The organism is Colwellia sp. 1_MG-2023 (assembly GCF_030546755.1).
Classification (GTDB): domain Bacteria; phylum Pseudomonadota; class Gammaproteobacteria; order Enterobacterales; family Alteromonadaceae; genus Thalassotalea_H.
Genome location: NZ_JAUOPE010000012.1, coordinates 1 through 115,343, shown reverse-complemented (window position 1 = coordinate 115,343; position 115,343 = coordinate 1). Strand labels below are relative to the sequence as shown.

General features: G+C 36.3%; 97 protein-coding genes, 9 tRNA genes, 1 pseudogene and 1 riboswitch (1 of these 108 running past the window's edge). Of the genes and pseudogenes, 44 read left to right on the top strand and 63 right to left on the bottom strand.

All coding sequences use genetic code 11. The annotated features are described in order from the left end of the window. A protein-coding gene (gene maoP / locus Q4493_RS14010) for a DUF413 domain-containing protein (RefSeq protein ID WP_303453802.1) crosses the window boundary here: on the top strand, positions 1 to 132 show its end. 168 nt of this gene lie to the left of the window's left edge; only the last 132 of its 300 coding nucleotides appear in the window; its start codon lies off the left edge, out of view; its stop codon occupies positions 130 to 132. 255 nt (positions 133 to 387) lie between these two features. Here the strand turns inward: maoP and ppsA are convergent, their stop codons facing one another. Next, positions 388 to 2,766: a phosphoenolpyruvate synthase gene (gene ppsA, locus Q4493_RS14005; RefSeq protein WP_303453800.1), complete on the bottom strand. Its 2,379-nt coding sequence runs from the start codon at positions 2,764 to 2,766 to the stop codon at positions 388 to 390. Positions 2,767 to 2,944: 178 nt separating this feature from the next. Here ppsA and Q4493_RS14000 point away from each other — a divergent pair, with 178 nt between their 5' ends. From Q4493_RS14000 to Q4493_RS13990, 3 genes are all read left to right on the top strand, one after another. Further along, positions 2,945 to 3,754, top strand: a complete 810-nt coding sequence (locus Q4493_RS14000) for a pyruvate, water dikinase regulatory protein (protein ID WP_303453798.1) — start codon at positions 2,945 to 2,947, stop codon at positions 3,752 to 3,754. 158 nt (positions 3,755 to 3,912) lie between these two features. Further along, positions 3,913 to 4,965: a 3-deoxy-7-phosphoheptulonate synthase gene (locus tag Q4493_RS13995; protein ID WP_303453796.1), complete on the top strand. Its 1,053-nt coding sequence runs from the start codon at positions 3,913 to 3,915 to the stop codon at positions 4,963 to 4,965. A 231-nt stretch (positions 4,966 to 5,196) separates the two neighbouring features. Then, entirely contained in the window at positions 5,197 to 6,087 is an 891-nt protein-coding gene (locus Q4493_RS13990; protein ID WP_303453794.1) for an ABC transporter substrate-binding protein, read from the top strand. A 145-nt stretch (positions 6,088 to 6,232) separates the two neighbouring features. Here Q4493_RS13990 and Q4493_RS13985 read toward each other — a convergent pair whose 3' ends face one another. Further along, complete coding sequence (locus Q4493_RS13985) at positions 6,233 to 7,213, bottom strand: helix-turn-helix domain-containing protein (RefSeq protein ID WP_303453792.1); 981 nt, start codon at positions 7,211 to 7,213, stop codon at positions 6,233 to 6,235. Between the two features lie 320 nt (positions 7,214 to 7,533). Here Q4493_RS13985 and rcsF point away from each other — a divergent pair, with 320 nt between their 5' ends. Both rcsF and tsaA read left to right on the top strand, forming a co-directional pair. Next, a complete protein-coding gene (gene rcsF, locus Q4493_RS13980; RefSeq protein ID WP_303453790.1) occupies positions 7,534 to 7,980 on the top strand; it encodes an Rcs stress response system protein RcsF in 447 nt (148 codons plus the stop codon). Continuing rightward, the gene (gene tsaA, locus Q4493_RS13975; protein ID WP_303453787.1) at positions 7,973 to 8,767 is read left to right on the top strand and encodes a tRNA (N6-threonylcarbamoyladenosine(37)-N6)-methyltransferase TrmO; all 795 of its coding nucleotides are present in this window, start codon (positions 7,973 to 7,975) and stop codon (positions 8,765 to 8,767) included. The genes rcsF and tsaA overlap by 8 nt, the downstream gene beginning before the upstream one ends. A gap of 103 nt (positions 8,768 to 8,870) precedes the next feature. Here tsaA and Q4493_RS13970 read toward each other — a convergent pair. From Q4493_RS13970 to sbcD, 7 genes and pseudogenes are all read right to left on the bottom strand, one after another. Continuing rightward, positions 8,871 to 9,179, bottom strand: a pseudogene (locus tag Q4493_RS13970) (hypothetical protein). Positions 9,180 to 9,268: 89 nt separating this feature from the next. Further along, complete coding sequence (locus Q4493_RS13965; RefSeq protein WP_303453785.1) at positions 9,269 to 10,564, bottom strand: amidohydrolase family protein; 1,296 nt, start codon at positions 10,562 to 10,564, stop codon at positions 9,269 to 9,271. Positions 10,565 to 10,783: 219 nt separating this feature from the next. Then, positions 10,784 to 11,278: a peptidylprolyl isomerase gene (locus Q4493_RS13960; protein ID WP_303453783.1), complete on the bottom strand. Its 495-nt coding sequence runs from the start codon at positions 11,276 to 11,278 to the stop codon at positions 10,784 to 10,786. A gap of 109 nt (positions 11,279 to 11,387) precedes the next feature. Then, positions 11,388 to 12,275, bottom strand: a complete 888-nt coding sequence (locus Q4493_RS13955; protein WP_303453781.1) for a DMT family transporter — start codon at positions 12,273 to 12,275, stop codon at positions 11,388 to 11,390. A gap of 37 nt (positions 12,276 to 12,312) precedes the next feature. Next, the gene (locus Q4493_RS13950) at positions 12,313 to 12,897 is read right to left on the bottom strand and encodes a DJ-1/PfpI family protein (protein ID WP_303453779.1); all 585 of its coding nucleotides are present in this window, start codon (positions 12,895 to 12,897) and stop codon (positions 12,313 to 12,315) included. A 39-nt stretch (positions 12,898 to 12,936) separates the two neighbouring features. Continuing rightward, positions 12,937 to 16,728, bottom strand: a complete 3,792-nt coding sequence (locus Q4493_RS13945) for an AAA family ATPase (protein WP_303453777.1) — start codon at positions 16,726 to 16,728, stop codon at positions 12,937 to 12,939. Then, positions 16,725 to 18,095: an exonuclease subunit SbcD gene (sbcD, locus tag Q4493_RS13940; RefSeq protein WP_303453775.1), complete on the bottom strand. Its 1,371-nt coding sequence runs from the start codon at positions 18,093 to 18,095 to the stop codon at positions 16,725 to 16,727. The genes Q4493_RS13945 and sbcD overlap by 4 nt, the downstream gene beginning before the upstream one ends. 410 nt (positions 18,096 to 18,505) lie before the next feature. On the opposite strand from sbcD, the gene Q4493_RS13935 reads away from it, so the two are divergent. Further along, positions 18,506 to 18,874, top strand: coding sequence for a VOC family protein (locus tag Q4493_RS13935; RefSeq protein WP_303453773.1), 369 nt, complete (start codon positions 18,506 to 18,508; stop codon positions 18,872 to 18,874). A 12-nt stretch (positions 18,875 to 18,886) separates the two neighbouring features. Further along, positions 18,887 to 19,357, top strand: a complete 471-nt coding sequence (ybaK, locus tag Q4493_RS13930) for a Cys-tRNA(Pro) deacylase (RefSeq protein WP_303453770.1) — start codon at positions 18,887 to 18,889, stop codon at positions 19,355 to 19,357. Positions 19,358 to 19,467: 110 nt separating this feature from the next. Here ybaK and Q4493_RS13925 read toward each other — a convergent pair whose 3' ends face one another. Further along, entirely contained in the window at positions 19,468 to 20,517 is a 1,050-nt protein-coding gene (locus tag Q4493_RS13925; protein ID WP_303453768.1) for a zinc-binding dehydrogenase, read from the bottom strand. A 239-nt stretch (positions 20,518 to 20,756) separates the two neighbouring features. Here Q4493_RS13925 and Q4493_RS13920 point away from each other — a divergent pair, with 239 nt between their 5' ends. From Q4493_RS13920 to Q4493_RS13910, 3 genes are all read left to right on the top strand, one after another. Next, the gene (locus tag Q4493_RS13920; protein ID WP_303453862.1) at positions 20,757 to 21,212 is read left to right on the top strand and encodes a methylglyoxal synthase; all 456 of its coding nucleotides are present in this window, start codon (positions 20,757 to 20,759) and stop codon (positions 21,210 to 21,212) included. Between the two features lie 182 nt (positions 21,213 to 21,394). Continuing rightward, positions 21,395 to 21,697: a helix-hairpin-helix domain-containing protein gene (locus Q4493_RS13915; RefSeq protein ID WP_303453766.1), complete on the top strand. Its 303-nt coding sequence runs from the start codon at positions 21,395 to 21,397 to the stop codon at positions 21,695 to 21,697. A 166-nt stretch (positions 21,698 to 21,863) separates the two neighbouring features. Then, positions 21,864 to 22,337, top strand: coding sequence for a DUF2947 family protein (locus Q4493_RS13910; RefSeq protein WP_303453764.1), 474 nt, complete (start codon positions 21,864 to 21,866; stop codon positions 22,335 to 22,337). A 34-nt stretch (positions 22,338 to 22,371) separates the two neighbouring features. Here Q4493_RS13910 and Q4493_RS13905 read toward each other — a convergent pair whose 3' ends face one another. From Q4493_RS13905 to Q4493_RS13885, 5 genes are all read right to left on the bottom strand, one after another. After that, positions 22,372 to 22,983, bottom strand: a complete 612-nt coding sequence (locus Q4493_RS13905) for a hypothetical protein (protein WP_303453762.1) — start codon at positions 22,981 to 22,983, stop codon at positions 22,372 to 22,374. Positions 22,984 to 23,151: 168 nt separating this feature from the next. After that, complete coding sequence (locus Q4493_RS13900) at positions 23,152 to 23,580, bottom strand: hypothetical protein (RefSeq protein WP_303453759.1); 429 nt, start codon at positions 23,578 to 23,580, stop codon at positions 23,152 to 23,154. A 200-nt stretch (positions 23,581 to 23,780) separates the two neighbouring features. Next, positions 23,781 to 24,872 carry an AI-2E family transporter gene (locus tag Q4493_RS13895; protein WP_303453756.1) on the bottom strand — a complete coding sequence of 364 codons (1,092 nt, stop codon included), beginning with the start codon at positions 24,870 to 24,872 and terminating at the stop codon, positions 23,781 to 23,783. Between the two features lie 159 nt (positions 24,873 to 25,031). Then, positions 25,032 to 27,587: an ABC transporter permease gene (locus tag Q4493_RS13890; RefSeq protein ID WP_303453751.1), complete on the bottom strand. Its 2,556-nt coding sequence runs from the start codon at positions 27,585 to 27,587 to the stop codon at positions 25,032 to 25,034. A gap of 2 nt (positions 27,588 to 27,589) precedes the next feature. Continuing rightward, positions 27,590 to 28,339, bottom strand: a complete 750-nt coding sequence (locus Q4493_RS13885) for an ABC transporter ATP-binding protein (RefSeq protein WP_303453749.1) — start codon at positions 28,337 to 28,339, stop codon at positions 27,590 to 27,592. Between Q4493_RS13885 and Q4493_RS13880 the strand changes: the two genes are divergently transcribed. After that, the gene (locus tag Q4493_RS13880; protein WP_303453745.1) at positions 28,338 to 28,955 is read left to right on the top strand and encodes an arylesterase; all 618 of its coding nucleotides are present in this window, start codon (positions 28,338 to 28,340) and stop codon (positions 28,953 to 28,955) included. The genes Q4493_RS13885 and Q4493_RS13880 overlap by 2 nt on opposite strands. A gap of 12 nt (positions 28,956 to 28,967) precedes the next feature. After that, complete coding sequence (locus Q4493_RS13875; protein WP_303453743.1) at positions 28,968 to 30,542, top strand: cation:proton antiporter family protein; 1,575 nt, start codon at positions 28,968 to 28,970, stop codon at positions 30,540 to 30,542. Positions 30,543 to 30,697: 155 nt separating this feature from the next. On the opposite strand, the gene Q4493_RS13870 is transcribed toward Q4493_RS13875, so the two are convergent. The 5 genes from Q4493_RS13870 to Q4493_RS13850 all read right to left on the bottom strand — a co-directional run bounded on the left by Q4493_RS13870 (position 30,698) and on the right by Q4493_RS13850 (position 31,900). Next, positions 30,698 to 30,773: transfer RNA gene (locus tag Q4493_RS13870), tRNA-Glu, on the bottom strand. A 247-nt stretch (positions 30,774 to 31,020) separates the two neighbouring features. Continuing rightward, positions 31,021 to 31,096, bottom strand: a tRNA-Glu gene (locus Q4493_RS13865). Positions 31,097 to 31,343: 247 nt separating this feature from the next. Continuing rightward, positions 31,344 to 31,419 (bottom strand) — tRNA-Glu (locus Q4493_RS13860). 247 nt (positions 31,420 to 31,666) lie between these two features. Beyond that, positions 31,667 to 31,742 (bottom strand) — tRNA-Glu (locus Q4493_RS13855). A gap of 82 nt (positions 31,743 to 31,824) precedes the next feature. Next, a tRNA-Ala gene (locus Q4493_RS13850) sits at positions 31,825 to 31,900 on the bottom strand. A gap of 406 nt (positions 31,901 to 32,306) precedes the next feature. Between Q4493_RS13850 and yvcK the strand changes: the two genes are divergently transcribed. Continuing rightward, complete coding sequence (gene yvcK / locus Q4493_RS13845) at positions 32,307 to 33,254, top strand: uridine diphosphate-N-acetylglucosamine-binding protein YvcK (RefSeq protein ID WP_303453740.1); 948 nt, start codon at positions 32,307 to 32,309, stop codon at positions 33,252 to 33,254. A gap of 33 nt (positions 33,255 to 33,287) precedes the next feature. Here yvcK and dcd read toward each other — a convergent pair whose 3' ends face one another. Together dcd and apbC are read right to left on the bottom strand one after the other, a co-directional pair. Further along, entirely contained in the window at positions 33,288 to 33,881 is a 594-nt protein-coding gene (gene dcd, locus Q4493_RS13840) for a dCTP deaminase (protein WP_303453737.1), read from the bottom strand. A gap of 46 nt (positions 33,882 to 33,927) precedes the next feature. Next, complete coding sequence (apbC, locus tag Q4493_RS13835) at positions 33,928 to 35,028, bottom strand: iron-sulfur cluster carrier protein ApbC (RefSeq protein WP_303453733.1); 1,101 nt, start codon at positions 35,026 to 35,028, stop codon at positions 33,928 to 33,930. A 166-nt stretch (positions 35,029 to 35,194) separates the two neighbouring features. Between apbC and metG the strand changes: the two genes are divergently transcribed. After that, a complete protein-coding gene (gene metG / locus Q4493_RS13830; RefSeq protein ID WP_303453730.1) occupies positions 35,195 to 37,324 on the top strand; it encodes a methionine--tRNA ligase in 2,130 nt (709 codons plus the stop codon). A 116-nt stretch (positions 37,325 to 37,440) separates the two neighbouring features. Here metG and Q4493_RS13825 read toward each other — a convergent pair whose 3' ends face one another. From Q4493_RS13825 to Q4493_RS13760, 14 genes are all read right to left on the bottom strand, one after another. Beyond that, positions 37,441 to 37,779: a hypothetical protein gene (locus tag Q4493_RS13825; protein ID WP_303453728.1), complete on the bottom strand. Its 339-nt coding sequence runs from the start codon at positions 37,777 to 37,779 to the stop codon at positions 37,441 to 37,443. Between the two features lie 83 nt (positions 37,780 to 37,862). After that, on the bottom strand, positions 37,863 to 38,744 hold the full coding sequence (locus Q4493_RS13820) for a DMT family transporter (RefSeq protein WP_303453725.1): 882 nt from the start codon (positions 38,742 to 38,744) through the stop codon (positions 37,863 to 37,865). Positions 38,745 to 38,931: 187 nt separating this feature from the next. Then, complete coding sequence (locus tag Q4493_RS13815) at positions 38,932 to 39,273, bottom strand: hypothetical protein (RefSeq protein ID WP_303453723.1); 342 nt, start codon at positions 39,271 to 39,273, stop codon at positions 38,932 to 38,934. Between the two features lie 141 nt (positions 39,274 to 39,414). Continuing rightward, positions 39,415 to 40,803, bottom strand: coding sequence for a diguanylate cyclase (locus tag Q4493_RS13810; RefSeq protein ID WP_303453721.1), 1,389 nt, complete (start codon positions 40,801 to 40,803; stop codon positions 39,415 to 39,417). Between the two features lie 152 nt (positions 40,804 to 40,955). Next, positions 40,956 to 41,744 carry an MBL fold metallo-hydrolase gene (locus Q4493_RS13805; protein WP_303453718.1) on the bottom strand — a complete coding sequence of 263 codons (789 nt, stop codon included), beginning with the start codon at positions 41,742 to 41,744 and terminating at the stop codon, positions 40,956 to 40,958. Between the two features lie 225 nt (positions 41,745 to 41,969). Then, on the bottom strand, positions 41,970 to 42,638 hold the full coding sequence (locus Q4493_RS13800) for a YoaK family protein (protein ID WP_303453716.1): 669 nt from the start codon (positions 42,636 to 42,638) through the stop codon (positions 41,970 to 41,972). 100 nt (positions 42,639 to 42,738) lie between these two features. Then, entirely contained in the window at positions 42,739 to 43,530 is a 792-nt protein-coding gene (locus Q4493_RS13795; protein WP_303453714.1) for a PhzF family phenazine biosynthesis protein, read from the bottom strand. A 59-nt stretch (positions 43,531 to 43,589) separates the two neighbouring features. Beyond that, positions 43,590 to 43,973, bottom strand: coding sequence for a VOC family protein (locus tag Q4493_RS13790; protein WP_303453712.1), 384 nt, complete (start codon positions 43,971 to 43,973; stop codon positions 43,590 to 43,592). Between the two features lie 94 nt (positions 43,974 to 44,067). Beyond that, on the bottom strand, positions 44,068 to 44,457 hold the full coding sequence (locus Q4493_RS13785; protein WP_303453711.1) for a hypothetical protein: 390 nt from the start codon (positions 44,455 to 44,457) through the stop codon (positions 44,068 to 44,070). 127 nt (positions 44,458 to 44,584) lie between these two features. Next, on the bottom strand, positions 44,585 to 44,833 hold the full coding sequence (locus Q4493_RS13780; RefSeq protein WP_303453709.1) for a DUF1272 domain-containing protein: 249 nt from the start codon (positions 44,831 to 44,833) through the stop codon (positions 44,585 to 44,587). Positions 44,834 to 44,943: 110 nt separating this feature from the next. After that, positions 44,944 to 45,360, bottom strand: coding sequence for a hypothetical protein (locus tag Q4493_RS13775; protein ID WP_303453708.1), 417 nt, complete (start codon positions 45,358 to 45,360; stop codon positions 44,944 to 44,946). A gap of 36 nt (positions 45,361 to 45,396) precedes the next feature. Then, positions 45,397 to 45,702 (bottom strand): hypothetical protein, encoded by a 306-nt coding sequence (locus tag Q4493_RS13770; protein ID WP_303453705.1) that lies wholly within the window; start codon positions 45,700 to 45,702, stop codon positions 45,397 to 45,399. Between the two features lie 64 nt (positions 45,703 to 45,766). Then, positions 45,767 to 46,270, bottom strand: a complete 504-nt coding sequence (locus Q4493_RS13765) for a flavodoxin family protein (protein WP_303453703.1) — start codon at positions 46,268 to 46,270, stop codon at positions 45,767 to 45,769. Positions 46,271 to 46,373: 103 nt separating this feature from the next. Further along, positions 46,374 to 47,009: a hypothetical protein gene (locus tag Q4493_RS13760; RefSeq protein ID WP_303453700.1), complete on the bottom strand. Its 636-nt coding sequence runs from the start codon at positions 47,007 to 47,009 to the stop codon at positions 46,374 to 46,376. Between the two features lie 309 nt (positions 47,010 to 47,318). Here Q4493_RS13760 and Q4493_RS13755 point away from each other — a divergent pair, with 309 nt between their 5' ends. The 4 genes from Q4493_RS13755 (at position 47,319) to Q4493_RS13740 (ending at position 51,670) form a co-directional block, all read left to right on the top strand. Then, positions 47,319 to 47,768, top strand: a complete 450-nt coding sequence (locus Q4493_RS13755) for a GNAT family N-acetyltransferase (RefSeq protein ID WP_303453697.1) — start codon at positions 47,319 to 47,321, stop codon at positions 47,766 to 47,768. A gap of 28 nt (positions 47,769 to 47,796) precedes the next feature. Next, positions 47,797 to 49,212 carry a sodium/proline symporter gene (locus Q4493_RS13750; RefSeq protein ID WP_303453694.1) on the top strand — a complete coding sequence of 472 codons (1,416 nt, stop codon included), beginning with the start codon at positions 47,797 to 47,799 and terminating at the stop codon, positions 49,210 to 49,212. 197 nt (positions 49,213 to 49,409) lie between these two features. Beyond that, positions 49,410 to 50,351: an ABC transporter substrate-binding protein gene (locus Q4493_RS13745; protein ID WP_303453691.1), complete on the top strand. Its 942-nt coding sequence runs from the start codon at positions 49,410 to 49,412 to the stop codon at positions 50,349 to 50,351. Positions 50,352 to 50,386: 35 nt separating this feature from the next. After that, positions 50,387 to 51,670: a GGDEF domain-containing protein gene (locus Q4493_RS13740; protein WP_303453688.1), complete on the top strand. Its 1,284-nt coding sequence runs from the start codon at positions 50,387 to 50,389 to the stop codon at positions 51,668 to 51,670. 22 nt (positions 51,671 to 51,692) lie between these two features. Here the strand turns inward: Q4493_RS13740 and Q4493_RS13735 are convergent, their stop codons facing one another. From Q4493_RS13735 to Q4493_RS13725, 3 genes are read right to left on the bottom strand one after another with little or no spacing between them, the layout of a single operon-like run. After that, complete coding sequence (locus Q4493_RS13735; protein WP_303453686.1) at positions 51,693 to 52,439, bottom strand: DUF3750 domain-containing protein; 747 nt, start codon at positions 52,437 to 52,439, stop codon at positions 51,693 to 51,695. 12 nt (positions 52,440 to 52,451) lie between these two features. Further along, on the bottom strand, positions 52,452 to 53,573 hold the full coding sequence (locus Q4493_RS13730) for an efflux RND transporter periplasmic adaptor subunit (RefSeq protein WP_303453684.1): 1,122 nt from the start codon (positions 53,571 to 53,573) through the stop codon (positions 52,452 to 52,454). Between the two features lie 32 nt (positions 53,574 to 53,605). Next, positions 53,606 to 56,752: an efflux RND transporter permease subunit gene (locus tag Q4493_RS13725; protein ID WP_303453682.1), complete on the bottom strand. Its 3,147-nt coding sequence runs from the start codon at positions 56,750 to 56,752 to the stop codon at positions 53,606 to 53,608. A gap of 429 nt (positions 56,753 to 57,181) precedes the next feature. Here Q4493_RS13725 and fdhD point away from each other — a divergent pair, with 429 nt between their 5' ends. From fdhD to Q4493_RS13710, 3 genes are all read left to right on the top strand, one after another. Beyond that, positions 57,182 to 58,129, top strand: coding sequence for a formate dehydrogenase accessory sulfurtransferase FdhD (gene fdhD, locus Q4493_RS13720; RefSeq protein ID WP_303453680.1), 948 nt, complete (start codon positions 57,182 to 57,184; stop codon positions 58,127 to 58,129). Positions 58,130 to 58,131: 2 nt separating this feature from the next. After that, positions 58,132 to 60,486 (top strand): FdhF/YdeP family oxidoreductase, encoded by a 2,355-nt coding sequence (locus Q4493_RS13715; protein WP_303453678.1) that lies wholly within the window; start codon positions 58,132 to 58,134, stop codon positions 60,484 to 60,486. A 66-nt stretch (positions 60,487 to 60,552) separates the two neighbouring features. Then, positions 60,553 to 61,143 carry an AAA family ATPase gene (locus Q4493_RS13710; RefSeq protein ID WP_303453676.1) on the top strand — a complete coding sequence of 197 codons (591 nt, stop codon included), beginning with the start codon at positions 60,553 to 60,555 and terminating at the stop codon, positions 61,141 to 61,143. 105 nt (positions 61,144 to 61,248) lie between these two features. On the opposite strand, the gene Q4493_RS13705 is transcribed toward Q4493_RS13710, so the two are convergent. Both Q4493_RS13705 and Q4493_RS13700 read right to left on the bottom strand, forming a co-directional pair. Beyond that, positions 61,249 to 61,593 carry a DUF3718 domain-containing protein gene (locus tag Q4493_RS13705; protein WP_303453674.1) on the bottom strand — a complete coding sequence of 115 codons (345 nt, stop codon included), beginning with the start codon at positions 61,591 to 61,593 and terminating at the stop codon, positions 61,249 to 61,251. Between the two features lie 84 nt (positions 61,594 to 61,677). Next, positions 61,678 to 61,762, bottom strand: a riboswitch (cyclic di-GMP riboswitch). Between the two features lie 196 nt (positions 61,763 to 61,958). After that, positions 61,959 to 62,660, bottom strand: coding sequence for an aspartate/glutamate racemase family protein (locus Q4493_RS13700; RefSeq protein ID WP_303453672.1), 702 nt, complete (start codon positions 62,658 to 62,660; stop codon positions 61,959 to 61,961). A gap of 565 nt (positions 62,661 to 63,225) precedes the next feature. Here Q4493_RS13700 and Q4493_RS13695 point away from each other — a divergent pair. Together Q4493_RS13695 and Q4493_RS13690 are read left to right on the top strand one after the other, a co-directional pair. Beyond that, positions 63,226 to 63,669, top strand: a complete 444-nt coding sequence (locus Q4493_RS13695; protein WP_303453669.1) for an RNA-binding S4 domain-containing protein — start codon at positions 63,226 to 63,228, stop codon at positions 63,667 to 63,669. 259 nt (positions 63,670 to 63,928) lie between these two features. Continuing rightward, positions 63,929 to 65,626: a proline--tRNA ligase gene (locus Q4493_RS13690; RefSeq protein ID WP_303453666.1), complete on the top strand. Its 1,698-nt coding sequence runs from the start codon at positions 63,929 to 63,931 to the stop codon at positions 65,624 to 65,626. A 209-nt stretch (positions 65,627 to 65,835) separates the two neighbouring features. Here Q4493_RS13690 and Q4493_RS13685 read toward each other — a convergent pair whose 3' ends face one another. Both Q4493_RS13685 and Q4493_RS13680 read right to left on the bottom strand, forming a co-directional pair. Continuing rightward, on the bottom strand, positions 65,836 to 67,056 hold the full coding sequence (locus Q4493_RS13685; RefSeq protein WP_303453663.1) for a hypothetical protein: 1,221 nt from the start codon (positions 67,054 to 67,056) through the stop codon (positions 65,836 to 65,838). Between the two features lie 612 nt (positions 67,057 to 67,668). Then, entirely contained in the window at positions 67,669 to 68,259 is a 591-nt protein-coding gene (locus Q4493_RS13680) for a hypothetical protein (protein ID WP_303453660.1), read from the bottom strand. Between the two features lie 188 nt (positions 68,260 to 68,447). Here Q4493_RS13680 and Q4493_RS13675 point away from each other — a divergent pair, with 188 nt between their 5' ends. Further along, positions 68,448 to 69,665: a pyridoxal phosphate-dependent aminotransferase gene (locus Q4493_RS13675; protein ID WP_303453657.1), complete on the top strand. Its 1,218-nt coding sequence runs from the start codon at positions 68,448 to 68,450 to the stop codon at positions 69,663 to 69,665. A 22-nt stretch (positions 69,666 to 69,687) separates the two neighbouring features. Next, positions 69,688 to 70,302, top strand: a complete 615-nt coding sequence (gene yfbR, locus Q4493_RS13670) for a 5'-deoxynucleotidase (RefSeq protein WP_303453654.1) — start codon at positions 69,688 to 69,690, stop codon at positions 70,300 to 70,302. A 38-nt stretch (positions 70,303 to 70,340) separates the two neighbouring features. On the opposite strand, the gene Q4493_RS13665 is transcribed toward yfbR, so the two are convergent. The 12 genes from Q4493_RS13665 to Q4493_RS13610 form a co-directional block, all read right to left on the bottom strand. Beyond that, positions 70,341 to 70,886 carry a VC2046/SO_2500 family protein gene (locus Q4493_RS13665; RefSeq protein WP_303453651.1) on the bottom strand — a complete coding sequence of 182 codons (546 nt, stop codon included), beginning with the start codon at positions 70,884 to 70,886 and terminating at the stop codon, positions 70,341 to 70,343. Between the two features lie 72 nt (positions 70,887 to 70,958). After that, entirely contained in the window at positions 70,959 to 73,016 is a 2,058-nt protein-coding gene (locus Q4493_RS13660) for a hypothetical protein (protein WP_303453648.1), read from the bottom strand. Next, positions 73,013 to 75,478, bottom strand: coding sequence for a hypothetical protein (locus tag Q4493_RS13655; protein ID WP_303453646.1), 2,466 nt, complete (start codon positions 75,476 to 75,478; stop codon positions 73,013 to 73,015). Before Q4493_RS13655 ends, Q4493_RS13660 begins: the two co-directional genes overlap by 4 nt. Then, a complete protein-coding gene (locus Q4493_RS13650; RefSeq protein WP_303453643.1) occupies positions 75,475 to 77,013 on the bottom strand; it encodes a BatA domain-containing protein in 1,539 nt (512 codons plus the stop codon). The genes Q4493_RS13655 and Q4493_RS13650 overlap by 4 nt, the downstream gene beginning before the upstream one ends. Position 77,014: 1 nt before the next feature. After that, positions 77,015 to 77,932, bottom strand: a complete 918-nt coding sequence (locus tag Q4493_RS13645; protein ID WP_303453640.1) for a DUF58 domain-containing protein — start codon at positions 77,930 to 77,932, stop codon at positions 77,015 to 77,017. Between the two features lie 22 nt (positions 77,933 to 77,954). Further along, the gene (locus Q4493_RS13640) at positions 77,955 to 78,974 is read right to left on the bottom strand and encodes a MoxR family ATPase (RefSeq protein WP_303453637.1); all 1,020 of its coding nucleotides are present in this window, start codon (positions 78,972 to 78,974) and stop codon (positions 77,955 to 77,957) included. Positions 78,975 to 79,017: 43 nt separating this feature from the next. Continuing rightward, the gene (locus Q4493_RS13635; RefSeq protein ID WP_303453636.1) at positions 79,018 to 79,719 is read right to left on the bottom strand and encodes a DUF4159 domain-containing protein; all 702 of its coding nucleotides are present in this window, start codon (positions 79,717 to 79,719) and stop codon (positions 79,018 to 79,020) included. A 56-nt stretch (positions 79,720 to 79,775) separates the two neighbouring features. Further along, a complete protein-coding gene (locus Q4493_RS13630) occupies positions 79,776 to 81,110 on the bottom strand; it encodes a TldD/PmbA family protein (RefSeq protein WP_303453633.1) in 1,335 nt (444 codons plus the stop codon). A gap of 39 nt (positions 81,111 to 81,149) precedes the next feature. Beyond that, positions 81,150 to 82,778 (bottom strand): TldD/PmbA family protein, encoded by a 1,629-nt coding sequence (locus Q4493_RS13625; protein ID WP_303453630.1) that lies wholly within the window; start codon positions 82,776 to 82,778, stop codon positions 81,150 to 81,152. Between the two features lie 262 nt (positions 82,779 to 83,040). Beyond that, positions 83,041 to 84,351, bottom strand: a complete 1,311-nt coding sequence (deoA, locus tag Q4493_RS13620) for a thymidine phosphorylase (protein WP_303453628.1) — start codon at positions 84,349 to 84,351, stop codon at positions 83,041 to 83,043. A 9-nt stretch (positions 84,352 to 84,360) separates the two neighbouring features. Further along, positions 84,361 to 84,771 carry a cytidine deaminase gene (locus tag Q4493_RS13615; protein WP_303453626.1) on the bottom strand — a complete coding sequence of 137 codons (411 nt, stop codon included), beginning with the start codon at positions 84,769 to 84,771 and terminating at the stop codon, positions 84,361 to 84,363. 123 nt (positions 84,772 to 84,894) lie between these two features. Then, a complete protein-coding gene (locus Q4493_RS13610) occupies positions 84,895 to 88,071 on the bottom strand; it encodes a TonB-dependent receptor (protein WP_303453623.1) in 3,177 nt (1,058 codons plus the stop codon). 705 nt (positions 88,072 to 88,776) lie between these two features. On the opposite strand from Q4493_RS13610, the gene Q4493_RS13605 reads away from it, so the two are divergent. The 5 genes from Q4493_RS13605 (at position 88,777) to Q4493_RS13585 (ending at position 93,486) form a co-directional block, all read left to right on the top strand. Then, positions 88,777 to 89,397 carry a TetR/AcrR family transcriptional regulator gene (locus Q4493_RS13605; RefSeq protein ID WP_303453621.1) on the top strand — a complete coding sequence of 207 codons (621 nt, stop codon included), beginning with the start codon at positions 88,777 to 88,779 and terminating at the stop codon, positions 89,395 to 89,397. Next, complete coding sequence (locus Q4493_RS13600; protein ID WP_303453619.1) at positions 89,398 to 90,597, top strand: endonuclease/exonuclease/phosphatase family protein; 1,200 nt, start codon at positions 89,398 to 89,400, stop codon at positions 90,595 to 90,597. It abuts the gene before it with no gap. A 19-nt stretch (positions 90,598 to 90,616) separates the two neighbouring features. After that, positions 90,617 to 92,053, top strand: a complete 1,437-nt coding sequence (locus Q4493_RS13595) for an alkaline phosphatase (RefSeq protein WP_303453617.1) — start codon at positions 90,617 to 90,619, stop codon at positions 92,051 to 92,053. Between the two features lie 154 nt (positions 92,054 to 92,207). Then, positions 92,208 to 93,113, top strand: coding sequence for a GyrI-like domain-containing protein (locus Q4493_RS13590; RefSeq protein ID WP_303453615.1), 906 nt, complete (start codon positions 92,208 to 92,210; stop codon positions 93,111 to 93,113). A 187-nt stretch (positions 93,114 to 93,300) separates the two neighbouring features. Next, positions 93,301 to 93,486, top strand: a complete 186-nt coding sequence (locus Q4493_RS13585) for a hypothetical protein (protein WP_303453613.1) — start codon at positions 93,301 to 93,303, stop codon at positions 93,484 to 93,486. 84 nt (positions 93,487 to 93,570) lie between these two features. On the opposite strand, the gene Q4493_RS13580 is transcribed toward Q4493_RS13585, so the two are convergent. Next, positions 93,571 to 96,123 (bottom strand): prolyl oligopeptidase family serine peptidase, encoded by a 2,553-nt coding sequence (locus Q4493_RS13580; RefSeq protein ID WP_303453611.1) that lies wholly within the window; start codon positions 96,121 to 96,123, stop codon positions 93,571 to 93,573. Positions 96,124 to 96,815: 692 nt separating this feature from the next. Here Q4493_RS13580 and Q4493_RS13570 point away from each other — a divergent pair. Beyond that, on the top strand, positions 96,816 to 99,104 hold the full coding sequence (locus Q4493_RS13570) for a YgiQ family radical SAM protein (RefSeq protein ID WP_303453860.1): 2,289 nt from the start codon (positions 96,816 to 96,818) through the stop codon (positions 99,102 to 99,104). Positions 99,105 to 99,212: 108 nt separating this feature from the next. On the opposite strand, the gene Q4493_RS13565 is transcribed toward Q4493_RS13570, so the two are convergent. Both Q4493_RS13565 and glnK read right to left on the bottom strand, forming a co-directional pair. Then, on the bottom strand, positions 99,213 to 100,505 hold the full coding sequence (locus Q4493_RS13565; RefSeq protein WP_303453609.1) for an ammonium transporter: 1,293 nt from the start codon (positions 100,503 to 100,505) through the stop codon (positions 99,213 to 99,215). Positions 100,506 to 100,538: 33 nt separating this feature from the next. Beyond that, the gene (gene glnK / locus Q4493_RS13560) at positions 100,539 to 100,877 is read right to left on the bottom strand and encodes a P-II family nitrogen regulator (RefSeq protein WP_303453606.1); all 339 of its coding nucleotides are present in this window, start codon (positions 100,875 to 100,877) and stop codon (positions 100,539 to 100,541) included. A gap of 326 nt (positions 100,878 to 101,203) precedes the next feature. Between glnK and Q4493_RS13555 the strand changes: the two genes are divergently transcribed. Both Q4493_RS13555 and Q4493_RS13550 read left to right on the top strand, forming a co-directional pair. Next, a complete protein-coding gene (locus Q4493_RS13555; protein ID WP_303453603.1) occupies positions 101,204 to 102,811 on the top strand; it encodes an ABC-F family ATPase in 1,608 nt (535 codons plus the stop codon). Positions 102,812 to 102,884: 73 nt separating this feature from the next. Next, positions 102,885 to 103,724 (top strand): 23S rRNA (adenine(2030)-N(6))-methyltransferase RlmJ, encoded by an 840-nt coding sequence (locus Q4493_RS13550; RefSeq protein ID WP_303453601.1) that lies wholly within the window; start codon positions 102,885 to 102,887, stop codon positions 103,722 to 103,724. Positions 103,725 to 103,822: 98 nt separating this feature from the next. On the opposite strand, the gene Q4493_RS13545 is transcribed toward Q4493_RS13550, so the two are convergent. The 3 genes from Q4493_RS13545 to Q4493_RS13535 all read right to left on the bottom strand — a co-directional run bounded on the left by Q4493_RS13545 (position 103,823) and on the right by Q4493_RS13535 (position 106,355). Then, positions 103,823 to 104,116 carry a hypothetical protein gene (locus Q4493_RS13545; protein ID WP_303453598.1) on the bottom strand — a complete coding sequence of 98 codons (294 nt, stop codon included), beginning with the start codon at positions 104,114 to 104,116 and terminating at the stop codon, positions 103,823 to 103,825. A 102-nt stretch (positions 104,117 to 104,218) separates the two neighbouring features. Next, complete coding sequence (locus Q4493_RS13540; protein WP_303453596.1) at positions 104,219 to 104,971, bottom strand: ABC transporter substrate-binding protein; 753 nt, start codon at positions 104,969 to 104,971, stop codon at positions 104,219 to 104,221. A 31-nt stretch (positions 104,972 to 105,002) separates the two neighbouring features. Continuing rightward, positions 105,003 to 106,355: a DEAD/DEAH box helicase gene (locus Q4493_RS13535; protein ID WP_303453593.1), complete on the bottom strand. Its 1,353-nt coding sequence runs from the start codon at positions 106,353 to 106,355 to the stop codon at positions 105,003 to 105,005. 149 nt (positions 106,356 to 106,504) lie between these two features. Here Q4493_RS13535 and Q4493_RS13530 point away from each other — a divergent pair, with 149 nt between their 5' ends. Continuing rightward, positions 106,505 to 106,972, top strand: a complete 468-nt coding sequence (locus Q4493_RS13530; RefSeq protein WP_303453590.1) for a hypothetical protein — start codon at positions 106,505 to 106,507, stop codon at positions 106,970 to 106,972. 28 nt (positions 106,973 to 107,000) lie between these two features. On the opposite strand, the gene Q4493_RS13525 is transcribed toward Q4493_RS13530, so the two are convergent. Together Q4493_RS13525 and Q4493_RS13520 are read right to left on the bottom strand one after the other, a co-directional pair. Then, complete coding sequence (locus Q4493_RS13525; protein WP_303453587.1) at positions 107,001 to 107,606, bottom strand: peroxiredoxin; 606 nt, start codon at positions 107,604 to 107,606, stop codon at positions 107,001 to 107,003. Positions 107,607 to 107,708: 102 nt separating this feature from the next. Continuing rightward, positions 107,709 to 108,038, bottom strand: a complete 330-nt coding sequence (locus tag Q4493_RS13520) for a Grx4 family monothiol glutaredoxin (RefSeq protein ID WP_303453856.1) — start codon at positions 108,036 to 108,038, stop codon at positions 107,709 to 107,711. Positions 108,039 to 108,303: 265 nt separating this feature from the next. Between Q4493_RS13520 and sodB the strand changes: the two genes are divergently transcribed. The 9 genes from sodB (at position 108,304) to Q4493_RS13475 (ending at position 115,341) form a co-directional block, all read left to right on the top strand. After that, entirely contained in the window at positions 108,304 to 108,885 is a 582-nt protein-coding gene (gene sodB, locus Q4493_RS13515) for a superoxide dismutase [Fe] (protein ID WP_303453585.1), read from the top strand. Between the two features lie 366 nt (positions 108,886 to 109,251). After that, complete coding sequence (locus tag Q4493_RS13510; RefSeq protein WP_303453582.1) at positions 109,252 to 111,186, top strand: PrkA family serine protein kinase; 1,935 nt, start codon at positions 109,252 to 109,254, stop codon at positions 111,184 to 111,186. A 36-nt stretch (positions 111,187 to 111,222) separates the two neighbouring features. Beyond that, complete coding sequence (locus tag Q4493_RS13505) at positions 111,223 to 112,500, top strand: YeaH/YhbH family protein (protein WP_303453579.1); 1,278 nt, start codon at positions 111,223 to 111,225, stop codon at positions 112,498 to 112,500. A 62-nt stretch (positions 112,501 to 112,562) separates the two neighbouring features. Further along, positions 112,563 to 114,086, top strand: a complete 1,524-nt coding sequence (locus tag Q4493_RS13500) for a SpoVR family protein (protein ID WP_303453577.1) — start codon at positions 112,563 to 112,565, stop codon at positions 114,084 to 114,086. Positions 114,087 to 114,371: 285 nt separating this feature from the next. After that, on the top strand, positions 114,372 to 114,710 hold the full coding sequence (locus Q4493_RS13495; RefSeq protein ID WP_303453574.1) for a DUF3718 domain-containing protein: 339 nt from the start codon (positions 114,372 to 114,374) through the stop codon (positions 114,708 to 114,710). A 183-nt stretch (positions 114,711 to 114,893) separates the two neighbouring features. Then, a tRNA-Met gene (locus Q4493_RS13490) sits at positions 114,894 to 114,970 on the top strand. A 24-nt stretch (positions 114,971 to 114,994) separates the two neighbouring features. Next, a tRNA-Leu gene (locus Q4493_RS13485) sits at positions 114,995 to 115,079 on the top strand. Positions 115,080 to 115,132: 53 nt separating this feature from the next. Continuing rightward, positions 115,133 to 115,207 (top strand) — tRNA-Gln (locus Q4493_RS13480). Positions 115,208 to 115,269: 62 nt separating this feature from the next. Then, a tRNA-Gln gene (locus tag Q4493_RS13475) sits at positions 115,270 to 115,341 on the top strand. Positions 115,342 to 115,343 lie beyond the last annotated feature (2 nt).

Here is a 115,343-nt window from a genome sequence, read left to right as displayed (position 1 = left end):
CAGGAGGAAGAGCAGTTTGTCTTTTTTTGTAAATCAGGCAATGAGGGGACGACAAAAATTGAATTATTATGGCAAAAATATAAAAAGCTAACTCAATATAGGCCGTTTCATAGTTTACATCGATGTGCTTAAGATTAGATAGTGCTGTTATTTTACAGTAACTTTATGGTGACTTTAGCTAGTTGCACTTTATATCTGTTCAAACAATCACAGAACAAACAATAACAGTGCAAACACAAATAGCAGAAAAAGGAACTTTTCAAAAGACCATCACTTTAACAAATTATTACCTCAAAAAAGTGGGCTTTTATCCAGCCATAAAAAACAGCATTATTAATTTTCTTTAATAATGCTGTTTTTTCTACTAACTTTTAAATGCTTTGATTGCTAGCTTTTAGCGTGTTGCTCGGCTAAATATAGCCAAGTAGGAAGCACAGTATCAGGGTTTAATGACACACTATCAATCCCTTCATTAACTAACCATGCAGCAAAATCAGCATGATCTGAAGGCCCTTGTCCACATATACCAACATATTTACCACGCGCTTTACACGCCTTAATAGCCATTGAAAATAACGCTTTAATGGCAGGATTACGCTCATCAAATAAATGAGCAATTAAGCCTGAATCTCTATCAAGACCTAAAGTTAATTGAGTTAAGTCATTTGAGCCAATAGAAAACCCATCAAAATGATCAAGAAACTGGTCAGCTAATAAAGCATTAGAGGGTAATTCACACATCATAATGACTCTTAGGCCATTCTCGCCGCGCTTTAAACCATACTCAGCTAAAATTTCAATTACTTGCTCAGCTTCTTCAAGGGTTCGAACAAATGGGATCATTATTTCAACATTAGTAAGATCCATCTCATTTCTCACTCGTTTGATCGCTTCACATTCAAGCGCAAAACATTCCCTAAAGTCTTCAGAAATATAACGAGAAGCTCCACGATATCCGATCATTGGATTTTCTTCATCAGGTTCAAAGTGCTCACCACCAACTAAGTTAGCGTATTCGTTTGATTTAAAATCTGACATTCGAACAATCACTTTTTCAGGGGCATAAGCTGCAGCTAATGTTGAAATGCCTTCAGTTAATTTAGCAATATAAAACTCGGTTGGGCTAGAGTAACCAGCGATAATATCATTGATTTCATCTTTTAAATCAGCAGATTGCTCATCAAAATTAATCAAAGCTTTCGGATGAACACCAATCATTTTATTAATGATAAACTCTAAGCGAGCTAAACCAATCCCCGCGTGTGGTAAACGAGCAAAAGCAAAGGCTCTGTCAGGATTACCAACATTCATCATTATTTTCAGTGGTAATTCAGGCATATCATCAACTTGTGAAGTGGTGACGGTAAATTCAAGCTTGCCTTGATAAATAAAACCCGTATCACCTTCAGCACATGAAACCGTGACTTCATCACCGGTAGCAATTTTACTGGTTGCATCACCACAACCTACTACAGCTGGTATTCCCATTTCACGAGCGATAATAGCCGCATGACAGGTTCTCCCGCCGCGATTAGTAACGATAGCCGACGCTTTTTTCATGATTGGTTCCCAATCAGGATCCGTCATATCGGTCACTAATACATCGCCAGGCTGTATTTTATCCATTTCATCAAGTGAGGCTAAAACTTTCGCTTCACCGCTACCTATTTTTTGACCTATCGAGCGGCCTTCACAAATAATATCGGCAGTGGTTTGTAATTGAAATTGTTCCATTACATTAGCTGTTTCACGACTTCTAACCGTTTCAGGGCGCGCTTGTACAATATAAAGCTTGCCATCTAAACCGTCTTTGGCCCATTCAATATCCATAGGACGTTGATAATGCTTTTCAATAATAACGGCTTGTTTAGCAAGTTCTTGAACCTCATCATCCGTTAATGAAAATTGATTGGATACATGCTCTTCAACATCGATGACTTCCACTTGCTTACCGTGTTCTTGTGTATCGGTATAAACCATTTTTATCGCTTTAGAGCCGATATTTCGGCGAACAACCGCAGGCTTATTTTTGGCTAATGTTTGCTTATGAACATAGAACTCATCAGGATTCACTGCACCTTGAACGACCATTTCACCTAAACCATAGCTAGATGTTACAAAAACAACGTCTTCAAAGCCTGATTCAGTATCAATTGAGAACATTACCCCAGAAGATGAAATATCACTGCGCACCATGCGTTGAATACCGGCTGAAAGTGCAACACCTCTATGATCATAGCCTTGATGAACACGATAAGAAATTGCTCGATCATTAAATAAAGAGGCAAAGACGTGTTTTATCGCGATCATCACTGCCTCTAAACCACGTACATTTAAAAAGGTTTCTTGTTGACCTGCGAATGAGGCGTCCGGCATATCTTCCGCAGTAGCTGAAGATCTAACCGCAAAAGAAGCATCAGCTGAAAATTCACCGGCTAACTTATCATAGGCTTTTTCTATGTCTTGCTGCATTTCAGGTAAAAATGGCGTATCGATTATCCATTGACGAATAGTATTACCACAGTCAGCTAACGCATGAATATCACTCACATCTAATGTATCAAGTAATTGATAAATCTTGTCGTTTAAGCCGCTTTGCTCTAAGAATTCGTTAAATGCAAATGCTGTTGTTGCAAAACCACCAGGCACTTGCACCCCAACATTTGAAAGGTTTGAAATCATTTCACCTAGTGATGCATTTTTTCCGCCTACGCGTTCTACATCACCCATACCTAACTCTTCATACCAAAGTACATATTCCTGCACGACAAATTCTCCGATCTGGATAAAATTAAAAGGTTTATTTATATAATTATTTGCATATTAGTTTTATTGTAGCTGAGATCATTTTACACTGGTTATTATTAAAACTAAAAGATATAAAGAAAACTTTCATATCACATTACGAAATATTGTTATCATTAAAATTATATAAGGATTTTAAATGCGTACTGCTTTTTATATATCTGATGGCACAGCAATTACATCAGAAGTATTTGGTCATGCCCTGTTATCATTATTTCCTGTAGACTTTGAGCATGAAACAATCTCTTTTGTTGAAACCAAAGAGAAAGCACTTGAAGTTAAAGCACTTATTAATAAAACGGCTAAAAAAACGAATGAACCTCCGTTAGTTTTTCATACCTTCGTCAATCATGAAATCCGGGAAATTATCGACAGTTGCGATGGCATCATTTACAACTTTCTTGAGCATTTTGTCTCACCTTTAGAAAAACAACTCGGTATTTCAGCAAAACCTAAAGCTCATAGAACCCATAGTATTCATGAAAATAGTTACGATTATCGCATTGATGCAGTGAATTACTCTTTAGCAAACGATGATGGTTCTAACATTTCTAACTATGAACATGCCGATGTTATTTTAGTAGGCGTTTCTCGTTCGGGTAAAACACCTTCATCGCTGTATTTAGCACTACAATATGGGATTAAAGCTGCGAACTACCCCTTTACCGATGACGATATGGAAGAGCTAAAATTACCGAGTTTTTTAGTCCCTCATAAAAAGAAGCTTTTTGGTTTAACCATTGATGCCCAGCGATTAATGGATATTAGAGAAGGACGTATGTCTAACAGTAAATATTCATCCGCAAGACAATGTCGTATGGAATTAAGAGAAGTTGAAAAGCTATATAAGAAAGAGAAAATTCCTTTTTTAAATACCACTAAGCTTTCAGTAGAAGAAATTACCGCTAAAATACTTAGTCAAACTGGACTGCAAAGATATAAATACTAATTTAGAACAATTATTAATGATTAATCCTTTTAAAGCGGTTCACAACGCCTGTTAACTTCTGTATGTTAGCGCGATGATTTATTCTTACTGTGATTTGTCTTGTAAGGCGACAATCTGAAGTTCGCCTCAAGAAGCAGTAATTACCAAAGTAATATGACATGACTATTAAAACCGATGAATTTAGAACGACGCTAATCGATAATTTAGTATCTCCTGCCCAACTAGCCGAACAAATACCTTTATCTGATGACACTGCTAATTTTATCATTCAAAGCCGTAAAGAAATTGAAGCAATTATTAATGGTGAAGATGATCGCCTATTAGTCATTATCGGTCCTTGTTCTATCCATGATACTGATGCAGCTATCGATTATGCTAAACAATTAAAAGTCCTACATGAGCAGCACAAGCATGAATTACTTATTGTGATGCGAGTGTACTTTGAAAAACCTAGAACAACAGTGGGATGGAAAGGATTAATTAGCGATCCAGATTTAGATAAATCTTTTCATGTCGCGAAAGGTTTAAATTTAGCACGTAACTTATTGATGGAAATTAACGAGTTAGGCTTACCAGCTGGAACTGAGTTTTTAGACATGGTTACCGGTCAATATATTTCTGATCTCATTTGTTGGGGAGCTATTGGCGCAAGAACTACAGAAAGCCAAGTACATAGAGAATTAGCATCTGCTCTGTCTTGCCCTGTTGGTTTTAAAAATGGTACTGATGGTAATATTCAAATTGCCATAGATGCCATTAAAGCTTCAAGTGTGCCTCATGTATTATATTCACCAGATAAAAGTGGCCAAATGTGTATATATCAAACCCATGGAAATCCTCATGCTCATGTGATTTTACGCGGCGGAAAAACCCCAAATTATCACCCAGACGATGTAAATAGTACTTTAGAAAAGTTAAATAATAACAACATCAAAGCAGGTGTTATGGTTGATTGCAGTCATGGTAATAGCAATAAAGATCATAATAAACAAATTGATGTGGCTCAATCGATCGCTGAACAGATAATCGCTGGCAATAAAGGAATTTCAGGGGTTATGGTTGAAAGTTTTTTAGTTGAAGGTAATCAAAAGGTTATCAATAAAGATTCATTAGTTTACGGACAAAGTATTACTGATGCTTGCATTGACTTATCAACGAGTAAAGAAATGTTATCGTTGTTAGCTGATGCGATTAAAAAAAACAGGCTTTAAATTTAGCTGAATATAGCTTTCACTGAGTACACGAGCGCGATTAAATTGTAATTTGGGCTGTTAATTTGCCTGTTAAAATGGACATAATAAACCTAATCGCGCAGCTTTGTGCTGTCATGCTTTAAAAGTTATCACTAAGACTTTGATAGTCTAAATTTTCTTACGTATACTAAATTCTAATAAGGAATATTAACCATATTTAAATGACTCGATGTATCAATAAGGAAATAGATGAATAAAATTAGCCTCAAGCAGTTCACATTATCATTTATTTCGCTATTTTTTATCTTGCTTTCCTTATCTTTTAATAGTTTCAATTCAAATGCTTCAGAACAAGAAAACGATGCTGATTTATCAAAAATTTCAATTGCAACGGGATCACAATTCTACCCTTATGTTGATGCAAAACTACCTAAAAATGGTTGGTCATCAGCGATTGTTCAAGCTGTCTTTGAACATTTGAAAATTAAGCACGACATACATGTATTCCCTTGGATCAGAGTATCGGAATTAACCAAACAAAATATACATGATGGTGCTTATCCTTATGCGAAAACATTAGAAAGAAAGGAAGAATTCTATTTTTCTCAGCCTATTAATTTTGTTCCTGTTAAAATTTTACTAAGAAAATCAATCGCCGATCAAAAAATCGAAAATCTAAAACATTTTACGTTTTGTATCCCCCTAGGTTATGTGCCTCCGACAGAGCTTTTGAAAGTAATTTCAGTTGAAAATACCACATCCGCACAATCAACTAATGATTGTTTAAAAAAAATCAAAGTCGGTTGGGCAGATATTGTCGTATATAACCAATTTAATGAGCTTTCTGATAGTTTTATCGGGGAAGATTTGAAGTGGTCTACTTTAGAATTAGCGAGTGAACCGCTTTTCTTTATCGTCTCTAAAACTCATCCAAATGGTAGTAAAATTATCCAATTGTTTAATCAAGGGTTGACAGAAATTACTAACAATAAAACGCTCGAAAAAATCAATGAACAATACGAGTCAATTATTCACATACAAAATCTATTATTAAACAATGACCCCAAAAGCATTAATCAAGTAAACACTGATCAAGTAAACAAGGTTAATTTAAATAAAGATCACAAACAAAACCAGTAATCTTTGTTTAGCTTTATACATTTTGTATTCAGTTTTATTTTCAATGAGCAAGCAAGCCTTTACCATTTCGAGATATTTATCCCATATGAAATCGTGCAGGCTCTATTCAAACTTATTCCATTAATTAGTGCTTGATTCAGCTATTTTAAGATTCGTTTTTCTCAAACAATTCCATTAATCCAATGAGTGCGGCAAATAACACAGCGCCAACCGGCCAAATAATCCAAGTAACGCCCCAATCCATTGTCCACAAACTCCAACCAAGAAATATGGCGACTAATAATGGCCAATAAAAGGCTGCAAGCTTTTCTGCTCGTTTTGTTCTTTTTGATTTTTCGTTCTCTTTGGTAGTATCTTTTAAAATATTATTGTAAGCATCAAATTTAGCTGATACGGGCGAGACAATACAAATACCTATGGCGATGATAATAAATAATACTATCAACATCATTAAGGTTAACCCTTCCCCTTGAGCAAACATACTAGCCACTAATAAAGGGACAAAACTAATGATAAACATAAAAATTCCAAGGGATAATCTTTTGTGATAAGTGCTTTGGAAAGCTTTTAGTTTTTCTTGAAAAACACTATGAACACCATAAGATAATTCAAACGGTTCATTTTCAATCGCATCGAGTTCATCTTGATATTGATTGGTTTTTATAAAATAACTCACCGCAAACGACACCATCACTAATATACTGACAATACCGGCTGCGGCAGCAATATCGCCTGTCATATTTAACCGACCGGTTTCCGCCATAGCCAAAAAGAAAAACAAAGGAATAACGGAGCTAAGACATAACACGACCCCTTTCGTTATTATGGCTGAGACCACACGCTTAGTTTCTACATAATGCAAAGCTTGTTCTAAGTTAACTTGAACCATTCCGGGTTCTATTGCTTCATTTTGCGGATCAGGAATTTCAATATCATCTTTTAATAAATAATCAGTTGAAACATCAAAAATTTCAGCTAATTTAATCACTTTATTTAAATCAGGAATACTATTGGTACTTTCCCATTTTGACACTGATTGCCTGGACACATTCATCTTCTCTGCAAGTTCTTCTTGTGACCAACTCAATTGTTTTCTTAGTTTTATAATTTTTTCGGCTAATATCATTTTGCTCTTTCCTTTCTTCATTATTGAGTTGCAATCATAGGAATACAAAGGGTTGCAGACTAGCAAGCCTGCTTGTAAATTTGTCAACTGGTAGTTGCAATTTAGCTTTTTTAGGATATTTTATTCTTTTTATCTAAAATTTAATTTTACCATGTAAAATTTTCTCCTGACAGAACACTTATCTTCATCCATTATTTCCAACCTTACTTTTTTCATAATTTGAGTAATTTATACCATTGAAGAGATAAGTAACTAAATACATTCAAACTTAATTATCTTAAAATATAGAGATACTGCTAATAAAAGCGCTGGCTCGAATAATGATGAAAAAATCTATGCTATTTAAATTATTATCTTACTTTTCAATCTTTTGTTTATTAACGGCTTGTACATCACACTATCAGGTAAAAACCAATCTAGATAATAGTAATTTTAAAGATTATTTTAGCCCTGCAGCCGTGAAAATATATCAAGATGAACAAAGCATGTTAAAAAGCAAAACTGTTTCAAACGCTCAATCTAGTAATAAATACCGCTATTTAGGAGCAGTAGAAGGCGATGATTGTCAAGAAAAGGCACATCATCAAGCTCCCGATGAAATAAATGCCAGAACAGATGCGCGTAGAAAGGCTTTTAATTTAGGCGCTAATGCGATTATTTTTTCCGGCTGTGCATTGATAGAAAACAATGAAGCGGATAAAAAATGTTTAGCAACAACCGTCTGTTACGGTCGTGCTTATCAGTTAAGTGAAGCAAGTAATGAATAAAGATTTTTCACATAAGCATAAAGTTGAACAAACACCATCTCAACAAGACAACATTCATTTAGAGATAATTGCCCGAGTAACGTCTCCGTATAAAGAAAAATTTGCCATTCCTCGACAGCCTGGCATTGTTACCGCAGCAACAGGCAAAGTAGTACTGCTTAACAAAGCTAATAATGCAGAACTAGTTAGAGGGTTAGAACAATTTAGCCATATTTGGTTACTCTTTGTTTTTCATGCTACTCAACAGCAAGGTTGGAAGCCTTTAGTGCGACCGCCGCGCTTAGGGGGGAATAAAAAAACGGGCGTATTATCCACTCGTTCTACGTTTAGACCTAACCCAATAGGCATGTCAGTCGTGCGTTTAGAAAAAATCACTTATATTAATAAACAGGTAGAGTTACATATATCTGGCTTAGATTTACTCGATCAGACCCCTATTGTTGATATAAAGCCTTATATTCCCTATTCTGATGCAATACTGGATGCCCAAGCAGGATTTGCCCAAGAGCAACCTAGTGACAATAAAGATGTTCGTTTTTCTCGCCAAGCGTTGAAAGTTTTGAAGGATGTAACCCAACAATATCCAAATTTGCCAAGCTTTATTAAACAGGTATTAGCACAAGATCCCAGACCGGCGTATAAACAAAAAAGCACCTCAAATAATGACAAAATTGGCCGTGACGATCATGATATTGATGATAAAGTTTACGGCATACGCCTATATCAATTTAATATAAAGTGGCGCCTGATCTCTGCTAACACCATAGAAGTATTCGAAATCCATTAATATATATACTTAACTTAAACACTTAACACTAAACACTAAACACTAAACTTAAGCTTAAGTGATTGCGTATAACACTATTTATTTTTAAATAGAAATGGGAGTTTTATTGTATGGATCGACTGATAAGCAGAGAACTTATCAGCCTTTTTAAGTTAATGTTAGGGTCTGTTGATCTTTCGAGATTGTTTTTGCCGCATTTTGTTTGGTATTTATTCAAGGCAGAGCTTTTGTAATAGGGTTATTCCACATAAAAAGCCGATAAAGACTTTATGCTCCTGCAAAGTCACCTTACCCCACATCCTTGTGGGGCAACGCCGTTAAAAATGACCAACAAACGCTGTCCGAAGGATTCGGCTAAAATCGTTTTACGCTTTGTTGAGTAGTATTTGCTTAGAATGACTAGGCTACACACTACTCGCCGCGATTAAAACGATTTTATCTCGAACAAAATTTAACCGCGAAAGATCAACAGCCCCTAAACCATTTATCGTTATCTGAAGATTACTTAGATTTTATTACTTCACCAGACTTCATTACAAAATCAACATCTAATAACTCATTAATATCCGTTAATGGACTACCGTGCATAGCAATAATATCAGCATTTTTACCTGCTTCTATCGTCCCTAAACTCGATGATTTATCAATTAAGTCAGCAGCATTGACGGTTGCAGATTTCAGCACTTCATCAGCTGGCATACCGGCTTTAAACATTAATACCGCTTCTTGTGCGTTAATACCATGTTTAGAAACGCCACTATCGGTACCAAAGGCAATGTTAACCCCTGCTTTATAAGCTTTAGCAAAGTTACCTTTCATATCTGTGCCCACTTTAATTGCTTTCGCTTTTTGTGATTCAGATAATACGTTGGTATTTTTTGCCATTTGTAAAACGGTTTCACCGGCCAGTAAGGTTGGTACTAGATAAGCACCTGATTTTTTAAATAACTTATATGATTTTTTACCCGCATAAGTACCGTGTTCAATACTCGCAACGCCGGCTTCTAAGGCAGCAATAATGCCATCTTCTTGATGTGCGTGACTCGCTACTTTTGCGCCCATACGTTTTGCAGCAAGAACCACTTCTTTTAATTCATCCATTTCCATCTGTTGACCAGTACCTGTAGCACGATCGGTTAACACGCCACCAGTTGATGTTATTTTTATTAAGTTCGCCCCATATTTAATAGCATGACGAGCCGCGCGACGACAATCATAAGGACCATTACAAACAGTTTTATTACTTTCATCATGAAATTCCATTAATTCAGGACTCACGCCACTAACATCAGCATGCCCTCCCGTAATACCAACGCCGCCGGCTGCAATAATAGTAGGACCTTGCATCCAGCCTTGATCAATAGCATCTCTTAATGCATACATTTCTTGTGAGCTAGAGCCAACATCTCTAACGGTCGTAAAACCTGCGTTTAATGTGCGCATAGCAAACATATGTGATCTCATTTGCATTAATTGCGATGACATTTTCAATGCCTCACGATCATTGTTTGGCCCCAATTCACCTTGTAAATGTACGTGCATATCCATCATACCAGGCATAACAAAGCTTTTAGATAAATCGACAAGTGTTGCCTTTTCATCAATCGAATTTGCAGAAACAAAACCTTTTTTAATGTCTGTTATTTTACCATCAACAATCACAATGCTTTGTTTTTTTAAAGGTGCTTTACCAGGAACCGCTAATAGTTCACCGGCATGAATAACTTGAGTATCCGCTAGTGCTGAAGTAGTTAATATAGATGCAATAGCAATTGAGAGTAACGATAATGCTTTCATTGTTCGTCCTTTAATCTTGTTATTATTTAATAATGCGTATTTATGTCTATCAAACCATAGCAAGGAATGAGTAGTTTAGGAAAATATATTGAGATTAAACTTTCATTTATTGAGACAAAGGGAGTGTTTTTAATATTTGTGAAGGCGTTAAAAACAAAAAAAGCTCACCTTTAAATAAAGTGAGCTTATCATAGAAGTACTAGAATATTTAGTTACAGCCTAGTGATGATGACCACCAACACCGTGTGCATGGCCATGTTCAATTTCTTCACTGGTTGCTTCACGCACATCAACCACTTCAAGATCAAAAGTTAATACTTTTCCAGCCAATGGCGGATTAATATCAACAGTTACCATAAAGCGCCCTGCTTTTAATACGGTAACTTGACGCTGGCCTTGGTCTGTTTCAACAACAGCTGTCATACCTGGCTTCCATTTAGCATTTTTACTTGGTAAACCAAGTAAATGCTTAACAGGAACACGTTGTACCATGTCTTCTTTTCGCTCACCGTATGCGTCTTCTGGTTGCAAGGTAACAGAGAATTTATCACCAGCTTCTTTATCAGCAAGCGCTTTTTCTACACCAACAAGCATATTGTTATAACCGTGAAGGTAGGCTAATGGATCTGAACTTAAAGAAGACTCTAGCTCTTTTCCTGCTTCATCTTTTAAAGTGTAGTGAAACTGAACAACCGTTTTATCGGTAATTTTCATATTGATTCCAAGAAATAAAGTGCCACAAGTAAAATGCAGCTTAAAATTTTACGCGAGTTTATCAAAAAGCTGATTCAGGCTCTATGATAAAATTCTCGTTTGCCTATATTTATGCCCAAAGTAATAATATCGCGACACTGGCAATAATTAAAAACATACCCAAATATTCCATTTTGGTAATTTTTTCTTTGAAAATTCGATAAGTTAAAAATAAGGTGATAAAAAATTCGACTTGCCCTAACGCTTTCACATAGGCAGCATTTTGAAAACTCGCTCCGGTAAACCATCCAATTGATCCAATAACACTGGTGATACCAACAAATAAACATAAACGCCATTGAGAAAACATGGTTAAGATCTGACTTCTGTCTTGAAAGTAAACATAAACCATCGAGATAATTGACTGTACCGAGATCATAAAAACGAGCGTAACAGCAGCGCTCACCATTAAATCTGTATTTAGCGCTAAACTCGCTTCACGTATTAATAAGGTGGTAATCGCTAGCGCAAGGCCTGACGCTAAACCAAAACCGGCTCCAGGGTTTTGAAAAACATCGGCATAAGTAAATTTTACCTTTGAGACGATCAACACACCAACAACACCAATGACAACGGATATCCAACCAAGTAGCGTTAACGCCGTTGAAAAAACTAACGCTCCTACTATTGCCACTTGTATCGCTTCGGTTTTCGCCAAACTTGTCGCAACGGCAAAATTTCGGTATTTAAAAGCGGCGACTAAACAAGCGGTACCAATGATTTGCATAACACTGGCTATCATTGCGTATTCAATAAATGAACGATTAAAGGTTGGCAGTGCTATGTCACGGTGCTGTAACATCCAAAATAAGTAAAGCACCGCAAAGGGCAAAGCATATACATAACGAACTGCGGTGGTCGCCATAGCATTTAAATGGCCTGATAATTGTTTTTGTCCTGCCGTTCTCACCGCTTGCATAAAAGCAGCGAGCAAAGTGAAATAAGTCCAAGTTTCCAAGTTTTTTCCTTTAAAAAATTAAGATGATAATGAAAATTTATTCATCTGGTATTTGTTGCCAGCGAAATTCCATCTGTTTCGCTGTTTTTAACGCGATGGATTTACCAAAAAGCTTTTCGATTAAATATAGGCTCATATCTATGCCTGCCGATATTCCGCCGGAGGTGAGCACTCTTTCCTGTTCAATCCAACGAACATTGGGTTTCACTGTTAAATCTTGATAACTTAAAGCCAGTGATTCAATATCTTCCCAATGCGTTGTCACTACTAAATTGTTTAATACGCCTGCTTCCGCCAATAAAAAAGCGCCTGTACAAACAGATGCAATGTATTTAACTTTTTCATTTTGTTCTGAAATCCAATCTATTACCGCTGATTTTTTCATTTCTTGATCATGGACTCCGCCCACAACTATCAATAAATCTAAAGGAGGATGTTCAGCAATATTAAAATGAGGAATTACGTTAAAGCCACCACGTGCGTTGATGGTTTGTGATGTTTGCCCAATCAAGTACACTTGATTGCAATCTTTTATAAAGCGGTTTGCCGTTGAAAACACTTCAAACGGTCCTGAGAAGTCCAGAACTTCCGCATTTTCATAAATATAAATACCAATATTCATGCAAACTCCTTATAAAATTATTACACGTTTTTGTAAACTTTATTGTACCGTATCAGGTATAAAAGCATATTGTTTATCTAATTCACTAAAGCCTAAACCGCTCTTTTTATGCACTTTTATTTGTACACCGATTCGCTCTTTTAGCGTATCAACATGACTGATCACGCCAATCATTTTGCCATTGGCGTTTAAGTTATCTAATGCATCTAATGCTATTTCTAAAGTGTCGTTATCAAGTGTGCCAAAACCTTCATCTAAGAATAAGGAATCAATACTCGTTTTAGCACTGGCAAGATCTGAAAGTGCTAATGCTAACGCCAGACTCACTAAAAAGCTTTCGCCACCTGATAGTGTTTTGGTGTCACGGACATGATCGGCTTGCCAAGTATCAATGACTTCTAGTGCTAAACTTTCTTTATTTTGACACTGCAATTGATAACGAGCGTGTAAGCGTGATAGTTGAATATTAGCCAAATGGACTAAATGTTCTAAAGTTAACCCTTGGGCGAAACGTCTAAATTTATCACCCGATGCGGAGCCAATTAAACCATTTAAGTAAGAAAGATCATCTACATCGATTTGCTGCTTAGCAATTTTATCAAGAATGTCACTTTGTTTACTTCGCAGTTTTTCATCATTTGATAATTGTTGATTTATTTGACCCTGCTTGAGCTGACCTTGTTTTATTTGCTCGGCAAGTGCCGTCAACTTTTCTTCAATAACAGAAAACTCAACCGGCGTAATACCGGAGGCTTCTAGCGTGTTAATATCACTATTAATTAGTATTAATTGCTGATTATGTTGATTAATCAGAGTATTGGCTTGTTGTATTTGCTCTTTTAACCGTTGTGCTAAGCTGGTTAATTGTTGCTTCTCATCACTTGGTAATAGCGCGCTGACAAACGCTGCTTCATCGCTGAAAATACTAGCCGACAATACCTCTTGCCATTGTTTTGTCTCTGTTGCTAATTGTTTTTCACTGTCTGCTAGCTGTTGCTGATTGCTGCTGCGTTTACCTACAAGCTCTTGATATTTATCTTTAATGAGATCAAATTTATTCTGTATTACATCAACTTGTTTCTGGATGTCAGTTTTATGCGCCGATAATTCAGCTCTTATTTCATGGATGCTTTTGTCAGCTACTAATGCTATTCGTTGCTGATTTAGTGTTGTTATTTTATCGGTAATTGCAGCAATTTCTTCTTGAAGATGAGTTAGGTTTTGAGTTAATCCGTTAAGTGTTGATTCTGCTATCGCTATTGCTTGTTCTATTTTTGCTAAGTTTTCAGTCAACCCCCCTAACTTTTCAAGATTCTTTTTATAATGCGTTAATTGCTGATTTTGTTTATCAAGCCAACTATTAAACATTTCAACATTTAACACCACTTCAGAAACAACCCAATCAACTGACGTAATAGCTTTGATAAAGCCAATGCTATCTTCAGTAAAATATTGGCTTAGAGACTGACTAAATAATTGATATTCATCGAACAAGCTTTCACTTTTGGTATGGATAGCTTCGTTATTTCGTAGCATCACACTGTGATTGCTCGCAAGCTGATTATCGATAATATTGATCTGATGCTGTTGGCTAGTAAACTGTCTTTCATCTACATGTAATTGTGCCGTCATATTTTGAATTTGCTGTGACAACTCATAGACTTGCTGGACTGACTTTTGTGTAGATGCTAACTGTTGACTATGTTGCTCAACATGTTGATGAATCGAATCTAGCTCAGCAATCGCAACACTCATAGGTAAAAGGCTAGCTAACTTTTGCCATTCCTCATTTAACGCTTGTTGTTCAGTGATGTTTTGCTGATGTGCTTGTGTTAATGAGTTTTTCTCAAAGCTCAGTTTCTCTTGTTCACTGTTAGCTAAATCCCCCTGCTGCTTTAATTGCTCAAGATTTGCCTCTAGATCTAACAATCGTTGCTGATGCACATTATCATTTTGATTAACCTCTTGATATTTCTCGATTAACGGATGTTCATGAGAGCCACATAAGGGGCATGCATCATCGGGTTGCAATTGATTGCGATGTTCCGATAGCGACAGTATGGTTTTTTGTTGCTCAACAATGACAAAAACATCATCACGTTGACGTTTAACTTGTCGATATTCCGCTCTTAGTTTTTCAATACCTTGATGATTCACCTGCATTCGCTGCTCAATATCGACAATATTGGCAGCTAGCTTATTAAGTTCATTAGAGATTAATTGATATCGCTCAGCATGGCTGATTGCAACGGTAAAGTTTGCATGAACACTTTGTAGCTGCTGAATATATTGCTGACATTCTTGTTCTGAATAACAATTAAGTGATGACAGTAATGTAGTCTTATCATTTTCTAAAACAGATAATTGTGCTTTCATTGACGAGATTGCGTGTTGTTGACCGGCAATAGATTCACTGAGTGCGCTTTTACTTGCTTCTTTTTCTTTATTATCAGCAATTAATTGATTTTTTTCGGTTAACAGCACAACAATCTCTTGATGTTCTATCACTAACTGCTGAAATTGATGTTGCCATAAGGGTAAATTCTCACTGAGCAAATGGTTATGTTGATGATCATCTGCTTGCTCGTTAATCTGGTTTAGTTGTTTTTTAACCTCAAGACATTCCTGCGTTAATTGTTGCAGTGTTTTTTCGCCGGTATTTTTTTCAGCTAAAATTTGTTGCTCTTTAAGCTTTAATTGTTTTAATTGTTCAGTTTTTTGATTAATTTCACTGTCAATCGGAACAACTTGATTAACCAGTAAATCTTCTGTTTCTTGTTGGGTTTTCGCTTGCTGTTTTTGTTGAGTTAACAACTGAGATAATTGCTGTTCTTGAACAGATTTTTCTTCTGTACTTTGTTTTAATGCTTTTTCTAATTGATTTGCAACATCCGTTAAACTTTTATGATGCTCTTTTTGACGATAATAAGCGTAGTAGTCATCTTTAATCAGCGCAGCGGGCTCGGCTAAAGTTAGTTTAGCTAATTCAACGTTACTGGCTTCTTGCTGTTGTTGTGCTTTTTCAAGCTGTGCATTTGCTACACATAATAAAGACTGCTGTTCAGCCCGTTGTTGATCAAGTTGTTTTGCTGATATCCATTGTTGTTGCTGAAAAACTAATGTTTTGTCTTGCGATGTAAGTTCCTGCAACTGCTGGGTAAGTTCGTTTACTTGCCCTTCCTCTAACAATTCAATATCTTGACTTTGGCTTTGTAATCTTTTTAACGTTTCATTAGCTTGTTTATGATTTTCAAATACTTGTTGTGAAATCAAACTATATATTTCTGTCCCAGTAAGTTGTTCTAACAATTCAGCTCTGTCTTTGTCTGGGGCATTTAAAAACGCAGCAAATTGGCCTTGAGACAACATCATTGATTTGGTAAAACGGGTAAAATCTAATCCTGAAATTCGGGCGATTTCTAAACGAACATCTGAAACTTTGCTAGCAAGTATCTTCCAGTTATCCGCCTCTTTATCAAAGAAAGCTAATTCAGCTAACGGCTTTTGTAAGTTGCCGTCGATACTATTTTTAGCTCGTCTTTGACTCCAAAACGCGCGATATGCACGACCTTTAATTTCAAATTCAACTTCAGCTAAACAATGTGAAGTTTGCCTTGTCATTAATTGGTTCTGACTATCAGACACTTTGATCCGCGGAGTTTGATGATAAAGTGCAAGACATAACGCATCTAAAATGGTGGTTTTCCCTGCCCCGGTAGGTCCGGTTATCGCAAATAGAGTATTGCTGTTAAATGGCGCTTGGCTAAAGTCAATTTTCCATGCACCTTTTAAAGAGTTTATGTTTTCGAAACGTAACGATAAAATTTTCACGATAATTCACCATCAGCAGTAGCATTTTTTGCAGCTTTCTTTAGTGAATCAGTTTGAGATTCATCAATTGAAACCTCTTGTTGTCGTGCTGATTCTACTTGCGATACTGTCGTTAAAAACAGTTCGTTTAAACGTTGCTTCCTGGCTAGTTCAGCCTCTGACTGCCAGGATTCTTCGGCAAGACGAGTTTGAAAAACATCCGTTATTTTTAGCTCGTCCAAAGTGACCTTTGCTTCACTAGCAATCATCGCTTTTCGCGCTTTCTTAGTGCGACGAGTTAACAATACTTCAACGGGATAAGCTTGGGTAATTTGTTCAATTTTATGGCTTAAGTCAGTTAAGTAATCCGCACTTTCAATTTCAATATCAAGCCAAACATTTTCCCCTTTTGCTAGGTGTATATTATCGGTTTCTCCACTGGCAGCTGTTGTTTGTTTACTTTCTCCGTTATCAATAGCTTCAAGCAAAGCCTTCACGGCCTGTTCTAAATCATCTAAAGTAGTTTTGATCATTGCCATCGCTTGAAATCGCGGAATTACCAGTGGTTTAACTTCCGTTAATGTCTTTTGAGTGAACTCTGCCAATAACACTTGTTTATCTTGTGAAACTTCATCAAAACTTAAAGGAATGGGTGAACCGCAATAACGAATATGCTCTGTTTTACCCACCTTTTGACTGCGGTGAATATGTCCTAAGGCAATGTAATCAGCTTCTGGAAAAGCATTAGCAGGAAACGCTTCAAGCGTACCGATATAAATATCTCGCACTGAATCTGAGCTAGTGACGCCAACGGCGGTTAAATGCCCTGTCGCAATAATCGGCACTTCACCTTTTGATATGCTTTCAGCTCGTTGATAAAGCTGCTGATAATGTTCCGTGATCGCTTGTTGTAACGCTTGCTGTTTTTCCTGTGAAGATTGGCCCGCTTGACTGAGTAAAATATCACGAGGACGAATAAAAGGAATGGCACAAATCACAGCCTGCAAGTTATTATTTTTATCGTTAATTTCAATTAACTGCTGTTCAACTTTCTCAGATGCGGTGGTAATTACCCGACATGACAACGCAGATAACACAGCTTTTGACTCACCCAGCATAGCGACTGAGTCATGATTACCGGCCAAGATAATTAATTGGCAATTGAGTTGATGAATTTTAACGATAAAATCGAAATACATTTCTCGGGCATAACTAGGTGGCGTACCTGTATCAAAAATATCACCGGCAACAATCACTGCCTGTATTTTATGTTGGCTAACTTGTGCTAATAACCAGGTTAAAAACTGCTGGTGTTCTTGTGCGCGACTCTTACCATAAAAGTATTGGCCTAAATGCCAATCAGAAGTATGTAAAATACGAAATGCCATGAAAAATTAAACTTTAAAAAGACCAGTGATTATGAATGAAATTCTAACTTACTTTGCTTGAGATACATATCCTATTTGCAAAATAGCTGAATAACTCGCATATTAAGTTAACTAGGGCGTGTTGACCTTTCGAGGTTAAATTTTGTTCAAAATAAAAGCCATTTATTCAAAGCGTGAGCTAAGTAGCATGGTTGTTCCATGTAAATAGCGAACAACGAATAAAAAATGGCTTTTAATTGAACCCTTCGGGCAACGTTTGTTTGTCATTTCTACTGCATTTTTGCTCATTGAGGTGGAATAACCACATAACATTCGCAATGCTTTGTATAAATACCAAACAAACAGTTGCAAAAATCATCGCGAAAGATCAACACGCCCTAATTGAATGACAATATAAATGAGACAAAAAAATGAATAATCAAATTGTTTGGGTTGACATTCCGGTAACCGATTTAGATCGCGCCATAAGCTTCTATTCAGCCTTGTTAGATGGGGAAGTGCTTAAGCAAACCTACGACCAGTTTAACTTTGGCTTATTACCACACGCTGATACCAGTGTTTCTGGATGTTTAATAGAATCACCCGCAGAACATATTAATGAATTTGGCCCGTTAATTTACTTTAATGTTGAAGGACGAATTTCCCAAGCAGTTGAAATTGCCAAAAGTTTCAATGTTGAAATTATCGAAGAAATGTTTCAAATGGGTGAACACGGCTTTCGCGCTGTATTAAAAGACACCGAAGGAAACAGAATTGCCTTACACAGTTCTATTGGCTAGAGAAAACTTAACATGACGCCTGCAGTAAAATTACTCGAAAAATTAAAAATACCTTATCAATTACATCAGTATCATCATGACGATACTGCCACTTCTTATGGACTAGAAGCTGCAGAAAAACTAGCGGTAAGCGCTGAAATGATTTTTAAAACACTGGTGGTTGAAACAGAAAACAAGACCCTTGCCGTTGCCATTGTGCCTGTTGAAAAACAGCTTAACTTAAAAAGCATCGCCAAGTCATTACCCTGTAAAAAAGTGGCGATGGCTGATCCTAAACGTGTGCAAACCACAACAGGTTATGTTTTAGGTGGCGTTAGTCCTTTTGGGCAAAAAAAACGTTTATCAACAATTTTAGATACGAGTGCAAAACAATTTGACAATATTTTTGTAAGTGGGGGGAAACGGGGCTTAGAAATCGAAATTTCACCCAAAGATTTAGTAAAAGTATTAAGTGCTAAAACCAGTGCTATCAGTAATGGATAGCACTTTTGTTTTATTTGCCGGATTATTTAATTAAAAAATGTCGGATAATTAAATGATGTTAGATAATTTGAATTTAATCGAAAACATAACCAGTTAAGGTAACGTACAAGCTAGTCATGCGGTTTTAAGATAACTTTGCCATCACTTTTATGTTTAGCATAATGATCGAGTGCCTTTGGAAAATCTTCAAAATTAACACTAGCATAAATATCTGTATGGAAAATTCCTTGTTCAAATAATTTTTGCACTTTGCGGCTTAACGAAATAACTTGCCACGGATTCGCATCACCAATGTATTTTGCTAACCAAAAGCCTTCAATTTTAATATTCCTAAAAATCACATCAGCTACCGAAAATAAACCACCAACCGGGTCAAACGTTTCGGTTAATCGACCATAAACAATGGCGGTAGAATTATTTGGCATTGCTTTTAACATTCTCGGGGTATCTTCAGCGGCAACCGCGTCGAGCAATACTGTAGCGTGCAAATCATGACAAGCTTGTTTAAGTTCTTCTTGAAAATCATCCGCAGTTGTTAACAATACTTGAGTTGCCCCTAATTTCTGCAATACTTCCACGTTACTTTCACTGCGCACCGTCGCAATGGTTTTTAGTCCGAGCATATTTGCATAACGTATAACGCCCTTACCTACCTGGCTCGCCGCTGCATTAATAACCATTGCTTTGGCTTTTAATGCAATAGCGCGGTCAACCATACACACTGAAGTACAAGGATTAACAATAATCGTCGCCGCTTGTTCATCTGATAGCGATTGACGAACAGGTAAACAAAAATTAGCTTTAGTGACGGCATATTTTGCCCAAACTCCATCTATTCCTGGCTGAGCAGAAACCGCAACCCGCTTACCAACCAACCATTTTCCGTATAGGCCAGCATTGGCATCAACAACAACACCACACCCCTCAAAACCAACATAAGCACCATTATTAGGCGCTAAACCATACTTGCCCAACAAGTACACTAAATCTGACGGATTAACAGGCGAGGCAAGCATTTTTACTAACACTTGGCCTTTTCTCAATTTAGCCACTGGTTTTTCTAACAAGGCAATACGAGCGGAAGAAGGTAAAGATTGATCGTCATTTAATACTAATGAAAATCCCGTGTTAATCGTCGGTAGTGAAGTTAATGATGACAAAATATATATACCCTAAAATAGCTAAACTCATATCTAAATTAATATCAGGCTATCAAGTCTTAATGAGGAATAAAAGCACTATTATCTGACACCCTGTAAATTTTAATAATGCAAACATTAAAACACTCTTTTTAAATAGAAGAGTCTCAATATATCAATAAGTTATATAGAACACGTAGCAAAACTTAAAAAAGCCATGTTAATCTAAGTATCAATTTAAATGGTAAAAGAGCTACGTGATGAATTATATCGACATTAATGCCCCAGCAATAAAATCTATCTCTTTAGTTGCTCATGATAATATGAAAGTTGAGCTAATCAATTGGTGCCAAAAATATCAAGACGCCCTTAAACCTCACACTTTATATGCAACCGGCACTACCGGTTTACAAATTGAAAAGCAAACTGATTTAGCCATTAATAAACTAATTAGTGGTCCTTTAGGGGGGGATCAACAGATTGGTGCTTTGATCACTGAACAGAAAATAGACATTATGATTTTCTTTTGGGATCCATTAGAAGCACAGCCCCATGATCCTGACGTTAAAGCATTACTAAGATTAGCGGCCGTATGGAATATTCCTGTTGCCTGTAATCGCGCTACCGCTGATTTACTGATCACCTCGCCTTTATTCGCTTCAAGTTATGAAAAGAAGATTCCTGATTATCAAGAATATATTGCCTCTCGAAGTTAACCAATAAACCACAATTGTATTTAAAATTAGGAGACTAGTATGTTCTCCTAATTAGCTTAGTGTCAGAGCTAAGTTTGACAAAAACCTTATTCAAGACTAAACCTATTTAGGTTACTTATACGGATTCATGTTGTCGTTAGAAGTTAGTAACAAATGGAACTTCACTTATAAGGATATTAATCATGAATAAGCAAATACTTACGTTAATTGTCATAATTTTCACTTTTACTTCTTTTCAATCAATCGCCATCAATGAGATAAAAGCAGCGCCTAACAAAGCAACTGCCAATATACTGGTGATCGATATTAACAATGCTGAGCCGAAAGACTTAGTGACTTTGAAAGGCGTAGGAATGAAAAAAGCACAAGCAATAGTCACTTACCGTCAAACCAATGGTCCTTTTGCCAATATTGAAGACTTACTGAAAGTGCAAGGCATTGGCAAACATGTATTAGCTGAAAACAAAAGTCGATTGAAACTGTGATCATGCTATTTAATCATTTCAATCTTTGAGCCATTAAGTACTAAACACATGTGTTTAGTACTTATCTAATCACTTTTATTAGACACATTTATTAGATAATAGTTATTAAAGTTCATAATCTCCCCTGTTATAATCCCCGCAAGTTTCTCGCTAAATAAAATAATTAATGAACTATATCCCATTAGATGAATTTAAATACGCATGGATCTTTCGCCATAAAAGTTTACCTATCGACAGTAAAGTATTAAACAAAATTAAGCCGATGACAGAGCAAAGAGCCATGGTTTTATGGGATAGTTTTATTAGTAAAAGTGCCGATCATCCTGATTTTTTCAAACAAGGAGATTGGGCGTTTGACAAGGAAAGTTGGCACGAATCAGGAAAATGGGAAGGTATTTGGGACAGCGATGAAACAGAACTACCTAGCGCGATTTTAGAAAATATCCAGTGGGATCCAAATACCGTTGTTTATTATTGTATTAATAGAAAACTTGTAATTGAAACCACTTGGCTTAATTTTAAAAACTGCTGGAAAAACTTTTTATTTATCGATGATGGTACCTTATTAATAGGTAAAAAACGCTCTGAAGCCATCCAATTTAGTGCTAATGGCCAATTTAAAGTGGGTAAAAAAGCTTAACGATACCAGTAAGATAATTAACGCTTTTAATAAGTTAAAATAACAGCGTTAATTTCACCCCTGAATACATTTGGCTGTCGGCTTGCCAATATTCGCCATCAATTTGACGATAACGAGCGAAGCCTTCAACAACAATGCTATCAAATTTAATCCCTAGTCCAGAGCCAATATAACCATCAATATCATTTGAGCTATCGTAATCTTGATAATAATCTGCATAACTATGGGGTTTAGTATAAGCATCGGTGGCAAGATATGTTAAAAACTCGCTGAACGTTAGATGTTGATCATACTCATCTTTATCCCGATCACTTAATACCATTTCACCAAAATCGAATCCAAGTTCTGCGTAAACAAAGACATCTGAAAAATAACCAAATTTTATCCCTAAATCCCATGCTAGATAATGATGTTCAATATTTAAATCATCTGTCACTTTTGCATTTCCCAGTGAACTGTTTATGGCAATGCCAACTGAAGAATTAGGATTAATTAACCAATACTCACTGCCAACCCCATTAATATAATCTCCATCGTTCAGTTCAGTTTTTAGAAAAAATCCGATTTCCTGATCTGTCGAAGCTGTGGCAAAATTGCAAACCATTAACAGGATCACAATAACAATACGATTAAAAAAATAAGACATTTCACTTCCAGTGATTTATAGATTTAAAGAGATAGGATTAAAAGATAAAGGGTTAAAAAAAACATAACATTAGCTATTATCGCACGATAATTAACAATAATTGAACATAACATTGTCTTTCCTTTCATAAGTTCTCAATTTATTAGGGCTTGTTTATTTATTTCACCACTAACATCGACCGATATCATCTTGATAAACTCGTGTAATACTAGATACGCTAACAAGTAAACAACCTGACGCTATATCGACTTTTTGTTTTTGCACTAACGTAAATGAGCCTAACTCAGGCGTATATAAATGGTATTCATAAGCTTTACTATCCCCTTCTGATAATCGGGTAAATAAACCGCCAAAAACCGCACCAACTATGGCACCACCGATAATATCATCACTATTACCATCAGCTTGGTCAAGTGCCCCAATGATGCTTCCGCCAACAATGCCTGACGGAACATTTGAAGCGAGCTTAACTTCTTCTCTATGACTAACTTGTGTGTAATATTTTTGAATGATTAAATTTTGATTTTCTCGATTTACACCGTTAGTACTACAACCGGTTATTAAAAAAGCAAAAAGCATATAAGGTAAAAGTTTCATGGGCTACTCATCCGTTGTTTAAACCTAATCTTAGGCGTTGTCATTAAGCTAATTATTTCAATAACGGCTGTTAGATTCAGTAACTAAGATGTAAGAAATGACAAGTCGGATGTTAAAAAGTGTAAGCAGGCAAAATCTAAAAAGGACCTTTATTATATTGCCTGCATTATGTGAGTAGTTATTTAAGCTGAAGAATGAAATTATGCTTGGCTTGTTTCTTTTTCATTCACTTCTTCAATAATTTCTTCCGTAGTATATTCAGATAAGTTTTCACCTGACAACATTACCGCAAGCCAACGACCTTCTTTTGATGTTTCCAATGCTATTTTAATGATCATAGTTAATGGCACTGAAAGTAACATACCTACGGTGCCTAATAACCAGCCCCAAAATATTAACGATAAAAATACCACTAAAGTTGATAACCCTAGGCCTTTACCTAAAAATCGCGGCTCTACCGCATTGCCCATCACAGTATTAATCACTAAGTAACCTAAACCAATAAAACCAGCTTCGGGAGCGCCAAGTTGTAATACCGCTAGCGACATAGCAGGTACAGCAGCAATGATAGAACCAATATTAGGAATATAATTCAGTAAAAAAGCTAACACGCCCCATAATAGCGGAAAATCTAACCCGAACGCCCACAGCATAATAGAAACACAAGCTCCCGTTGCAATGCTGACTAAAGTTTTGATGGCCAAATAATTATTAACCGATGATAAAAAACGATCAATTTGTCTCATACGCATTTGCGGATCATCAAAAGCTAAATGAAGCTTTTTCGGCATTGAAGATGCCTCTGACAACATAAATACCACGGTAATAATGATCAAAAATAAATTTGCCATCACATTGCCTAATCCACTTAACATATCAGCTGCCAGTCCCATAGCCGCCGCAGGGTCAACATATTCAGTGATCAATTCTGAGGAGAGTACAATGTTGTAAGTAGCAAGTTTTTCGATTACCCAGGCTAGTTGAACCGTTAACTGCGCCCGGTAAACCGGCATTAACGCGGATAACTCACTTAATGATTTTCCAACTAATCCGGCTAACGACAAGACAATAGTGACAAACATCAAAATAACCAATAACACCGCGATTCCCTTAGGCACTTTATATTTTTGTGCATTCGTGACTAACGGGTTACAAATAATTGCGATAAATGCGGAGAGCAAAAATGGTACTAAAATATTAGTTGCGGTTTTGATGCCAGCTAAAACAACAAATAATGCTGCAGTAACTAATAATGCTTTCATCACGCCATTGGTATTTTCTAGTGAAGCCATAAGAAACTTTTTATTTTTGATAATAATTAAAACTATACGGTAAAAGCGAAATGAAAAACAGTGACAATCACGGCCAGAAATTAAAAATCCCGTTAATTATTATTTAATTAACGGGATAAAATTCGATAAACTATGCCTAGTAATACAATCAAGAGTTCATTACATTGTTCTGCGGATCAAAGTAACACTCGTTAAGTTTAACAAGCGATAACAGCTAAGCATGCCAATTAAACCGACAAAGCCAGCGCCAGATAAAATTCCCACTAACCAATAAGAAAAGTGAAAACTGCCAGTCATGTCAAAGGTTTGCGTTTGTAAAAAGAAAACGCCTATCTCCATACCGATACTTGCCATCAAACCAGCAATGCCGCCTAAGGCTACAAACTCAAACAAAATGCTGTTACGTAACAATGAGCCTTTTGCCCCAAGCGTACGTAAAATAGCAAGTTCTCGTTCTCGTTCTTCCATGCTCGCTTGTACTTGAGCAACTAAAACCAAACTGCCCGCAAGTACGACTAACACTAAAATTAATTCAATAGCGATAGTGACTTGTTCAATCATTTGATTCAACTGTTTCATAATATTATCAAAATCAATCATTGAAATTGTTGGGTACTGCCCGATGAGTTGATAAAAGGCGTCTTTTTTCTCAGGCGCAACATTCCAAGCAGAAATAGACGTGGCAGGAAAGTCAGCTAATACCGATTGATTAAAGATCATAATAAAATTAAGTTGACGGGTTTTCCAATTCACTTCACGCAAACTTGTAACCGACGCGGTAATTTCACGCCCACCAATATTAAACGCTAATTCATCACCTAATTTAATATCAAGCCTTTCAGCAACACCTGACTCAACAGAGACCTGTGGCGTTTTATCGTCTTTTTGCCACCACTGGCCTTCGAGAATTTTATTTTGTTGAGGAACGTCATTTAACCAAGTTAAGCCAAGTTCACGTCCCATGCCTCTACGACCTTCTGGCTCCTTTTCTTTATTCTCCTTGTCTTTGTCTGCTTCATTTGCCAACTTATCTTCTTGATTGTCTTTAATTCGAATGGTTTGTTCACCATTGATTGACGTTAATCGGCCACGATATACCGCAAAAAAACCTCGATGTGGAATATCATTTTCTTCAGTGAACTGAGTAAGTGGCGCAATTTGTTCTTCGGTAATATTAACTAAATATTGATTCGGGGTATCTTCTGGAAACTGAGCTTGCCACTCGTCAATAATTGAGGTTTTCATCACGGTTATTAGTAATAATAATTTTATCGCGATGGTAAAACTGACTAATTGCACACTGTTTTCATTGGCCCGTCGTTTTAAATTTGCTAACGCTAAATGCCATGACTTACCCGCTTTAGTACCGACACTTCGTCCAGCATTCATTACCAAACGCCCTAAACCAAGCAAAATAATGGAAACCAATAAACCACCAGCCAATAGTGAAAAGCTCATGATGATGTCGCCACTAAACATCAATAATAAAGCTAATAATGCCACCAATGGGATTAATTGATGCCAACCAAACTGAACGTCTTTCGCCGCTGAAAAACCTCTAATCACCGAAAGTGGTGATGTATGAATCAGGGATTTTATCGGATGAATAGCAAAAGCAACCGCACATAATAAGCCAGTTACAATCGCGGTAATAAAAGGGGTAAACGTTAGCGGTGAATCATCTAATGATAAATACTCTTCAATGGCATTAGCTCCCATAAATAGTAACACGTAACCTAAAAGTAAACCTGCCGCAATACTAATGACACTTAATAAAGTCCAATGTAAGCAATACAGTTTGCGGACATGCGAGATAGAGGCACCGAGCGCTCTAAACACAGCAACAACAGATTGATGCCGCTGTCCGTATCGTCTACTTGCAACGGCAACAGCAACAGCTGCTAAAACAATACCGAGCATACTCGCTAATGATAAAAATCGTTCAGCACTACCAAGCGTGGTTGATAAACGATTTTGTGCGCGCTTAGCGTCGTACCAACGTTGAGTATCATTAACCTGAGGTTTTATCCATTCTTCGAACGTTTCTATCGCAGTTGGCTCTCCAGCAAACAAATAAGAATGCCACATTCGACTGCCTGGCTGGACAATATCGGTTGCAGGTAAATCATCAACATTCATTAAAATAGTCGGCCCTGCCACTAAAAATCGGTAAGAGCGATCAGGAATATTAGTAATAATCCCCGCAATTTTTAATGGTGCTACACCAATTTCAACCGTATCGCCGATTTCAACGCCTAGTCGACTAAGCAAACTACGTTCAACCCATAACTCGCCACGCGCTGGCCCACCAACCACTTCTTCAACGCCATTGATAGCACGTTGAATTTTTAATTCTCCACGTAATGGATAGTTAGTCGAAACAGCATCAATTTCGCTAAGCAACATATTGTCACCAAAAAAGACCATTGAATCAGTTGCCACTTTCTGAGCAACATTTAAATTCAATGATTCACTTTTGGTAATAAATTTGTCATCAATAGGGCCATTTCCCCCAAAAACACGATCGGCTGCGATGGTATTGGTACTATTTGCCACGATAGCGTGTTTTATTTGCCCTGAAAATCCGGTTAATGAAAAGACAGTTGCAACCGCTAAGACAATAGCTAAAAAGATAATGGTTAATTCGCCACGACGAAGTTCATGATCGAGTAAACGTAGCGACTGTTTGTACCAAATGTTATTTGAACTTGTCATAATTAACCTACATTTGCGACAGTTGAATTTTCATTACTAACATAAACACTGTTTTCTGACGCTTGGGTAAGTACACCACTGTCCATTTCTACTTGTCGCTGACAACGTGCAGCTAATTTAGGATCATGAGTAACTAGCACTAAAGTAGTTCCTAATTGCTCATTTAAATCAAACAACAACTCAGTAATATGTAGGCCTGTTTTAGTATCTAGATTTCCTGTTGGTTCATCGGCAAATAAAATATCTGGTTCGCCGATAAACGCTCGAGCGATAGCCACTCTTTGCTGCTCACCACCAGAAAGTTGAGACGGATAATGATCAAGTCTATCTCCTAAGCCAACTTTCTCTAATAACGCTTTCCCACGTTGTTCTGCTTCATCAATATTGGCTAATTCCGCAGGTAACATCACATTTTCAAGGGCGGTTAAACTGTTTATCAATAAGAATTGTTGAAAGATAAAACCCACATGATTGGCTCGCACTTGGCTACGTTGTTCTTCATTAAGCTGGTGTAATGCATGGTTTTTAAGATAAACTTCCCCTGACGTTGGTAAATCAAGTCCTGCTAAAATAGATAACAAGGTTGTTTTTCCTGATCCTGATGAACCAACAATCGCGATGGTTTCGCCATTGTTTACCGTTAAATCTGTCGGCTGTAATAACGCCAGGGTTTTATCTTCTAACTGAACTGATTTGGTAAGAGAACTAACTTTTAATATGCTTTCAGCTTCTACTTCGGAATGGACCTTCATGAAAAAATACTCATCTATTGCTTTATTTCTTTTTATCTATTTAACCTTAATGACCACCAGTTGGGCAACTAGTTCTATCCTATTATTTGGAGATAGTGTCAGTGCAGGCTATGGAATGGAGCAAAAACAAGGCTGGGTACATCTGTTAAATGAACAATTAATCGCTAAAAAATCACCTTACAGAATTATAAATGCTAGTGTTAGTGGTGAGACGACAGCCGGCGGTTTATCTCGACTTGAAGGGGTATTAAAAGACAATAAAGTCGACCATTTGATTATTGAGTTAGGGGGAAATGATGGCTTACGCGGTTACCCACCTAAATCAATTAAAAAAAATTTGTTACAAATGATAAACATAGCCAAACAAAAAAACATTCCTGTTAGTTTAATGAAGATTAAAATTACACCAAATTATGGAGTAAGGTATTTAAAAATGTTTGAAGCAGTATTTGATGAAGTAGCTAAAGAAACTAATAGCACATTATTGCCCTTTTTTATGGAACAAGTTGCGTTAGATCCAGACTTAATGCAACAAGATGGCATCCACCCCAATATTAAAGCACAACCTTTAATTGCAAACTATGTTGAAAAACAATTAACTCATTTAATGGAATAGGTTTAGTTACACATGGAATTTATTTGGATTTTATTTGCCTTCGCTTGTGGGTTTATAGCAAAACTAGTGAGTTTACCTCCTTCAATTGGCTATTTACTGGCTGGCTTTATTTTGAACTTTTTAGGATTTCAAGCCGATAATTTAGTGTTAGAACTTGCCAATATTGGCATCACTTTAATGTTATTTACCATAGGGTTAAAATTAAATATTTCAGATCTAGCTAAAAAAGAAGTTTGGGCAGGAAGTATTTCACATTCACTGATTTGGCTAATTGCCGGCTGCTTGTTTTTAAAAGTGTTAGCCTTCACCACCATCCCGTTTATTTCATCACTTACTTATCAATCGTCAGCTTTGATCATTTTCGCACTATCGTTTAGTAGTACGGTTTGTGTGGTGAAATTATTAGAAGATCATGGCGAAATGAAAACACGCCACGGTAAACTCGCGGTTGGTATATTGGTTATGCAAGATATTTTTGCCGTAATATTCCTTGTTGCTGCAACCGGAAAAACGCCATCAGTTTGGGCGGTATCATTATTACTACTTATCCCATTAAAACCACTTTTATCTAAACTGATCGATAAAGTTGGTCATGGTGAATTAATCCCACTTATGGGGTTTTTCTTAGCGTTTGGCGCTTATGAGTTATTTGAACTAGTCAGCGTTAAAGGGGATTTAGGTGCTTTATTAGCAGGTATGTATTTAGCCAGTCACACTAAAGCCACCGAAATCAATAAATCTTTACTAAGTTTTAAAGATATTTTTCTAATAGGATTCTTTTTATCCATTGGTTTTGCAGCCTTACCTACCTGGGAAATGTTGGGTATTGCGCTATTACTTACCCTTACGCTGCCTTTTAAATTCATCTTGTTCTTTTATTCATTTAACCTCTTTAGATTAAGAGCGAGAACTTCATTTTTAAGTGCCTTAGCGTTAACAAATTTTAGTGAGTTTGGTTTAATTGTTGCCGCAATAAGCACAAAAGCTAACTGGTTAGATAAAGAATGGTTAGTGATATTGTCATTAGCGGTTTCAATTTCTTTTATCATTACCAATGTTTTATATAACTATGCTCATGATTTTTACGCACAATATAAGTCTTTATTTAATCGTTTTCAGCACCCAGAGAAATTACCCGAAGATAGTTTTGTTCAGCCCTGTGACGCTCCTGTTGTTATTATCGGTATGGGACGAGTTGGTATGGGGGCTTATAAGGCGCTTGAAATGCAAACCCCGAACCAAGCTTGGGGTTTAGATACAGATAAAACGAAACTTGCTTTATTACACGACATGAATATTCGTGCTTATCAAGGGGACGCTGAAGATGCCGACTTCTGGGAAAACATCGATTTAGATCAAATAAAGTTAGTGCTACTTGCACTGCCATCAGTACAAGACATTATGAATATTACCTCTCAACTAAAACATGCTAAATTTAAAGGTAAGATTGCTGCCATTGCACGATACGACGATGAACGAGAAGCCTTGGAAACATTTGGTGTAGATAAAGTATTTAACTTTTACAGTGAAGCGGGTGTAGGTTTTGCTGAAGAAAGTATTAATTTAGTGAAAGGACAATTAACTTAAGCGTTGTTTTACAATTCTTTAAATTTACTGTACTAAACGCTAAGCTTTACTATTTAACGGTAGTAATAGTAAAGCTTATCGAATTGCTGTTAGGTTCAGCTAAAAAATTAAAACAAAAAAGCCGACATTACGTCGGCTTGTTTGTACTTTAAAAGTGGCATCCCTAAGGGGATTCGAACCCCTGTTACCGCCGTGAAAGGGCGGTGTCCTAGGCCTCTAGACGATAGGGACGCAAAACTTGCTTATCGAAATATTTCGATAGTTTTGCCTAAGACGTTAGAAAACATCTTTCCTAAGTGGTCTTAAGCAAAGCAAATCTTTTGAAAAGGTTACCCTTTCCAACTAATTATTCAAAATAATCATTTAAAACAATTAGCGTCAAACGTTTTTCGATTTTTCAATCAAGGTATAAAGTAAGACCTAGATTACTTTACCCTTCACTATCACTCTACGACAAACGTAAAATAACAGCTAAATGTGGCATCCCTAAGGGGATTCGAACCCCTGTTACCGCCGTGAAAGGGCGGTGTCCTAGGCCTCTAGACGATAGGGACGCAAAACTTGCTTATCGAAATATTTCGATAGTTTTGCCTAATACGATAGAAAACATCTTTCCTAAGTGGTCTTAAGCAAAGCAAATCTTTTGAAAAGGTTACCCTTTCCAACTAATTATTCAAAATAATCATTTAAAACAATTAGCGTCAAACGTTTTTCGATTTTTCAATCAAGGTATAAAGTAAGACCTAGATTACTTTACCCTTCACTATCACTCTACGACAAACGTAAAATAACAGCTAAATGTGGCATCCCTAAGGGGATTCGAACCCCTGTTACCGCCGTGAAAGGGCGGTGTCCTAGGCCTCTAGACGATAGGGACGCAAAACTTGCTTATCGAAATATTTCGATAGTTTTGCCTAAAACGTTAGAATAAACATATCCTAAGTGGTTCTATGCAAAGCAAATCTTTTGAAAAGGTTACCCTTTCCAACTAATTATTCAAAATAATCATTTAAAACAATTAGCGTCAAACGTTTTTCGATTTTTCAATCAAGGTATAAAGTAAGACCTAGATTACTTTACCCTTCACTATCACTCTACGACAAACGTAAAACAACAGCTAAATGTGGCATCCCTAAGGGGATTCGAACCCCTGTTACCGCCGTGAAAGGGCGGTGTCCTAGGCCTCTAGACGATAGGGACACAAATTAGTTAATCAATATTTTATAACTGAATTAACCAATAAAACTATCTAAGAAATGTTATCAAACACCTCTATAAAATATGGTGGAGCTATGCGGGATCGAACCGCAGACCTCTTCGCTGCCAGCGAAGCGCTCTCCCAGCTGAGCTATAGCCCCGCTTGACTGAAATATTGGTGGCCTAGTACCTTTATTTCAGAATTCGAAAAGTGTACTGCTACTCATCGAAAGCGAGGCGCATTCTAAGCAGCAGCCCTTTCACTGTCAACCCTTATTTTAGATAAAAGGCTATTTTTTTAAAGACAGTTAACTAAGTGATTATATAAACGACAACTTGACTATTTTTTGTATATTCAAGTGTTTAATCGCAATGTTTTTCTTAATGATTTAAATATGTAGGTGAAATTCATTAATCATTACACTTTTTACAATAGATAATGATAGTTTAAAAATATTTTTTATACAGCAAAACCTCGCTTCATGCATAGCCTAATAAGCCTTTTACTTTATTTTCATGATAAAAAGCGGTAAAGTTAATGTTATCTCTCTGTTATAAAAATAATATATGCAATTAAAAAATATCAAAGTTGTAGCCATTGGCGGAGGTCACGGCTTAGGTCGTGTATTATCGACACTTTCATTTTTGGAAAAACAACTCACTGGTATTGTAACGACAACGGACAACGGCGGCTCTACTGGAAGATTAAGAAAACGCAGTAGTACCATAGCTTGGGGAGATTTACGAAACTGTTTAACCCAATTGGTAGATCAAGACTCAATTGGAAGCCAGCTTTTCGATTTTCGTTTCGACGGTGGAGATGAATTAGGCGGGCATAATTTAGGAAACCTTATTTTATTTGCTTTAGGCCAAATTCAGTCTCGTCCTCTTGACTCGATCAAATTAGTTCGTCGACTACTAAGAGTTAAAACGCCTGTTTTACCTATGTCAGAAACGCCCACGGATCTAATGGCTTTCTATCCTGAAGGTCGATGCCGAGTTGGTGAATTATCGGTAGACGAAATGCCAGTAATGCCAAAAAACCTGATGTTAGCTCCGTTAGTTAAAACCTTATCTCATTGCAATGAAGCGTTAGCTAACGCTGATTTAATTATTTTAGGCCCTGGTAGTTTTCTTACCAGTGTTGTGCCGCCGTTATTAGTCAGAGATATTGTTAATGGTATTAACAATAGTAAAGCGCATTGTGTGTTTATCGAAAATATCGTGCCAGAAAAAAGCCCTTCTTCAAAGCTTAGCTTAGATGAAAAATTATTATGGATAAAAGAGAATATCGGCTGTTTACCTATCGATAGTGTTATCGCCAATGGTAATGAGGTTAAATCAGATATTTTACCGGTATTAAATTGTGATCTAGCTAATCAGAATATTGAGCACTATCACGATAGAGCAAAATTAATAACCGCATTAGAACAATGTGTGGCAAATATCCAAGAGAAGCCGATACCGCTTGATCATAAATCAGTTAACGACTTTTCAAAGATAGTTAATTCTTAACAATTCCTACTAATTAATACGCCACATCGATATTTACTTTGAGCGTTCATCTTCGCTTATTCTACTAGCGACGGCGCCCATCTGACCTTTATATTTAGCATCTAACCTCTTGTTATATGGTCTTTGTGCGCTGCCAGACATAGTTTCAAAATTTAGTGCGGCAATTTTCATTTTTGGACGAAGCGCTAATGGTAATTTACCACTGTTATAAAATTCCAAAACAATTTGCCCAGACCAACCTGGATCAATGCGATGTGCCGTTACATGTACCATTAAGCCAAGACGCGCTAATGAAGAACGACCATCTAACCAACCGACGATATCGTCGGGCAAAGTAACAGATTCATAAGTTACCGCTAATGCTAATTCGCCTGGATGTAAGAAAAAAGCCTCTCCATCTGGAATGACAATTTCATCACTCATCACAGAATTCATCGCTTTTTGCATTTCTTCTTTCGGGCCACTTAAATCGATATAAGGTGCGGTATGATCTTGAAAAACACGAAACTCATGACCAAGCCTGATATCAACACTCACCCCTGAAATCATTGTTTCATCGGGTTTAGGCGAGATAACAATTCGTTCTTGTTCAATTAATTTTTCTATGTCGTTATCACAAAGTCTCATGGCTGTTTTTCACTTATTGCTCTATTAAATGACGAATCGATTAAGGCTAATCAATTTGTGTAAAAAGTATTTCGCTCGTTTGAGGGCTACGAACATCAAACTGATAAAATAAATCAGCGGCTATTTTGGCGGCTATTCTACGGTATTGTATAGCAATATCACCAGTGCTATTTTCAAGCAATGCCGATCTACCACTATCGGCATGCTGACATATCGAGATATCTAACGGTAATTGACCTAATAACTGAGTATTAAACTCCTCGCTTAATCGCTCACCACCGCCACTGCCAAATAAATGTGATTTTTCTCCACAGTTTTCACACAGGTGATAACTCATATTTTCTATCACCCCTAACACGGGAACATTCACTTTGTTAAACATCGCAATACCTTTTGCTGCATCGTCTAAAGCGATATCTTGAGGCGTTGTTATAATAACCGCCGCAGCAACGGGTACTTGTTGAGCCAAAGTTAATTGAATATCGCCAGTACCTGGTGGCATATCTATCAGTAAATAATCAATATTTTGCCATGCACATTCATTTAAAAGTTGTCCAAACGCCCTACTCGCCATAGGACCTCGCCATATCGTGGCGTCGGCTTTATCCACCAAAAAGCCAATGGAAATAGCCGATAAATCATTTACTTCAATGGGAGACATTAATTTGCCATCATTTGAAGTGACTTTTTCATTTTCTATCCCGAGCATTTTAGGAATAGACGGCCCGTAAATATCGGCATCTAAAATACCTACTCTTGCTCCTAGCGCTTGTAAAGCATAGGCAAGATTAACTGTCGTCGTTGATTTACCAACACCCCCTTTACCAGATGAAACGGCAATAATATTTTTAATACCGGGGATTTGATGTTTTTTAATTTTAATAACATCAAGTTGGCCATCAACAATGATTGATATTTGATGCGTTTCAAGCAACTTTTCAGCAAAATGTTGTAATTCATCTTCACAAGCAAATGGGACTTTCAATGTTAGCGTTATATGACCATCAATCAGGGCTAATTGCTCTAATTGACAAATCGTTGAAATTCCGTTGGGGAAAAAATCACTTTTATATTCTTGATAAAATTTTTCAATGACTAATTGCTGTTCTTTAGGGACTGATTTTGAAGAAAATAATTTAGAAAACATAAGATAAAAACTTATTTTTGAAAAATATAAGAATATATATCGATATTTGCTATTAAATGCCGATAATTCTTAATGAAAAATGTTGATAAATTCTGTACCATTCCCCCCATAATTACCACCATAAATCGTAAACATTTTTTGTTTGGCAAAAGAACTGAAGACACCTATGCAATTAAACTCGCAATCTAGTACATCAACAACGGCTAATAAACGTAAAATACTCGTTACTTGTGCCCTCCCATACGCGAATGGCTCAATTCATTTAGGTCATTTACTTGAACATATTCAAACTGATATTTGGGTTAGGTTTCAACGAATGCGTGGTAATGAAACATATTTTGTTTGTGCTGACGACGCCCATGGCACTCCTATTATGCTTAAGGCACAAGAATTAGGTGTAACACCAGAAGCAATGATTGCCGGTATTCGCGATGAACATATGCGCGACTTTAATGATTTTCATATCAGTTTCGATAATTATCACTCAACGCATAGTGATGAAAACAAAGCATTTGCTGAAGAAATATATAACAAACTTCACGCTAACGGCCATATTAAAACTCGGACAATTTCACAGTTATATGATCCAGAAAAAGGCATGTTTTTACCTGACCGCTTTGTAAAAGGCACATGTCCCAAGTGTAAAAGTGAAGATGAAAACGGTGATAGCTGTGATAACTGTGGCGCCACTTACTCACCAACTGAGGTTATTAACCCTCGCTCTGTCGTATCAGGCGCTACGCCGGTATTAAAAGATTCTGAACATTATTTCTTCGACTTACCGGCTTTTGAACAAATGTTGAAAGACTGGACAACCGGCGGTTCATTACAAGAAGAAATGGCCAACAAACTCAGCGAATGGTTTGATTCTGGCTTAAAGCAATGGGATATCAGTCGTGATGCACCATATTTTGGCTTTGAAATTCCTAATGCACCGGGCAAATTTTTCTACGTGTGGTTAGACGCACCAATTGGCTATATGGGCAGCTTTAAGCATTTATGTGAAAAAGAAAATATTGATTTTGACAGTTTTTGGCAAGAAAACTCTGATGCTGAGCTTTATCATTTCATCGGTAAAGATATCATTTATTTCCACAGTTTATTTTGGCCAGCCATGTTAGAAGGTGCCGGCTATCGTAAACCTACCTCAGTGTATGCCCATGGCTTTGTTACTGTTAATGGCGCAAAAATGTCTAAATCTAAAGGTACCTTTATTAAAGGTCGTACTTATTTAGATCATTTAAATCCTGAATATTTACGTTATTACTATGCGGCAAAATTAACAAACCGTATTGATGATTTAGATTTAAACCTTGAAGACTTTGCCCAACGTGTTAACTCTGATCTCGTTGGGAAAGTGGTAAATATTGCCTCTCGTTGTGCAAGTTTTATTACTAAACGTTTTGATGGCATGTTATCAGCAAATATCGATGATCAAGTGTTAGCCGATGAAGTAACCTCTGCGGGTGACCGTTTAGCTGAGCTGTATGAAAATCGTGAATTTGGTAAAGCGATGCGTGAAATAATGGCGCTCGCCGACAAAGTTAACGAATATATTGCCGTGAAAGAACCTTGGCAGTTGATTAAAGATGAAACTAAACAACAAGAAGTACAAGACATTTGCTCGCTTGGTATCAACTTGTTTAGAACCTTAATGATTTATTTAAAACCCGTGTTACCGGTTTTAGCAGAAAGTACAGAAAGCTTTTTAAATGATGAATTATTATGGGAAGGTCATAAAACGATTTTAACCGACCATAAAATCAACAAGTTTAAGGCGCTTTTACAGCGTGTCGACATGGATAAAATTAATGCCATGACTGATGCATCGAAAGAAAGTTTAGGCGGTGAAACGGCTAAAGAAGAAAAGACACCTAAAAAGAAAAAGGCTAAAAAAGAAAAAGTTATCGATAATTCAGCTGCTCTTGCCGATCCTTTAGGCGCAGATCCCATAGCACCAGAAATACAATTTGATGATTTTGCTAAAATTGACTTACGTATCGCAAAAATAGTTAAAGCAGAGCACGTTGAAGGTGCCGATAAACTACTGCGTTTGGAGCTTGCCTTAGACTCAAATGAAAATGGCGAAACACGTCAAGTATTTGCTGGTATAAAGTCAGCTTATCAACCTGAAGACTTACAAGGCAAGTTAACCGTTATGGTTGCTAACCTTGCACCTCGTAAAATGCGCTTTGGAATGTCAGAAGGCATGGTTTTAGCTGCAGGACCTGGTGGTAAAGACTTATGGATAATGAATCCAGAAGATGGTGCTAAACCTGGTATGAAAGTAAAATAACTGCCAAGCCAATATTCACTTTACACCCGGTGGATAGCTAAGATTTTATCCCCTGTCCTGTTACAGGTTAAATGTTGATTAAAACGCCCGATTTACTTTATCGGGCGTTTTGATTTTTAACGCGCATATTTCACCCAAAGTTTATAATAAACAGCATTACATTTTGCATTACTGTCCATCTCACCATCTCTATCACAATCAGATCCTGTTAAAGATTTCACAACACCTTTGCCATATTCAGTAATATCCTCTGGTTCAGCTTTCACCGTTATAGTTACCTTAGGGGAATTTTCAATAAAGTCCCCAACATGACGATATTTTAAAAACTGCTCTTTAGAAATAACCGTAGTGATATCGATATTTTTTGATTGTGAAGCAATGGCAATCATCGGATTAAAACCTAATATACTGATGAAAAATAATATACTGATGAAAAATAAAGCAATACGCATCAAAATAAATACCTCTCTTATACTCGCGTAATAAATGATAAAAAAGTTAGTAAACACAGAATAACGTTTGAATACCTAACTTTGTTTTATGTACTTTTAAGTACGCGCTTTAATGAATAATAACGACCTAAAACAACCATTAATATTCCACCAAGTACCACACATGTGGATATGATTAATCTGAGAGTCATTAATTCAGCGACAAAAAGAACACCTCCTATTGCAGCAAGAACAGGGACAAATAATTGAATTACCGCCGCTTGAGTAGCGGTTAACCCCTTTAGTGCAATATACCAAATGGTGTAACCTATTCCAGAAGTCAAACCGCCTGATAACAACGCTAAAATTAGCCCTTCTGAAGTGAAATTTATATCTTTTATTGTGATAATAAAAAATATAGCGATAAAAGGTAAGGTTCTAATAAAGTTATACGTAGTATCCATTAGCGGATTTTTAGAATTTCGACCAAATATTGTATATAAAGCCCATGAAACTCCTGCGATAACCATTAACAAAAAACCAGAGATAGAGGGCGAAGAAACGCTCGGTAAAATGAGATAGGCAAAACCAGTAAATGCTATTACAGCTCCGCACCACTCGGTAATATGTAAACGTTCCCCTGATATAATCGATATGACAATCATTGCAATTTGAACTGTGCCAAAAAGAATTAAGGCGCCTGTTCCTGTATCTACCGAAAGGTACGCATAGGAAAACGTTACTGCATATGCAAATAAAGCTAAGCTGGCAAACCAACTTCCTTTAGATGTCGCACTTTTTTCACTTTTTTGAAATATTAATATGATCAAAAGAACCATAGCACCGGATATCATTCTAAGATTCGTAAAGCTTGCCGGATCGATACTCCCCGCACCTAACGCTAGCCGGCAAAGTACAGAATTAGCAGCAAAAGCCATTAATGCCACCCCAGATAATAAACTGGTTTTTATGAAAGATTGATTAACCATTTAACCCCATGAGCAATTTTATTCCCTAATAAGTGCGATATTAATTAATTTGATAATTTAACTCATTATCAAGAACAAAAAACATTGATAATGCCCCTGTAAAATTATCCCAAGCGGTTAAGTAACTTGAGTCATTGGTATTTTATGAAGTTGTAATAATTCATTTAATAAATAATCGAAGTTACGTTTAATTTAGTGGTGCATGCATTTTATGAATGATTCGGTGAATTATCGGCGCTAACAACGTGGCTGACGATAACAAAAAAACAGTCTCAATAAAAAGGCTATAAATAGCGGTAAATACTTTACCAAAATGAGAAATTAAAGGATAAGGTGAGTCTAAACCACCCAACAAAGATAACGCATTGATACACGCTTCGATGAATAGTAAATTTTCAATAAAAAGAAAACCTAGAATTCCGGGGATTAATCCAAGTAAAAGAAATATGCTGGCAAATATAAAATAACGAAACAACCGATAAATAAATTGTTTAAATGAAATAACGTCTTGCTTAACATGCTCAAACATTCTTTCGTTATCCTTTGATATGAGATGTAATATAAAACGTAGTATATAAGTATAAACTATTTATTCATAAGCTAACCAGTGTTCAGCCTACCTATTTTGCTAGCTATAGCATTGAATGATCAGGCTTACTTTTCGATGCGTTTAAGGATTATGCATTTTTACACAATTTCTTCCATTACTTTTCGCATCATAGAGCGCCTTGTCAGCTTTAATTAACTCGTCTTCTAACAGAGTCACTTTATCAACATTTGCGACACTTACGCCGATACTTACCGTAATAGACAATGTAGTGTTATCTTCAAGAGTCACCATGGCTTGCGACATTTTATCTTTTAACCGCTGACAAATTTCCATCACTTTACTGTCATCAGTAATTAAGATACAAAAAGCAAACTCTTCACCTCCGTAACGCCCATAAGCATCCTCTTGGCGAAAAAACGACGATAAAGTGTTACTAACGGCTACTAATACTTTATCGCCAACAGCATGACCATAGTTATCATTAAACTGTTTAAATAAATCGATATCAATTAACCCCGTTAATGTCACACAATGTTCGCGATTAGCTCGGCTAAATTGTTTTGTAGCTTGTTCAATAAAATATCTCCGGTTTGGAATGTCGGTTAATTCATCATAATAGGCATGATGATATAGTTTTTTATTGGCATCATGCAGCTCTTGAGTTTTTTCACGAATAATAGCTTCAAGGTTAGCTTTAATCTCCTTCAACCCCTTATTTTTACTCTCTAGTTGATCGGCATAATATTTTTCACTAGTAACATCTCTTTCTAAAGCGGCAAAATGTGTCACCTCGCCGTATTTATTAGTTAACGGAAATATATCCATGTTAAGCCAATATGGATGCCCTGATTTTGAATAATTAAGAATGGTGCTATTGATAGCTTGATTCTCTGAAAGTGCTTTTCTAATTTTAGCTAACTCGCCTTTATCTGTGTCTTTACCTTGTAATATCCGCGGTGTTTCTCCTATGACTTCTTCTTTGGAGTAGCCAGTAAGGCTCTCAAAAGCTTTATTTACATAAACAATACGCGGACTTAATGGAGCATCAATACTATCAGCTTCGGTCACAATAATGACATCTTTAGCATTATCAACAATAGCACTGTAAGAAAATAAATTTTTCTGTTCAGATATGTCATTAAAGGTAACCACAAGAAAGCTTTCTTCTAAATTGTTTGAAAGCTCAGGGTAAGCATTAACCATAAACCATGAAGGCTCTTCATTTTTGCTATCAGTAACGCCTAATACTTCATTGTTTAATGGAGCTTTGAACCTTTTAACGAGTGAAACTGGATAATTTTCAGGCTGGATTGGACGATTACCTTCATCAATAAATCGCCATTGCGGATCTTTAGCATCTTTACCAATTATTTGGTCATGAGTTAATCGTAATAATTTAAGCGCGACTGGATTTGCATAAACAACCTTAGTGTCCCAGTTATGTATCACAACCCCAATATTTGCTTTTTCAAGTAAAGTTTGTAGGGTGACACCAGTTAAATTCTTCATTGGGGAACCTTCAAAATATAAAGCCTTAATTAATAATCAACTTCATCAATGAAGGAATTAATCAATCCCTGTTTATATTTTAAGCGTAGCACAAGTATACCGAGGAAGAAGAAAATCAAGATTATTTTGAGCTTCATCTAAGATTTATGGTTTTATAGCCCGTTCAGTATTGCTCGTTCAGTATGAATTGTTCGAATTAGCCTTTGTTTGAGATTGGGCATAGATAAATCTCTAAAACTTTTACTGATTGCTATTAACTTTTCATCCATAGCGATTTCTTCAATAGTCATCTCGTCTTTAAGTTGATTAATTCGTTGATACCACGCTTTGGCATTTTTTTGAAAGTTAAGAAATTCAGGTTTTGTCGTAACAAAACTACCATGGGCGGTGATAATTTTACTGTCATCATCGGTCATGGTTAAAGTTTTATCGATAACGCGATAAAGCCCTGCACTGCCACCAACATAAGCATGAGGATATATATTATGCATATAGGTGTCCCCCATAAAGATAACATTACTGTTTACAAACTGAATGATTACATCATCTTTTGAATGCGAGACAAAACTAAAAAGATTAATAGTCTCGTTACCTAAATCTAACGAATAATCTGCTTGAAAAGCAGTTTGATTATCAGCAGCTAAATTGGTATGCAAAATGATGGTGGCGCCACGTTCGATATAAAACGCATTCGCACCGTTGTGATCAGGATGAGAGTGCGTATTAATCACGTATTTAATAGGCTTATCTGAAAAGGCTTGAATTGCGCTAACTAGCACCGAATTATTTGCTTTTCCAACGACAGGGTCAATCAGCACAATGTATTCTTGGCCAATAAAAACGCCTACATTAGTGTTAGAACGTTCCGACTTTAAAACGTATAAATTATCGGCTAGTTGTTCACTGGTAAAGTTAATTAAAGTTTTAAACGGGTTTGCCAAAGTATTTTGGCAACAGAAAACCACGATAATAATTAAGTATTTAATAAGTTTCTCCCTGTTTATTTTGAACAAATTAACAGCTTAACGAAAAACAAACTCAAAGGTAGAAATAAAATGTAAGAGAAAATGAATGTTTTATAACCTCTTAAACGTCAAATTCTCTGATAAAAAATCTATCAAACTGCTTCGATAAATTATCAAATGAAAACCAATGTCCAGTTTACACTATGTGCAATTTACCGACTTTTGACTATAAATCCGATACGAAAAGGCAATAAACACACAGATGAGTGTCGGTAAAAATAACGATAAAAACTGAAATTGGTAGTAAAAATATGCTCCTGAGCTCCCTCCGAAAATAAACCCCGAAATTATCAATAAAAATAGGAAGAATTTTCTTTTATCAAATACTTCACCTCTCAATTTTGCGCCGATTAAAATACCCAAATCAGTGAAAATACCAGTTAAGTGTGTTGTTCTAATAATCGCGCCACTATAAGAAGTAGCTAAAGCATTTTGTAATCCACATGCAGCAGAAATCACATAATGTCCTATAAAGTTATTTTTTGATAAAAGAGGAATTGAAATAAGAATTAAAACAGCTTCTAAAAATAAAGCCGTATCATAATGACGACCTAATTTAAGCGCGCTACTCCGAATTAAAAATCCCGACAATGTAGCACCAACTAAAAAGCTTAATAATATGAGTAAAATATGAAAAGTTGATGCTAACGTATCGTTGATCAAGTTAATACCCAGCAAGGTAGCAGTGCCTGATAAGTGAGAGACAGCTTTATGTTCAAATCCTAATAGCCCAATCGAATTTATATAGCCGGCGACAAATGACAAAATAAACGCACCAGACTCGACCCATTTAGGTAATTTAGAAATCACAATTTATCCTATTTTTATCCAAGGTGTTTTCAAACTTATAAAAGTGACTAAAAGAACTCTCTTTATAACGTGAATGCTCCCGAATTTACAAGGGCAGTATTTAAACCTGAATTGTACCTGATAAATATGGTACAGCTTTGCCTAGAAGATATACGTTATCGTTACAAACCTGACAATTAATAACACCACCTCGTTTTGAAGCCTGATAAGCAATGAGTTTGGGTTTATTTAATCTATCAGCCCAATAAGGTGCTAACCCGGTGTGAATTGAGCCTGTAACGGGATCCTCATCACCACCATTTGCGGGCCAAAAATACCGTGAAACAAAATCATAGTCCGTTGATTGAGCAGTAACTACCACATCAAATGGCGCGAGTTTTTTTAGTAATTCGTTATCAGTCACCACTGCATAAACATCACTTTCTTTCTCAAAAACAGCAAAGAAAGCTTGCTTATTTTTCAATACTGCTAAAGGTTTGATTGAAAGGCCATTTAATAACACAGACGGAATATCATGAATAATTTGAGGAGGATTACTTGGAAAAATCATTTGAATATAACCATCAGCCATTTTAGTTATCGTTAAATGACCAACGGCTTTCGCGTAAAAGCTTATTTGAGTTAGGTTTTTGTTTTTAGCAAAAATAACAAATGAAGAAGCAAGTGTTGCATGACCACAAAAGTCTATTTCAGTAATAGGTGAAAACCACCTAATCTCATATTTTTGTTGGGTTATTTGCTTAACAAAAGCGGTTTCCGATAAGTTGTTTTCCATAGCAATAGACTGCATTAGATCATCAGGTAACCATTGCTCGGTCATAATTACAGCAGCCGAATTCCCTTTAAAAGCAACATCAGTAAAGGCATCAACAATATTAATTTCTAATTCCATGTTTTAGGGTAATTCCTTAAATTATTATTCTCTGTAAAAATATAAATGCGTTTTTAATGTCAGTGCTCGTTTATTTCAACACGCCATGGCGGGTTTAAACGATTTTCACCAGCCCAATAAAGTTTAATTTTATGGCCAGAAGGGTCGATTAAAACGGCTTCACGCCATAAATATTTTTGATCTAAAGGCTCTTGCGTAAAATTAACACCTTTCGATTTAAGAATATTAACCCATTCATCTAATTTCTCATGCTCAAAATATATCACGATACCATTACTGATTTTTTCATCTGATAATGCAAGGGAAAATGTTGAACCACCTTCTGGACATTCAAAACGTGCATAATGAGGAGTATCAACAATTTGAGTAAAACCAAGTTGACGATAAAACCTGGTCGACTCAGACATATCATTAACAGGTAATGTTATTTGATTTAAATTCACCTAGTTCACATCCTTAAATATGATAATAAATCATTAAAATAATAAGCTATTTAAACAAACATTAAGTCATTGAAACAATTTAAAAACGTTTCTTTTAATAACTAACTTTCTCTTTGTTTTTTAATTTATCTTTGAACACAGGGTACAGGTCGTACGTAGGATAGAACTCAGCCGTAAAAGCCTTCCATGCACTCTTTTCTACAGCAAGATTAACCTCTCTAAGTTTATGCGCGGGTACTTGTAAAGTGACCACTTGCCCTATTCCCATCATCACATACCAACTTACAACAGCCACACCTTTAGGCGGAAATTTTTCAAAAAACTCCTGCTTTTCTAAAATGTTTTGATACTCTTCAAAACTATTACTTTGATCATGTTTTAAAAATATAGTAAGTAGAATTGCATCTTCAGGTTGTTTATTAGACTCGGCGAAGGCAGTGTAACTGGTAAAAAACATCATTAAAATCAACATTAATTTAGACATAAAGTCTCCTATTTTTTAGAGAAAATTTACCCCAAATGATTCGAGGTATTTTACTTTTTCGTGATATGAAAGTAGTTAAGTGGCTAGAGATATAAGACAAACTATAGCACTCTAAGGTACGCCAATGTTAAGTTTGCCTTGCACACCCCTTTTTATTAAGTACACGTTGAGTTGAAGCAGGATTACGTTTTAATGCCGCTTTAGGTCTAATTGGCCGAGGAACAAAATTACCACGACAATTAGGGCATTGATTATTTAAAACACCTTCAACACAATGGGTACAAAATGTACATTCAAATGTGCAAATATGAGCTTCTGTTGATTCTGGAGGGAGATCTTTATCACAACATTCACAATTGGGTCTTAATTCAAGCATTTAAAACTCCTCGCAATATAATAACCATTAACAAAAAATACCGAAAAAATGAGCAAATTTTCAAACAGATAACACTTCATTAAATAAGAGTACGTCATAGCAGAGTTTATTTACAATAACGACCATTGTTGTTTTAATCCTATGCAATGAATAACACCGTAGAATATACAAATTATTGAGCTCCAAAACCAAAATTCTGGAGACCGACCTAGTGGCTGGTTCATTAAAACGAACCCAACGACGCCGCGAAGTAAATAAATGCTGGTAATTAAAACAAGTATCGTTTTCAGGAAAGGAAGTTTATAAATAACGCCCGCAGCGGAAAAGGCATAGAGTGACCAAATAGCAAGTACTAAGAAAATACCGCTGGTAATCATTGTCGGTTGAATACTCCCTTGCTCAGCAAGCTTTGCCATATGTTCCCCTGCACCGAAAAAACGATACCAAGAAGCGCCAAAATAAATACAACCTAAATGTAATATTGCAGCAATCGCACTCAAAATACCGGCAAAAAACATAAAACTCATAGTCATTCTCAGTTAATTAAATAGGGGCTATTGTGATTAATTAGACTTTAAATTTACGATTTTTTTCAAACGATTTTTAATAACCTTTTGATCAACATATAACAAGACAAAATCAACCATAGCAAATGATGTAATGGTTAATAACCAATAAATAAAACCAGAATATGCTAAATATATATAAAGATTAAGGGGTAATAAAAGGCAAATCGCACCAACGGCCTTTACAAACTCTCTGAATAATTTAGTTTCGGTTTTTGCTTCATTTATATATGAGCAAACAATTTCAAAGGGTGTATCAACTATCTTCGGGTAATTTTTTTTCAACCAAATTGAATAATCCAATTTTCCATCCTTGCCTAGTTAATTCCAATTTAAGGTTAATATTAAACTAAAGTTAATTCCAAATTTAATTTTTTATTTGATTAATGGCGCTAATAACGTTTTTTTCGAAATTAATCTCATGTTTATCTGATTGAATAGAGACATATTCATAACCTTTAAATATCAAACCCAAATAGTTTGCCGTCAATTTGAAAGGCATAATAAAACAGTCAGGACAATCCAAATCATAGCCGGTGGAGAGTACAGAAATTGATTTTCCTTTTAACTTTCGCCCTAAATCCTGATGACTAGTCAGCAAATCAGGTAACCTATCAATAAATACTTTCAATTGCGCTGACATTGAATACCAATAAACAGGCGATGCGAAAATAATATGATCATAAGTTAATAATTGATGGATCAATGGTAAAAAATCATCATCTTTATTTTTAGCTAAGTAATCGAAAAAAGAAATGTTAAACAGCGACAAATCAAAAATGTCAGCCTCAACCTTCAAAGTAAAAGCATCAACCAAAGCACGAGTGTTACCATCAGATTTAGCCGTTCCTAACACTATTGCAAGCTTCATATGTTTTCCTTTGGTCATACAGAACCGATATCAGAACAATTATAGTAATAACGACATGGCCACGAAATCTAAGAGTCACCGCTACCTATACCCGTTACTTTGCTTATGAGAGAGTTATCCCAAAAATGTCTGACATATCTTTTTTGAATATTTCGTATCTCTCCCAACCAAGAAAAGCAATAATATTTGATGAGTAGCAATAAAGATTATTAGATAAATCAAAACAGGGATCACGATATGTATCATTTCCTAATTCTTCTTCACATAGCAAATTAAATATTATTTGATTATAAGTCCTTAGCTTCCCACCCTCTTCTATATGATTATATTGACTTCTACCAGCCAATATAACTAACCCAATAGGAATACCTTTCACAATCCTACCTACAGAATACTTTGATAATAGTAATTTCTTATTATCATTAAATTTTGAAAACAATGCTGACTTGTCAAAATTCATTTCTTTTTGATCTGAATATAAATCAATTGCTTTAGATACAAACTGAAGAATAGATCCACTTACAAAATGCATAGAAAATTGATGAGATTGATACATTTTCATACTTTTATAGATTTCTTCTCTTCGAGATAAATCTTGGTTTAAATGTTCTATTGGTCTATCAGAAATTATAATTGGCTCTACCGCTTTTTTTGCCAAACCACAATAATATTCAAGTGATTTAAATAGCCCATCTAATGCATGTTCAGCTTCTTTAAAATAAACTTCAACAGTAATCATAAACACTCAAAAATATAATAATTTATTTTTAATAATATGTGACAAACATCATATTATAGTGATGTGTGAAACAAAATCTAAACTAATGTGTTTATACTATTTATTCCATAGCCTAATTTTTATTATTTAAACATTTTGACACAAATGAACTAAAACCAAATTATAATATTCATAAATGTTATTTACCTGTTTTCCATTTCTAGTATTAATAGAAATGACTTCGTATTTACTTAAACAGCGTAATTTAATCATTAAATGGGGTAAATAAGCGTTAATATGGCGGAATAAAATGACACACAGTTTTCAATAATGAAAATAATCACCGCAGCAAAGTCTGATAAAAAAGAGCTTTTGCGTTTCTATAAAGCACAACAATACTCGGCCAGTTATATTGGTTACGACCAGGGTTATTATGTGAAGAAAAATCACACAATAGTTGCTGCGGTAATGGTGTCTAAAATTGCCGAACACCATCAACACTATTTTCTACATGCTTTAGTGGTTGATAATAAATTTCAGCATCAGGGGATCGCTTCCCTCCTGCTTAACCATGCAAACGAACGCCATCAACCTTTAGTTTGTTTTGCTAATGCCCCCCTTGAGGCGTTTTACACAAAAAACAATTTTGTTAAACTTCTACCCTCAGCATTCGAAACTAAATTACCTCCACACTTATATTTACGATTTATTGCTTATAAAAAGAAACAATCTCAACTACAAGTATTTATCTCTACCTTCGATAATGATAAAACGGAGTAACAACCTAAAATAATAAGAATTCATTCAAATGGATTATCAAACGACTGTCTTAGTAACGCTTATCATCTACAAAGTGGTGCTTATTGCTATTGGGATATGGAGCAATAAACGCACCACTAACACCGATGATTATTTTATTGGTGGCAGAGAGTTAGGCCCTTGGGTGGCTGCGATAAGTGCTGCAGCGAGTGCGTCATCTGCATGGTCATTATTAGGGATGAGCGGCGCAGCCTATTTACTGGGGTTATCTGCTATTTGGATAGTGCCTTCTGTCGTTCTAGGTTATAGCTTAAATTGGCTATGGTTAGCCCCTAGAATTCAAAAAAAAGCCAAACAACAAAAATCTGTCACCTTAAGTGATTTTATTGCTCAAGGGCGATCACACAGTAAAGCTATTCTCTGGCTTTGTTCCTTATGTATCGTTTTTTCCTTTGCTTTTTATATCGCCGCACAGTTTCAAGCTGCAGGAAATATGTTTAGTGACACGTTTGAAATGAGCTCAAACAACAGCATTATTTTAGGTACGCTAATCATCTTAATATATACCTTGTTAGGCGGTTTTTGGGCGGTCAGTATCACAGATACCTTGCAAGGTTTATTAATGGTGGCAACCGCTATTATGCTACCCACGGCAGCTATTTATGTAATAGGTGGTCCCATTGAATTATGGCAACAAATGCAATTAGCTTTTAATGAAACACAATTAACCTGGTTTGGCGAATACCAAGGCATATATGCGTTATTTTTTGTTCTTGGAACTTTTGGCATTGGCTTAGGTAACCCTGGTCAACCTCATGTTGTTAACCGTTTAATGGCACTTAAAGATGAAAAAGCCGTTAGACAAGGTAAATATATTGGAATTGGTTGGTCAGTTATTATTTTTATTAGCATGCTGTTAGTGGGTTGGAGCGCAAAAGTTTTACTTGCTTCACCTGTAACCGGTGAGCAGGCACTTGTCACCTTGTCTCAGCAAGTTTTTCATCCTGTACTTGCAGGTATTGTTGTTGCCGCCACGTTATCTGCGATTATGTCTACCGCTGACAGTCAATTATTAGTTTCCGCCAGTGCTATTTCATATGATGTAAGTTCACAAAAATCGCGACAAAACTTGGTGTTATCACGTTTCACCGTAATCGCTATGTGTGGTGTTGCCATGTGTTTAGCCATTTTTGCTCCAGAAGATATTTTCACTCGGGTATTGTTTGCTTGGAATGCGCTAGGTGCTGCGTTTGGACCTGTAGTGATTATCATACTAATGGGTAGAATAATTTCTGGGAAATTCACATTTTTAGCTATTTTTATTGGCTTTTTCTCAACCGTTATTTTTAGCTTCTTTCCCGCGCCACCGGGCGATGTTATTGAACGAATTTTACCTTTTGTATTCGCATTTATCGTCGCTTGGATTGGTTCATCGAAGGACAATAACAGAGTAACAGCTACATGAATGCCAAAGAGTTCATTTAGATAAAAAATGTTCATAGTGTTACTCAGAAATAATTTTAAGAAAATATCTGTGATATTACGGATAAAAAATAGAATCTTTTCTATAATCAAATAAACCATATTTTTTAGTGATTTAATTTGAAGAGAAAGTTAATTCCATTCTTTGTGCTGATCTTTCTGTTAGTAGCAAGTGTCCTTTTGTTATCGGTTAATTTGAATAACTTTTGGCAAACGGAAAAATATCCTGTCAGTATCGCAGTGTCTAAAACGCCATTATCAGCGCCCTTTTATGTAGCTCAGTCTATTAATGCCTTTGACTCATCATGCGTAACCGTAGATTTTGAACATGTGATAGGAGGAAGAGCAGCCTTTAGCAAAGTATTATTGGGGGAAGTAGACTTTGCTACCAGTTCAGATTCGGTCATTGCGTTTCAAAGTTTAACGCAGCAAACCTTTGTTACCCATGCGATGTTTGTTCAATCTGACAACGATGTAAAACTCATTACGAGAACAGAAGATAACATCAAAGAAGTTGCTAACTTAAAAGGCAAAAACATTGGGGTAACCAAACAAACCTCCAGTGAATATTTTTTAAGAACATTATTAGCCATTGATGGCTTAGATATCGCAGATGTCAATTTAATCGATTATGAGCCCGAGCAATTAATTAATGGTTTAATGAATAAAGACGTTGATGCCATCACACCTTGGGAACCGTTTGCTTTTCAAAGTCACCAAATATTAGACGATAAAATTACCATTCACGATACTAAAAATTTAAATACCTTAAGTTTTAACTTAATTTCTTTAACGCCAGATTTAGCTAGCATAGAAAAAGCTAAATGTGTGATTCAAGGATTAAATACAGCAATCAATTATATCGCCTCTCGTCCTGAGGATGCTAAAGAAATAGTCATCAAAGAGTTAGGGGTATCTGCTGAGTTTATTAATTGGGTGTGGCCAGATTATATTTTTAAATTAGAATTAAACCAATCTTTGCTACTCAATTTAAAATCACAAACCACTTGGCTTACTGAATCACATGAACTATCTAACATTACGCCTCCCGATGTTGTACAATTGGTAGATAGCAGAGCAATACTTCAAGTTAACCCTAGTGCGGTAAATATTAATTATTAGACGGATACATTGATTCAAGATAAAAGGATATTAGAATGAAGATGAGTCTTAGCCAACGAATATATTTCTTCACAATCTGTTGTTGTACGTTATTTATTCTTTTAGTGGCGAGTATCATTCGCTCGTCAGATGTTATTGAACTTGCTATCAAACAAGAAAACTACGCCCAAAATCTTGTTACTCATACCAATATCCTCAAACAGTTAATTATGAGTGGCGACATATACAAAGATAATTATAATGCATCAAATTGGCACAAGTCCCAAAGAGAACTTATTACCCTACTTAAACGAGCACCTACGCTAACACCTCAGGAACAAACCTTAAAAAATAGTATTCATAGCCAAAATTTGAGTGTGCAATTATTATTTAAAAAAATTAACAATAACAAATTATTAAATGCCAGTGAGGCAACAAAAAAACATTTAAAAACACGTTTAATCATTCAACTTGAAACCATTCGTTCTGATTCAGAACAACTCTCAACTATCGCACAAAAAAATATTCATCAAGTACTAAAACAAGAGGTCGCTTTTATTGTCACTCTCTTAGCGATTTGTCTTATATTACTCACATTTGGCTCATTTCATTTAATCAAAATTTTTAGAACATCGATGACCGAAATTAAAGCCGCATTTCATGCTAACCACAGCGGTCACTTTGAAGAAATTAAGTTATCAAACCAGTCACAAGAGTTTGAAAGTATTGCTAATGCCTTTAATGCCATGAATGAAAAATTAAGTAAATCAACGGTATCATTAGAAGTGATGAAACAAGTGGTAGAAGAAAGAACCCATGTCTTAGAAGAGCTTTCAAATACCGACTCATTAACGAAAGTTGCTAACCGAAGAGCATTGTTCGAACGCGGTCATATCGAGATTTCACGGGCACAACGCTCAAAGAATAATTTAACGATTATTCTACTCGACTGTGATCTTTTCAAAGAATTTAATGATAAATATGGGCATTTAATTGGTGATGAAGTTTTGGTAAATATATGCAAAGTTTGCAGCAATGAAATTCGAGAAATTGATTTTTTAGGTCGTTATGGTGGAGAAGAGTTTGTGATCATATTACCCGATTGTGATATTGACGGAGGGTTGGAAACAGCACGCCGAATTCAAGACTCGTTAGCGCATCATAGTGTAGCTGTAAAAAACCAAAAAATTCATATAACCCTAAGTATCGGTCTTGCAACCTTTAATGAAAAGCATAAAAGCTTTGAAGAGCTTATTAATGATGCTGATCGCGCTATGTATTTCGCCAAAGAAAATGGCCGTAATAGAATTGAAATATATCAAGATATCAATTTACACTGATTTATTTACCCCTTTCTGTCACTTATTGAATAGTCTCATTTGTACGCGTGACCTGAGCAGGCCCTATTCGACCAACAGCAGGTAATTCAATAGCTAAGTCAAAAATATCGAACTCAACATTGAGTCCAAGCACATTTAACTCAAGCCCTTCTTCATATCCTAAGGTTATTCCCAACATGCCAAAAAGTGAAGCCTGAACACCGGTTCCACTAGGAGAAAAGCCTATTGCATTACCGATACTTTTATAATCTTTGCCTATCGCAGTTGAAGGTAAATCTAAACTTAGTTCAGGGACTTGTGAAGCGATCATAGCGGTAAAGGTATTGCTATTAGGACCAGGATAAGCTTGATATTCACTTTTATAAGGATATGATTTTACGGCATGTTCAATTTTATTAATCAAGTTATCTGCGTCGGCTTCTCGATAATCCACTAATAATTCAGGTTGATTTCCCCACCAATCTCGATCAGGTAAGTCATGTCTTATCACTAAAGCAGAATCATGGCGGCGAAGTTTCCAGCCAATAATTTCATAGCTAGTATAATGGTCATCGTTTGATCTTTTAGTACTTATCCACGTGTGTACCGCAACGCTTCGTTTCACCCCTTTAGTTCTTGCGGCATACACTTGAATGATCCCTTTGTTAAATTGCTTAGCATCAGGCGCTAATGTGCCGCGCGTAGCAATTTTATTTTGAGTACAACTAGTTAAGTTGCCTAATACAATGAGCAAAAAAACTACTCCACTTAAAGCTGTGGTTTTTATCATTTAATAAACCTATTAATTGGTGGATGCTGTTACTGTGAATGTTTGATCTTTTCTTACTTTTTGACCATCACTTAATCGTTCACCGCCTCTAACGATCACTTCATCACCGGCATCTAAAGCACCCAATACTGAAACCCAACGTCCGACACCTTGACCTACTAGTACATTCACTTTCTTTGCTTGATTGTCATCATTCACGGTTAACACAAAAGTTTCCTTTTCACGAAGTACAAGTGCATCTCGAGGTACCATGGTGGCTTGTTTACTCGTTTGTTTAGGTAAAGAAACTGACACCGCAGAACCAGAAATTAAGTTTAAATCATCAGCCGCTAACCTGACTTCAAAGGTACGCGATTGTTGATCGCCTGCTTTACTCCATGTTCTAACCGGTAGTTCAATTAGTTTATCTTGCCATTTCACTAACACTTGTGCATCTGCTTGAATAAATTGTGCAATCGCTAAAGGAGCTGATACCTTAATGTCTAAATGTTTGGTATCTACCAGCTGAACTAACGGTCGACCTAAAGTAATTAATTCGCCAACATGAGCAAAACGTTGGCTAATATTACCCGAAAATGGTGCTTTTATAGAAGACTTTTCAATCTCTAATTCCGTTTGCTTAACCTGCATTTCAAGTGCTACGACTTCGTTTTTAGCTATAGCTAAATCTTTGATAATCCGTTCAAGTTCACTCAGTGAGGTGTTGTTTTTTTGATTTAGTTTAGACAGTCTTTTTTTCTGTTTACTAAGGTAACTCACATTAGCTTGATGTTGTTTTACTTGCGCTTGCTGCCTCGCTAATTGTAATGTTAAATGTCGATTATCAATAGTGGCAAGCACATCTCCTTTCGCTACTTGTTTGCCAACATCTTCCACCCATAGTAATTGCCCCGTTAGCTCAGCAGAGATAGGGGAATTTTTGCGACTGATCACATTACCCGGTAACCACATAGTAGGATTCACTTGTTCAGTTTTCGCCCGTTCAACGCTGACTAAATGACCTTTATCTTCGTGGTCCTGATAATAAAAAGCCTGAGCAGAATAACTCAGTAAGCTTATCGTGATCAGTGATTGAGTCATTATTTTTGTAAACAATGACTGGCGGATTTTATTTTTCACCTGAATGTATCCCATAATAAACTCCTGATAATTTAATCGCTAAATAGTTAACTGATTTGATTGTTAGTAGGTTGAGCAGTTACTTGTTGGCTCGTCACTGATTGTGTTGCTAACGGCTGTTTCGTTATTTTTTCTGATATCGTACTTAATATAAAATCTTGCTTACTTAAGCGTAATAAACAAGGTAATAGCACAATGGTAAATAAAGTGCTCATTGCAAGGCCTCCGACGATCACCGCCGCTAAACCTCGATAAATTACACTTCCTGCGCCTGGAATTAACAATAATGGCAACATGCCAAAAAAGCTGGTTAAAGTGCTCATAAAAATAGGACGTAATCGTAAACTGAGCGCTTGTTCTACTGCATCCACTCTTAATAAGCCTTGTGCCTGACCTAATCGTGTTTGATGCACCAATAAAATAGCGTTATTTACGACTAAGCCCAATAAAATCACAAAGCCAATCATGGTTAATAAATCAAGCGGTTGAAAAACAAATATATTTAATGCCTGCAAGGCAAGTACACCGCCAACGGTCGCTAACGGAATGGTGATAACAACGAGCAAACTATCTTTAATCGACTTAAATAATGCCGCCATTAACAAGCACAAAATCACTAAAGCAAAAGCAAAGTTTTCAGCCATTAAGCTAATCGCTTTCTCTAATTGATCTGCACTGCCACCATAAATAATATTGCCATCACTAGGTAACGCCGCTTTTAGTTTCGGCTCTACTTCTTTTTTCAAAACGGCAATCGTTTGTTCTAACGACCAACCTTCTGGTGGATTAATATTCAAACTAATAGTGCGGTTACCATCAACGCGAGTTAAACGTGAAGGTCCTACTGTGCGAGTAATATCAACAAGCTCTGATAATTGAGTGATCGAGCCATTTCCAGTAACAACTGGAACATCAGCTAAATTATCAGGATCATCCCAACCTTCTGAACGTAAAATCATGTTCAAACGTTTACTACCGTTGAAATACTCGCCGACATAAAGGCCATCACCTAACGTTCTAACAACCTGCCCTAAATTACGACGGTCCCAACCTTGCTCTAATATATTTCTATCATTAGGGGTTAAACGCAGTTCAGGCTCAGCATCTTCTGTACTCGGATTAGCTTGCACACGCGCTTCAGGTATAGCGGTTTTTACCCATTCAACGCCCTGACGGGCAGCACTTTGTAATGCTTTAGTATCTTTCGACTGTAAATTCATTCTTACTTGACGACCACCGCCAAAGCCGCCAAATAAATTACCTTGATAAGCAAATGCTTGAGTGTCTGGTAAATCAACTAATACTTCATTTCGCACTATGTCTAATAATTCATTTACTTTCGATTGATCTTTCGCTCTTACTCCAATATTGCCGCCAAAAGGGCCGCTAAAAAGATAATAGTTTTTTAGCGCCGGCTCTTTAGTACCGTCCATATATGGTTTTAAACGTTCAACAATGGGTTGAACCACTTCACGTTCTATGGTTTGAACATTTGCACCGGGCGGAAACTGTAAATTGCCATCAACGGCATCACGCTTAACAGGGGGTAAATAATCTAATGTCGGAATAGCAATATAGGTAACTGCCATTGGAATTATTAATAAAGCACTCGCTACGCTGAGACGTTTTTTACGGGTTTGGGTTAACGACATCACTTTTGCCGTTAACTTTGCCCAAAGCTTAGCGTTAGGATCTTCAATGGTTTGTTGCTTTAACAAGTATTTAGCCAACACCGGCAGCAACACCACAGCAACAATTAATGATACAGAAACAGCAATAGCGATGGTTAGCGCTAGGTCACCAAATAATTGCCCTTCAATATCTTTTAAGAAAAAAACTGGCAGAAATATCGCCACGGTTGTGGCGGTAGAGGCAAGTAATGCGCCCCACACTTGCTGTGCCCCCTGTTCAGAACTTTGATGATTGTCTAGCCCTTTATCGCGCATGCGCAGAATATTTTCCAACACTACAATTGCCGCATCTAACACCATACCAACGGCAAATGCTAAGCCCGCTAATGAAATAACATTGAGTGACCTACCGGTAATCTCAAGAACAATAAAGGTACTGAGTAAACTAATGGGGATCGCTGTAGCAATAATTAGTGTCGCGCGCATACGACGAATAAAAAACCACAGTATTGTTAACGATAAAACAACACCAACAAAAAGATTGCTAGTCACTAAATTTATTGCGCGATAAATAAATACCGAGGCATCAAACGATTGCACCATCACCAGTTGTTTATCTGCTAGTATTTCGCTGTTTATCGTTTCAACTTCTGCTTTTACCCGATTTAACGTTTCTAAAACATTCGCGCCATTGGCTCGATCAATTCTTAAAGAAAAGGCTGGATTACCATTTTGTACGGCAATATTTTGTTTATCAGGACGAGCTAATTCAACCTTAGCTATATCAGTAAGACGTATGTTACTACCGTTGCGTGACTCTAAAATCAGGTTCTCAAGTTCATCTACTTTATATTTGCCATTAAAACGTAAGGTGTATTGACGACGCCCAACATCTACAAAACCACCAGAAACATCATTGGTTGCAGAAACCAGAGAAATTAACTGTGGAATTTGAATGCCATATTCTGCCGCTTTTATTGGATCAAACCTTATTTGTAATTCTTCTCTGTTCTGTTGAGTAAAGGTTTGAACGCTGGCGACCCCTTCTACCGCTTCAATGCGAGGTCGGATAGTGTCATTGGTAAAATCGATATATTCATCAATTGATTTATCGTTACCGGGCAATGCTTGTAAAAAGAAAAAAGTTAACGCGGGGTTAGCGCCACCAAAACCGCCCAACATGATGCGAGGTGGTCGAGCATCACGAGGTAAACTAGGTACGCGTGTCATGCGGCTGATCACTTCAATCAAGGTTTGATCCATGTTTGTGCCGACATTAAACTCTAGATTGATATAAGAACTACCACGATTAGCAAAAGCATTCATCGCGGTTAACCCTGGAATTCCTCGCAATACTTGCTCTTGGGGTTCGATTAATTCTGATTCTACTTCTTGCGGAGAAGCGGCTCGCCAAAACGTTTGCACAGCAATACGCGGACGCTCAATATCTGGAAATAACTGTACGGGCAATTTAAATAAACTAATAAATCCCACTAACAAAATTAAAGCGACCCCAACAGCCACGGCTGCTGGGCTAGTTAATGCACTTGACGTTATTTTCATAATGACTCCGCAGCTTTTTATATTGTTTTAGCGTTAAGTTATTGCTGATTAATTCATCATTAGTGAGTAACTACAGAAGATAAAGCAAGCTTACGTTAAACGGAGCGTAAAATAGGATAGAAAGCGGGTTAGAAATTGTTTGTTAAACTCAGACACATATTGCAATACATTACTTTTCGCTTATTTTTATCAAAAGTCCCGTTTGAAATGGACATAAAAAGCAACATTATGACGAGAGACTATAACTAAGTTTTCTGGTTTATCATGCTAATAACAAATTGACTATGGTAGTATTGCTCATAATAAAGCTCGGCTTTGTATACTGACAATGTTCGAGCATGTAACCGCTAAGTTTTTTATTATCAGTAGGCATAAACACTTAAATAACCATAACCAATAAATAACTCAGCACTGAAAATAGACACAAGAATGCCAGAATTTTCGAGTCAACAAACGAATAAAATTACCTATATTCATGGGCAAAGACAGCTTAGCCATGATCAAGTAATTGCTGAACAGCCTCTGCAAATCAAACTTAGTTTTTATCAGCAAGCTTCATTAACATCAAATAATTCGCCACAAAGTAGAGAAACTGAGCGAAAGAATAATGCTAAACAAACACTCAACGCTGTTCAATCTTGCTCTCGTATTTTTTCGATTACCATGAGAACCCCAGGTGAAGATAAACAATTAATTCTAGGGTTATTGTTATCTGAAGGGATCATCAGTCATATCAATGATATTGAGTCAATCGCTATCGAAGTCACTGAATCAACATCAGGATTAAATCAAGAAAATAGTTGGGAAGTAAAATTAGCAAAAGGGATAAAAGTTAATCTCTCTAGTCTAGAACGCTATCAAATGACTTATAGTAGTTGCGGTTTATGTGGCACTACCTCATTAAAATCACTTGAACTAAAATCACCGCCGCCATCGCCAACAACTAAACATTGGTTAAATGCTAATACGTTAGGCAATTGGCCCAGTATCATGAAAGCTCAGCAGCAGCTATTTAACACAACGGGTGGTAGTCATGCAGCAGCGCTATTTAATGAACACGGAAAATTACTATTGCTTAAAGAAGATATAGGTCGACATAATGCCGTTGACAAGCTATTAGGTGCTTGCCTTCAAGACCAGTTCATTCAACGTTCAGACAATCAATTGGCTATAGTAGTTAGCAGTCGAGTGAGTTTTGAAATTGTTCAAAAGTCGGTGATGGCGGGCATTGGTGTTTTAATTGCCGTTGGTGCTGTATCTAACTTAGCGATATTAGCGGCAAAACGTTTTGATTTAACATTGATCGGTTTTACCAGTAGTGAATCATTCAATCTTTACCATGGTGAATGGCGTGTATTGCCATCTTCAAAGGGTTAATTATGTCAGAAAATAATCATCAAAATGAACCGTTAGCAAGTACACATAAAAAGCCGAAAAAAGCAGGCGGAATATCGTCGTTAACTTCAACCTTAAAGCATATTATGCAAAGCCAACAGCCACAAACCAATATAAAAAGCCTTTTAAAGGCGAATAAAAATAAAGGTTTTGACTGTCCTGGTTGTGCGTGGGGAGACGAAAAAGACGGCTTACTACAATTTTGCGAAAATGGGGCAAAAGCAATTGCTTGGGAATCAACGAGTAAAGTTGTTGATGAAGAATTTTTTCAGCGATATTCAGTCAGTGAATTAATGAAGCAAAGCGATTATTGGTTAGAATATCAAGGAAGACTAACTCAACCGTTACGTTACAATCCTGAAAGCGATCATTATCAAGCGATTAGCTGGCAAGAAAGTTTTGCATTAATTGCCAAACATTTACATCAATTAGACTCTCCCCATCAAGCAGAATTTTATACCTCAGGCCGTGCGAGTAACGAAGCGTCATTTTTATATCAATTATTTGGCCGTATGTATGGCACGAATAACTTCCCTGATTGTTCAAACATGTGTCATGAAGCAAGCGGTGTCGCCTTAAATGAAGCGATTGGCGTAGGTAAAGGTACTGTAGTATTAGATGACTTTGACCATGCGGATGCTATTTTCGTTTTTGGACAAAATCCTGGGACCAATCACCCTCGCATGATGAATGCGTTACGAAAAGCTGCCAGACATGGTTGTAAGATTGTTAGTTTTAATAACTTGAAAGAAGTAGCGTTAGAACGTTTCGCCAGCCCACAAGATCCCATTGAATTATTAACGCCAAAGGCCACAACCATTAGTCATGCATATTTCACCCCGAAACTAGGTGGCGATATGGCGGCAATTCGAGGCATGGTAAAAGTTATTCTAGCGAAAAATAATGAAGCATTAAAACAAGGCCAACCTTCTTTGTTGGACGAGACTTTTATTGCCCAACACTGTAAAAACTTTGATGAATATTGCCAAGCAGTCACATCAACCCCTTGGGATAAAATTGTTGAACAATCAGGGTTAACACAAGCAGAAATAACGCAAGCCGCTGAGATATATCTACAGTCATCTAACGTTATTTGTACCTGGGCAATGGGCATCACTCAACATAAACACTCGGTTGCTACTATTCAAGAAATCGTTAATTTGCAACTACTTCGCGGTAATATCGGTAAAAAAGGCGCCGGACTTTGCCCGGTTCGTGGCCATTCAAATGTGCAAGGTAATCGAACCATGGGCATTAATGAAAAACCATCAAAAGTGTTTATTGAAGCCATGTCAACTTTGGTCAATCAGCCATTACCCTTTGAAAAAGGTCATAATGTTTATCATGCTATTAATGCCCTGCTTGAAAAACGTAGTAAGGTGTTGATTTGCTTAGGTGGAAATATTGCCGCTGCCGCTCCCGATACTCAGCAAACCCATGCAGCACTTAAAAATACGGCTTTAAATGTACAAATTAGTACTAAATTAAACCGCAGTCATTTATTAATCGGTCAAGATGCGTTGATTTTACCTTGCCTTGGCCGCACTGAAATTGACATGCAACAATCTGGCGAGCAACAGATCACCGTAGAAGATACCTTTAGTATGGTGCATGCTTCTCAAGGGAACGTGCCACCTATTTCAACGAACTTGAAATCTGAAACCAGTATTGTCGCTCATATTGCCGAAAGCACGTTAAATAGCAAAAAGCTTCACGATAATAAAACAAATATAGATTGGTTAGGGTTAGCAGATGACTATGCAAAAATTCGAGAATTAATCGCTCAAACCCTCAGTGAGTTTTCAGGATTTAATCAACAAATCACCCAACCCGGTGGTTTTTACTTAGGAAACCCCGCAGCTCAGCTTGAATGGCGAAACCCAGATAATAAGGCATTATTTTCCTACCAAGCTTTGCCTGAAAGTATCCATGTCATTAGTAACCAGCAAACGGCGGATAAAAATCAAAAGATATTTACCTTACAATCGCTTCGTTCTCATGATCAATACAATACTACTATATATGGATTGAACGACCGATATCGCGGCATTTCAAATGAAAGAAACGTGTTGTTTATCAACGAAAAAGATGCCAGAAAACTCAAGCTTGCAGAAAACGATTTAGTCGATATCACCTCTATTTGGCATGATAACCAAAGCCGTTGCGTAAAAGGATTCAAACTTTGTTTTTATGATATTCCACGCGATAATTTAGCCGCTTATTACCCAGAAACAAATCCATTGGTGCCATTAGACAGTGTCGGCGATCGATCTTATACCCCAACGTCTAAATCAATCGCGGTTTTTCTTGTAAAATCAAAAGCACAAAGAATTGTTTGATTTAAAATAACATCATCAATTTTAATTTAAGTAATACTATCATTATGTTAAAAAAAGTAGCTTTTTATGGATATTCAATCAATTAAGAAACGCATTGTCCTTACCGGTGGACCTGGCGGTGGTAAAACCACTGCACTTGATTTGATCAGGCGTGAATTTGGCGGACAAATAACGACAGTGCCTGAGGCTGCCACAATGATTTTCAGTGGTGGTATTGCCCGTACAAACGACGACCATGTATTAAAAACCCAACAAACGGCAATTTATCATTTACAAAAGCACTTAGAAGATATTCAACGAGCAACTTACCCAAATTCGATCATTTTATGTGATAGAGGAAGTTTAGATGGATTAGCTTATTGGCCGGGCTCTTATGAAGATTATTTTCAAACGATGAAAACGACTATTGAAGAAGAATTTGCTCGATATGATGCGGTGATCTTTTTTGAAACTGCGGCTAAATCAGGTGAAAGTATTAAAAGTAACAATCCCATACGAAATGAGTCTGAAAAAGCAGCCATAGCGCTAGACGATAAACTTCAACAAGTTTGGTCGCAGCATCCAAATTACAACTTAGTTAATAGTGCTGAATCATTTATTAAAAAAGTGATGTTTGGCATTAACACAGTAGAAGACGTGATAGCTTCGTATAAATAGTAGCTGTTTGTCTCAATTTAACTGTTTAAATTGAGACAAACAAAAAAGACGAATAATTACTTATTCGTCTTGTTTCATTTTACTGCTTTTCTTTGTTTGGTGCGATTAACTGCTTACACGTTTTTCCGCAATTAATGCTAACTCAGTTGAGGCTATAGAAGCTAAGTTACTTGAAACAACTTTTTTCGATAATTTACCAATGATCATCGAACCTGTTTCCGTTGAGTTTTTTGCCGCAGCAAATTCTAATAAGTTTTGTCCATTACAAGAAATACTATCAAATACATTACGAATTTTTAACTTATTGCTTTTTAAGTAAGAACGTAATTTAGACTTATTATCAACATTGACATAATCACAAAGGTTTTGTGCAATATTAGAAGCTTCAGCTTGTGGTGTGTAAGAAAGAGATAATGTTGCGAATGTTATCGCTGCGATAATAGATTTCATGAAATACCCTTAAATAATATTAAACAGTTCAAATATAAGAAACGTTAATACCGGTTTACATGCCACCTTAACAAAGAGGTTTGCCTTGGTAACTCCGCTGTCTTAGACTATTGTCCTTAGACCGGTAGTTTTGCGTAATACCCTTTCAAGTATCTTGCCGTTTCTAGCTGCGGCGCATTGTACAGAATAAAATGAGCGAGGCAACTAAAATCCAATAAAATTTTGTATCTCTTTTGTAACTCCTTTGTCTTTCACCGTGTATTTCTATTGTATTTAGGACTTAACACTATTTTTTCATTAAGAATAAACATGACTTCACATTTACTCATTAGCAATTATGCTTCATCTTATGCAAACTGAATCGTTTATATTTCGTCACTTAAGGCAAAATCAATGGCTTTATTAGCATGAATAATCGTCGTATCTAATAAAGGGATTGGTATATCTGACTGTTCAACTAACATACCAATTTCAGTACAACCAAGAATAATCGCTTGTGCGCCTTGTTGTGATAACGCTTTCATGATTCTTAAATATTCATTTTTCGATGCAGCATTAACTTTACCTAAACAAAGCTCTTGGTAAATCACATCATGAATAATGACTCGATCTTGTTCGTTAGGAATAAGAACCTTAATACCATAGTTTTCGGTTAATCTGTTCTTATAAAAGTCTTGCTCCATGGTAAATGCAGTCCCTAGCAAGCCTACCGTAGAAAAGCCTTTATTAACAATAACTTCAGCTGTCGCATCCGCAATATGCAATAATGGGATATCGATGGAGCTTGCAATTTGAGGGGCTACTTTATGCATAGTATTGGTACAAATTAACAGGCAATCTGCGCCTGCCGCCTGCACTTGTTTAGCTGAGTTGACTAAAGTTTCAGCCGTTTTTTGCCAATCACCACTGTGTTGCAATTGTTCTATCGGCTGAAAATCCACACTCACCATCGCTATTTTCGCAGAGTGTAAACCACCTAAAGCAGTTTTAATTCCTTGATTAATTGTCCGATAATAACCGAGTGAACTTTCCCAGCTCATACCTCCAAGTAAACCTATTGTTTTCATATTCCCTCATTTTAAGCCTTGGTAATTACTCTAATTTTAAATGAATTCATTGATAATAACTTTTTGATGCACAATGAACAAAGCTGCTTCTTAGATTCAATATCTAAAGATGTTTCTTGCATGAAGTTTCGCACAATATCACTTGATATCCCACCATAAACATCTCATACCATGAGTAAGATGATGAGATGATTAAGGTCATCGGATGATATTGGGATATAAATGGTTTCACCACTCAAATATATCAGGCAAAAAACAATACTGATAATAAGCGTTCTGGTGACATCTGAATCACCTTTGAAAAAGTGACAAGTGTCGCTATACAAGTTAAGCATGCATTAAAAAATAGCCCTTTAAAACCTGTTTTTCCCAAAGATTGGTGTAAAAACATTTCAAGCGATGTTGATTAACATCAAGTAAGAGGTGAGCAGAATAAAATCTGGACTGTTTTAATTACTTCCTTGTACAAAAAGTACTTTGATAAGTTATTGCATCACATAATGTCATGTACACTTTTTACGTTTCAGCTTAAAATAATCACTTCAAACACTATTTAGAGATTACTTTGGAAGATACTTTGCAAGAAATTACGCCAATCGATGTTTCATACCAACCCATCGAATTATGTAAATTACTTAAAATTGCCAATATGGTTGGCGGTGGTGGTGAAGCGAAAATTGTCATCAGTGAAGGTTATGTGTACGTCAATGGTGAAGTTGAATTTCAAAAGCGAAAAAAAATCTACCATCAAGATATCGTTGAATTTAATGGTGAAGTAATTGCTGTACAGTGTCTTGCCCCCGTTCAAGATGTTAACGCACAAAAAGCAGCTAAAGCGGACAAGCTTGCCCAATCAATAGCAAAGAAACCGCAAAGCAATAAAACAAAGAGTAAAACCAAAAGTAAGGACAAAACCAAAGTCAATAAAAAACAACACGTTAACGATTATAATAACGACATAAATGAATCCCCAGTAACTTCAGGTAAAAGAAAACGAATTTCGTTTTAATCACAAGTAGATTCGTTAATTTTAGTTTATCAGTTTTACTGGGGTAAATAGCTAATAATTAAAAATTTCCTCCACGGATACGACGAGTTTCATATTGGTTTTTCTGTTGTTGATTTTGCCATTATCATTTTAAAGAAACGAATATTTTCATGAATTTAAAATAATAGACAGTTCACGGTTATTTTCTCTTTTTCAACGCGTACTGCCCTGTTAGAATACTCACCTTAAAATTTATCACCCCTTTTATGGAATAGCTTTAATGCGTACTAGCCAATATTTACTTTCTACTCAGAAAGAAACGCCTGCTCATGCAGAAGTGATCAGCCATCAATTAATGTTACGAGCAGGTTTAGTTCGTAATGTGGCTTCGGGTTTATATACGTGGTTACCCACAGGGTTAAAAGTACTTCGTAAAGTTGAAAACATTATTCGTGAAGAAATGGAAAGAGCTGGGGTTATCGAAACATTAATGCCAATGGTACAGCCTGCTGATCTTTGGGAAGAATCAGGGCGTTGGGAAGATTACGGACCAGAATTACTTCGTTTACATGATCGTCATAACCGCCCTTTCGTGTTAGGACCGACTCATGAAGAAGTGATCACCAAGCTTATTAGCACAGAAATCAGCAGCTATAAGCAATTACCATTAAGCTTATTTCAAATTCAAACGAAGTTTCGTGATGAAATTCGCCCTCGTTTTGGTGTCATGCGTGGCCGCGAATTTTTAATGAAAGATGCCTATTCTTTCCACCTTAGTGACAATTGTTTAAAGAAAACTTATCAAAATATGTTTGATGCGTATTGCCGTATCTTTGAACGTCTTGGTTTAGATTTTCGTCCAGTAATTGCCGATAACGGCTCAATTGGTGGAGAAGGCTCACACGAATTTCATGTACTTGCAGACTCAGGCGAAGACGACATTGCCTTTAGTGATAGCAGTGACTTTGCCGCTAACATTGAAAAAGCAGAAGCTTTAGCACCACAAGGTGAACGTTCACCGGCAACCGCCGCGTTAGAAACTGTTGATTTAAAACTAGAACGATTAATTAAAACAACGGACATAGAAATAACTAATACCGTTAAAACAGTTATCGTGCATGGGGCTGTCGCTGATGGCGAAGCAGAAAAATTGGTAGCGTTAGTTTTACGTGGCGATCATCAACTCAATGAAGTAAAAGCAGAGAATTTACCAAGTGTTGCTGCACCATTAACTATGGCAACAGATGAACAAATTTCAGCTTTAACAAATTGTCACATTACCTCAGTTGGTCCTAAAGGGCTTGAAATTGAAGTAATTGTTGATAGAAGTGCGGCTCATTTAAGCGACTTTGCTTGTGGTGCTAATGTTAATAATCAATCATTTACTGGGGTTAACTGGCAAAGAGATTGTGGTGAAATTAATATCCAAGACATCCGTAACGTTGTAGAAGGTGATCCTAGCCCCTGTGGAGAAGGAAAAATCGTCATTAAACGTGGTATTGAAGTGGGTCATATTTTCCAATTAGGCGACAAATACGCACAAGCGATGAACTGTGGCGTATTAACCGAAGAAGGTAAAAATCAAACCTTAACCATGGGTTGTTATGGCATTGGTGTTTCACGTATCGTTGCCGCAGCGATTGAACAAAACCATGACAAATATGGCATAAAATGGCCAAAAGCAATTGCTCCTTTTCAAGCGGCTATTGTGCCGATGAATATGGCAAAATCTGCTCGCGTTAAAGAAACGGCGGAAGCTTTGTATGAAAAACTCCAGCAGGCGGGTATCGAAGTTTTATTTGATGATCGTAAAGAACGTCCAGGAGTAATGTTTGCTGATCATGAATTAATTGGTACACCAATATTATTAGTAGTAGGTGAGCGCAATTTAGATACACAGCAAATTGAAGTAAAAGATCGTATCAGCGGCGAAAAGTCTTTGATGGCAATTGACGAAGTAATGTCACTTTTCAACTAAACTAAGTTAAATCGAGTCATTACACTCATTAAGTGATTTGAATTTTAAAAGCCTTATCAACCTATGATAAGGCTTTTTTAATTGAAAAAAATCCTGTGTTCAAGACATAGCTTTTGTTTTTTATTCTAGCCAATTATTCCCTAACCTAGTTATTCTCAAGAAAATTATTCTCAAGTAAGTTATACCCAGCTATGCTATTCCCAAAATAGCTATTCCCAACCTAATTGATAGACAGGTAAGTTTTTCAAACGATTATCTATTTCTGTTAAAGTTTGTTGATAATCTTTCGACAAGACATCTTTAAATTTCTTTTCAAAACTGTCTTCATTCAAACCTTCATGTAAACCTTCAATACTAGGTAGTAATTCTGCATCAGTAACGTTCGCTAATAATTGCTGAGCACGCTTAGCATTTTTTTCAGATTTAGTGACTATCATGGCTAAACGCGTGCCTGCTCTATCCGCTTGTAAATCGGCAAAACTAAAACCACTGCCGCCTTTATTGGTATCTAAAAACTCTTTAAACTCACCTATCGCGTCACTTGCACCATGGCTGCTAAACAGTTGTAATGCCATTGAGTAGATAAAATGTTTTTGTAAATCAGGTCTAGTTTGTAAGCTAACATGTTTTCTCAGCCTGTTACGGATCACGAGCTGTTCTTTTTCACGAATAATGACATCGCCCACTAATAATTCAAAACGATCAGCGCCAAAATAAATGATTAATGCGGTTATCGCTGCTTGGTTTTCTTTCACGGCAAGATATTCTTTAGAGATACTACTGCGCGTTTTCGCCAGTTCAAACACATGACGAATAAACACCGCGATTGATGAATGCATATCTTGTTGCGCTGCGAATTCACTTAATGATTGATAATAAAAAGAGATAGTTTCTACGTTACCAAATAAAGCTAAATCATCACGCATTTTTAATAAAAATGACTTATCGTCTTTTTTCATGGTTAATAAATTTTTATCTATCGATAAATGAGCAATCAACCTTTCTTCATTAATATCAATCGAGGTGATCATCGCGAGTGCGTTATCAAGCAATTGTTCTTTAAGAAAGTTGTCTGCGGCAAAGCGCATTAACGAAATAAAAAATTCACCGCTAACTTTCAAGTCACCAAGACTGACTTCATCAAGCAACAAACCTTGTGTAGAAGGTGAAATATAAGCATTGACGTTTAAATATTTGATAAAGCTAGGAAATGGCAATGCTAAGGACGCTTCAATCGCCGCACCGTATTTTGACAAGCGAACATCGGCATTCACTTTTGGAAAAGCTCGATGAAGTAAAGCCGTTAAACCATTAGCTTCTTGTTGATTGATACTAATACTCGTGACGGTATTTTTTTGTTTCAAAGTACTTACAATGCGTTGTGCCAATTGTTGACTATGTTTTGCTGAAGCGGCATTAATTTGATTCACTTGTACCGTTGATTGTTGCGATTGCAGCGCGAAGTAAATAAGCCCCAAACTCGTAATAATAAGAGCAAGAAGAATAAAAACTAACGATTTGATAAATACTTTCAAAGGAATTGAGATATAAAAGAAACAATAGCGAATATGGTAATGTTTAAAATCAAAAAGTACAGCCTTCTATCAGGTTTATCTTTGATAATTAGCAAATATAATTGAGTAACTAAACCTAGGGCGTGTTGATCTTTCGCGATGATTTTTGCAACAGTTTGTTTGGTATTTATACAAAGCATTGCGAATGATATGTGGTTATTCCACCTTAATGAGCAAAAATGTAGTAGAAATGACAAACAAATGTTGCCCGAAGGGTTCAATTAAAAGCCATTTTTTATTCGTTGTTCGCTATTTACATGGAACAACCATGCTACTTAGCTCACGCCTTGAATAAATGACTTTTATTTTGAACAAAATTTAAACTCGAAAGATCAACACGCCCTATTTATTACATTTATAATCCCATGTTCATTCACACATTTACCATCATAAATTAAAAAAAGCTTAATTTAACAGTCACGCATTAACAATCACGCTTTAACAAAAATGCACCTTAACAGACACATTTTAGCAATCGCATAAGTCCCAATAAATTTTTCGATTAAATTTTTTCGCCATACACAGGTTTAAATCTTTAAAGGTGATCACTTTTTCATGCTCGCCACCTAAACATTGCCAAATAAATCGATGGCAATTATTGTCAAGGACATGATATTTACGCGCTTGAAAAATTTGAGCAATAGCTTTATCTGCCGCACTAGCACAAGCTAGCGGTGTAGCATTTGAATCACAGGCAATAAAAATATGTTTACCTGAACGCTCTTTCGTAAACCGTTTCACTGAAATAGGCTTAATTAAGCCTTCACCATCTAATTCAATAATAGTGTCATCATCTACCCAAATCCCCGTATGATCTAACACGCCTCCAATGCCACAACAGACAATTGAACCAACGGCTGGCTTAACCCGTTGTTCGGTCGAAAAATAATCAGAAGGATAAATAGCAATAGGTGATTCGTGGCGTTCTAAATCCATTAAGCTTTGCACTTTACGATAGCGGCTACGTTGTTTTTGTTGTGCTTTTCTATCATCAGCTGCACTTTTTACCGCAAAGGCAGAAACAGCTGCGGCGCCAAGCCATAAAAGTGGTAACGGCATAATAATCCCCTTAGATAACTGAATGAGATGTGTGATTTATCAACGGCTAATAACAAGATTATCGTTTATTTTAATTATTGCTATAAAAAAGTTGCAAGAAACTGTTTCAAAAGCCGTGATAATTGGCAACAATGGGACTGTATTTAGTAGTTAACTCATTCACTTATCGCCGTTAAAAGTAGTAAATTATGAAAAGCGTAAAAAAATCATCCAAGCTCAATAATGTCTGTTACGAAATACGTGGGCAAATTGCTGCGGAAGCACGTCGTTTAGAAGACGAAGGTCATAAAATTTTAAAGCTGAATATTGGCAACCCTGCCCCTTTTGGTTTTGAAGCCCCTGATGATATTTTAAAAGACGTTATTCATAATTTACCTACCGCGCAAGGTTACTGTGAATCAAAAGGTATTTATCCAGCACGTGTTGCTGTTATGCAATATTTTCAACAAAATGGCATTCTTGATGTCAGTGTTGATGATATTTATATTGGCAATGGAGTTAGTGAGTTAATCGTGATGGCTATGCAAGGCTTACTAAACGATGGTGATGAAGTGCTCATTCCTGCACCTGACTACCCTTTGTGGACAGCATCTGTCGCACTATCTGGCGGTAAAGCCATTCATTATCGCTGTAATGAAGAGAACCAATGGTTTCCTGATTTAGCAGATATTGAAAGTAAAATCACTAAAAACACCAAAGCAATTGTTTTAATTAACCCAAATAACCCAACCGGGGCTGTTTATACTGAAGAAGTATTACAAGGCATTTTAGCATTGGCTAGAAAACATCAACTCATTGTTTTTAGTGATGAAATTTACGATAAAATTTTATATGACCAAGCAAAGCATATTCCGACAGCAAGTCTTGCTAACGACGTATTAATCATTACGATGGGCGGCTTATCAAAAAATTACCGTATTGCTGGTTTTAGAGCAGGTTGGATGGTAATTACCGGCCCTAAGATTCATGCTGAAGATTTTTTAGAAGGGCTAAATATTCTTTCATCGATGCGACTTTGTGCCAACGTCCCTTGTCAACATGCCATTCAAACAGCATTAGGCGGATATCAAAGTATTAACGAATTAATAAAAGACGATGGCCGTTTAATTAAACAACGTAATCTCGCCCACAAAATGCTCAATGATATTGATGGTTTATCCTGTAATCCTGCGATGGGCGCATTGTATTTGTTTGTAAAAGTTGATGCGGAAAAATTTAATATCAGCAATGATGAAAAAATGGTGTTAGATTTATTAAAACAAGAGAAGATTCTCGTGGTGCATGGCAGTGGTTTTAATATTGAAGAAAAAAATTATTTTAGACTGGTATTTTTACCTCACGTAGAAGAATTGACGTTAGCCATTGAAAAAATTAAAAATTTCTTCAAAAATTATCGTCAAGAATAAACTCAACTAGAAAGGAAGTAATATGGCCAGTAATGAAGTCAGCACACAAAGCACCTTCCTAGCTTGGATGTTTAGAATGCCGTTAATCAAAAGATGGGCATTAATGTTTTGCGTAAAACCTGAAAACGTTGCTGAACATTCTCATCAAGTCGCAATTGTTGCTCATTTATTGGCGATTATAAAAAATAAAAAATTTAATGGCGAGGTTAATGCTGACAGAGTCGCCACTATAGCTTTATATCATGAAGCCAGTGAAACTCGTTACGGAGATATTGTAAGTCCAACCAAATACGCCAATAAAGAAATAGCAAGAGAATTTAAAAAGATTGAACGACTAGCCGAACAAGAATGTTTATCGTCTTTACCACAAGAGTTTCAAGCATTATTCGAAGATATTATTGTTCAAGATAATGTAGACGATGAGTATAAAAAAATAGTTAAAGCGGCTGATATTTTAGTTGCTTACATTAAAGCTTTAGATGAATTAAATCATCACAATCATGAATTTGACCATGTTGAAGAGCGTTTAGAAAAAAAATTAAACCAAATTAAACGTGACATGCCAGAAGTAGCGTATTTTCTTGATACTTTTTTAAACGCTTGTTCAGCGACTGTTGATAAACTCACGAAATCTTAGCGTTAATAAAACGCTTATATAAACTGCTTAATAAAGAGTTAAGCTGTGGTCGCTAAAAGCGGCGCTTTGACTATCGCAGTTTGTACAGATTTCAACCATTCATTAACATTAAATGCTAGGCGATTTTCTTTATCTTGGGTACTTTCTGTTTGCTTTTTAAGTTGGTGTTGTTGCTGACAGTATAAACGGGTATTAGATAATACCGTCGCACTTATATGTGTTTTATCGTCTCTAAAAGCTAACGGTTGCGGTGTTAACGCTTGAGTTAAGTGAAGAGTAGATAATTGTTGTTGTTCAATTAATTTCGCTTGTGAAAACTCATTGATTTGTTCCATATTTTCAAGAGCTAAGCGTTGTTTTTTCGGTAATTCAAAGGTTTTTCTTAAAGTATCTTCACTCGTTTTAGCAGGTGAGTTATCCGTGTGAGGTAATTTAAATTGGCTATGTGCTAAAACATCATCGGTTAACATTGAAAGCATCAGCGCAAAATCAGCACGTCTTTCACTGTGTACACAATGATTTAGTTGTTCACCTAATTGTAATTCTTCAACTAATAAGTTGCAGTTAACTGACTGAGTTTCCAATAGATTAAGCTTTATTATTTAACTTAATCTTTATATCGCCTCCTAGACGTAAAACTTTAATGAAATAAGCAATTAAAACAGCTTTCTTTCGATCCATAAAAAGATTGAACTCAGTAATAACACGAAAAAGATAATCAGTTTATTCACATCTGTAAACGTTTCACTGTCGCGCTTTGTATTTGTTTGGTTTTGCTTAGCTATGTTTTCACTCGCAAAATGTTTTAAAGTCTGTTGCCAAGCCAACCAATCGTCTTGAGTAAAATGATAAATAACATGAGATTTATCAAATACTTTTGCTGTATTTTCTTCATGGGTTAAGGTTAATGTTTGCCAGCCCCCTACTTTTGAAAAATAGACACTGCAGTATTTATTTTCGCCTTCAGCCTCAATATATAACGGGGTTTTCTTACTCGCAATCACATGGTTCATTTTTGCAGACTGCATTAATGAGCGTTCCGCTAACCAACAGCGAGTTAATTGTTGCCCTGAAAATGCCAGCTTGTTATCCGACTCTGGTATCCAATACAGAGGGGTTTTATTTCGTGCCAATGATGTGGTTATAAACTGCCAAAATTTGCTGTATTCATGTACTAAGCCATTAGTTTTTAATTGAAAACTTCCATTAACGCTTGTCAGAGCAACGTTACCTTTACCGTTACTATTAGTGATCACTAAAGCTTGCTTTTGCTGATCATACACTAAGGTTTTCGCCTTAAAGTCTTGTAAATTTAAGTGATTAGCCGTTATCGCATGTTTGGTTTTCTGTTCAGATTGATTATTACGCCAATGCAAAAACACCTGTTTTTGTTTCTGTTCAAGTGATTCATTGAAATGATTATTGATCGCTTTTGCTTGAAACATTGAAAGTACAGGCAGTGTTTGTGCGGTATTAGCTGTCATTAATGCTTCGTCCGCAAAAACTAGCACTCCTAACCCATTTTTACTTACCTTATCAATAATATTATGTTGTTCATTTTTAAGCGTTAACAGTGCTTTGCTATCAATCATCAATAAATCAAAGTACGCTAAAACATCACTCGTTATAAACTCATTGAGTGAGGTTAATTTGCCGGCTTTTTTCGTCGCGTCTTGAATGGCTATCGCTGTCTCTTCTGGTAAATTAATACTTTCACTTGTCACATGGTTTTTACTGATTTGCGTAATCGTTAATAATTGCCCACTATTTTCAGTTAACCAATGTTTAAAATATTTGCTTTCATAATTTGGCGATGATTGAACAATCAAAACACGAGGTACAGATGACACAGTAATATTGACCGGTATAGCCTCATCCACTAACACTTTATTGTCTTGTGTTTTACCTGCAGATTTTTCCATCAAGCGAAGTCGATATATGTGCTTACCCATTGTTTTAGGTGTAAAACGAAATGAAAACACTTCATGATGCCTTACGTTTTGCTCTGCTAACACTGCCCCGTTAACATCGATTAATTGCACAAGATGAAGCGCTGATTGCGTTATCTTCTTCTTTGGCTCTTTCTGGCTCTGAGACTGAGGTTGTGATTGAGCAAGCTGTAATTTAGCGCTAAAGGTTATGCTTTCACCTAATACCGCTTCTTTTAACCACTGCGGTGAAATAAAACCAGTTAATAGTTCACTTGAATGATACTCACTGGTCAGAAATTCAAGTTGTTGCCATTGTTGCTTTGTTAACCCATCACCGTATACCGCAAGATGATCTAACTTCGGTTCAAATATCGATAATTCACTCAGGTGATTAATGGCAACTAGGTTTTTATTACATGACTTAGCCAAGTCAACGGCTGTGTTTAATGCTGTGTTAATTGTTGTTTCATTCAAATAATAAATATTTGAATATTGATCACATAACGCGTTATTACTTTTCTTCGCTTGCTCAAAACCTGTGGTGAGTAACATCACCTGATTAGTCTCAAGGTTTTTTATTTGAATAGGTAACACTAATAATGAAACGGCAATAAATGAAACAACATTGGCGATAAATACCAAGAAAAACTTCACGGGCGATAAGTTAAATAAGCGTTGCTTTGCTCGATACACCACGATAATAGTGACAAGCAAAAGTGTGATGATTAAACATAGTTCTAAGAATGAAGGTGAAGGAACAACAACCTTATCTAGCCAAATCATTTACTAACTTCCCTAATTGCCTGTGCCTTTTTAACGCTGCTTTCATTACTTTGTATTAATAACTCATTGTATTTATTGATTAATGTATCATTAAACAAATAATTTATTTTACGAACATTGGGTAAGGCGGTTGGCTTGTCTAACAACTGCCAAAGTTTATTATGAAGGTTTGCAACACAATGTTGGCAATCGGGTAACGCAAAAGAATCAGCTAACAAAATTCGCTCTAATGTCGCGACATCGTTAATTAATGCTGGTCTGTCAATGAACAATTTTTGCATAAACACTTTAACGGCTTTAATAAAAACACGCTGTTCAGGTAATAGCCCAGCCGATTTTTGTGTCGAATTTTCAATATGTAAATATTGATTTAACGCTCGGTATAATTGAGCAACATAGCTTTGTTCGTTATGGTTTAATTTAATACTATCAACTTTATTTTCCGTATTAATATCGCTTAAATCTCCTTGGTAACGGCGCTCTTCACTCACCGGTGGTGGCTCGAACCCTAATCGTTTTACGTAAATTCTTTCCGCTTTTTTCGCCATTTTTAATAAGGCTAACGCTTGCTCTTCAAATGGCAGTGCCTTTTTAGGTTGAGATAACATTAAATATAATTCTGCCTGCCACATATTAGCGATTGATTGCTTCATCAATGCCTTGGGATCTTGACGGCTCATCATGCCAATATCGGTATCTTCATGATTATGAGCATAAGTCTCAATCAATTGACTATATCCAGATTTATCATCACTGGAATGCGCCATTTCAGTTTGACCGGCTACGCCATGATCATGACCGCTTGCTGCTTGCGCTTTCGCTTGTTGATGGTTTTTCTCTTGCTCTTGTTCGGCTTCATTTTCATCATGTTCTTCACCTTCATGATGTTCATCAAAACCAACATCAGCAGGTACTGGACCTGCACCACCTTCATCAAATTCATCTCCCAAGTATTGACCATACTTTTGTTTTAATTCGCTTTGGGCGACACCTAGAAGCTCAGAGGTTTCAACAAAATCCTCTTCCGTTAATTGTTTTTTATCCGCAATTAACTCTTTGGTTTCTATGATGATTTGTCTTTGACTTTTAAAATACTCCGGCATAAAGTCGATTAAAATACCATCGGCCATCACCAGTTGCTCTTCATCTTCTAACCAACGAATAATTTTGGTTTCAGAGCTTGTCAATTGTCGAGTAGGTTGTTTGTTATCCCATGCCTTTACCGTGAAATATAACTCATCACCCGGTTCCATCCCTAATGCATCAAAGTGCCATATTTTTTGATAAACCGCTTGAAACTCATTAGCATCTGTAAGCGGTTGCTTTTCAATAGTATCAAAGGCAAAAACTTGATCTCGAAACTTAACCGACTCCCCTGAGCCTTTTGCAATAGACGCTAATATTTCAACATGGTTAATACCATAATCATCGCTAATATTAACCTTGGTTGTCAGAGAGGTTTGTCCGTTTTTCTCAATTTCAGTAATGGTACTTTTAGGCGATAATATTCTAATCACTGGTTTTTTATCTAAAACAACGCGTAAGGTATGAATTTGCTGAAAGCTTTTATCTTGAGAATAAAGTTTATACAAACCGGTATGTTCAACGACTGACGTGAGAGTAAATTGATTATCGCTAGATAACCGTAATGGTTTTACCTTACCGTCCTCAAATTCAATAAAATACACTTGTTCAATATCTGAAAAGTTGAATTGCCAAGAAACTTCAGAGCCTGCCAATAATTCAATATTTAATTCTCGTTGAATACTTTCTTCAAGCCCCGTGTATTTAGGTGGCGTAATACTCACTTTACTGGCCAATAACGACACCGTTTTTTTATCAGTTAGTGTTGGCTTTACTGTCGACTGACTAACTGGTGTTAATTCAGGCTGATAATATTGAAATTGTTTCAATAAGTTAATAGGTGAAAATACCCACAGGCTAAAACACAAAATAACAGCAGTAATTAGAGAGAAGTAACGATGAAAATGCCCGTTAAGTTTTATATTTTCCTCGTCCGATTTTTCATTATTACTAAGTAACAAAGTTAATTGATGACTAACCTTTTTTTGCTGTAACCGTTGCAAGACATTGAGCGTTTCAATGTTTGACAACACTAATTGAGCACTTTCCTCTAAAGAAGCAAAGTGTCGATTACAGTGCTTTAAAAAGTTTGTTTGATTAATATTGTTAAAGGCTTTACTGCGAATGATGAAGAAATATTTAAGCAATAATATCAAAACAGCTATTGTTATGCCGCTAACAATACTCAATGGCATATTTAAAAAAACAATCGTTTTTATATCATCAAGATAAAATGAAAATAAAAATGAAGCGCTAAAAGCGATTACTACAGCTATCGGCAGAAATTGGCTTAGTGAATTAGCAATAAAATAACGACGTACCTTAGTCAATTGTTCATCAACAAGCGTCATTAATCGCGTTTGATTATCTTGGCTCATTTGGCTAGTTCACTTCTTTTGAATGACGCTTGTTTTTTTAGACTATATTCGGTTAACAAACGCTCCACACACCAACAAAGTATCAATAATACAATCAACCACGAGGTTAAAGATTGCTGATTATAATCTTTTAGTGTTTGTTTGAGTGTGACTTTTAGCCTATGTGACTTATCAAAGGCTGTATTATCACCAGCGGCTAATTGATTAGGCAATTTAGTTTCCAGTGATTCAATTTGAGCTAACGTTAATCGTTGATTTAATCTTGATTGAAGTGCGTCATCGCCACTTGTTAAGAAACTTAAAAGCTGGTGAATAAATTGAGGCTGTTCTGCAACATTGCTCCAACTAGGTTCAAACCGACTATAAAACTGATAAATAACAGCATTTTTTTCAGGTAAAAGCTGCTTTTCTATAATAATTTCACCTTGGTCAGTAAACCATAACGCTTGAGGTTGAAGTTTAGGTTGAGATTGAATATCACCCCCCTTGGCATTTACCTTAAGCCAAGCATCTAACGATGGCTGTTCGCTGCGCTTAACTCGTTTATGTACTAAAGCATCTTCAATGTGCGAGTCATAACTAAAAAGTGAAGTCGTGATTTCATCTAACGATTGAGCAATATTGTCATTAGTTCTGCCATCAAAAAACAATTTTACTCCGCGTTGAATCGCCTCTAGCACAGAAACTGGTGGTTCAGAAGAAGATAAATAAAACAACCAGTCAGCATTCAACATAGTATTTTCAGCCGCTGATGAACTTGTTTCAGTTATCAATAATGCTTGGCTGTCAATAACCTCGAGGGTTAACTCAGGCATGACTGCTTGTTTTATTATCTTAAAGGCTTGTTGCAGTCGTAAGCGAGAATAAACTCTATCCTTATCTAACACGATAACTACATTTAATCCTGAATTTACCGTATTTTCCTCGACGATAGGTTTGTTTTCTAAAACATGCCATTGTATTGGTTGAGTGATTTTTACCGGTTCGCCAATAAAATTCTCAGCTTTGTTATCCGTGTATATATGAAAAGTTGCTTGTTGCGGCAGAGAAAAATGAGCGGTATTGATGGCTTGCCATAAAGGTTTGTTCTGTGATTTTGTTTCTTTTGATGTTGCAGGTTTTTGCCAAGCTAACACTTGACGATGATTTAATTCTTTGAGATTAGAGTCTAATAAATAAGCGCTTTGATTTTCAAGTATTATCGCTAATGCTTGTTTATCAGCAGCTGATGAATGATTTAACCAAGCAGGGCTAATTAAGGCTATATCATTATTCTCATTATGGGTGTTATCAACAAACCAAAGCTGTGCAACCAACAATATGGCAGACACTAACATTAATAAACGTAACAATAATAAAAGCGCTTCTATTAGCTTAATTTCAGTCATTTTTACAGGTTTAACCTGTTGAAAAAACTGTAAGGTACCCACAAAAACAAGTTTACCCTTACTTTTACTTAATAAATGAATGATCACCGGTACCGCTAAAGCCATTAACGCCCATAAATAACTCGGAAAACTCGTGAACCAAGACATATTAACAACTGACCTTTTGTCTTATTTTTAAAAACTGAAACAAGGTTTCATCTAATGGCAGATCAATATTTACTGGCCAATGCTTTATACGTTTAGTGGAAAAAGAGTCTGTTAATTGCTGATTAAATTCGTTACGTGTTTTTAAATAAGCGGCTTTTGCTTGCGTTGATGAAAGGAGTAATTGCTGTTTCGTTTCTAAATCTTCAACTTTAAGTGCCCCCTTAAATGAAAATTCTATTTCATCATTTGATTGCAACTGAATAGCGATAACATCCGTTCTGTCATTGACTAAATCAGCAACAATATTGACCACATCATTTTCATTCGTATTGTCGTATTGATAAAAGTCACTGATCACAAATATAAGTCCGGACTTTTGCATGGAATGTAACTGCGAACGAATGCTACTTGCCGATGGAAAATGCCCGCCACTATTAATTTGCGCTAAATTAATTAACACTTTTTGATAATGTCGTTGCCCCGATAGCGCAGGCAAAAATTGTTTTTGCTGGGTAGATAAGCCTAATAAGCCAACATTATCCCCTTGGTTTTGCCCTAAATATGCCATGGTAGCGGCTAAAAATTGGCTATATTGCAACTTAGTTAAACCACTATTGTTACCTGTGCCAACCGATTTTTGCGCCATAGATGCACTGCTATCGATCACTAACCAAATATTAATATCACTTTCTCGTTCAGCTTCTCGAACAAAATAACGATCAGAGCGAGCAAATAATTTCCAGTCAACTTTAGACAGCTCATCACCAGGCTCATAAACACGATATTGACTAAATTCGATGCCAACGCCTCGTTGTACGCTCGAATGAATACCATGCAAAAATCCTTGCGCAATAGTTTTAGCCACTAAAGGTAAATCTTTTACACGTGATAAGGTTTTAGGATCGATAAAATTTTTCATTGATTACGAATAAAACCTACCATTAAACAAGTGGGCTTATCGGCTGTTTAACATCCGCCAACAACGCTTTGATAACATTATCTGTCGAAATATTTTCCGCTTCTGCTTGAAAGTTTAATAACATACGATGTCTAAGTACGGCGTAGGCGACAAAATTAATATCTGCTAACGTTACTGCATAACGCCCTGACAATAACGCTTTCGCTTTTGCACAAAGTACCAGTGCTTGCCCTGCACGAGGGCCAGCTCCCCATCGAATATAATCATTTACTTTTTCACAACTACTTTTCTGTTCATTGTCTGTTCGTGTCGCTCTTACAATGTCCGTCACATAACCTACAAGTGCGTCAGATATTTCTACCGAGCGGGTTAATTTTTGTAACACCAACATTGCTTCACCTGAGAGCACTTTGCTCAACGTAGCAGAAACATTACCTGTCGTGCGTTTTAAGATCTCTATTTCATCAGAAGCACTCGGATAGCCAACACGGACTAACATTAAAAATCTATCGAGTTGAGCTTCAGGTAAAGGATAAGTACCGGCTTGTTCAACAGGGTTTTGAGTCGCTAAGACAAAAAATGGTTGTGGTAATTGATACGCTTTTCCGCCATAACTCACTGATTTTTCTTGCATCGCTTCAAGTAACGCCGCTTGTGTTTTAGGGGGAGTTCGGTTGATCTCATCAGCCAATAAAATATTAGTAAAAACAGGTCCTTGTTGAAATTTGAAAAAGCGATCACCGCTGTCATGGTCGGTTTCTAAAATTTCGGTGCCAACAATATCACTGGGCATTAAATCAGGTGTAAACTGCACTCGATTAAAATCTAATTCAAGTGTCTTTGCTAAAGAACTTACCATTAATGTTTTCGCAAGCCCCGGTACACCTTCCAATAAACAATGACCACCGGCAAGAATACAGATCAGTAATTCTTCAATAACATCTTGTTGCCCAACAATCACCTTTCCCACTTCATCAATAACGTGCTGTAATTTACTTAACGCTTCTTTTACTTGTTGCTCGTTTAATGCTTCTTCGTTCATAGCTTGCCTATTTTCGTGACTTTTTAATGAGGTTTAGTGTTAATTAGGTGGTCATTGAATAAATGACAATGTTAACGGCAAATCGAGTATTATCTACTTTTAACCAGCGTTTGTTTCGAAAGTCATAATCCCATTCACAACCGAGATCTTTATTACTGTATAACACCGCAATTCGGCCATTAATTTCAATGGCTTTTAAATAATTATGGACAAGATCATCGCCCCAACCATTTAACTCTATAGAAGTTCTTGGTGGCCCATCAAAGGTAAAAAATGATGAATAAATAGCATGATCATTAGGAATTTTTTTTAGTGCTTGTTCACCAAACATTTCTGCCATTTGTTTCTCAAACGTGCGAGCAAACATGCCATCAATATCATGATTACAGTCATCAACAAATACAAAACCACCGTTTTCAACATAGGTCTTAAAGTTTTGTTTTTCTTCATGATTAAATTGCACAAGCCGATGCCCTGCCATATAGCAAAATGGCGAATTAAGCATTTGCGGATCTGACAACGGAATAATGCGCTCTTTTAAATCAACGCGTAAACTGGTGTATTCAATCAGCGAATTTAACACATTGGCCGGCATTCTTTCATCTACTTCCCAATCACCCGATTCATAACTTAATCGCGTGAAATAAAAATCAAAGACAGAAGTTTGTTCTGCATTAACGACATTTGGGATGATGTTTGCTGCTGCGAGTGCTGATAATGACTTTATAAATTGTCTTTTATTCATAATTAGATAAAGAAAATTGAGCACTAACCTTTTAGGTTAGCGCTCAATACTTCTATCTATACTGCGTCAGAGAGACTACTGAATGTAAAATCTCTAATCTTCATTGGTGGTACCATGTTGCCATCGATACGTACCGGTTTACCTAATGCTTCAATATTATTGAGCATAACGATGGGGCTTTCATTGAAACGGAAGTTTTTGATCGGGTATTTGATCTTACCGTTTTCAATATAAAACGTACCATCGCGAGTTAAACCCGTTTGTAAAAGCGTTTGAGGGTCGAGTGCACGAATATACCAAAGGCGTGTAACCAAAATACCGCGACGGGTATTTTTGATCATATTCTCAAGTGTTTCGTCACCACCAGCCATAATAAAACTGCCACCACGAGGTACGTATTTTGTACCTGTGTGTTTTGCCCAATATGGTGTATTTGGTATGTTTTGAATCACACCATCTTTGATCCAGTCCACTTTATTTCTCGGATAACCATTGCCTGCAAAAGGAGCTGAAGGTGCAATAGGATGATTCGGATCAGAATAAATATGAACACGTTCATCAAACATTTTTTGGCCTAGTTTATTTTTAGGCCCCTCTTTACCTTCTTCAACTTGATTACTTAAGAAGCTACGACCTTCATCTGCTTGCCTTTGATCAAATGCGCCTGCTAAACGGTCTAATAAGCCAACGCTTGCTGCTGGCTCTAAAATAACCGTGTATTTGCCAGGCTCCATTTCTTTGGCATCAACAGAACCTTTAGATTTTTCAATCGCAATTTCAGACGCTTCTTTAGTATCAAGTAAATTAACATCACTGTAATTACGTGACGCCCAGCCAGACCCTTTGCCATCTTTGGTTCGGATTGTCACTGAAAAGTCGACATTAGTTGCTGTGTTATACGCAAATAAACCACTGCTGTTCATTATGGCAGTACAAGTGACTTCTTCTTCAAGAAAACCTGAAGAGACTAAATCATTTGCTTTCGATGGTTTAATACTATTTTCAGCTGCTTGCGCTCTGTCTTCTGGGGTAACTTTTGCCGTATTAGGAAAGTAAGTTGAAGATTTTTGATAGCTTTGCTTGCCAAAATTTGGCATATGCTCTGGATTTTCCGGCGCTAATTTCGCTAACTCTTCCGATCGTCGTACTACTTTCTCTAATGAGGCATCATCAAATTCATTAATGGTGGCAACACCTACTCTTTTACCAAATGTTGACTGAACCGCTAAGGTTAAATCACTTGATTCACCCGCTGTAGACACGGTATTTCGAGCATAACGGATATTACCGCCAATGCGACCATCTAAGTTACATTCTATTTCATCAGCTTTCGAGTAAGCTATTACTTTTGTTAACAGCTCTTTAGCATGTTGTTCTGTTACAATTGTCATGATTATTTTCTTCCTTATAATTTATTCTTTTCGTAAAGATCACACTTTGCGCGCTGTGTTAATAACATTGATGTCATTAAAACGCGTCGTTGGACAACCATGTGAAACAGCACTTACTTGAGAAGGCTGACCTTTACCATCGAAGAAAGAACCGCCTAAGCGATAATCGGATTTCCCTGCCATTTGGGTACAACTATTCCAAAATTGCTGGGTATTAGATTGGTATGCCACGTCTTCAATTTGCTCAGTAATTTTACCGTTCTTAATTTCGTAAAATAACTGGCCGCCAAATTGAAAGTTATAACGCTGTTGATCAATTGAAAATGAGCCACGACCAGCGATGTAAATCCCGTTTTCAACATCTTTAATCACATCTTCAGCGGAAATATCTTTTTCATTAGGTTTTAATGAAACATTAGGCATACGTTGGAACTGCACATCTCGCCAGCTTTGAGAATAACAACAACCATGAGATTCTTTTTGATCTATCATATGTACTTGATCACGTGTTGCTTGATAATTAACTAACACGCCATCTTTAACCAAATCCCATTCTTTGGTTTTAACCCCTTCATCATCATAGCCAACATTTCCCAATGAATAATCTTGGGTTTTATCAGCAAATAAATTAACGATATCAGAACCATACTGGAATTTTTTACTTTTCCATTTATCTAAAGTGGCAAAACTTGTTCCGGCAAAGTTTGCTTCATAGCCTAATACTCGATCGAGTTCTAATGGATGACCTACCGATTCATGAATAGTTAACATTAGATGAGCAGGGTCAAGCACCAAATCATATTTACCTGGCTCTACAGATTTAGCTTTTAATTTAGCTTTAAGTTGTTTACCTGCAGCTGCGGCATCTTCAACCATATCGTAAGAGTTTTTGTAACCAACATTAGCACCAGAAATACGAATTTTATCTTCTTCTTTACCATCAAGGTATTCAAAGCCCATACCTACTGGATTACCAAGACCTGTTCGTTGCTTAAAGCCTTCCTTACCTACCGCCGTTGCGAAAAATGGAGCCCATAATCGATGTACGTCTTGGTCAATATAAGAGCCATCGGTAGAAGCAAAGTATTTTTGTTCATTTACTAAGAACAAAATTGAGGTAATGTAATTGGCACCATTTTTTAAGGCAGCATCGTTTGCAGAAAGTAACAGGTCTACTTTATCTTTAATGGGAACTTCTAAAGCATTCTTTTTAATTGGCGTTTGCCAACTAACGTCACCAACACCTTTAACAGGTGCTAATTGCACTGGCACGGTTTGAAATTTAGAGTTTGCTTTTGCAACTGCAACGGCCTGCTCTGCTGCTTTGGCAACACTGTCTGGTGTCATATTTGAAGTTGAAGCAAAGCCCCAAGTACCGTTAGCAATTACGCGTACGCCTATGCCTGCTGATTCAGTATTAACAATATTATCGACACGTGTTTCACGTGTGGTAACAAATTGATTCAAATAACGACCAATTCGAGCATCCGCATAAGTTGCTCCTTTTGCTTTTGCTGCATTTAGCGCAATGTCTGCTAATTTTTTCTTATAAATAACATCCATTGGTTTATCGAGCAATTGTTCAGCAGATACCGCCATACCTGAAATAGGTAAGGCAATAGCACCTGCCCCTACGCCAGATAACTTTATAAAGTCACGTCTTTCCATCTGAGTTCCCTTTTGTTGTAATAATTTATTTTTGTTTAATACTTATAACCAATCGAATACCAACCTATTGAATATAAGATATTCTCTTAGTCTATAACAGGTTATTGAACTCTAACAATAGACAGTTCATCGAAATATTAACAACATGTTTCAGAAATAAAAATTAGCGCGAGGGAAGAGAGTTATCCAACGATTCAATTAATTGTTGGATAACTTAAAGAGAATTTATAACGAAATGTAACAAAGTAAGTGTCAAATAAAGTTAGATGATTTTGTGAATAACGGGTTGTTTTTCAGGCATGGATTCACTGATTGTAACGGCTTGGTTGTATTGTTTTTGTGCTACTTTGGTACTGTCGACATCACTGCCATGAACACGAGCAATAACATCACCACGATTGACCAAAGTACCAATAGGTAAAATACGATCAAAACCGACTCGATGATCAATTTGTTGACCGTTGGCTGAACGCCCGCCTTTCATACCAACAACCGCTAAACCAATATCACGTGTTTGCATGGTATCTATATAGCCACTGTGTGGCGCTAAAATATCAACTATAATATCTGCTTTATTCATAGCTCCCCATGGATTATCAATAAAATCAGTGGGACCTCCTAAGCTTGCGATCATTTCATTAAACAACTCAGCCGCTTCACCTGAAGCCAACACTCGCTCTATTTTTTCCATAGCATTAGCATGGTTATCAGCTATTTTTGTGTTTACTAACATTGCACTGGCTAATTGACACGTGACTTGATGCAATCTTGGCTCACGTTGTTTACCGGTAAGATAATCAACGGTTTCTTTCATTTCTAAAGCATTACCGGCCGTTGAACCTAATACTTGGTTCATGTCAGTAATAATTGCTTGAGTATTCACGCCAGCACCTTTTGCCACATTAACAATAGATTGTGCTAATGCGGTTGCTCCTTCAATATTATTCATCATTGCGCCATTACCGACTTTCACATCCATTACCAATGCATCTAATCCCGCCGCTAATTTTTTAGATAGTATAGACGCTGTGATCAACGGAATAGATTCAACGGTGGCAGTAATATCTCGAATACCATATAAGCGTTTATCTGCAGGAGCTAGATTATCGGTTTGAGAAATAATCGCCACGCCCAACTCTTTAGTAATACGCTTAAAATCGGCAATAGAAGGTTGAACATTAAAACCTTTAATACTTTCTAATTTATCAACCGTCCCGCCTGTATGACCTAAACCACGACCCGCAATCATAGGCACATAAGCTCCACAACTTGCCACTATGGCTGCTAGCATAAAACTGACTTTATCACCGACTCCCCCTGTTGAATGTTTATCAACGACAGGTTTGTCAAGCTCAGGCCAAGTAATGACATCACCTGAATGCATCATAGCGTGAGTAAGCTGCACAATTTCGTCGGTATTCATCCCTTGTTGAAAAATAGCCATCGCCATAGAGCCAACTTGCGCATCATTAAACTTACCGGTCACTAAGCCATCAACAAAATCCTTAATGTTTTGCTGAGAAAGGTTAAGTCCATCGCGTTTTCTACGAATAATTTCTTGAGGAAGATACATACAATACCTTTAAATAAGATCTTTAGGAGTGAAAGCTGATGGTAGAAGTTCATCTACTGTCCATGTTTTTGATTGGTTTAAGTGATTAACAGCCATGATGATGGCTTGTGGTTCAAAAAACTCAACAATCACTTGTCGGCACGCACCGCATGGTGGTGTTAGTTTTTCTTGCTCGGTATAAATGACCAAAGTTTTAAAATCTTGTTCGCCGCCAATTACCGCTTGTGCAATACAATTTCGTTCAGCACAAACCGTTAAGCCATAAGACGCATTTTCAACATTACAGCCGCTAACAATATTATCTTGAGCAGTTAATGCAGCTGCTCCTACATGAAACTTACTATAGGGTGCATATGCGCTTGCATAGGCTACTTTAGCTTGATTAACTAATTTTGTTTTTTGTTCATTTGTAACTGTCATTTTTACTACACAATAAAAACCTACCAATTGGTCAACTATAGTGTATTCAATTTAAGAAGTATATGATTTTTGATATAAAAAAGCCGAGAATTAACTCGGCTTTTTTTAACACAGCAATGTTAATTAAAACGTATACTTAACACCAATTTTCATAGACCAAGTAGATTCACGATCTTTCCATTCAACTGGTGATTCGCCTTGGCTTATATTAGCACTTTCGTATACATATTGACCTGCATCATTAATGCTGTAATCAAGTATTTCTGTAGCTGATTGACCAAAAGGTAATTGATAAACTCTAGCGGCATCTTCATCAAAGATTGCTAAAGCATTTTTTATATCAAAGTAAATTAAACCTTTATGACCTTCCATAAAACCAGGAAGTTCTTGCTCTAAACGTAAGTCAAGAGTAGTTGTCCAAGGAGCACGATACCCATTTTTAGGCAAATAACCACCTGCAGATGAAATACCGGCTTTACTTAATTCTCCGATAATTTCGTTATAGCTTAAGCCGTTAACAAAATCTACAGCACCATCGTCAGCACCTGTTGGGATGTAGGGTAAATTAGCACTGGTTAAGTCAAGTTCACCTGAAATTCCGTCTCTGTTATTCCAGCCCAGTAAATAGCTATAAGGTCGACCTGATTTACGTTCCCAAAACATATGAAAAGCAGTATTGTAACCATCAAAAACTTCAGTGTTATATGATAGGTTTAACGTTAATCTGTGCTTAACTTCGTACGCTGACGTACCTATACTTGGGTTTTCAGGATCAATTACAGGGTTGTAGTTATACGCAGTATTTGTAGATGTACCCGTTGCATCAATTCTGTTACGAATTGATGAATGTGTATAAGAGAAATTAGCTTTAAAGCCTGTATTCCAATTTTTCGCTAGGCTAAATGTTTCTATTAATGAATGACCGCCAGAAGTATTGGTTAACAATACATCACGATTATCACGGCTAGGATCGGCTAATGTATAAATTGGACGACCTTCAACAGTATAACCGTTATCACCTTTTGAAGTATCTAAAGTGCGCGATAAGTCAGACCAAGTCATGTCTTTCTCGTTATCTTTATATAACACTTCTGCACTAATGCGCCAGTCATCACCAAGACCGTAATCCGAAAAATCTCCAACATAATCTGCTGCTAAGCTATATTGCATTGTTGTAGGTATTTCAAAGTTCGGGTCTATTGCATCAATATTCGTATTTGGACCACCAAGTACAGCACTAGCAACTTCGTCTTGAGCATGCTGAGGAACACTGTTTAAATCAGCATTTTGTAAAAAGGTACTTTCTGCAATTGCATCACCAAAACTTTTATATGCCGCTATACGAGAGCCATCGTTAGTGAAGGCATTTGAGATAAATACATTTGGACGGCCACCACTAAAACGACCAACACCACCACGAATGGTTAACTCATCCGTTGCGTCCCATGTAAAACCTACACGTGGCATAAATACATCTAGACCATCAAGGTTTTCATCATTGCTGTATCCATAACGATCTTTAAAACCTTGGTTTGCATTCGGTTTATCATCGTTAATGGTAAGCTCATAACGTAAACCATAAGTAACGTTTAATGTATCTGTTACATCCCAGCTATCTTCAATATATAATGCATGATTTCCTAAACTAAATGCGGCAGCAGCGTCATCACGATTTAAGCTTGGGTTATTTTGATATTCAAACCAGTTCGCTTTACCATTTTCGAAATCATCAATACTATCAAAGTACCAAGACCCTAAATAATGTTGCATGAAAATGTTATATACATCTACTTTCTCATACTCCCAGCCAAATGAAATAGCGTGGTCTTCATAAAGATATTCACCGCTTACTCTAAATTGGAACGTTTCATTAGTTAACTCATTAGCATGTCGACTATCATCAGGGCCGATCATAATTTGTCCGCCATTTACCGTATCAATTTTGGCTTCACCGAACGATAATCCACCTAATGGAATTTGACCATTTATTGATTCTTTTTGAGAAATTTTTACTTCTGTTGAGAAGTTTTCATTCCAAATTGAGAATAACTGTCCAACATACGTATCAAATTCATTTGAACGATTATACCAATGAGATGATAAATACAAATCATCAGAATTTCCTGCACCTTGGTTACCCGCACTATTACTATAACCGTGAGAATAAGTAAACGATGCACGATGATCATCATTTATATTCCAGTCTAATTTTAAAGAATATTTTTCATCTTCTAATGGAATTGAGTTATTCCAGCTACCTGCATCATAACCATATTTTGATTGGGCAATGTTGACAACACGATCAACTTCAGCTTGAGAAACTTGACTAACCTTATTCGCTACATTTGCATCAGATGGGCCTTTATCAACAGAGCTAGGTGATTCGAACGTTTCATATGATGCGAAAAAGAACAACGTATCTTTAATGATCGGACCACCTAATGTAGCGCCCCATGATTCTTCATTAAAACTTAAATCGATATCCTCGTTAGTATCTGGATGCTCAGGTGTACCTGCCCAAGAATCTTTAGCTTGTTCAAAAAACATCGAACCACTAAAATCATTAGTACCTGACTTAGTTACAACGCTTATTTTACCACCTGAAAACCCACCTTCTTTCGCTGTAAATGGCGCTATAGCGACACTAATTTGATCTATTGAATCAAAGGAAATTGGTGAACGTTCTGTTGGGTAGCCATTTCCAGCTAAACCAAAATCATCATTCAGGTTCACACCATCAACAGCTAAACTATTATATCTAGGGTTACTACCTGCTAATGAAAGAGAAACACCATCGTTACCAACAACAGCCATTGGGTTTTGTCTAACTATGTCTTTTAAGTCACGATTAAAAGCTGAAGATTTTGATAAGTCATCACCGCTAAATACGCTTGATGAACCTTTAGAAGGATCGTAAAAATTTGATGAACCTGTTACTGAAATTCGTTCAATGTCTTCATTTTCTAAAGTTTCGCTAATACGAAAAACATCACCTAAAGTAATGTAAATACCTTCCAATTTTTTATCAGCATAAACATCAGAGTCAATAGTTACAGTGTAAGGCCCTCCAACTCGTAAGCCTTTAGCTGAAAAATTTCCAGATTCATTTACTGTTAGAGTTTTCTTTGTACCTGATGGGGTATGAACAATTGTAATTGTTGCATCTGTAACAGCATTACCGCTCGTCGAAACTAAAGTTCCTCGCATTGCTGAAGATGTATCATCCGCCATTGCTGATGTTGATAAACCAAGTGCGAGTATTACTGCACTTGATATAAGTGAGAGACGTTGGGTTTTCATCGTTTAAGTTCCCTTGGTGTATGTTTTATTTTTATGGTGCGACTATTAGTCAATTTAATATTAGTTAAAAAAATACAAAATGCGTTTATTGCCTTTTATATGTCTAAATTAGACCAGACATTTCTTACATTTTTATTACAATATTTCACCATAAACAAAAAAACAAGTTTTAATAATCATTAGCAATTAACAGCAAAACCACAAAAAACAACAAAAAACCTATAAATACAATAAGTTAATAGGCTTTTAAAATTCCACGCACTTATTAATAAAATTTATTACATTTAATTTATCTCGAGTAAACCCTGCCAAGCAATAATCAATAACCATTTAGTCAAGTTTATTAACCCCTATAACAAAAACCCATATAAAATGTGCGTTATAGAACCAAAAATTAAAGAACCATTTACTCAGGTTAATCATTATTAAAAATATAAAATAACAATAATCTTATATTTTGACAGTAAAGCAGCGAAATAGTCATCAACCAGTAATAAAAACCAAATAAAATGAAAATAATTCCAAATAACCTGATGTAAACACGCTATTTTCATTTATTAATTACGGTGAATCTTATAGAGTAAAGTTAAATTTCTTGACCAAATAAACAAGATAAAAAAGCTAACTCGTGACTTTTTATGCGCATACTGCTAAAAAGGCATACCTGCGTACTTTTATAAAAACGATAAATAAAAAAGATTTAAAATGACGGATAAAAAACAAGGCAAAATAAGAATACACAGCCAAGAAAAAATACTCCTCGCTGCTCAAGATGAATTTATTTCCAATGGATATAAAGGGGCGACCGTTCAATCAATTGCGGATCTTGCAGGATTGCCAAAAGCAAATGTACTTTATTATTTTAAAAATAAAGAAAACATTTATCACGCTGTTTTAGAAAGAACACTAGACATGTGGGATCAAGGCATTGGTGATATTGTCTATGAAGATGGACCAAAAGTTGCGATTGAAAAATTTGTTTCTGCAAAAGTTAAAATGTCTTTTAATCATCCGAAGGCATCAAAAATTTATGCGATGGAAATTATTCAAGGGGCTCAACATCTAAAAGAATTCGCTCGAACCTATTTAAGACAATGGGTACGAGATAAATCAAAAATATTTCAACTTTGGATTGATGAAGGAAGAATGATCAATATTGAACCGATCAATCTTATTTTTATAATTTGGTCCTCAACACAACATTATGCTGACTTTGAAACACAAATTTTAACCATTATGAATCGAGCAGATTATGAAGAAGATGATATTGAGCAAGTTACTCAATTTTTAACTCAATTCATTCTTCGTGGTTTAGAGGTAAAATAAATGATGAATTTACTAACAACGTTACTAACCTTTTTATCTTTAACGGTATTTTCTATGAATGCGAAAGCGAACCATATTAACACGGATGACACGATAAGAGTGGCAACCTTTAACGTCAGCATGGAAGCATTAAACTATAGTAAACGAGTAAAAGGTCAACCTGCTAAAGTTGTCGGAAATGAGCTTAACCAAGCACTTACATCAAATCACCAGCAAATTAAAAATATTGCTGAAATTATTCAACGTGTAAACCCTGACATCATACTACTAAATGAATTTGACTATTCTCCCGATGGTAAAGAGCTGCAATTATTTCTTAATCAATATTTGAATGTTTCTCAACAAGAACAAAATAAAATTCATTTTCCTTATTATTATCAATCAAGTGTTAACACTGGGGTAAAAACCCCTTTTGATTTAAATGGTGATAACAAAATCGAACAACCAGCAGATACCTATGGTTTTGGTCATTTCCCTGGTCACTTTGGTATGGTGTTACTTTCAAAATATCCTATAAATGCAGAACAAGTAAGAAGTTTTCAAACCTTTAAATGGAAAGATATGCCTAATGCTCTGCAACCTATCGATCCACAAACAGGTAAGTCTTGGTATAGTGATGAAGCATGGCAAGGTTTGCGCTTATCGTCTAAATCACATTGGGATATCCCGGTGAACATTAATAATAAGCAAATTCATATTTTAGCAAGTCACCCTACTCCACCTGTTTTTGATGGGCCCGAAGATCGAAATGGCAAACGTAACCATGATGAAATTCGCTTCTGGCATGATTATATTTCAGAAAAAGACAATGCTTATATTTATGATGATAAAGGACAATATGGTGGCTTAACACCTAATAGCCCGTTTATTATTCTTGGTGATTTAAATGCCTCTGCGACTGAAGGCGATGCAATAAATTCAAGTATCTCTGCATTATTAAATCATGACAATGTTCAAGATGCATTACCTGCAAGTAAAGGCGCAAAATTACACAGTGCAGAAAACTCACTAGCTAAACACCATACCGCCTACTGGCGTATGAGAGCGGATTATGTATTACCGTCAAAAAAAGGCTTTAACCTCATTGCATCAGGTGTCTTTTGGCCAGAAAAAAATACCCCACAATACCGCTTAATTAAAGATAGACAAGCTTCATCAGACCATAGATTAGTCTGGTTAGACTTAGAAATTTCAGAATAAAAACATCACGGAATTATTAATGAAAAAACTATTACCCACACTATTAATAACGGCATTAGCCACTGCTTGTAACGCAAACAATACTCATAAAGAAATAGATAACAATATCAATAAAAATCAGCCAGCCATTAACAATATCATTATGGTTGTAGCTGACGGTATGGGCCCAGCATACGTCACCGCTTATCGAAACTTTGCCGACGACTTAACGACTGAAGGTGTAGATAGAACGGTATTTGATCGCCATTATGTTGGTACTGCTACTACTTACCCGGCAAGTGTTTCTGGTTATATAACCGATTCAGCAGCTGCGGCAACGGCCTTAGCAACCGGCGTAAAAACCTATAACGATGCCATTAGTGTTGATGTAAATAAACAGCCAGTAAAAACAGTTTTAGAAAGAGCAAAAGAGCTAGGTAAAAAAACGGGTGTGGTTGTCACTTCGCAAATTAACCACGCAACACCCGCTTCTTATTTATCACATAATGAATACCGAAGAAACTATAATGAAATTGCTGATAGTTACCTCGATGATGGTATTAAAGCTGATATATATCTAGGTGGTGGTTGGCGCTATTTTATTCGTAAAGATCGTAATTTAGTGGAAGAATTTAAACAATCAGGTTTTCATTATCTTGATAATTACCAAAATTTATCAAGCTTACCTTCAGATAAACCAGTGCTTGGACTTTTTGGTAAAACAGGCTTGCCTTGGGCACTCGATGATACAAACCCACATCGCTTATCGGCAATGACAAAAGCGGCTATCTCGCAATTAGAAAACGAGCAAGGTTTCTTCATGTTAGTAGAAGCAAGCCAAGTTGACTGGGCAGGACACTCAAATGATATCGCATCAGCCATGTACGAAATGGATGATCTTGCCAAAACATTTGAGTTTTTAGAACAATATGTTAACCAGCATCCAGATACTTTAGTCATATTAACCGCAGATCATAGTACTGGTGGCCTTAGTATTGGTAGAAAAACCTACCTTAAAGCGCCTAACGTTAGAAGTGACTATACTTGGTTGCCAGAGATTTTACGTTCGATGACCTTATCTCCTGAAGGCGTTGCAAAGCAATTTGAAAAAAATAAATTAACTATTGAACAAGTTAGTGATTTATTAAATTTTGAATTAACACAACAAGAGTACGACCGATTACAAACACGTAAATCGACAGCAGCGGCTACAGTAGACTTATATTATCAAACGCCAAAAGCTGAACGAACAAGCAAATATCCACCAACGGTTTATAGACTTATTGCCGCAGAACTTAAAGAGATTATCGATATTAGAACTAACACTGGCTGGGGTGGAATCAGTGATTCAGCAACTCATACAGGTGTGGATGTTCCTGTTTACGTGATTGGCAGTGAAAAACAACCTTTCTCTGGCGTAATTGACAATACAGACATTGCCAAAGGTATTTTTAAGTTACTTGAAAATAATAAATAAATGATTGGTATTGGCTTCCTAATATCACAATAAAATATCAATATAATACAACCAAGGCTAAACATTATGTTTGGCCTTTTTTAGCAAGAATTGTCAGGTATTTCTTTACAAACTTTATTACTATAAAAAAAATTACTTCAACCCATCAAACGAAATGACCAGTTACCAACAGCGATTTGCAACAGTACTAGAATATATTGATAAAAATCTTGAAAAACCGATAAATTTAGCTCAATTAAGTCACATAGCTTGCTTTTCAGCCTATCATTTTCATCGACAATTTAGTGCTTATATTGGCCAACCGCTACATCAATACATTCAACAATCTCGTTTAGAAAAAGCGGCTTTACAATTAGTTTATCGTCAACATCTCTCCATTGGAGAAATAGCGGAAAAAGCTACCTTTTCCAATAGTGAATCATTTTCTCGAGCCTTTAAACAAATGTTTCACCAAACACCGAGTCAATATAGAAAATCACCAAAAATAAAACCTTGGCTATCTATAGTTAACAATCTAGGTGATCAGGACAAACAACAAAAACAGAAAAAAGTGACAGAACTTATGTATAATAATTCAGTGATTAATAATGATATCAACTCAATTTCCATCGTCAATTTCCCCCAAACTGACCTCGCCGTTTATTCCCATATTGGCTCGCCAAATAACATCATGGCGAGTGTGCAACATTTTATTTCTTGGCGAAAAGCACATCACACACCACCAAATCAATCAAAAACGTTTAATCTGATTTATAGTGATCCCAGCCAAAGCAATGAAGGTGATTATCGATTTGATATTTGTGCACAAACTAAAAAGAAAATTGAGGAAAATACATTTGGTGTTTTTAATTTAACTATCCCTGCTGGAAGATGTGCTAAATATCGTCATATCGGCTCAGACCGATTTTTAGCAAAGAGTTTTGATATATTATATGGCGAATGGTTACCCCAAAGCGGTGAACAATTAAGAGATTTCCCCTGTATTTTAGAACGCGTAAAAATGTTTCCTGATGTTGCTGAATCTGAAACGATTATTGATATTTATTTACCCCTTTTATAGACAGTACCAGTAACTTATCGCCGCTTGCACCGCCCATATTCAAAGGAGTGTTCGCAAAATTAATATGAATCCAAGTTATGAAAAAATATCAATAAAATAAGAATATATTATAGATAGAATTAAGCAAAGCAACAAAGATAGGTCTATAATACTAAAAGTTGTAGTTGTTATTGCAAGGAAGCAATGTATGAAGTCCTTACCACTCTCTATCGTCGAAACTTGGGTATTTCTAGCACAATCTCAAGATCATCAATTAGCCTCAGCAAAATTTCGAGCTTATCAGCTTATTAAACAACAATTTGGTTCGATTGAACTGGCTAGGTTATATATCGAACAACAAAAAGATAAACAAATAGAAGTGGTAGTTATTTAACTTTGTGACCAACCAAAACAAAAAAACTCAACTAATTACCGCTTAAACGATAACTAGTTGAGTTGCTTTTAACCTTTCTTAAAATTAAAGCGTCGTTTCAAATAATTTAAAAATACGACGATATTCATCTAACCAAGAACTAGGTTGTACAAAACCATGCGGTTCTACCGGATAAATAGCTGTTTCAAAGTCTTGTTTTTCAAGTTCTATCAATCGCTGTACTAAACGCACGGTATCTTGAAAAAATACATTATCGTCAACCATAGGAGCATTGATTAATAACGGCTTCTCAAGCCCCTGCGCAAAATAAATAGGTGAACTACGTTCATAGGCGATGGCATCATCTTTCGGGGTATTTAAAATGTTCGAAGTATAACCATGATTGTAATAGGCCCAGTCCGACACTAAACGAATAGCCGCCCCTGCTTCAAATAAGTCAGGCTCTTTAAACATCGACATTAACGTTAAAAAACCACCGTAAGAGCCACCATAAGTGCCTATTCTTCGGCGATCAACATTTGCATTGTCAATTAACCATTCAACGCCATCACGCATATCTTCAACTTCTGGTTTTCCCATATGACGATAAATAGCGGTGCGCCAATCACGTCCGTAACCTTTCGACGCTCGGTAATCCATATCAATAACAACATAGCCTTTTTGTACTAATAAACTATGGAACATAAACTCACGAAAATAACCAGACCAGCCTAAATGTGCGTTTTGTAAATAGCCAGCGCCATGGGTAAACATTACCGCTTTATTTTTAGTTTGATTTTGATCATAACCTTTCGGTAAATATACCCGCGAATAAACCGGATCGTCTTGATAAGAAGAAGGAATTGCCACCACCGTTGGCGCAACCCAAGGCAAGCTCAAAAAATTTTCCGAAACCGTATGAGTAATTCGTTCTGCTTTTGTTTGCTCGCCTATACGTTTAACATATAGTTCAGGCGGCATAGTTACTGTGGAATGATTAATCAGCAATTTGCTTTCATCTGGGCTTAATACGTAATCATTCATTCCACCTAAATCAGTTAAGGCAGACATTTTTCCCGTATCTATCGCCAGTTGATAAATTTCATAAATGCCGGGATGCTTTTTATTTGCTTTAAAGATAAAACGTTTATTATCTTTAGTTAGTGTGACATTGCTAATTTCGAATGATCCTGAAGTTAGCTTTTTAGCTTTACCTTTTAATGACTTAGTATAAAGATGAGAATAACCAGACTCTTCTGATAGATAATAGAGATTTTTATTTATCCAACCAAATTCATTAAATGCATAACTCACCCAAGCGTCATCATGTAAACGGTGTTGAGTCACTAACTTGTTTTCTAGTAAATTTACAGAAGCTAACCATCGATCTTTGTTGTCCCACGCTTCTAATAACAACGCAACTTGTTTGCCATCTTTATGCCATTGAATTGCATTTGAAGCTCTCATAACATGTATATTTCGTGGTGATTTTTCGCTCTGGTAGGTTTTCCCTTCACGCTTATAATTTTCACTTTTAACACTAGCTAAAACATCTTCATCAAAGCCTGGTAACGTTTCGTAACTTAACGAGAATTTTTGTCCTGATTTTAAATCTAATAAAAACAACTCCTCGCTGTATTGACGATTATCCGCCACCCTATGACGCACTTTTTCTGGCTTGATATGACCATCTTCAGCAATATAATTAGGCATAATGTCACTAGCAGCACGACTTGGTTTACTCTCAGCTATCGCTACCACCATTTTATCGCCATTTGGCGACAAACTCGCATGGACAATTTTTTTCCCTTCACCAAAATAAAACTCACTCTTGGTGATGGTACTATTTTTCGCTTTAAGCTGTTCACTTTGCTCATTTTTTAGTTGTTTATTCTTTTGAGTAAGCGCAATGTATTTCAGTAACTTACTTTGCTCTTTAGCGATATATGCAGGTTCTTTATCATCAGCATCTGGTGATTTTTTCATAACCAAGCTAGCTAATTCATTAATCTTGCTAGTTTTTATATCATGTTCAAAAAACTTATCACCAACACGATAAACAACATTACCATTATTCAAAAACATTGCTGAACGTTCTGTCGCAGAAGTATTAGTTAGTTGCTGAACTTGCTGACTGGCAACTTCTTTAAGAAAAACATTACCTTGATAAACATAAACTTCATGCGTTCCTGCGCGGTTTAACTGTGCATTACGATCGGCATTGATGTGCATATCTGCCAGAGCCACTCGCTGACCATTACTTTTTGTTAGTAATGATTTTTTCACAAGGTCTCTCAGCGGATTACCTAATTGCTTTTGTTGATATAAAACGGTTTGATTATCATCTCCCCAATACATGCGTTCAGGAGAGCGCCCCATCCAATCAGGATCAGCCATTATTTGTTCAAGCGTAATAACATCATTACTTGCCAATTCAGAATCATTTTTAGTCTGAAGTACTTTAGCAATCGATGATTTTGGCTCTTTTTTGTTAAATACTGAAGTTGCAGTTTGAGAAGATCGTGGAGGTGTTGTTGTACTAACTGATTCAGGTTGGCTATCAAGGATAGCTTCGGCCGTTTGCTCACCAGTTGTGGTAGTTACACAACCTAACAGTGAAAAGCTAATGGCGGTAGAAATAATTTTTATTTTCATCATAATTCTAAAACTTAATTGTTAAAATAAACCGAACGAGTTGTTTTTAACTTGGGGAACATTAAAATATTAACACCAAGTAAAATTCATCTCGTGTGAAAAAGCATGATTAAAAGCAGCCTATATTTTATTGAGTAATAAATGCAAGCTTTTGCGATTAAATAACAAAATTATCGGTTTACTCGCCTAATTAAAGGTTAAGAACAAAGAAGTTGAGTTAGGGGCTGTTAATCTTTCGCGGTTAAATTTTATTCGAGATAAAATCGTTCTAATCGCGGCAATTAGTGTACAGCCTAGTCATTCTATGCAAATACTACTCAACAAAGAGCAAACCGATTTTAGCCGAATTCTTCGGACAACGTTTGTTGATCATTTTTAACGGCGTTGCCCCACAAGGATGTGGGGTAAGGTGACTTTGCAGGAGCATAAAGTCTTTATCGCCTTTTTATGTGGAACAACCCTATTACAAGACTCTGCCTTGTATAAATACCCAATAAAATGCGGCAAAAACAATCTCGAAAGATCAACAGCCCCTAATATTGTTAAGATAAAACTCAACTAAAAACTCAACTATATAAACGGGTAATCTTTCTCACGCTTCAATATAGATGAACTATAACCATTATAATAACTGTATGTTATAATACCTCATGCTTTAATTTTCGAGATTTACACGTTTGATTGCTTCTACCCAAATGCCTGCACAAGACTTATTTACCTATCCCAAATATTGGGCTGAATGCTATGGCACTGCTCCATTTTTACCTATGTCTCGTAAAGAAATGGATGAATTAGGCTGGGACAGCTGCGATATTATTTTAGTAACAGGTGATGCCTACGTTGACCACCCTAGCTTTGGTATGGCAATTATCGGACGTATGCTTGAGTCGCAAGGCTTTAGAGTTGGGATCATCGCACAACCTGATTGGCATTCAAAAGATGCCTTTATGCGTTTAGGTAAGCCAAATTTATTTTTTGGTGTCACTGCAGGCAATATGGATTCGATGATCAATCGTTATACGGCTGAACGTAGAATTCGTCACGATGACGCATATACACCAAACGATGAAGGTGGAAAGCGCCCAGATCGTGCAGTAACGGCTTATACTCAGCGTTGTAAAGAAGCTTTTAAAGGTGTTCCGGTTATTATAGGTGGCATTGAAGCAAGTTTACGCCGTATTGCTCATTATGATTATTGGTCTGACAAAGTGAGACGCTCTGTACTATTTGACTCTAAAGCAGATTTATTAGTGTATGGTAATGCAGAGCGACCACTAGTAGAAATTGCCCACAGAATTGCCGCGGGAGAAGATGTAAAAGCAATTACAGATGTCAGAGGCAGTGCTTTTTTAGCGAGCCAAGTCTTACCAGGTTGGCACGGTATAGACTCAAGAAATGTCGATAAACCGGGTAAAATTGATCCTATTCACAGTCCATATCAAGAAATTGATAACACGAGCTGTAGCGAGCAAAAATCATCGTCTAATGAAGCAGATGCTACTACAGATATTACCCAACAAGCACAACCCGTACAAATTATTGATTTTAAGGCAAAATCATTACAAAACAAATCGTGGCATGACAAGAAGAAGCCTTGGTTAAATACTTATATAAATTTGCCAACGTTTGAACAAGTCAAAGACAATAAAATTTTATATGCGCACGCGTCACGAATTTTTCATCAAGAGGTAAATCCTACTTCAGCCAAGCCTCTAGTGCAGAAACATGGCGATAGAATTATTTGGTTAAATCCACCCGCAACACCATTAACAGAAGCGGAAATGGATGGCGTTTTTGGTCTATCATACCAACGAGTGCCACACCCAAGTTACGGTAACGCTAAAATTCCGGCTTATGAAATGATAAAAACCTCAATTAATATTATGCGAGGTTGTTTTGGTGGTTGTACTTTCTGTTCAATTACTGAACATGAAGGTAGAATCATTCAAAGCCGAAGTGAAGACTCAATCATTAATGAGATTGAAGATATAAAACAAAAAGTGCCAGGTTTTACCGGTGTTATATCCGATCTTGGCGGACCAACAGCCAATATGTATCAATTGCGTTGTAAAAGTGAAAAAGCGGAAGCCACCTGTAGAAAACCTTCTTGTGTTTGGCCTACGATCTGTGGGCACTTAGATACCGATCACACACCAACCATTAACCTTTATCGCAGAGCGAGAAAAGTAAAAGGGATTAAAAAAGTATTGATTGCGTCAGGTGTTCGCTATGATTTAGCCATACAAGATCCTGAATATGTTAAAGAATTAGCCACACATCATGTCGGTGGTTATTTAAAAATAGCCCCTGAACATACCGAAGAAGGCCCACTCAATAAAATGATGAAGCCAGGTATGGGTAGCTATAATAAATTTAAAGAAATGTTTGATCATTACTCTAAAGCGGCCGGGAAAAAACAATACCTTATCCCCTATTTCATTTCAGCTCATCCGGGCACTACCGATATGGATATGGTTAATCTGGCATTATGGTTGAAAGAAAATGATTTTAAGCTAGATCAAGTACAAAACTTTTACCCGTCGCCATTAGCCAATGCAACGACGCTGTATCACACTGAGATAGACTCATTAAGAAGAGTTAAGAAAGATAGTGAAACAGTACCTATTCCAAAAGGCACAATACAGAGACGCTTACATAAAGCTATTTTGCGTTATCATGATCCTGCTAATTGGGCTTTGATCCGTGCTGCGTTAACAAAAATGGGCTTAGCAAGAAAACTTATTGGCTCTAAACCTGGTTGTTTAGTTCCTCACGAAACACGAGGGGAAAAAGAACAGCAACATTATAAAAATAATGGTAAAGGGAAAAATAATGCTTCAGGAAAGAAAACCTCTCCAGGGCAACGAAGAAGCACAACCAATAAATATGGCAAGCCTGCTAATAAAGGAAAGCAAGGGTTAACACGTTTTAGCGACAATCAATTTGATGATAGGAAACCTAAAAAGAAACGTCCAAAGAAATAGCCAAGTCAACAATAAAAACTAATTATTAAAGCCAAAAACCCGTCAGAAAAAAGGATACCACAGGGTATCCTTTTTGTTTTCAACTCAAGTATTTTTTATTTAATAGCTTTATAAGTTATAGCCCGACTCATCATGTTCATTTAAGTCTAAACCGGTTGTTTCTTGTTCTTCCGATACTCTTAAACCATTAGTCATTAACGCGACTAATTTAAATAACAGATAAGAAACAATGGCGGTATAAGCAATGGTAGCAATTATACCTATCATTTGAACAGTAACTTGTTCTGTCATCGAAGTGATACCTTCAGCAAAACCATAGCCACTAAAAGCGCCTAACTCAGCTGAAGAAAAAATTCCTGCTAAAAACGTCCCTAAAATTCCGCCAACGCCATGAACCGGAAAAACATCGAGTGAGTCATCTATTTTTAGTTTTTGTTTAATATAAACGGTTGCGTAAAAACAAACAAAACCGGCTAATAAACCAATGATTAACGCTCCGCCAGGGCCAACAAATCCAGAGGCTGGTGTGATTGTACCTAGACCGGCTACCATACCAGTTACCGCACCTAAAACACTGGCTTTACCAAATTTTTTCCATTCAATCGCAGCCCAAGTTAAAGCCCCCATAGACGCTGAAATATGCGTAACTAGCATTGCCATAGAAGCATCACCTGTCGCTGCTAATGCACTTCCACCATTAAAGCCAAACCAACCGACCCATAACAGCCCTGCACCCGTTACTGTCATGGTTAAATTATGTGGCATCATAGGTGTTTTTGGAAACCCCATTCTAGGTCCTAAAACAACCGCAGCAACTAAAGCGGCAACACCTGCTGTGATATGAACAACAGTTCCACCGGCAAAGTCATATAAGCCCATTTGAGCTAACCAACCACCGCCCCATACCCAATGAGTAATAGGAGCATAAACAGTCAGTAACCATAATGCAGAAAAAATTAATACCGCTGAAAATTTCATACGTTCAGCAAATGCACCAATAATTAGCGCCGGTGTGATCACCGCAAAAGTCATTTGAAATAACATAAACAGACTTTCGGGAATATCACCACTTAGAGTGTTTTTATCAACCCCCATCATTAACACTTTACTAAAATCGCCAATCCACGCATTACCTTCACCAAAGGCTAAGCTATAGCCAACGACTAACCATAAAACGGATGAAATACCCGCAATAGCAAAACATTGCATTAAGATTGAAAGTATGTTTTTACGACGTACTAAACCGCCATAAAATAAAGCTAAGCCTGGCAAAGTCATTAATAAGACTAAGGCTGTTGACGTTAATATCCAGGCTGTATTGGCGCCATTCAAGCCATTTTCACTTGCTGAACTTGTAAAAGACAACAATGAAAAAAATGACAATAAAATAAATTTGATCATAAAGTTTTCCAGTTATATTTTGTTTTTTGCTAATTAAAGAGCTTCTTCATCCGTTTCACCGGTACGAATTCGAACGGCTTGTTCAACATTAGTGACAAACACTTTGCCGTCACCAATTTTTCCAGTGCGTGCAGATGCGACGATAGCTTCAATAGTACGTTCTACTAACTCATCTTGAATGCTAATCTCAATTTTAACTTTTGGGAGAAAATCAATGCTGTATTCTGCTCCTCGGTACAGCTCTGTATGGCCTTTTTGACGTCCGAAGCCTTTTACTTCTGATATCGTCATACCATCAATACCAATGTCACTTAAAGCTTCTCTTACATCATCTAATTTAAAAGGTTTGATTATCGTCGTTATTAATTTCATTTGTTCACCTTTAGTGCGTACTTTATTGTTACCATTTAAACGACCCGACAACATGCACAATTTAAGCCCATTTTATAATCCCAATAAATTCATATATTTACTACAAAAGTCATTAAAAAAGCACCAAAACACCGCACCATTTCAGTGCACAAAAACCAACAAGCATGCCTTGGTGGTGCAGAAAATTATTTCTATGCTCAATTGTGGTGATAAATAAATAAGACATTAATAATTTAAAATTGTTAATAGCTTAATGACTTCATAACGCTCGCTCTGTATAATCGCGCGCAATAACTCTTCAGGCAGATCTACTAGGTAAACTTTTCATGTTAAGTGCAAATAACATTACACAACAATTCGGTGCGAAACCTTTATTTGAAAATATCTCTCAAAAATTTGGCGGTGGTAACCGCTACGGTTTAATTGGTGCGAATGGTTGTGGCAAATCAACTTTCATGAAAATTTTAGGCAATGATCTTGAACAAACTAGCGGCAACGTCAGTTTAGATCCTAACGAACGTATCGGTAAACTTCGTCAAGACCAATTTGGTTTTGAAGAATACACAGTTGTTGATACCGTGATTATGGGTCATAGCGAACTTTGGGCTGTTAAGGAAGAACGCGATCGTATTTATGCATTACCTGAAATGAGTGAAGAAGATGGTATGCGCGCTGGAGATTTAGAATCTGAATATGCCGAAATGGACGGTTATAGTGCCGAAAGTCGTGCAGGTGAGCTATTAATGGGCGTTGGTATTCCTGTTGAACAGCATTTTGGCTTGATGAGTGAAGTTGCCCCAGGTTGGAAATTACGTGTCCTTCTTGCTCAGGCGCTATTTTCTGATCCCGATATTTTGTTACTTGACGAACCGACCAACAACTTGGATATTCACACGATTCAGTGGCTTGAAGAAACGCTCAATGAACGTGATTCAACCATGATAATTATTTCGCATGATCGACACTTCTTAAATAGCGTTTGTACTCATATGGCTGATTTAGATTATGGTGAGCTTCGTGTATTTCCGGGTAATTATGATGAATACATGCTTGCAGCCACGCAAGCTCGTGCACAATTATTAGCAGATAATGCCAAGAAAAAAGCACAAATTGGTGAATTACAAGCTTTCGTTGCACGATTCTCCGCGAATGCTTCCAAAGCAAAGCAAGCAACTTCACGCGCCAAACAAATTGATAAAATTCAATTAGCAGAAGTTAAAGCATCAAGTCGAGTTAATCCGTTTATCCGCTTTGATCAAGAGAAGAAATTATTCCGAAATGCGTTAGTCATCGAACAAATGAACAAAACATTTAACGTGGGTAGCGATGAAGAAAATCATGTTCTTAAAAATATTGATTTAATGATTGAAGTCGGCGAACGTGTGGCCGTTATTGGTGAAAATGGTATAGGTAAAACCACCTTTTTACGTACGTTAATGAACGAAGTGGATTACCAACCAACCTCAGGGGAATTCACCTGGTCGGAAAATGTTAATATTGGTTATTATGCTCAAGATCACGCTCATGAATTTGAAAACGACATGACCCTATTTGAATGGATGAGTCAGTGGCGTCAACCTACCGATGATGAACAAGCCGTACGTGGTTATTTAGGACGTTTACTTTTTTCTGCAGACGATATTAAGAAGTCAGTTAAAGTATTATCAGGTGGTGAGCAAGGTCGAATGCTTTTTGGTAAAATCATGATGCAACGTCCAAATATTCTAATTATGGATGAGCCAACTAATCACATGGACATGGAATCGATTGAGTCGTTAAATATGGCAATGGAAAAGTTTGAAGGAACCATTATTTTTGTTAGTCATGACCGCGAGTTTGTATCAAGTATTGCAACTCGAGTAATCGAGTTAAAAGAAGATGGATATACAGACTTTGCAGGAACTTACGATGAGTATTTAGCCAGTCAAGAATAACAAATAAATTAACGAGTAAGCGATACACCAATGGTTCGGCTTACTCATTGCTCCTATTAAATAAGGATTACTTTTGCTTAGTTATCGTCATGCCTTTCACGCGGGAAATTTTGCCGACGTCTTAAAACATTCTGTACTGACTTTAGTGCTTGAATATATGACGAGAAAAGAAAAAGGCTTTTATTACATTGATAGTCATTCTGGTGCGGGCATGTATTCGCTAGCCGATGAATATGCGCAAAAAACGGGTGAATTTAAAGACGGTATTGCGAAACTTATTAATCAAGCTGATATACCTGAAGCGTTAATTGACTACGTCAATTTAATAAAGTCTTTTAATGAAGATGGTGAGCTAGATTACTATCCGGGCTCTCCTGCCATTGCAAAATATTTTGACCGCCGTCAAGACAGCGCTCACTTATTTGAACTACACCCTAATGACATCCAATTATTATCTGAATATTGCCAACGTTGGCATAAATCACATGTCAATCAATCGGATGGTTATCAAGGTGTATTAGGTTTAGTACCCCCACCAAGTAGGCGAGGCGTAGTATTAATTGACCCGCCTTATGAGTTAAAAGAAGATTATTCAAAAGCGGTAAAAACGATTATTAACGCCTACAAAAAGTTTGCCACCGGCACATATATATTATGGTACCCGGTTGTTAAACGAGAATTAGTCGTTGCAATGCAAAATCAGTTTAGTCAAAGTAGTATTAAAAATGTTTTACAAGTTGAATACTGTCAGCTAGAAGATACCGATGAGTACGGTATGACAGGTACAGGGTTATTTATTGTCAATCCTCCTTGGCAATTAAATAAACAATTATCTGAGATCTTACCTTTTGTTAAAGAAAAACTTGGCAACACACAAAGCCATTTCTTATTAAAACAGCTTGTTGGAGAATAGTTATCAATAACAAAAGTTAATAAAAAAACTCAAATACTAAGGTATTTGAGTTTTCCATTATTAATTATTTACATTATTGAAGTTAAATGAAAATTAGCTTAACCCGTTTTCTGCGAATCAAAGAAATCTATTATATTTTCCTGACGATGTTCGATAACAGTAACCGCGACTTCCATCCCATCAACAGTCCACTTTTCATTGAGATCATTATATAAAACCCTAGCGATTAGTGTTTTTAATGAATCATCACTATAACTGACAATCATATTACAGATATGGTTATGTACTTGTTGATAATCAGGTATTGCCACATGCACAGGCTCAATTTTTTTACCTGTTAATGTTCTTTTTTGATACCAATCTTTCGGTATGATTTTGAACTCCCTTGCCATATAAAATCCCTTTAAACGGTAATACAAACTCCACTTAAATAAATAATAGTTGATAATTGAAGTTTTACCTTATTATTTTAGTAATAAATTACATCAAATAGATCATTGGCTAGGTAATATTTCTTTATAGCGATTTGGGTTATTAAACTGATTAATCATTAACATGATTTTATTGACATCGTGCTTATTTGAAAACGATTGTGAAAATGCAATAAAAGACGGCTCTTCGAGTGTTGAAATAGACATAACAGCAATCTTATCTTCTATCCCCATCTCTTGGATTGATGTATACGCCGCAAAACCATCAGTACCAACCAAATCAACACGCTTAAGCAATAACATGTTTAAAGCATCGTCTAATCGAGTAACTTCTGCGATCTCGATCAATCCTTTATTTTTTGCTTCATCAAATTGCACACCTAACAAAACAGCCCGTACTTTTGCGACAGTTTTTTTGTTTTTCATTTCTTCAAAGCTAGTAAATTCAAATTTATCATGACTATTTTTTATGAACACAGAGCCGTAAAAGTTAATTAACTGTTGTTGAGGATATACTAAATATTTGGCGCGCTCCTCGGTATAAAGTGCCGGCATAATTGCATCAGCATTGCCACTTTTCACTTCGAGCATTGCTCGGCCCCAAGGCATGATAGTCACATTAAATTTCAATGAAGTTTGTGCGCTAACTTCATTCAATGTATCAATGAGTAAACCTTCTGCTTTTTTATCGACATTATTATAAATAAGCGGCTTCAATTCAGGGGCAACAATATTAATGATAATTTCATCATCAAAAGGTTCTACGTATATTGTTTCAGACGCCTGACTAAAAGCCTTGATAGATAATAAAGCCAATAAAAGTAGGCTACTAATTTTTACAAATATACTATTCAACTTCGGGGGTACTACCAGTTTCTAATTCATTAGCAAGTTTGGCTTTCTTCTTTTTCATCACTGGCATATTGCCAACATCTTGAGCAAAGAATGTTTTTTTCTGTGTTTTATTTACTTTCGTTTTTTTATTTTTTGAACCTTCTGATTTCTTCTTCGTATTGTCTATTGCTCTCGCTTTCGGCTTTTTAGGTTTTATCCCTTTAAATTTAGCTTTTAATCCTTCAACAAAGTCGAATGTGAAATTTTGTTGTAAGAACAACTCTATGTTTTTAAAACTCAACCAATCTTTTGGTCCAACAAACGAAATTGACTCACCTTTATTCCCTGCTCTACCTGTTCGACCAATGCGATGAACAAATTCTTCCGTATGTTTTGGTAAATCAAAATTTATCACATGTGAAACGTTCACTAAATCTAAACCACGTGACGCTAAGTCAGTAGTGATTAAAATCTTTTGTTGGCCTTTGGCAAAACCATCCATAATTTGATTTCGTTGGCTTTGATTTAAATCACCACTTAAAGCAACGGTACTTAACCCTTGTGAAGATAATTTCACCGATAACCTTTCGGTATCAGCGCGAGTTGCTGTGAAGATTATAAGTTGCTGATATTTTTCAGCTGATAAAAAGTGCTCAAGTAGTAATTCTTTATGATCGAGATTATCTGAAAAATAAAAACGTTTGCTGATGTCTTTATGTTCAGTATGTGCGGCACCTATGGCAATTCTTTTAGGTTTCGTTAATAACTCAAGTGCGAAATCATTAATTTGAGCATGATCTAAGGTTGCTGAAAACAATAAGGTTTGACGTTTTCGGTGATCGGCCGCTTTATTAATCAATTTAAGTTCTTTGGAAAAGCCTAAATCAAGCATGCGATCAGCTTCATCTAAAATCAGTAACTCTAAACCATTTAAATAAAAATGCCCTTTGGTTAGATGATCAGCAAGTCGTCCCGGAGTGGCCACTAAAAAGTGAGGATCTTTTTCTAAAGTTTTCACTTGATCGTTAAAATTCTCACCCCCAAGAATCAACACAGCCTTAAATTGTGTACCAGCAGTGAATAAACGTAATTGCGTAAAAACTTGTTTGGCTAACTCTCTGGTTGGCGTAAGAATAACCACCCGAGGATCTCTTTTACTCAAGGCTCTATTTTTCATTAAACGCTGAAGCGCTGGTAATATAAAAGCTAAAGTTTTACCTGAACCAGTTTTTGACGATGCGATAAGATCTTGGCCGGTCATAGCTACTGGTATTGCTTGTTGTTGAATATCTGTTGGCTCGTTAAAGCCTAAATGTTCGATAGTCGACATCAATCGTTTATCTAACCCAAAATCGCTAAATGACAAAGCCTACTCCTACTTGTTATTTATAAAATATTTATACCTTGCCTATTATAACCTGTAACGAATAAGCTGTAACGAATAACTTCAATTGTTCATTTACCTTTTCTGTAAATTTATATAAAAAGGTATGAACTAATAAATGGAATATCCACATGTATATTAAAAAAATTATTTTGCTGTTATTTGTGTTGCAATCATTCACAAGTATTGCAAACGAAAAGACACAAGTTTTATCACCAATAAACACTATGTTTGATGCAATGCGCGAACATGATAGTAAAAAATTTCTTAAACAATTTACTCAAGAAGCAATCCTTGAAAGAGCAACAACACATGATGAAATAAAAAAATCTGATTTAATGAAGTTTGCCGAATTTATTGAAGGGTCTAAAAAGCATCTAGATGAAAAGCTATTTAATATAAAAGTTCAAGAAAGTGGCAATTTAGCATCAGTATGGGCACCTTTTGCTTTTTATGTAGATGGTAAACTAAGTCATTGTGGCGTAAATAGTTTTCAATTAATCAAACAAAATGAACAATGGAAAATAAGATATTTAATCGATAATGTTTATCAAGGGGATTGTCAGACGTTTATTGAACAGCATAAAAAAAGCCGCTAATGCGGCTTTTTCTCGTTAACCATATCGCTTATAAATTATCAGCGTTATCTGTTAAGTAAGATGCAACACCTTCAGGAGAAGCTGTCATACCTTTGTCGCCTTTGTTCCAACCAGCTGGACAAACTTCACCGTGTTCTTGGTGGAATTGTAACGCGTCAACCATACGAATCATTTCATCAACATTACGGCCTAAAGGTAAATCGTTCACTACTTGATGACGAACATTGCCTTCTTCATCAATTAAGAAAGAACCACGGAAAGCAACACCTGCTTCTGGATGCTCAACATCATATGCTTGACAAATGTCATGCTTAACATCAGCAACTAAAGTGTATTGAACTGGACCAATACCGCCTTCGTTTACTGGAGTGTTTCTCCATGCATTGTGTGAAAATTGAGAATCAATAGAAACACCAATAACTTCAACACCACGGCTTTTGAATTCTTCAAAACGGTGATCAAATGCTAATAATTCTGAAGGGCAAACAAATGTAAAATCTAAAGGATAGAAAAACACTACGGCTTTTTTACCTTTAATTGCTTCAGATAAAGTAAAGCTATCTACGATTTCACCGCTACCTAACACAGCTGCTGCTGTAAAGTCCGGAGCTGGACGACCAACTAATACACTCATTTTTTTCTCCATGATTTGTCTATAAAATTTATTAAACGTTTACGTCTCCACTAAGTATTGAGACATAAACGTTTTTTTCAATGCTTTTTAAATAAAAAATACTTATTCTGAAACTTGTTTCGCTGCTGCTTCTTTAATTAGCGTTTGTAATTCACCTTGTTGATACATTTCCATAATAATATCGCAGCCACCGACTAATTCACCATCAACCCATAATTGTGGAAAAGTTGGCCAATCGGCATATTTAGGTAATTCACTACGAATATCAGGATTTTGTAAAATATCCACAAATGCAAATTTTTCACCGCAAGCCATTAATGCTTGAGAAGCTTGAGAAGAGAATCCACAGCTTGGTAATTTTGGTGAACCTTTCATATAAAGTAAAATATTGTTTTCTGCAATTTGTTCTTTAATTTTTTCAATAGTGTCCATATCAACCTTCAATTTCACGTGTAATACTTATTGCATTAAATAATGGTGGCGGAACCTTTATTATTCAACCCAATAAATACTAATAATTAAAATGTTCTAAGTTAAAACTATTTACCTTGATAAATACGCTGGCAAAACCAATTTATTTGGGTAAAATATGCATAGTTTTTAATACCTGAGTATTTTACTCGGTTTTTACCAAAAGCAAACAACTTCTTTATTTTTGGGTAAAATAAATCTTTCTAATTAATTCCTGGAGAATATAATGGCTATCGAATTACCAGCGTTACCTTATGCACAAGATGCATTAGCACCACACATTTCAGCAGAAACGTTAGAGTACCACTACGGCAAGCATCACAATACTTACGTAGTTAAACTTAACGGTTTAATCGAAGGTACTGAATTTGATGGAAAATCATTAGAAGATATCGTAAAAACATCTTCAGCAGGCATTTTTAACAATGCGGCTCAAATTTGGAACCATACTTTTTATTGGAACAGCTTAAGCCCTAACGGTGGTGGTGAGCCAACTGGCGCATTAGCCGATGCAATTAACGCTAGCTTTGGCTCTTTCGAAGAATTTAAAGCTAAATTCACTGACAGTGCTATCAATAACTTTGGTTCAAGCTGGACTTGGTTAGTGAAAAATGCTGACGGTAGCTTAGCAATAGTTAACACTTCAAACGCAGCAACACCATTAACAGATGAAGGCGTTACGCCAATTATCACTGTAGATTTATGGGAACATGCTTATTACATTGATTACCGTAATTTACGCCCTAGCTATATGAATGCTTTTTGGGCTTTAGCTAACTGGGATTTTGCTTCAGCAAACTTCGCATAAAATAACATTTCAATATAAAATGTATTAAAAACCAGAGGTTATCTCTGGTTTTTTTATGGCTAAAATTCTATTAAGTCATCTCTATTTCCGCAATTATAATATCTATTGTTTTAGTGGCTTACCTAATGTTAGTCAGTGTATTCATTTACAAATTTTTTCGTAGTTTTCTCACACCTTCAAAAAATAGAGACTAAACTTAATATAGTGAATATCAATTGGACCAATTAATTGCTCCGTTTGGTATAAAGTGAATTGTCGGTCTTTATATTAATAAAGCTGAGCGAGCAAATACCCGTTATTTGTATTTACTCTCTTTTCTGTCAATAGCTCAGCTTTGATATGTTTATCAATTTTTTGGGGGCAGTTATGAGTATTTTTAAACACTATCAATCTCGTTACGATGAATCAAAAGAAGAAACTTGTTCAGTACAAGATTTTCTCTCGCTTTGTCAAAAAGACAAATCTGCCTATGCTAGTGCCGCCGAGCGATTATTAAGTGCAATCGGCGAACCTGAAATGATAGATACTTCATCAGAGCCACGACTTAGTAGGATTTTTTCCAATAGAGTTATCGCTCGCTACCCTGCTTTTAAAGAGTTTTATGGTATGGAAGATGCCATTGAACAAATTGTTTCTTATTTAACGCACGCCTCACAAGGTTTAGAAGAACAAAAACAAATACTCTATTTATTAGGTCCTGTTGGTGGCGGCAAATCTTCGCTCGCCGAAAAATTAAAAGCCTTAATGCAACAAGAGCCTATTTACGTACTGAGTGCAAACGGTGAAAGAAGCCCAGTAAATGACCACCCTTTTTGTTTATTTGATAAACATTCTGATGGCAAAATTTTACTAGATGATTACAACATTCCAGAGCGTTATTTAAATACTATTATGTCTCCTTGGGTGGCAAAACGTTTACATGAATTTCAAGGCGATATTAGTAAATTTGAAGTAGTTAAAATCTACCCTTCTATACTTGATCAAATTGCTATCGCTAAAACTGAGCCCGGCGATGACAATAACCAAGATATTTCAGCACTTGTCGGTAAAGTAGATATTCGACAATTAGAGCATTATGCGCAAAATGATCCTGACGCCTACAGTTACTCTGGAGCTCTATGTCGAGCAAACCAAGGCTTGATGGAATTTGTTGAAATGTTCAAAGCCCCTATCAAAGTGTTGCATCCGCTACTAACCGCTACACAAGAAGGTAATTACAATCCTACCGAAGGTTTATCTGCATTACCTTTTGCAGGTATTTTACTCGCGCATTCAAATGAATCGGAATGGCAAACTTTTAGAAATAATAAAAATAATGAAGCCTTTTTAGATCGCGTTTATATCGTAAAAGTACCTTATTGCATGCGCGTATCTGAAGAAGTTAAAATTTATCAAAAACTTCTCCAAAACAGCGAGCTCGCCCAAGCACAATGTGCACCTGACACCTTAGAAACCTTAGCGCAATTTTCTGTATTATCGCGATTAAAAGATCCTGAAAACTCTAGTATTTATTCTAAAATGCGTGTTTATGACGGCGAGAGTTTAAAAGATACAGATCCCAAAGCGAAGTCTTACCAAGAATATACAGATTACGCTGGTGTCGATGAAGGCATGTCAGGCTTATCAACCCGCTTTGCTTTTAAAATACTATCTCGTGTCTTTAATTTTGACCATATGGAAGTAGCAGCAAACCCGGTTCATTTATTTTATGTACTTGAACAGCAAATTGAACGTGAACAATTACCAAAAGAAGTGGCCGATCGATATTTAGAATTTATCAAAGGCTATCTATCTCCTCAATATATTGATTTTATTGGCAAAGAAATTCAAACCGCTTATCTTGAGTCTTATTCTGAATATGGACAAAACATTTTTGATCGTTACGTCACTTATGCCGACTTTTGGATTCAAGATCAAGAATATCGCGACGCTGAAACAGGACAATTATTTGATCGTGAAGCCTTAAATAACGAACTAGAGAAAATAGAAAAGCCGGCTGGCATTAGTAATCCAAAAGATTTTAGAAATGAAATCGTCAATTTTGTCCTCAGGGCTAAAGCTAATAATAACGGTACTAATCCTGTGTGGACAAGTTATGAAAAACTACGCACTGTGATAGAGAAAAAAATGTTTTCGAATACCGAAGACTTACTCCCGGTTATCTCTTTTAACACGAAAACCTCTAATGATGATCAGCAAAAACATGATGACTTTGTCGAACGTATGATGAGCAAAGGTTATACAAAAAAACAAGTCCGATTGTTATCTGAATGGTATTTACGCGTGAGAAAATCTTCTTAAGGTAAGCGCTAAACAGGCATTTGTGAGGTAGCCATTATGGCAAATTTTATCGATCGAAGACTCAATAGTAAGAATAAAAGTACCGTTAATCGACAACGATTTATTCGACGCTATAAATCGCAAATTAAAAAATCCGTTGAACAAGCGGTTAATAAACGGGGTGTCACTGATATTGATAGCGGTGAAAGCATCACCATTACCAAAAAAGATCTTAGTGAGCCTACTTTTCATCAAGGTCAAGGCGGCATAAAAGACAGAGTGCATCCAGGTAACGATCAATATAACACCGGCGATCAAATACAACGACCGCCTCAACAATCGGGACAAGGTGCAGGTCAAGGTGAGGCAAGTAATTCAGGTGAAGGAGAAGATGATTTTGTCTTTTCAATTTCAAAAGATGAATATCTCAATATACTTTTTGAAGACTTAGCGCTTCCTAACCTCGAACAAAATCAACTAGATAAGTTAATCGACTATAAAACGGTGCGTGCTGGCTATTGTGCTGAAGGCGTACCTTCAAATATTGATATAGTGAAATCTTTACAAGGCTCAATAGCAAGACGAGTTGCTATGACATCGTCCAAACGTAAAACGTTAAAGGCGCTTGAAGAAGAGTTATTCGCATTACAACAAGACAAGCACGAGCACGTTAAAGAAATTACCGAATTAACGATTGAGATTAACAAACTCAAAGAAAGAATTGCCAAGGTTCCTTTTATAGATACTTTTGATTTACGTTTTAGAAATTATGCCAAAGTAGCAGTTCCCACTTCAAAAGCAGTAATGTTTTGTTTAATGGATGTTTCAGGTTCTATGGACCAAGCGACTAAAGATATCGCGAAACGATTTTATGTATTACTTTATTTATTTTTAACTCGTACGTATCAAACCATTGAAGTGGTTTATATTCGTCATCATACCCAAGCAAAAGAAGTAGATGAACAAGAGTTTTTTTATTCACAAGAAACTGGCGGCACTATAGCTTCTAGCGCTTTAGAGCTGATGATTGACATTATCAATAAAAGATATAACCCAAAAGAGTGGAATATATATGGTGCTCAAGCGTCTGATGGTGATAATTGGGCCGATGACTCTCCTCAATGTCGTCAATTAATGAGTAACAAAATTCTGCCTCTATCACGATATTTTGCTTATATCGAAATTACTCAGCGTACTCATCAAACTTTGTGGCAACAATATTTAACGGTGCAAGATCAATACAGTCATTTTGCTATGCAACACATAAAAACGGTGGAAGATATTTATCCTGTTTTTAGAGAGTTATTTAAGAAAAGCACCCCTCAAGTAGCTTAATTATATACCGTTTGTGCAGTTATTATTTGTACAAATATTTACAGCGGTAAAGGAATATAAACATGGTAAAAAAAAGCATAGGCAAGAAAAATATGTTATCTGATGGGCCTGATTGGACGTTTGAATTACTACAGCAATATAAGGATGAAATTGCTCGAGTCGCAGCAAGCTTTCGTTTAGATACTTATACTAATCAAATCGAAGTGATCACTGCTGAACAAATGATGGATGCTTATGCAAGTGTTGGCATGCCAATTGGTTATAATCATTGGACCTTTGGCAAAAAGTTTATCCAAACTGAACAAACATATAAACGGGGCCAAATGGGATTAGCCTATGAAATAGTCATTAATTCTGATCCCTGTATTTCCTATTTAATGGAAGAAAACTCTATCACCATGCAAGCACTTGTTATGGCACATGCTTGCTATGGTCATAACTCTTTTTTTAAAGGAAATTATTTATTTAACTCGTGGACAGATGCTAGCTCTATAATTGATTATTTAGTTTTTGCTAAAAATTATATTGCCGAATGCGAACACAAATATGGCATTGATGAGGTTGAAGCTTGTTTAGATGCCTGCCACGCATTAATGAACCACGGTGTTGACCGTTATAAACGTCCGCAAAAAATTTCATTAGAGCAAGAGCTTAAACGACAAAAATCACGAGAAGAATATTTGCAATCTCAAGTAAACACCTTATGGCGCACTATCCCGGAAGACGCGAATAAAACCGAAGATAAAAAAATTAACTTTCCGAGTGAGCCACAAGAAAATTTATTGTATTTCATTGAAAAAAACGCACCTTTATTAAAACCTTGGCAACGAGAAGTTGTTCGTATAGTGCGTAAAGTTTCACAATATTTTTATCCGCAAAAACAAACGCAAGTGATGAATGAAGGCTGGGCTTGTTTTTGGCATTACACCATTTTAAATACTTTATTTGATGAAGGCATGGTAAGTGAAAAATTTATGTTGGAGTTTCTTCATAACCATACCAATGTAGTCGCACAGCCTGACTATAACAGTCCTTATTACTCAGGTATTAACCCTTATGCTTTAGGATTTAATATGTTTATGGATATTAAACGAATTTGCCAACAACCAACGGAAGAAGATAAACAATGGTTTCCTGAAATTGCAGGAAGTGATTGGTTAGACACTTTACATTTCGCTATGGAGAACTTCAAAGATGAAAGCTTTATTAGCCAATTTTTATCACCCAAATTAATGCGTGATTTTAAATTTTTTCATATTCATGATGATGATAAAGAAAACTTTATTGAAGTTGCTGCTATACACAACGAGCAAGGCTATCAAAAAATCAGAGCCGCATTATCTGAGCAATACAACTTAAGTAACATCGAAACGAATATTCAAATCACCAAAGCTAATATCAGCGGCGATCGTTCACTGACGTTAAAGTATACCCCTCATCAACAGGTACCGCTTGCCGATTCAAAAGATGAAGTGTTAAAGCATTTATATTATCTATGGCAATTTGACGTTAAATTAACGCAAGAAAATCAGCTAGGTGAAGAAGAAGTTATTGCACAGTGTCCACCAAAAGAAAAAAATCACTAGTTTTAATCGCCGTATTAAAATTACTTTTTTGTATTTTTTGACATGTTTAAAGCTAGCGGCTGACAAACCTAAAACTTTACTCACTTTTGCTAACCAACTCGAAAAAAGATCCCCAAATAACGTTTAACTTTTAGCCTAATTAACAGTTAGTTAACTTAAAATTAAACAAAAACAAATAAAGTAACGCTAATTCATCTTTATTTAAATTATTTCTCTGTATATATAAGAAAATAAACTATCATAATAAGGGTATTAAAAAATTACTGTTAAATTATAGGACTAAAAATGACTAAAATAATTTTACTCGCTAGTGTATTAGCTACAAGCTTATTAATTTCAGCCCCTGCTAAAGCAGATCTTTCATTGCGTGTATGTGAATATGTACAGGCCAATGATAAAAACCGCTTACGCTCATTTTTAAAAGCAAATAAATTAAAAATTAGAAAGATCTACAATGGCTTAATGTGCAATGGTAGTACCTTACTTGCATTTGCCGCAAAATCACAAGCTTTAGAGGTAGGTGAATTTATGATTGGTAAATTGCCAGCGAAAGTTGTTGCAGCTGAAATACCTGAAATTGCAAAATATTCAGCTCATTTAGCGGAAGAAGCTAAAGAAAGATAAAGTTAAATTTATTTATTTCTATCAAATTTGCATCAAAAACTAAGAAAAATGTGCATATTAGCAGCGTTTTGTTGAGAGTTTAGCCAAACAATCAAAAAGTCTTCTTTTTTTGTAAAAAAACGGTTGACGAAGCCGAAACAGATTTGCATAATACGCGCCACTTGCTGAGAGGCAGGTTGGAAAGGCTACATAGCTCAGCTGGTTAGAGCACATCACTCATAATGATGGGGTCCCAGGTTCAAATCCCGGTGTAGCCACCATTAACTCTTAGTGATAGAAATAATGCGGGGTTGGCGGAATTGGTAGACGCGCTGGATTTAGGTTCCAGTATCGCAAGATGTGAGAGTTCAAGTCTCTCACCCCGTACCATTTCAAATAACACATTTCTTCTCGAAACTGTGTTAGAAAGTAAGTTACATTGCAGGGGTATAGCCAAGCGGTAAGGCAGCGGGTTTTGATCCCGTCATTCAGAGGTTCAAATCCTCTTACCCCTGCCACTTTCTTTTTATTCTCAAGTAATATCCGAAAGTTAATTTTGTAACGACAATGAGTTTTCTGCAGGGGTATAGCCAAGCGGTAAGGCAGCGGGTTTTGATCCCGTCATTCAGAGGTTCAAATCCTCTTACCCCTGCC

Coding starts and splice junctions, on each gene's coding strand:
- Q4493_RS13905 (WP_303453762.1), bottom strand. CDS start 22,983: ATGTCTTATTTTTTTAATCGTATTGTTATTGTGATCCTGTTAATGGTT.
- Q4493_RS13580 (WP_303453611.1), bottom strand. CDS start 96,123: ATGATGAAAATAAAAATTATTTCTACCGCCATTAGCTTTTCACTGTTA.
- Q4493_RS13785 (WP_303453711.1), bottom strand. CDS start 44,457: ATGTCTAAATTAATGTTGATTTTAATGATGTTTTTTACCAGTTACACT.
- Q4493_RS13585 (WP_303453613.1), top strand. CDS start 93,301: ATGAAGTCCTTACCACTCTCTATCGTCGAAACTTGGGTATTTCTAGCA.
- Q4493_RS13810 (WP_303453721.1), bottom strand. CDS start 40,803: ATGAAGAATTTAACTGGTGTCACCCTACAAACTTTACTTGAAAAAGCA.
- Q4493_RS13625 (WP_303453630.1), bottom strand. CDS start 82,778: ATGGAAAGACGTGACTTTATAAAGTTATCTGGCGTAGGGGCAGGTGCT.
- rcsF (WP_303453790.1), top strand. CDS start 7,534: ATGATGAAAAAATCTATGCTATTTAAATTATTATCTTACTTTTCAATC.
- yfbR (WP_303453654.1), top strand. CDS start 69,688: ATGGCCAGTAATGAAGTCAGCACACAAAGCACCTTCCTAGCTTGGATG.
- Q4493_RS13600 (WP_303453619.1), top strand. CDS start 89,398: ATGATGAATTTACTAACAACGTTACTAACCTTTTTATCTTTAACGGTA.
- Q4493_RS13715 (WP_303453678.1), top strand. CDS start 58,132: ATGTCAGAAAATAATCATCAAAATGAACCGTTAGCAAGTACACATAAA.
- Q4493_RS13660 (WP_303453648.1), bottom strand. CDS start 73,016: ATGATTTGGCTAGATAAGGTTGTTGTTCCTTCACCTTCATTCTTAGAA.
- Q4493_RS13605 (WP_303453621.1), top strand. CDS start 88,777: ATGACGGATAAAAAACAAGGCAAAATAAGAATACACAGCCAAGAAAAA.
- Q4493_RS13645 (WP_303453640.1), bottom strand. CDS start 77,932: ATGAAAAATTTTATCGATCCTAAAACCTTATCACGTGTAAAAGATTTA.
- Q4493_RS13630 (WP_303453633.1), bottom strand. CDS start 81,110: ATGACAATTGTAACAGAACAACATGCTAAAGAGCTGTTAACAAAAGTA.
- Q4493_RS13735 (WP_303453686.1), bottom strand. CDS start 52,439: ATGATAAAAACCACAGCTTTAAGTGGAGTAGTTTTTTTGCTCATTGTA.
- fdhD (WP_303453680.1), top strand. CDS start 57,182: ATGCCAGAATTTTCGAGTCAACAAACGAATAAAATTACCTATATTCAT.
- Q4493_RS13705 (WP_303453674.1), bottom strand. CDS start 61,593: ATGAAATCTATTATCGCAGCGATAACATTCGCAACATTATCTCTTTCT.
- Q4493_RS13935 (WP_303453773.1), top strand. CDS start 18,506: ATGAATAATCAAATTGTTTGGGTTGACATTCCGGTAACCGATTTAGAT.
- dcd (WP_303453737.1), bottom strand. CDS start 33,881: ATGAGACTTTGTGATAACGACATAGAAAAATTAATTGAACAAGAACGA.
- Q4493_RS13680 (WP_303453660.1), bottom strand. CDS start 68,259: ATGCCGTTACCACTTTTATGGCTTGGCGCCGCAGCTGTTTCTGCCTTT.
- Q4493_RS13815 (WP_303453723.1), bottom strand. CDS start 39,273: ATGTTTGAGCATGTTAAGCAAGACGTTATTTCATTTAAACAATTTATT.
- Q4493_RS13990 (WP_303453794.1), top strand. CDS start 5,197: ATGAATAAAATTAGCCTCAAGCAGTTCACATTATCATTTATTTCGCTA.
- Q4493_RS13545 (WP_303453598.1), bottom strand. CDS start 104,116: ATGGCAAGGGAGTTCAAAATCATACCGAAAGATTGGTATCAAAAAAGA.
- Q4493_RS13655 (WP_303453646.1), bottom strand. CDS start 75,478: ATGAGCCAAGATAATCAAACGCGATTAATGACGCTTGTTGATGAACAA.
- Q4493_RS13880 (WP_303453745.1), top strand. CDS start 28,338: ATGAAAAAATACTCATCTATTGCTTTATTTCTTTTTATCTATTTAACC.
- Q4493_RS13885 (WP_303453749.1), bottom strand. CDS start 28,339: ATGAAGGTCCATTCCGAAGTAGAAGCTGAAAGCATATTAAAAGTTAGT.
- ybaK (WP_303453770.1), top strand. CDS start 18,887: ATGACGCCTGCAGTAAAATTACTCGAAAAATTAAAAATACCTTATCAA.
- tsaA (WP_303453787.1), top strand. CDS start 7,973: ATGAATAAAGATTTTTCACATAAGCATAAAGTTGAACAAACACCATCT.
- Q4493_RS13950 (WP_303453779.1), bottom strand. CDS start 12,897: ATGAATATTGGTATTTATATTTATGAAAATGCGGAAGTTCTGGACTTC.
- Q4493_RS13555 (WP_303453603.1), top strand. CDS start 101,204: ATGTTAAGTGCAAATAACATTACACAACAATTCGGTGCGAAACCTTTA.
- apbC (WP_303453733.1), bottom strand. CDS start 35,028: ATGTTTTCTAAATTATTTTCTTCAAAATCAGTCCCTAAAGAACAGCAA.
- metG (WP_303453730.1), top strand. CDS start 35,195: ATGCAATTAAACTCGCAATCTAGTACATCAACAACGGCTAATAAACGT.
- Q4493_RS13595 (WP_303453617.1), top strand. CDS start 90,617: ATGAAAAAACTATTACCCACACTATTAATAACGGCATTAGCCACTGCT.
- Q4493_RS13985 (WP_303453792.1), bottom strand. CDS start 7,213: ATGATATTAGCCGAAAAAATTATAAAACTAAGAAAACAATTGAGTTGG.
- Q4493_RS13500 (WP_303453577.1), top strand. CDS start 112,563: ATGGTAAAAAAAAGCATAGGCAAGAAAAATATGTTATCTGATGGGCCT.
- Q4493_RS13710 (WP_303453676.1), top strand. CDS start 60,553: ATGGATATTCAATCAATTAAGAAACGCATTGTCCTTACCGGTGGACCT.
- Q4493_RS13915 (WP_303453766.1), top strand. CDS start 21,395: ATGAATAAGCAAATACTTACGTTAATTGTCATAATTTTCACTTTTACT.
- sodB (WP_303453585.1), top strand. CDS start 108,304: ATGGCTATCGAATTACCAGCGTTACCTTATGCACAAGATGCATTAGCA.
- Q4493_RS13995 (WP_303453796.1), top strand. CDS start 3,913: ATGACTATTAAAACCGATGAATTTAGAACGACGCTAATCGATAATTTA.
- Q4493_RS13675 (WP_303453657.1), top strand. CDS start 68,448: ATGAAAAGCGTAAAAAAATCATCCAAGCTCAATAATGTCTGTTACGAA.
- Q4493_RS13635 (WP_303453636.1), bottom strand. CDS start 79,719: ATGAATAAAAGACAATTTATAAAGTCATTATCAGCACTCGCAGCAGCA.
- Q4493_RS13725 (WP_303453682.1), bottom strand. CDS start 56,752: ATGAAAATAACGTCAAGTGCATTAACTAGCCCAGCAGCCGTGGCTGTT.
- Q4493_RS13495 (WP_303453574.1), top strand. CDS start 114,372: ATGACTAAAATAATTTTACTCGCTAGTGTATTAGCTACAAGCTTATTA.
- Q4493_RS13590 (WP_303453615.1), top strand. CDS start 92,208: ATGACCAGTTACCAACAGCGATTTGCAACAGTACTAGAATATATTGAT.
- Q4493_RS13615 (WP_303453626.1), bottom strand. CDS start 84,771: ATGACAGTTACAAATGAACAAAAAACAAAATTAGTTAATCAAGCTAAA.
- Q4493_RS13795 (WP_303453714.1), bottom strand. CDS start 43,530: ATGGAATTAGAAATTAATATTGTTGATGCCTTTACTGATGTTGCTTTT.
- Q4493_RS13765 (WP_303453703.1), bottom strand. CDS start 46,270: ATGAAGCTTGCAATAGTGTTAGGAACGGCTAAATCTGATGGTAACACT.
- Q4493_RS13570 (WP_303453860.1), top strand. CDS start 96,816: ATGCCTGCACAAGACTTATTTACCTATCCCAAATATTGGGCTGAATGC.
- Q4493_RS13690 (WP_303453666.1), top strand. CDS start 63,929: ATGCGTACTAGCCAATATTTACTTTCTACTCAGAAAGAAACGCCTGCT.
- Q4493_RS13730 (WP_303453684.1), bottom strand. CDS start 53,573: ATGGGATACATTCAGGTGAAAAATAAAATCCGCCAGTCATTGTTTACA.
- glnK (WP_303453606.1), bottom strand. CDS start 100,877: ATGAAATTAATAACGACGATAATCAAACCTTTTAAATTAGATGATGTA.
- Q4493_RS13750 (WP_303453694.1), top strand. CDS start 47,797: ATGGATTATCAAACGACTGTCTTAGTAACGCTTATCATCTACAAAGTG.
- Q4493_RS13740 (WP_303453688.1), top strand. CDS start 50,387: ATGAAGATGAGTCTTAGCCAACGAATATATTTCTTCACAATCTGTTGT.
- Q4493_RS13525 (WP_303453587.1), bottom strand. CDS start 107,606: ATGAGTGTATTAGTTGGTCGTCCAGCTCCGGACTTTACAGCAGCAGCT.
- Q4493_RS13510 (WP_303453582.1), top strand. CDS start 109,252: ATGAGTATTTTTAAACACTATCAATCTCGTTACGATGAATCAAAAGAA.
- Q4493_RS13755 (WP_303453697.1), top strand. CDS start 47,319: ATGAAAATAATCACCGCAGCAAAGTCTGATAAAAAAGAGCTTTTGCGT.
- sbcD (WP_303453775.1), bottom strand. CDS start 18,095: ATGGCATTTCGTATTTTACATACTTCTGATTGGCATTTAGGCCAATAC.
- Q4493_RS13960 (WP_303453783.1), bottom strand. CDS start 11,278: ATGAAAATTACCGATAAAACGGTTGTTCAGTTTCACTACACTTTAAAA.
- Q4493_RS13775 (WP_303453708.1), bottom strand. CDS start 45,360: ATGAGTTTTATGTTTTTTGCCGGTATTTTGAGTGCGATTGCTGCAATA.
- Q4493_RS13640 (WP_303453637.1), bottom strand. CDS start 78,974: ATGAACGAAGAAGCATTAAACGAGCAACAAGTAAAAGAAGCGTTAAGT.
- yvcK (WP_303453740.1), top strand. CDS start 32,307: ATGCAATTAAAAAATATCAAAGTTGTAGCCATTGGCGGAGGTCACGGC.
- Q4493_RS13700 (WP_303453672.1), bottom strand. CDS start 62,660: ATGAAAACAATAGGTTTACTTGGAGGTATGAGCTGGGAAAGTTCACTC.
- Q4493_RS14000 (WP_303453798.1), top strand. CDS start 2,945: ATGCGTACTGCTTTTTATATATCTGATGGCACAGCAATTACATCAGAA.
- Q4493_RS13520 (WP_303453856.1), bottom strand. CDS start 108,038: ATGGACACTATTGAAAAAATTAAAGAACAAATTGCAGAAAACAATATT.
- Q4493_RS13910 (WP_303453764.1), top strand. CDS start 21,864: ATGAACTATATCCCATTAGATGAATTTAAATACGCATGGATCTTTCGC.
- Q4493_RS13760 (WP_303453700.1), bottom strand. CDS start 47,009: ATGATTACTGTTGAAGTTTATTTTAAAGAAGCTGAACATGCATTAGAT.
- Q4493_RS13530 (WP_303453590.1), top strand. CDS start 106,505: ATGTATATTAAAAAAATTATTTTGCTGTTATTTGTGTTGCAATCATTC.
- Q4493_RS13780 (WP_303453709.1), bottom strand. CDS start 44,833: ATGCTTGAATTAAGACCCAATTGTGAATGTTGTGATAAAGATCTCCCT.
- Q4493_RS13820 (WP_303453725.1), bottom strand. CDS start 38,744: ATGGTTAATCAATCTTTCATAAAAACCAGTTTATTATCTGGGGTGGCA.
- Q4493_RS13965 (WP_303453785.1), bottom strand. CDS start 10,564: ATGAAAGCATTATCGTTACTCTCAATTGCTATTGCATCTATATTAACT.
- Q4493_RS13650 (WP_303453643.1), bottom strand. CDS start 77,013: ATGTCTTGGTTCACGAGTTTTCCGAGTTATTTATGGGCGTTAATGGCT.
- deoA (WP_303453628.1), bottom strand. CDS start 84,351: ATGTATCTTCCTCAAGAAATTATTCGTAGAAAACGCGATGGACTTAAC.
- Q4493_RS13610 (WP_303453623.1), bottom strand. CDS start 88,071: ATGAAAACCCAACGTCTCTCACTTATATCAAGTGCAGTAATACTCGCA.
- Q4493_RS13920 (WP_303453862.1), top strand. CDS start 20,757: ATGAATTATATCGACATTAATGCCCCAGCAATAAAATCTATCTCTTTA.
- Q4493_RS13890 (WP_303453751.1), bottom strand. CDS start 27,587: ATGACAAGTTCAAATAACATTTGGTACAAACAGTCGCTACGTTTACTC.
- Q4493_RS13895 (WP_303453756.1), bottom strand. CDS start 24,872: ATGGCTTCACTAGAAAATACCAATGGCGTGATGAAAGCATTATTAGTT.
- Q4493_RS13505 (WP_303453579.1), top strand. CDS start 111,223: ATGGCAAATTTTATCGATCGAAGACTCAATAGTAAGAATAAAAGTACC.
- Q4493_RS13565 (WP_303453609.1), bottom strand. CDS start 100,505: ATGATCAAATTTATTTTATTGTCATTTTTTTCATTGTTGTCTTTTACA.
- Q4493_RS13875 (WP_303453743.1), top strand. CDS start 28,968: ATGGAATTTATTTGGATTTTATTTGCCTTCGCTTGTGGGTTTATAGCA.
- Q4493_RS13900 (WP_303453759.1), bottom strand. CDS start 23,580: ATGAAACTTTTACCTTATATGCTTTTTGCTTTTTTAATAACCGGTTGT.